Source organism: Bradyrhizobium sp. IC3123 (assembly GCF_020193625.1).
GTDB lineage: Bacteria > Pseudomonadota > Alphaproteobacteria > Rhizobiales > Xanthobacteraceae > Bradyrhizobium > Bradyrhizobium yuanmingense.
Map to the genome: position 1 here is coordinate 1 of NZ_JADYVF010000023.1, position 87,339 is coordinate 87,339.

Consider the following 87,339-nt stretch of genomic DNA (forward strand, 5'->3'; position numbering starts at 1 on the left):
CGTTGCGGCCCAGGAACTCAAGATTGCCGTCCGGCAGATAACGTGCAAGGTCGCCGGTCCGGTACAGCCGATCGCCCTCGACAAAGGGACTGGCGATGAACCGCTCCGCGGTCAGCTCAGGGCGGTTGAGGTAGCCCCGTGCCACCCCCGCCCCGCCAATGTAAAGCTCGCCCACCGCGCCGAACGGCACAGGCGCGCCATAGCCATCCAGCAAGTACACCCGCGTGTTGGCGATTGGACGCCCGACGTGAGGCATCTGGGGCCAACATGACGGATCAGCTGCAAGGTGGTGCTCGGAAATGACGCTGATTTCCGTGGACCCATATTGATTGATCAATCTCGCGTTCGGATGTGCTTCGAAGAACGCCCTAAGCAGTGGAGTGGCCTGTAATCGCTCGCCGGCTGTATAAAGCTCTCTTAAAGCGCGCAGCTGCACCCGCTGCGTGCTCCAGACTTCCGCAAAATGATTCAATGCCACGAACGGGAGGAAAAGCCGCTCGATGGCCTCCCGCTCTACAAATTCCAGCAGGTCGGAGAAGCGCCTCCGGGTCTGTTCCCGCACGAGCACAAGCACTCCGCCGTCCTTCCAACAGATGAACAATTCCTGACAGGACACATCGAAGTTCAGGGTCGCGAATTGAAGTGTGCGCTGTTTTGACGTGCCAATGCCCGCAAGCGAATTCACAAGCGCGCCATGGGACATTTCAACGCCCTTGGGGATTCCGGTTGAGCCGGAGGTATAGATGACATAGGCGAGATGGCGCGATGTGAGGCCAAGCGTGCCCGGGTCCGGGTTCGAAGGCGGCCGCTCGCCCCAAGCCGGGGTCGTCGTCTCCAGATCGACCACCGTCACATCGGCCACGGCATCGGCGCCCAATGCGGTTCGACCGGCGACATCGCAAAGCAGCAGTTTCGGTTTTGCATCGTCGACAATCTGCCGCAGCCGCGCTGACGGATAAGTCGGATCTAGCGGCAGATAGGCACCGCCAGCCTTCATGATCGCCAACACACCGACCACCATCGCTAGGCTGCGTTCCAGGCAGATCGCCACCGGCTGGTCCGGCTTGACCCCGAGCTCGATCAGATAATGCGCCAGGCGGTTGGCCCGCGCATTGAGTTCGCCATAGCTCAGTCTCTCCCTCTCATGGACCACTGCAACCGCTTCCGGCGCCCTTTGCACCTGCGCCTCGAACAACTCATGGATACATCGCTCAAACGAAAAAGGCGCCGCCGTCCGATTCAAATCCTCAAGCAGATACGCGCGTTCGTCGGTTGGCAGAATGCCGATTCGGCCGACAGACTGCCCCGCATCGTCCATCACGCCGCGTAACAAAACTTGCAAATGCTGCGTCATGCCGTCGATCTGCTTGGGCGCCAATCGAGCGGCATCAAAATGCCAGCGGAAGCTCCCATCCAGAGCGCGAACCTCAAAGGTCAGCAAATCGCCGCATAAGGCTTGGCCAGTCTTGTGGCTCGCCGACAGATCGTCGGCGACGGAACAGCTTTCTGTCGCGATTGCAATACCAATCGGCCAAGGGTGGCGCGCCCGTAGCGCCTCCACTCCTCGCAGGGTCGGGCAGCGCGCGATAAGATCTCGGGCAAAGCTGGCGTGTGCCCTCAGCTGAGCGACTTCGGCCGCTACGGTTTTGCGCACTTCTTCAAAATCATAAGCAAGCTCAATGCAAACCTCCATCGGCACGACGGAGGCGATTACGAGTTTGGAGCCAGTTTGCAATCCGTCCCATGCAGGCTTCCATCCCAGTTGAAACTCTTTTTGCCCGGTGACTCGAGCGAGATAGATCAGCCAAGCGGTCACCAAATATTCCGAGCGATCTTGTGGGGAAAGTTTAGCCAAACCGCTTGGGCTAAACCACGAACTCGACTGCCATCGGGAAGGCGCCGCAGCCACGGACGATGACAGAAAAGGAAGATGCAATCTGCTAAACTGCTCGAGCCGCCGTCGCCAAAACTCCTCCCCACGCGCTAGCAGTTCATGCGCGGCAGATATGCTCTGCACCTGTTCATCGCTCAAGCTCGGAAGGCGACTTTCTTGATTCACGCAAATCGCTCACATCGGTTCGTATCTGTTGTCGGGCTTAGGCTGGTCTGCATTGATGTGACGAAACCCTTCGCCGAAGCAGATCACTCAATCTTCGTGCCAACCTTGCGCATCACCAAATATGGTGCCGGCAGCATCGCAGCTGCCACTCAACCGCGTCAGAGTTTCTGGTAAGCGTCCTCATCGAACGACTTCTCCTCTATGGCGCCCTTTAGACGATTACGCATCTATCGTGCCAACGGTGAAATCGAATTCAATCAATGCGAAAGCCACAGCAGCGCTATGTCAGCTGTCCAACAGCGTCGCCAGACATCGTACAATTGAGCGCGCTATCAATCGGCACAAACCTCCGCCCGCCTGGTCTTTCCGGACAAGGGAAAATGGACCTGGAATGCCAAAGTATTTTGTCAGCTCCGCCGAAGCGCATCGCGTGCGCCTTTCGTAAAACCGGAACAAAGACTTTTTCTGAGGTCCGCGTGCGATACGAGGCAGCGCTGGATTGCTCGAGTAAATGTATCTCGCAATTAGCGGCAGTTCATGTTGTATTGGCGTTTCTTCGCATCACTCAATATGTGGAGCCCGCCGGGTCGTCGAGCTTGTGGCGCTCGGTTCCGGTAAGGGGCGGGTTGAAGATGCTTACGAGGATCATGTCGTTGTTCCGTCCCCCGCGCAGGAAATGCTTGTCATGCTTGTCAAGCACATACATGTCACCCCTGCGAATGGGAAAGACATTGCCGTCCATGTCCTCGACCTCGCCCTCTCCGCCGATGCAGTAGCAGGCTTCGAGATGATTCCGGTATTGCAGAAGCGAAACGGTGTTAGCGCGCACCACGGTGTGGCAGATGCTAAAACCCATGCCGTCCTTATCGGTCAGAAGGCGGTGGCTAGTACCATTGCCCCAATCGACGAAGTGATCGGTTGCTTCGACGTCGCGCAGGCTACGCACAATCATAGTGTTCGATCGCCCGGTGCAGGTTGAAGTGATTGATCCAAAAGCTGGAGGCCGTTGTTCTGCCCCGGAACTGCGACTTCCCTGTCGCGCTGCCGACTGCGGTCCGTCGAAACAACCAACCGTCGGTCGCGAAGAGCCCGTGCAGCAGTCCTATGGGATCGGCTACACGCAAAAGGCCTGCCATTTGCCCGACGGCGACTAGGGAAAATATCGGCGCGAGGGTATTTCGCAGCCGAGCCCGATCGACGCGTACCAATTTGATGTTCCACCTTTGGCGTGGTGCCGCCGCTTACCTTTGGATTCCCCAGAATGCTGCTGGAGATATTGCCGGCGACATAAACTGTCTCCAATCGCAGATTTGGCAAGTCGTTTCCCTCCTTGCTGTGCCTCTCGCCGCCAGTAGAGCAAATCTCATGCCGTGGTGGCAGGCCGATGAAAGATGAAGTTGTGGCTGTCTCAGCTGGCAAGCGAGTGAGAACGATTTGGCTGGGCGTGTAGCCAATCTAACAAATTGTCGAGATATGGCCGAATACAAACGGGTCCGGAGCGAGAACCGGTCGAATAGTTCGGCTTTCTAAGGCAAAAGCCGATATAGATTGAGCAGCTGATACCCGAGCCGAATGAACTCATGTGCAGGTCAGCAGATTAGGTCTTGGGGCTGGGCCGACAGCGGGCGGATATCATCGATTATTTGCCGGGTCGCGAGCCCATGATGATGCCGTCGGCGAGAAATCGCGTGGTCCCGAATGCGAGCGTCGTTCGCGGCTCCGCGCCTATCTTGCCGACATGTCCGTCCGCTTCGGAAGGCTGAACGCGAGCGGGAAGGTCTCGGCCGAAAGAGACTCGAGGGCCGCCTGCTCCTCGGTGAGGCGTCCTTCAATGAACTGACGTTCGACATCCGACAGGTTCGACTTCAGCAGGCGAGAATAGCGGTGGATGGTGTTACGGTGAGCACGAATGCGGGCCAAATATTCATCGAGCATCCTGGACGCTCCTGAGGTCGTCGCAATCTCTACGAAGAGATATTCAGGCGAGCATGTCGTCGATCAACGCGCCGCCTGCCATCGCATCTCGGAAGCCGTTCGGCAGGCGGATAAGACTATGCTAGTTCGTGATATCATTCCCTCCCCTAGCCTAGCAACCCTCGCGACGATCCGCAGCGTTTTTGGCTCGCCATAGCCGTCCTTCTGCTCGGCTAGTCGCTCAAACAGAGCTGGATGCTTGTAAGGCGCAAGGAATAGTCGGTCACGCCCCCGGCGCCGGACGCTTGTCGCTAACAAGCTCGCCCGTCAGTATTCTCTCCCGACGAGCTGAACATCGTTTGTCGATGTGCTATACGCATCTACGTTGAGAACAGCTTTGGTTGAGAGTTTCGATGTCTCTTTCGATTGGATTGATCGTCGACGGCTATGTGAAACTAAGCAACCGCAGCGCGCTGGAGACCCTTCTGGCGCATCGGCGGGAGCTACTGCAGCAGTTGAAGTGCGTTACCGGAGTTGATCCGAAGCCAGCGATCGCTCAGGTCAGTCAAGACATCACAGTGATTGAAAGGGCACTTGCGGGGCTCGCACAGGAGTAGACAGCAATGGCGCACCCGCTCGCTTGAGTGATGGCGCTCCGGCGCCGAACACTGAGTTCGCCCTCGTTTCCGGACGAAGGTTATTAGCGTGACGCCTCACCGGCATCGTGGCGCGCAAGGGTGCGTGCGCCAAGGCTTGGATGCGCTGCCTGTTGTGCGAGCAGCTCGTTTCAACGATCGGCCTCGCAGCGAGCAACGCGCCAACCGATTCACATCGGATAACGCCGCGTCTTGGGTGACGTTAGGCCGCCATCGATTTGCGACCACGATACACCTCTGCGAGCTGGCCGGATCGCTATGCCGCAGGCGACGCGACGGCGCGCGCGAATCTGGATAGCAGGCCAGGACCTTCAGCACTGTGACTTGGAAATTCGCCTCAATGACAAGCCATGTCCTAGATCTAATCGCCACATCGTTGGTGCTCTGGAAGAGCTTCCTGACCGATCTGTTTAAGCAGATTGGGGCACGTCTCATCTCTGATGGCGGCCTTCAGGATTTTGGAGGCAACGTAGGCGCGGACGCCGGCGTCATACGGTGAGGCGCTTTCGCAGACCTCCCTATCGGCTCCAAACCCGACCGCTTGGCATCCTGCACTGTAGAGGGACTTCAATTCATGCGTTGAAGCATATCTTTGCGTCAAAAACCAGCGCCCGCCCCGCGTCTGGCGACGAAATCGGGCCAGGATCCGGCGCCCGCGCTAAGTGCCCCCTTGACTCGCCCTCCTGGCCGCTCTTGAGGGAACTTCGGCTTTATGCAGCTTAGGAGGTCGTCTGCGCGATCGTGAAGTAGTTTCATGGTCATGGGCGTGTGGTTAGTGATCCATAATTGCAGGTATTGGCAGCACACGATTTTGAGCAAACCTCCTTTGGCATGCCCGCTTGCAGGCGGATGATTTCGGTAGCGACTTGCGTTTTGGACATATAAGCCTGCTGAAGGACCCCAGCACGGAGACGCGAACGTCGCGTGAAAATTCATCGGAGGCGCTGCCGCAATGCAGGATTTGAGCGCGAGAGCGCGGCTCGTTGCATTAATCGATATTGCCATTTTGTTACCAGTCTGCGCCCAGAGCAATCACATGCAGCCGGAGGGCGGCATATTCCGCGGCCACATTGTTGGGGGTCATTACTGCAACTGAGCTTGAGCGACGAGCGAGATGGCGTCGCCGAAAGTGCCGTCGAATCTACGACCTGGGCGAAGGCCCTTTGCAGGGAGTGAGCTAGCAACCAGCCCACCGCGGGCTGCGTGTGAAACGCTCTGATCTGACGCCGAGGCGCCTCGTTCAGGGAAGAGAAGCAACTGGGCTGTTCAGATTATCTGCTGTGTTTGTCGAATCGGAAAGGGAGCTACATGAATCATCTCGGCAGCAGCTATCGTCGCACACCATCTGTGATGACAGACGAACAGCACGAGCTGAAGCGGTGCAAGCAGGAGATTGCGCGCCTCAAACAGCTGGTTGTACGACTTTCTGAAATTGTTTTGCGCGACGTCGTAAAAAGCGCGCAAAGCGGTCGGAACGCCCCGGAGTGTCCAAGCGAGCCGCCGAAATCATAAAACGGAAAGCGAACTCGCACTTGGCTGCTCTCGGCAGCGCGGCAGCGGCCCCGCCTCGCTCCACCCCGTCAGCCGGCAGAGCCGATCTCAGCCGACATCATGAGGTTGAGCGGGGGGGCAGTTGTTCAGCACGCAAAGGGCAGTTCCGGGTCGCCTTCGAGAGATGTTGAGGATTTCAGGGCCAACCCATCCGGTTCGACTGTTTGTGAGCGCAATCACTTGCGGATCTAGCTACGATGGCGACCGGGATAGGACTACATTGTCGATCAACCGAGTGGAGCCGACGTACGCTGCGACACAGAGTGCCGCCGGGTAGCGCAGAGGGCTCTCGGCAATCCTTAGGGTCCCAGTGTCGACAAGCTCAAGGTACTGCAGTCGATCGACCATTTCCAAATGCTTTCTTGCAAGCGCAATCAGCGTTGCCGCATCGCGCTCCCCTGAGGCAAACTCATGCGCTGCGGCGAACAAGCCACGGCTGATCGCAAGGCTCCGACCACGTTCTTCCGAGCTGAGATAACGGTTGCGACTGCTCATTGCCAGCCCATCTGGCTCCCGCACGGTTGGCACAGTGACAATCTCGATCGGAAGATTCAGATCAACCGTCACGCGGCGTATCACAGCGCATTGCTGAAAATCCTTCTGTCCAAAGTACGCGACGTTCGGCTGCACCATGTTGAATAGCTTGCAGACGACAGTCGCTACACCACGAAAATGTCCAGGCCTGAAAGCACCGCAGAGCGGTTTTGCGAGTTCGCCCGGCTCGACAAAGCTCTCAAATTGAGCCGGATAGATCTCCTCTGCACTTGGCGCGAAGATGATGGTGACCCCGGCACTGCGGCACCACGCTTCATCGCGCGCGAAGTCGCGAGGGTACCTGCTGAGATCCTCATTTGGGCCGAACTGAGTGGGGTTGACGAAGATGCTGACGACAGTGACGTCGCAGTGTCCCCGGCTTGCCGAGATCAGGGCCAGGTGGCCGTCGTGCAAGTATCCCATCGCCGGAACGAATCCGATGCGCTTATCGGCATTGCGAACGTCTGCAAGGGCGCGACGCAGCTCAGCGACCTTCGTAATGACTTGCATTTCTTACCTTGAGGTTGAATTGGAGGGCACCCAGTTGGCGACGGCATGCCGAAGCTGATCAGGAAGCCGATAGCACTCCTCCGAGCCCGGGAATGCACCTTTGCGGATATCGGCAGCCCAGCGCGACAGCGCCTCCTGGAACAGCTGGAATCCATTTGTATAGGCACGAACGAATTTGGGGCGATGACCTTCGGTTAGCCCCAAGACATCATGAAACACGAGCACTTGGCCCGAGCAATCAGGTCCTGCTCCGATCCCGATGGTGGGTATCGTGAGACATTCGGTCGCTCGCGACGCGAGCTCGGCAGGAATGCCCTCCAGGACCAGCGCGAAGCAGCCGGCTTCCTGCAGACGGTGGGCGTCATCGAGCAGCCGCAAGGCGGTATCCGTTGTCCGTCCCTGCACCTTGAATCCACCCATGACGTTGACGCTCTGCGGGGTCAGACCGAGATGTCCCATCACAGGAATTTCGCAATCGACCAAGGCGCGTACCATATCGATGCGTTTGGCACCACCCTCGAGTTTCACAGCATCGGCGCCACGCTGCAGAAAACCTCCTGCGTTGCGAATCGTATCCTCAGAACCGACATGAAAGCTCAGAAAGGGCATGTCGGCCACAAGCAGGGCATGAGGCTTCGTGCGCGCAACAGCCTCCAGGTGATGATTCATCATGGCCACGCTGACGGGCAGCGTGTTGTCGAATCCCAGGCAGACGTTTCCAACGCTATCGCCGACCAGGATGATATCGACAATGGGATCCGCGATGCGCGTCGCAACCGCATCGTAGGCGGTGGTCATCACGACACGCCGTCCTTTATCCTTCCACTGCTGCAGTGCCGGAATCGTGACACGCTCTAGAGGCTGCTCTGAACTGTGGCTCATATTGAATCCGCTCCCCACACACCGTCGGCGCTTCCTAGAGAAGGCAGGAGAAACCTGTCAATGGTATGGAGGATGGAGATCCCAGTTTCTCTAGAACTGGAGAACAGAGCAAAAACAGCCCAATGGTCGCGCAACCATGAGACAAGACCTTCCTCATCGCGATTTCACCTCCCGATGGCTCGTCTTCCCGTGCAGTTTCAGCGGCTATGCCAGCCGCGGCCTCAATCGAGGAGCGGCGCTCGCGACGAGCCACCATCTGCACGCGTTTCTGGGCTAGTTGCAGTCTCTCCAAACGGTGACGGCTCGACCGGACCGAGCTGCAGATGCACGCGTGGGGACTTCGTCTTTAGGCACATCTGCGTGTCTGCCCCCTAGGGGTACTCGTTAGCCTCCCGCTTTCGCGCTGGCGCACCGAGCAAAGCAAACGGATGGCAGGCCAGGAACGTCCAAAAGTCACAGGCCGCCGTAAGCGCAGCGAGAGTCGCGGTCGAGTAGATGTCGTCGCGAAGGCGCTCAGACCGAGCCAGCCTGCTGGCCCTGTAGGCTCTGAAGTCGATTATTTTTGCCGATGTTTCTGTCACTTGATTTCCACGCGCTCTAGAGGGCCACTTGAATTCTCTGACCAGGGTCGTACCGGCACAACTCAGTCCATTCCTAAGCGGCTCGCCCCCGTCGCAACCAATTCTGATCGGCCTCCCGCCGCGCCTTAAAGCGGTTGACGCATTTCTTGGAGCAAAGGGCCGTTCGCCAGCAGTAATGGCGGATCAGCCCAAACTTTCCGCCGCATATCGCGCAGCATGTGGCTGAATGGTCGGGGGAATTACGGAATCCAATGTGCATTCTCGCCTCCTGTCAGACGTTTACTTGGGGAAGCCCCGCTGCCCTCTGACCACAGCACCACGCGCGCACCAAAGGTGCGGTCGCCCGGCGGTCCATTTCCCTGGTTCTTGCAGCCATCAAGAGTCTTGACTCTGATGTGCGGCTGCCTCGCGAAGCAGTACTTTCCGCAGAAAGCCTCGCCGAGAATTTGCTCAAGATAATGGATTTCTCTATCGTGGTTAACGCAATTCGCCCGACATTTCGGCCAAATGCTGCGCCTTTCATGGCTAGCCCGCAGGATTGCTGCGGCAGCGGGGTCGGGAGCGCTTAAGTGCTTAAAGCACGATCAGCCTGCGAGCCTTGGGTGCTGCATTCTCGTTGCACTATCAAGCGGCAGCAATACGGACACTTTCGCCTTCCAAGATGCTGTCGCTGCAGATGATTGCACAGCCTCGTGCATCTCACATCAGCAAGTCAGCAGCGTCGCGGATGGCAGTATAGATTTCATCAAGGTCGGCCGCCGTAACGCAGTAAGGCGGCATCACGTAGATCGTGTTACCGAGTGGGCGTAGCAGCAGATTCCGCGCTTGGAAGAAAGCCAAAAGCCTCGGACCGATGTCCGCCAGATAGCCGGCATCGCTCGTGTTGAGTTCAAGCGCTGTGACTGTTCCCGTGCGTCGGACGTTTGCGAACCGTGAATCGGCGCGGAATGGCACGAGTGCCTGCTCTTGCATCCTGGCCAAGGATGCCAGCCGCCAGCGATATTCCTGATCCTGCCATAGGTCCAGATTAGCCTTGGCCGCGGCACAGGCCACTGGATTGGCCGTATATGAGCTCGAATGAAAAAACGTACGTGTGCGATCTTCAGAATAATGCGCATCGAAAATATCGGCACGACAGAGTGTGACGGCGAGCGGCAGCGCCCCACCCGTGAGGCCTTTCGAATAGCAGGCAATATCGGGCATGACATCGGCCTGCTCACACGCAAACAAGGTACCCGTCCGGCCCCAGCCGGTCATGACCTCGTCCGCAATGAACAAGACGTCGAAGGCTTCGCAGATCCGCTTCATCTCTCTTAGGGTCGAGGGAGAATACATCAGCATTCCACCGGCACCCAATATCAGGGGTTCCACGATAAAGGCTGCGGGATGTTCGTTTCTACACGCGTTTTCAAGCGCATCGAGCGCTCTTTGCTCACGATCTCTTGCCGGGAACGGAATCGAGGTCACCTCGAACATCAGCGCCCCGTAGGCCGCATTGAAGACGCCTCGGCTACCTACCGACATCGCCCCGATCGTGTCGCCATGGTACGAGTGCTGCATCACCACAATTTGGGTTCGCTGTCTTCCGGTATTGCGCCAGTAGCCGAGCGCCATTTTCAGCGCGACTTCGACGCTGGTTGACCCGCTATCGGAGAAGAACACATGTTCGAGCGCCGGGGAGGTGACCTTCAATAGTTCCGTCGCAACTTGCTCAGCCGGGTCGTGAGTGTATCCGGCGAAGATGACCTGGTTGAGCTTGCCTGCCTGCTCTCGGATCGCGTTCACGATGCATGGATGGCAATGGCCGTGGGTCACGACCCACCAGGAGGAGATTGCATCGATAAGGCGTCGGCCATCTTCGGTGTAGAGATAAGCCCCCTCTCCCCGCAGCACCTTCGTCATGTCCCGCTGTAGAGCATGCTGCGTGAACGGGTGCCAGATCGGCGACCTCCTGGCTATCTTCATAGGTTCAGGAAATCGCTGCTAACAAAGGAGTCTTTGAAAGCCGCCTGCAGCCTATCGTCCGTGAGGGGAACAACCCACGGGAGCCGTCCCAACCAACGCACTCTCCCGATCTCGCAAATCGCGCTTTCAGTTTCGGCGTTTCTTTCGCCAATGAACGCAATTCCAAGGATTCGAATCTGACGCTTCCGCAGAGCCTCTATGGAGAGCAGGGAGTGATTGATTGTGCCCAGTCCCGTCCTTGCGCAAAGCACGACGGGGAGCTGCCAGCGCTCGAAGATGTCGATGTAAAGAGTGCGCGCTGTCAGCGGCACCATGAGTCCGCCGGCGCCCTCGATCACGAGTTGCCGCTCGCCGCTGTCCGGCAGTCGAAGCGTCTCTGTATCTATGCGAACACCGTCGATCTCCGCGGAGTAATGGGGCGACGCAGGCGTCCGAAGTCGGTAGAGCTCCGGGACAATCCGATCGGACGAGAGGCCACCGAGGCGGCGGATGCACTCGGAATCGGTCTCTTGTTCGAGTCCAGCCTGGACCGGCTTCCAGTAATTCGCGCCGAGAAGGCCGGCGAGCCCTGCGGAAAATACCGTTTTGCCGACCCCGGTGTCCGTACCAGCCACGACGATCCGCTTATTCATCAAAACGAGCCCTCGTCACCTCAACCAGCGCATCGAGCATTGCGCGCACGTCCTCTTCCCCAACATTGAGTGTCAACGAAATTCGCAACCGGGCGGTGCCTGCAGGGACGGTTGGCGGCCGAATTCCGCGGATGTCGAAGCCGCGCGCCTGCAGAGCAGAGGCAAGTCGCATTGCATGAGCATTATCACCTACGATGTACGGCACGATCTGAGAGGTCGATGGTGTGCGCAAACCAAGCAAGGTGATCTGCCGATGGGCGAACGCAACGAGATTGGCCAGCCGCTGCTGCCGCTCCGGCTCTTTCTGCAGGGTGAGAAGTGCCTCTCGAACGGCAACGGCCATCAATGGTGATGGGGCGGTGGCAAAAATAAACGGACGGCAGCGGTTGACCATGAAATCGCGCAAGATGCCGGAGGCCGTAACCAGTGCACCCGCCGCACCGAGCGCTTTGCCGCAGGTATGAACGACGATGAGATTTTCGCGCCTGTCATAAGGGGCCGTGAGCCCTCGTCCCTGATGCCCGTAAGCGCCTGTGGCATGAGCCTCATCCACGATCAGAAACGCGTCGTGGCGATCGGCGATTGCCACCAGCTCTTCGAGTGGAGCGAAATCGCCGTCCATACTGTAGAGACTTTCGGCCACAATCCAGACGCGGCCCGCCCCACCTTTGTTTCGCCAGTCGCGAATTTCGTCTTCGAGTGACTGGGGATCATTGTGCGCGTGAATTCGACACTCTGCGCGGCCGGCCCGTGCCCCCTCGTGAATACTGGCGTGCACGAGCGAATCGAGAACGAGCAGATCGCCGTGCTGCGGCAGCGTTGTCAGGAGGGCAAAATTTGCGATGTAGCCGCCTCCAAAGAAAAGCGCTGCCTCCGCGCCAAAGAACTGAGCCGCTTCCGTCTCGAGCCGTTCATGCTCCTCGCAATTGCCGCGCAGAAGCCGCGACCCGCCGGCTCCAATCGGAGTGCCCGCATCGAGCGCGGCGACCATCGCCTTTTTGATGTGCGAGTCGTTGCCGAGCGCCAGATAGTCGTTCGATGCGAAATCGATCCCCACGCGGGGCTTGAGGCAGCGCAGCCGTTTATCTTCGTTCAACGCATTCAACGCTGCGACGTAGGGACCAAGTCTAGCTGTTTGGATTGACCGCATTCATCACTCCGAGGCTCGCATCAAATCACGCAAAAAATGCGTTGGCCGTTTAAGAAGGAAGGATGGCCGGAGGTTCAACTTGCCAGGATGCGATTGTCTCTGTCCACACGCACAATGCGTGGCTTGAATATCTTTGCTTCGGCCTCGTCGAATGAGGCATATGCAACGATAATGATCTTGTCTCCGGGCATCGCCAGTCGGGCGGCCGCACCGTTCAGGCTTATCGTGCCAGACATCGGCGGCGCCTCGATCACGTAGGTGGCAAAGCGCATCCCTGTTTCGACATTGTAGATTTCGACGCGCTCGTTGATCACCATTCCTGCCGCGTCCAGGAGCGTACGATCTATCGAGATCGAGCCTTCATAGTGAAGATCAGCTTCGGTCACTGAGGCGCGATGGATTTTGCCCTTCATCAAAGTTATCTGCATTTCTCACCTAGGCTGGATGTAGGGGGCAACATATTGCGCGCACTGCTTCCGTCAGGAGAGCCCGGACGTGATGCCGAGCCGGGCCAGCAGATCCGCGTCGCGATCAACTTTCGGGTTTTTGGTGGTCAAGAGCACGTCGCCGACGAAGATTGAATTTGCGCCGGCCAAGAAGCAAAGCGCCTGCAATTCATCGGTCATGTATTGCCGCCCGGCGGACAAGCGAACCACACTCCTCGGCATCATGATCCGCGCGGTCGCCAGCAGCCGGACCAGCGCGATCGGATCGGGAGGCCCCGCGGTGTCTTCCACCGGCACGCCCTCGATCTTGTTCCACAGGTTGATCGGCACGCTTTCGGGATGGTTGGGAAGATTGGCGAGCAGCACGAGCATACCCAGGCGGTCCTCGACGCGCTCGCCCATGCCGATAATCCCGCCGCAGCAGATCTTGATGCCGGCATCGCGCACATGCGCCAGCGTATCGATGCGGTCCTGCAGGCTGCGGGTGGTGATGATCTTGCTGTAAAACTCGGGCGATGTGTCGACGTTGTGATTGTAGAAGTCAAGGCCGGCCTCGGCGAGGCGCGCGGCCTGCTTCGTTGTCAGCATGCCGAGCGTGACGCACGTTTCCATGCCGAATCCCTTGACCGCCTTGACCATGTCGCAGACGGAATCAAGATCGCGATCTTTTGGCGTGCGCCAGGCCGCGGCCATGCAGAAGCGCGTGGCGCCGGCACCCTTCGCGCGCTGCGCGGTCGCAACCACATCGGCGCAACGCATCAGACGAGTGGCTTTCAGGCCGGTCTCGTAATGCGCGCTTTGCGAGCAGTAGCCGCAGTCTTCCGGACAGCCGCCGGTCTTGATGCTGAGCAGGCTCGCAGTTTCGACGTGGTTTGGATCGAAGTTCTTGCGATGAGCGTGCTGCGCCTGAAGCATCAGGTCGGCAAAAGGACGGTCGTAGAGCGCCTTAGCCTCTTCGACATTCCAATGATAACGAACCTGCGTCCCGTTGCCTGCTTCCTTCCGCTGGACTTGCGCAGCAGCATCCATAAGCCAATCCCGCTCAATTGTAGATAATCGCGTCAATTATCTATAGTCATTGCCCTCGAAGAGATGCTAATCGAGCTGTCTCGCAAATGCACCGGTTATTGCGGTAGATAATCTATGATCACTAGTGACAACATGACGACGGTCGCGCGCATCGCGGACTCAATTGCTGAGCGCATTATCAGCGGCGCCTTAGAGCCAGGCGCGCCACTCCGTCAGGATCACGTGGCACGAGAATTCAATTCCAGCCACGTCCCCGTGCGCGAGGCCTTTCGGCAGTTGCAGGCACAACATCTTGTTGTCGCGGTGCCGCGTCGCGGTGTTCGGGTTTCCCCGCTCGATACCCGTTCAGTGAAGGAGATCGCCGAAATGCGCGCCGCGCTCGAAGTGGTGGCATTGCGCCATTCGGGGCCAAGGCTCACAACAGCTCATTTGGCTCAGATCGAGCTCGCCCTGATCGAAGGAGACAATGCAAAGACGATCGAGGAGTTTGAGACAGCCAACCGCGCCTTTCACCAAGCCTTGGTCGCGCCGTGCGGAATGCCGCGTCTGCTCGCGAGCCTCGATGGACTGCAGCTTGCCAATTCTCGATTGGTGTTCGCGATGGCGCGATCGGTGGGCTGGCGACCGCGCTCCAATCAAGATCACCGCCTGATTCTGCAAGCCTTGCGAACGCGCAACGTCGATCAAGCCTGTAATCTGCTCACGCGGCACATTCAAACCATTGAGCGCCTTGCCCTTCCGGCGCCCTGAGCAAATCTGGCAAGCTTCATTGCGGATCGCCGACGATCGCAAGCGACGATCATGCGGCAAGCGACTAGCCTCATTGCAACGGGCTCTATTCCCAGATAGTTATGCCACCCACTAGCGACATCTCCACGGACGGCCATGATTCGTCACATCGTCTTCTTCAGCGCCAAGGACGAGGCGCATATCGACCATATCATCGAAGGTCTTTCGCTTCTCACCACGATACCACATGCGCGCCGGCTTGAGGTTGCCCGCAACCGCAAGACCGATCAGCTCGGCAACGATATCGATGTCGTGGTCTATGGTGAGTTCGACAGCGAGGCGGAGCTCGCAGCGTACAAGGCGCACGATCTCTACCGGGAGTCGATTAAGCGGGTCCGACCGCTCCGCGAGCTGCGGTTCGCGGCCGACTACGATGCATAGATACCCCTTGCGCCTCCACGGCAGGATGATCCAGGTGCTGTCGCAGCAAAAAGTCCACCGCCTGGTTAACTTGGCAATGGGCCTCAAGTTTCGGCCCATCGCAGGCAAGCGTCGTTCTCATCGGGGGGGCCAACAGATGGAACGGCACTTTCACGACGTCAGCCGCCGGTGACCGATAACCACGATGTACGTTCGCGAGTTGCAGTGGGTTGACCCTGTCATAGCGATGCGACGTCTCGGGCATCGATCGCATCTCACGTTTCTCGATAGCGTAGCAAGGCACGAGCTGCTTGGGCGCTACTCATATCTAACGTGCGACCCGTTCAGCACCTATAGGGTCGCGAACGGCCAAGTCAGTTGGAACGGACTGACTCTCGAGGCCGATCCATGGAAGGTCCTTCGCACGCTACTCGCGAAGTACCCGCAAGAGCATCGTCCCGATCTCCCGCCGTTCCAGGGAGGAGCGGCGGGCTACCTTGCCTACGACATGAACAGGACATTGGAGCGATTGTCTGCGCCGGCAATTGCCGGTCTGGGTTTGCCCCAATCCATCCTGCATTTCTATGATGTGGTCATCAGCTTCGACCACCGGGATAACAAATGCTGGATCGTCTCGACCGGATGGCCGGAGCAGGATCGGGTGCGACGGAGCGAACGAGCGCGTCGTCGAGCCGACCAGTTTGCAGCATTGCTTGCCGGTCCAAAGGCGCCACAGAAGGGTTGTCCCAGCAAAGCGGGCGCATGGCGCTCGAACTTCAGCCGCGAGGGCTACGTTGCGGCGGTACAACGCGTGATCGACTTGATCCTGGCGGGTGACGTGTTCCAGGCGAATATTGCGCAGCGTTTCAGCGCCCGCCTGTCGACCTCGTTTGATCCACTCGCCTTCTATTGCCAGCTACGATCATTGAATCCAGCGCCTTTTGCGGCCCTGCTGCGATGGGGAAAGCTGACCATCGCATCAAGTTCGCCGGAACGATTCCTGAAGCTTGAGGGACGACAAGTCGAGACACGACCTATCAAGGGCACGATCGCGCGTTCTCCTGATTTCAAGGAAGACCAGCGCCGTGCGGCTGTTCTCCTCGCTTCCGAAAAGGATCATGCCGAGAACACGATGATTGTTGACCTTTTGCGCAACGATCTGTCACGCGTTTGCACCGCGCATTCGGTCGAGGTTCCGGCCCTGTGCAATCTCGAGTCCTATGCCTCAGTGCACCATCTCGTGTCGATCGTTACGGGGAAACTTGCCGGAGGCGAAGACGCCGTTAGCCTGCTCCGTGCTTGCTTCCCCGGCGGCTCCATTACGGGAGCGCCAAAGCTGCGGTCGATGGAAATTATTACAGAAATCGAGCGCATAGCGCGAGAGGTCTATTGTGGGGCGATCGGCTTCATCGGCTTCAACGGGCACATGGACACAAGTATTGCGATCCGCACGGTCACGATCGACGGCGACCTGGCTGTGTTTCATGCGGGCAGCGGTATAACGGCCCTGTCGGAGCCCGAGGCCGAATACGAGGAAACGCTCGCCAAGGCAGAGCGAATCTTTGATGCATTTGGTTCTGAACCAGCTGGTGCATTTTGATTGTCATCATCGATAATTACGATTCCTTCGTGTTCAACATTGCCCGCTATTTCCACAAGCTCAGTGAAGCAACGGAAGTGATCCGAAACGATGCTATCAGCATCAGCGAGCTCGTTGGTCTCAACCCGCGCGCGGTGGTCATATCGCCCGGCCCCTGCACCCCAAATGAGGCAGGAATATCGACAGCAGTGGTTCGCGAACTTTCAGGACGCGTACCAATTCTCGGCATCTGCCTTGGACATCAATGTATTGGAAGCGTTTTCGGAGGACGGGTGGCGCGTGCGCATCGGCCCATGCACGGTCGGCGCTCGTACATTGCGCATGACGGCCGAGGGTTATTCAAGGGGCTGCCAACCCCGCTTGACGTCGGACGCTACCATTCTCTTATCGTCGAGCTTGATCAGTCATGTGCGCAGAATCTCATAGTGACAGCGCGTTCGGAGGAAGGCGAGATCATGGCCTTCACGCACGGCTATTATCCCACTTATGGGGTCCAGTTCCATCCCGAGTCGATACTTACGTCACAGGGGCACGTCCTGCTTATGAACTTCTTGCGACTCACAGAGGATTTTCGAAACCACGCGGAGCAATGAGAGGCGGCTCGCCTGCCGATCAAGATGGTGGACTGTTGGTTTCCGACGTGGTTGGAAGGCGCAGCGCCATATGGCAGGCATTTTGTGGTAATCAGCGCTGTTCCGTGCTCGGCTCCGCAGTCAGCGGCGCGCCTCCGACAGAAACCGGACCTTGCGGTTTCGTGAGCGTCATCGAGGCACCACGCGCTGAGGGCTGATCTAGTCGGTTAGAAAGATCTCGTGGAATGGTTCGTCACGAGATCACCATGTCAAAGGATAGTCGTAAGGATGGCGATAAGGATAGGCATACGTCTATCCTCAAGGACGGCTCGGACACGCTGCAGCGTGTCGAGATCATTACCGGGACGGGCCGGCGACGGCGCTGGTCGACCGATGCGAAGGCGGCGATTGTCGCGGAGAGTTTTGCGCCGGGTGCAAGCGTGTCCGCGATGGCGCGACAACACGACATCAGCCCAAGCCTGTTGTTTCTGTGGCGTCGTCGGACAATGCGGGCGAAGGTGGTGGAGCGCGGGTACGGAGACGTGCCAGCTGGCTTTTGCCGGTCGCGATCACCGGCTGCGGGGGCAAATTGCCCTCGTGCGAAGAGCAGGCGGCAATCGAGATCGAGGTCGGCGCGGTTTGTATCCGTGTCAGGGGGACGGTCGACCGCCGGGCGCGGTGCGAGGTGCTGGCCGCAGTAGGGACGGTTGGCCGATGATCGGGCTCCGACCAGGGTTGTCGATCTGGATCGCGACGCAGCCGATCGATTTCCGTCACGGCATGGACTAGCTAGCGATGCTGGTGAGCGAGGCGTTTGGGGCCGATCCGTACGACGGCGGACTTTGTGTCTTCCGCTCCAAGCGCCGAGATCGCGTGAAGAAGTCCGGTCTTGGCAAGGCCATCAGCTACACTCTCAACCATTGGGAAGGTCTGACGCGCTTCATCGATGACGGGCGCATCGAGATCGACAGCAATACGGTCGAACGCAGCATCAAGCCGATAGGCCTGGGAAAGAAGAACTACTTGTTCGCCGGCAGTGAAGGCGGGGCCGAGACATGGGCCATTCTCGCGTCGCTCATCAACACGGCGAAGCTGAACGACATCGATCCGCGGCACTATCTGACCAATGTTCTCGAGCGCATCGTCTCCGGACGTACAAAGATCAATCGGCTGCACATGCTGTTGCCGTGGAATTGGAAAGCCGAGCGCGATGGTTCTGAGGCAAAGCTCGCCGCCTGATCAGTTCGACGGCAGGGCATCTGTAACTTCCTGCGCATCGCGGGTGTCGTCCGTCATAGACTCGTCGCGGATCACGCGCGGCGTCACCTCGTGCAGATAGACTTGCAGCGACCTCGCCAGCTCGGTGAACTCCGGCAGCAGCACCTTGTCGACGAAGCCCAGTGACGCACGGATCATCACCGTGTTGCGTCGCTGGCGGTGATAACGAAATGGCCGGAGCCCGTATCGACGGCAAAGCGCTAAAACAAGCGTAAGCGCGTAGGTCACCCCATGTAGCGGATGATGTTCGATTGTCAGAGAATCTCCTGGCGATTTGTCCCAGGAGTTCATGTGAGGGAACATATGTCTGATACCAAGAATTTCGAAGTTATCACGGCTGCAGCCGAGCGGCTTAAATAGAACTGCTGTGTCTATCATTTTGCGGACAATAGCGCGCTCTTGGATCGAGAGACGGCTCGGCAATATGGTCATGTTCACGAGGAATGTCTAGCCAGCTAGACCGCTACTGTGTAAGCGGTGCGACGTATTTGGTCCGGACGCGCCTGATGCGTGATCCAAATGGTAAACTCTCCTCCTCGAAGACCCGCCCGAAGCCGGATGTCGTAACCGGCGATCAGTCATAAAGCTTGCAGTGGACTAGGCTGACCGCCCCTCCGGTCCGTCGCGCCGCTGTAGCGGCCGCTGATCGTAAGCGCGCCGAACGGCCTTTTGTCTGGACCTGAACGTCCTGACGTCTAGTGGCAAGCTGCCCTGGGGCCCCTTCCATTTGTGATTTGTCGCGCAGGTCTGTCAGCTTTCAGTAAGCTCCCCCGGATACAGAGCCGTTGAGGTTGGCGGGATGTGGCAGGGACAGTGCTAGCGTACCAGAACGGTCGGCGCCGAGTCATGTTTCTCGTCAGCCTCATCAGCAGTGCGGATGCGGCAGGAACCTTTCGTCAACTCAGCCCCCCGCCGGTAGGATCCGGACCGCGCCCGCACTGCTTCATTGGGCGGCTCGGCGTACAAATCAAGCACATCCTCGATGCGCCGGAGGCAGACAGGCGGTGCGCAAGCTAAAGGCGCAGATGCCGCCGATGCCGGGATGAGTGGTGACGATATCGCCAGCAGCGTGGACGTCGGCCACTCGATGGTCTATCGAACCCGTCGGCGTTTTGTCGCAAGGCAACCCGGTGGCCGCCCAGAGCGGAGAGCCCGTGCAGGGGCAGAGCGCGAGCTCAACGACAAAGAAGAGGTCCTTCTGGTGGCCACCTCCTGCTTCAGCCCTCCGACCGCGCGCGCTGGACACTGGAGCTGCTGGCCGACGAGACGGTCAGACTGACGTCGCAGGAGAGCCTGTCGCGCGAGACGGCGCCTGGCCGAGAACGATCTCAAGCCATGGCGCAGAAGCATGTGGTGCACTCCAAAGGTACAAATGGGGTATGTGGCCAGTGAAGGCCATCTAGCACCGGCCGCCGTCGACTTTGCCGAGCGCATGCGCGAATTTCATTGCCCCCGAAGCATGCCAATTGGCTCAACATCATCGAGATCGAGATTAGCGCGCTCGCCCGTCAGTGTCTCGACCGGCGCATCGACAGTTATGCCCATCTCGTCAGAGAGACCGCTGCATGGGAGAACGCCGCAACGCCGAGCGCGCACCCATCAATTGGATGTTCGCGATCGAGAAGGCGCGCACCAAATTAGGCCGCTCTCTATTCTAAAATATCTACCAGAGTGCCGAAAGCAAAAAGACTCAAAATCTCTGTGCCGAAACACTAGGTGCCCACGAGCCCCGTTCAGCCAAGTTGCGGCCGATGGAAGAGAAGAACGCGGCCTCCCGGTAGGCTCTCGGCCGTGTAGGGCTGACCGTGGACTAAGAAACGGGTCATTGGGACATCCCGGCTCGGCAGAAGACCTAGGCTCTGCAATATGTCGATCACGACAGGCGAAGCCTCTTGGGGGCCGTGCGTCCAGTGATCGCCGAACAACTCTCTCAGTTCAGGCACTTGCGGGAGTGGCTGATGGCCTGATGCCGGTGCGGCAGACGGCAGGGAAAGGTTTGGCGCCAGCGCCGAAGGAGCGTCCTCACGCCATTCGAAAAGTGCCGGCGAATCAAACCCTGGCGCAAGACCGCCATAGATATCTGAGGAAGTCCTTGGTGCCGCAGCTTCACTCGGCAAAGTTGGCCGAGGGTGATGAATGAGTTGAACGTCGTTGGGGCCTTTCGGTCCCAAGATGGCCGTGTAGCGTTCGCCGCCATCGCTCTCTCATGAACTTAATGGACCCAAGGTGACTGGGACCTCTTCCCTGATGGGATTTCAGAGCGCCGCGCCAAGAGTATAAGTCAGCACCGATCAACGCCAGCCTCGTTGTGGCCGGCGGCGGCTAAGCCATCGTCTGGTCGCGCTGCCCCCATTAATGGTGAGCCTCGCGTCCTGCGTGGCTCTGCGGCTCGGCTACAGCGTCGCGCATCACGGGCCTCTTCGGCTCGTGCTCTGAGCATAATCGACCATGCCTTCCCGCTTGAAGAAGTCGAGAACGTCTTCATTGATGCGAATGGAAATGGTGTTGTTCGTTGCTAGAACGGAGCAATCGCGGTTGCTGCCATAGAGCAGATAATAGCAGACCTCCTCACCGTTCCCAAGGTCCTCACTTAACGAGTAACGCACACTTGCTCTGTATGAAGCTCAACATCAGCGGCACAGACAGCCGCGATGGTCGCGCCGGCACCGGCCAACGGAAGGAGGTTCAGAACTAGCGAAGAGCTCAAGCTAAATGATCTCGAAGTATCTCCGACGTTCAAAGTCGGTGACCCGATGTTGAACGGATTCCCACTCCCAACGGCGCGAGCAAGCGAACGCTTCAACAAACCTTTCTCCGAAGACATCACTGGCCGCTGCAGACTCTGCAAACCGAGATGTTGCCTCTGATAGGCTTTGAGGCAGCCTCGCGGACGGACGACACATTTCCAGGCTTGCATCACCGACGATCGAAGCCGGTAGTTCCGGACCTGTCTCGACGCCCAATATTCCTGAACCAATCGCACATGCGAGCGCGAGATACGGGTTCACGTCTGCGCCAGGCAGCCTATATTCCAGGCGATGCGCAGATGGCTCTCCCGGAATGGCGCGAACCGCGCAGGAGCGGTTGTCAAGGCCCCAGCTTGGACAGATTGGTGCCCAGCAGCCAGGTACCAATCTCTTGTAGCTGTTGACGTTCGGCGCAGCGAGCACACAGAACTCATTCATGTATTCTAGTTGTCCGGCGATGAATTGCCTCATAAGATCGGAGACGTTGCCTAACGCATCACCGTCGTAGAATACATTTTTACTATCCGAGGACATCGAGATGTGAATATGGCCGGACTGGCCGGGCCATTTCTCGGAAACCTTGGCCATGAATGTAGCCATCATGCCTCGCGTTTGCGCCCAGGCTTTTATCATCGACTTGAATATGATTGCTCGATCGGCGGCTTCCAGCGCATCACAATGACGAAGTGACGCTTCGACAACGGCAGGTCCCGTTTCAAAGTGTAGTCCGCTGAGAGGTATTCTAGCCTTCTCACAAATCGCCAAGATCTCATCGAACAGCTCATGTTGTGCGACAGAGCGCGCAATCGAGTAGCCGAACGGGCCGCGCGTTAAAGGAGCCCATTCGCCGAACGGCTTGTCTTCAATCGTGTCTGCGTTCTCCTTAAACAGCATAAATTCAAACTCGAACCCGGCAGTGCAGTCGTATCCGTGGTCAGCAGTCCTTCGCAGGACCTTACGCAGAACACCGCGCGGACAGATGTTCTCATGTGCGCCCGCGAACTCCGCGAGATAGAGATATTGATCGCCGAGATGAGACACCGAACGGCCGGTGCCTGACAAAATCCGCAGGTCAGCATCTCCGAACGCCGATAGCGGCTTTTGCGTGAAACTGGCCGGAATGACCCGGTCCGTACAATCCCACGCCAGCACCGCTTCAGAGAACTTGATAACTTTATCTTCACCCGCGAGATCTTCACCTAAGACGTGTTTGCCTCGCAGAACGCCATCGAAGTCGCTTAAGCCGACCATCGCCGCGCGGGCTGGATTCGCTCCGGTCAACCTGGGATCAGTTGGCATCAGTCGCGATCCTGCATCACCAAATCGAACACCTGGTCCATCCGCATTGCTCGCAACTTGCGATAGTCATTCTCAAGCTGAGTCAAGTCGCTATTCACGAGATAAACGATGCCTGGTGTCGACACTAAGTCGATCGTGGGAACTAGCTCTTGACCAATCGGGACGAATGCAATGGCATCCGCGAAGCTCGGGAGCTTGCGGATTGCTTCGAGTCCCGGGTAACCGGCAACGACACCGCTCATATCTGAGATCAGCGAGACGCAAAGTGCGTGAGCCTGCCGCTTGTAGGGCCCGCGCAGCCTCATATATTCACCAAAGCCCTTGGGATCTGCGTAACGCCAGGCCGTCAAGGTCATATGGTTGTGCCCCAACGCCATCGTTCGTGCTTTTGCCGACATGGTCCCTTGAAGCCTCGCTCCGAAGTCCACCAGAACCGGTCCCCGATGATCGACGATGATCTCAGCATGAGCCGGTCCGTCGACGATCTGTAGTGCCTGCAACGCACGCACCAAGTAGTCGGACAGTTCCTGAACGATTGGTTCGTTGCCCCCCAACAATCTCTCAAGTGAGCAGACCGATGATGCCCTCTCAATCGGAACCGTGTCATAGGTCCACGCCTCCGTAACGAAGGCTTCCCCTTCGATCGAGACGGCATTTACGGTATATTGCTGGCCGTTTATTTTTTCTTGCCCAAGGGCAAAACGATTCAACGCTCCGACACGGTTCGTCTTCCCGACAATTGCGCTCACAGCCCGCTGAATATCAGCGTCTGTCGAGCAAAAGAATACATCCTCGGTACCCGTACTGTTCAGCGGCTTGATCACGATCTGATCGAACTTCGCTTCACGCTTCCAGCTCGCGATCTCTACAGGACTGTCGGACACGACTTGTCTGATCGATCGCACGCCTGCAAAGGTCAGCGCGCAAGACAATCGCGCTTTGTCACGCCGAGCAGCGGATAGCGCAGTCCCATTTGATGGTAAGCCAAGCCGCTCCGACAGAGAATCGGCGAGTTCAACTCCGGTCTCGCAGCCCGCGACAACGAACTCCAATTCCCGGCCATGGAGAGCCTGAAGATGATAATCAACGATGTCGTCATATCCCATGCGCTCGGTGGGGCGAATGACTTCATCATAAAGATCCGCATTGAAATGCGATTGGAATATGGACGGAATCTGTGCAGCCGACATCACATGCACCGTTCCAATTCCATAGCGCTTGAATTCTTCCGGTAGGTATCGGCCGGTAGAATATGCGTCTACGATTACACAACTCCGTTCTTTCATGCGGATCTCCGATACTGCAAGTAGATGTTTCCGACAGCGACAGCCGTAATGAGAGCATTTCCTATGAACGTATGTAACGAAGGCACGATGCGAGAATCGAAGTACTGGAACAGGAAGGTGATGATAGGGGCGGTGGACAGGACCATGTTGACGGTGAAGGGCTCTACCCGGCGAATGCCCTGCTGGATCAAGAGCAAAGGAACAATGATCGTCGACAGCCCAATTGCCGCGATCGCAAACCAATGCTGCGAGATCTCAGGCACGATAGATGAATGGTCGACCAGTCCCAGCAGCAAGAGAATCGTTCCATAAAAGCGATGCGCCAGGACTTGTCGGCCAGAAAACCCACGATCGAACAGCAGTTTGACAAGTATATTTGTAAGGGCCAGCGATAGGCCGGCCACGATCGCCAAGACGATGCCGAAGGACGATCGAGCCCCCCACTCCACGCCTGCGTTGCCGCTGGCCGAGATCCAAATCATGTAACTCCCGATCGTTGCGATCGTAACGCTCACGACAATATCGGATGCTGGAGGGGCACCCTGGCGCCTGATCAGTGCGTTTAACCACACTGTTGCGGTGGGCCCCAGCGCCACCATGAAGGCGATGACGATCGCAGGTTCAGCGTATTTCAGTCCGATAAATAGGCCGATCCAGCTGATTGCTGTCACGACATTGAGCGCGACGAAGACGAGGAGCGACCATTTCGCCACCGTTGCCTCGCGTCCTTCCTGGCGAGCCAGGAGATTGAACATCAGACAAACCACAGCGAAGGTCAGCAGGAGCGCGACGAACACATCCGCTTGCTGAAAATACGACGCCGCATAAACCTCGCCTGCCGCGCTCACGACGACATAAAGCGCCACAAATAGGACTCCCAGAACGAAGCGATTCGCCAATCCTCCAGTCTTCCTGTGCCCGCGAGGCGGCGCACGGCCCTCGCAGGACCGGACGCGTGCTTCGGCTCCGAGGGAGTGTCCTTTCGACGTGCACGGACCACGTTTGGTTTGAAATGTCACAACCTGCCTCTAGTTCTTCTTAGTTCGGTAGTACCCAACACACGCCTCTCCAAATGCCTTGAACAGTTGCTTGCTGAGGAGATCGGTTGAGACGTGCCATTCGGGGTGCCATTGCACACCGATTTGGAGCGTCGGGGCGCCAATGACCGAAGCCGCCTCGACCAAACCGTCAGGCGCCCACGCCTCGCGCCTCAGCGCCGGGGCAAGCGCCTCGATGCCTTGATTGTGCAGCGAGTTGACTTGCGCTTCGATCGTCCGCGCGATTGGAAAGAGCGCGCCATCGGAGCATATCCTGACGGTGTGCGCGGCGTCGTACTGACGGTCTCTTGGACGATCTGGCTTCTCGGCATGCATCGCGCCACTTTCCGGCTTCCACTCCGCAAGCGATGAGCGGAGCGTGCCGCCGAAATAGACGTTGAGTTCCTGAAGCCCACGGCAGATGCCCAGAATAGGCATTCCGAGCGCGATGGCGCTCTCTATAGTTACGGCAGAGAGCCTGTCCCGCGGACGGTCAAGGATCCCAAGCTCAACGTCCTGCCGATCAGCCTGCGTCAAGGACGCAGGCGCTCTCAGGACGGCGGGGTCGATGTTCGATTCATCACCTGTCAACACTAAGCCGTCGAGCCGGCGCATGATCGCCGGGGCGATCTCCTCCCTCGCATCTTCGGCGTCGATCGTCGGCAATATGACGCAAGCCACTCCCGCATGACGATGGAGTGCCTGCAAGTACTTGCGCCGCAACCAGTCGCGATGCACACCATCGACCAGAAGACGGTTCGAAGTGACGCCGACCACGGCTCGGGTGCTCTCTGGCCGTAGAAACGTCACGCGAGCTGCCCTCGCGCGCGAACCTCGGCAACGGCCTGCTCATACAAGCGTCGATTTCGCTCTTTTAACTGACCTATGACGCTAGGTTGACCTTGAGGTCCCTTGACAAAGAGACCACCCCAGGTCGCGGCAACCTTCGCATAGTTCGGATCCTGCATTCGGATTTTCTGAGCTTTGCGCAACAGCCAAAACGGGATGCCCGGCGAAAGATGATGCTCAAGGTGGTACTCATCCAGATTCTGTCCGAGGATGGCTCGTTCGAGGAAGTTTCCTTTCCGATTCCTGGTGAGATAGACGTTCTGCGTCTCGGTTTCGCACATAGGTGAGTGCTCGGCTAGCTCGATAAACCATCCGAGGACCTGAAACGTGGTGAGATAGGGCACGATCCAAAACAGGACGACGATATGGAGCAGCCCAACAGCATATGACCCGGCCAGGATGCTGATCCAGAAGAGATAGAAGCCATACTTGTCGATAAGTATGCCTGAGCGGCTCTGCTCCTCGACATCTGTGATCGAAAATCGATTGGCCCAAAGATACTTCAGATACGCTACTGTCGCGCCGCCGAAGATCGGCTTCCAGATCATGTTGAAAGCGTACCGCTCCGGAGGCTGCACGTTGTAAACGCCGCTGGCCAGAAAGAACTTCAGGTCGGGATCCTTGTCCGGATCTCCGAGATAGGGATGATGCAAATAGACGTGCGAGATCCGGTAGGCCCAGTGGCGCTGGAACAAGGGATAGGAAGCGAACAGAATGCCCAGGACGTAGTTCCAGGTCGTGTTCTTCGCGAGCGTGCGGTGAGCCGCATCATGAGCAATGGTTGTCAATCCGCGCTGATAGGCGCCAATCAGAAGGACGGCCAGCGGGTAGAGCCACCATGAGACCGACACAGTCGCGAGCGTACACGCTGTGATGACAGCGTAATCTTTGGCAATATAAGCCGCTCCCGTTATGTTGTCGGGCCTGAGCTCGGAGAGCTGCTTATTGATTTCTCGGCTGAATTGAACGGCCTCATAGCGTGATGACCTCAATTTCCAAGCGTCTGCCTGATTCATGAGAACCTCCTCCTGATCGCCTTGCAGGTTGTCAGATTGCGGAAAGCGCCTTGTCCAGATCGCGCAGGATGTCGTTGACATCTTCGATGCCGACGCAAAGCCGGATCGAGCCGCCAAATATGCCGGCGGCTTCGCGCTTTTCCCGCGGGACGGTGGTGTGGGTCGTCGAGACAGGATGGGTCACGAGCGTGCGGGCATCGCCTACATTCGAAACGTGATACATCAAGTCGACGTTCTGGATGAACTTGCGCCCGGCTTGTTCGTCCTCCACCTCGAACATGACCATCGCCCCGTGTCCGTATGCAGCATTGAGTGTCTGTTCAACGGTTTCCCGATCGGCGCCTTCGAAGAGCCCGGGGTAGAAGACACGGCGCACTTTTGGATGCTCCTTGAGAACGTCGGCCACGATCCTGGCATTCGCGCAGTGCTGCTTCATGCGAAGTGGCAGCGTTTCAAGCCCTTGGATCAGTTGAAAGCTCGCAAACGGGGCGATGGCTGCGCCGGTATCGCGCAACCAGGTCATGCGAGCCTTGAGAAGAAACTCGCTCCTTCCAAGATCGTCGACATCGCGCACCGCATTATGCCAAACAACTCCGCCATGCGCATCGTCGGGACGGTTGAACAAGGGAAAGCGAGAGGCTCCCCGGTAGCTAAACTCGCCGTTGTCAACGATCAGTCCACCGAGCGTCGTACCGTGGCCGCATATATATTTCGTTGCGGAGTACGTCGTAATAGCAGCGCCGAGATCTGACGGCCGGCATACCAGTGGCGTCGTCGTATTGTCCACGACCAAAGGCACGCCGTACTTTCGGCCGATCTCGGCCAGCTGTTTGACGGGGAGCGGAATCAGACAAGGATTCGAAATCACCTCTCCGAACAGGCATATCGTGCGATCATCAATGGCACGTTCAAATGTCTCGGGCTTTCGAGGATCGGCCGTCCTCACGCTGATCCCAAGACGCTTTAATGTGTTGTGGAGCAGGTTCCAGGTATTGCCATATAGATACGGAGAGGCGACGACATTGTCCCCCACTTCGCCACTTGACAGGTTGACGATCGCAAGGAACGTCGCTGCTTGACCTGACGCAACGGCGAGCGAGTCGCTCCCCATATCGACGGCGGCGTAGCGCCTTTCCAGCGCGCGGGTCGTTGGATTGATGATCCTTGTGTAGGTGAACCCATCGGCCTTGACGTTGTAGACGTCAGCGATGTGGTTGAGATCGCCATCGAGTTCATAAGCCGTATTCTGGTAAATCGGCACTGCGACGGCTTTCGTCGCCGGGTCTCGCCGATAGCCCGCATGCAGAACAGCAGTCTCGGCCGAAAACGGCAGCCGCGGGTCCCCAGCCACTCGAGCCGGCATCTTTATGCGAGCCCCGCATGCCTCTTGGCCCGACATCGGCTTTGCTAACCGAGCCTGACCGGACCGGAAATATGTACGAAAAGCGCACCCCAACTGCTCGATCCAGCTGGATTGGATTTCCCCAATGCAACCGACGCGAAAACTCCGCGTGGCAAGATGCAGCTTTGAGTAGATGTAAAGGTTGTGGGCCGCCAAGTGGCGATAAAGCCCATCGAATCCTGCCTGGTCCACGATTCCCGACGGCGCACTGAACGCGACGCAGACCGGCGACTGCAAGTCCGCGGACAGCAGCGGAGACACCAGTCCTTCGAGTTCCTTGACGAGATCGTCCCTGACCTTTTCGTACCTGCAGCGTCTGGCATCGATGCCCTCCTCGTGCAGAATCTTCAGGGCCTTTGTCGTTGCCTGAACGATGTGGGTGGGAGGGGTCGACCGCCACTCACCGGTGCGCTCGAGCGAGAGCCATTGATCTCTCACGTCGAGGACAAACGACCTCGGTTCTTGAACCGCATTCTCCAGCAGCTCGCGGGACGCGATGACAAACGCCACTCCCGGCGGCCCTTCTATGCACTTGTTGCTCGACGTGACCAGGACGTCAGGTCCACGCTGGCTCAGGTCGATATTAAGGCCGCCGAAGGAACTCATCCCATCGACGATGGTCTTTACGCCACGTCTTCTCGCCTCCTCCACGATCGCGTCCAGCGGATTGACGATTCCGGTTGTCGTCTCACAATGCACGAAGCACAGGTGCGTAACGCCAGGATTTCGGCTCAGATGCTCGCCAATTTCTTGAGGATCCAAAGGATCGGTCGCTCGCTTCACAAGCTTCAGTGCTTCGACGCCCCACAGCCGCAAGATTTGCAAAATACGCTCGCCATAGATGCCGTTTATGCAAACGAGCGGCCTGTGGGCTCGGGACACAAATGAAGAGAGAGCGGCCTCCATCGCAAAGGAGCCCCCTCCCTGAATAGGCACGACCGAATAGTCGTCAGCATTTCCCAGCAAGTTGAGCATCAGCCGCCTCATGCAGGCGGTCACTTCCTTGAACTCGCAATCGCGCGATGCGAGATCAAGCTGCATCTGGCTCCTGACCGCCAGCGATAACGACAATGGACCAGGCGTCAGCAAAGAGCGCTGTCTTATCAAACCATTCCTCCTCAAGTTGTATTCTTCAATAGACCTGGAGTACGCCCACCCCACCAGGGAGCCCCTGTGGCGAGTGTCGACTTCCTCCGTTCAACAGCTTCGGGTCAGATGCCCATAGATTGCGGGCGCGCTTCGCGTCTGTGTCCGAAACCCTGCCGGATGACAACCTCCACATCTCATCGCAGATGCAGAGCGATCTTTCACAAAGCTGCTCACCGATACCATTCATCACCTCCAAGATATTGGCCTTGCGACCGCGCCCTCGAACGCAACCGGCGGCGACGCGCGCTGTCATCTAGCCATCACGCATGCGCAGGCGTGAGCGCGGTCGCCTTCTTGCGTCGCGAAGCGGCAGGTCGACCGACCGACTTACGTGCGAACCTGCGTCATTCAGGCAAACCTGACATTAGGAAAGCGATGCAGCCGGATCATCGCGCCGGGATGCAGATTAAGGCATGGCACACTTGATGACGTCGCAGGCAGCGGGAGTCTGATGCATGGGCTTGAGACTTGATGCATTCGCACTTCGTAGCTCGTTGGAGGTTTGGGACGCTGATGACTGTCGCTGTCCATTTCGAGATCGTACAACTTGACGTTAGGGGCGTTTCAACCCTCTCCGGGGATTTTCTCGTGAGATTTTTTTCCTGACGTACTCCCATCTGGCGGCGACAAGCCGACGTAGGCAGCGGAGTGCGGAGGTTCACAGCGAGCTGAAGTATTTTGAGAGTTCGACATCAGGACATTCGGCATTCCGCCTGCGGCCGCATACCAGCAGGTAAGGATGGCCAGCCTTTCCGTTCACGTATTCCTCGCCATACCGCAGATGGAGGTACCGAGCTTCTCCGCCATGCCGCCGAGATCCTCCTGGATAGCTGGCACCTGGAAAGTGTACGCCTCGTCGCACATGACCGCCGCTGTCAGGTGTCGTTGCGCTGAATGAAGCGCCCTTGGCAGGCTGTGGTCGAATCCGGCTTGAAGGTAATCTGAGCGACCTTGCGATTGCTGTCGCTTTAGCAACGAACAGTTCGACCTTTCGGCGAGGCGCCGTGACGCAGAACCTGTCGTCCTGCTTTGCTAGGACCAGGTCGACTCGACTCCAGATGAGTGGCACGTGTCCCTCTGTGAGCGCGATCGTTAGGCTGGCAGCATCTCTCGGGCCTGCACTCCGCTTCGTGGCGAGAAAGTCTCACGAACGATCATCGCCGTGGCGAGCGTGCCGCGGTTGACGGGCTGGTCCAAATCGTAAGGCCCAAAGTGAAAGGAGTTCCATCGCGTCCAACACTCAATGGAGCGCAAGTACCTCGGCGGTAAGGCGCTCTGATTCGACGGATCGCATCTCGCAGCCGTTCTGCTCGCGTTGGCCCCTCTGCAGCGCCTGCTCGTTGATGGCGAGCTCGCGTTCGACGCGGTCTACCGCGCGGTCGAACAGGTTGACGGTTGACCAGAGCAGATCATCAAGAGATCGTCCTTGTCGCTTGCCATGGATGAGCTCCCTTGCCTTTTCGGCCGCGCCATGGCCGCCTTCATGACGATCAACGACGGCAGGCGGTACGGAGCAGAACCCGAAGCGCGGAAGTCCGTAGCGCAGCACGGGATGGCTAAGGTTCGCGGCTGCTTTGTCTCGCAATGCCAAGGCGCGGGTGTAGGCAGGCGTTGTCCGCCGTCGAGCGGCGGGCCACCGAAGCAAGCTTGCCGAAAGCCGGCATGGCCGCGACAGGAGGGAGTCGTGGTCGACTGCCAAATTCGGGTCCTGAAAACAAGTGCCCGCTCGCCGGATGCGGCCAAGCCCGGAAACCGAGGCCCCTCATACTGCGCGAGAGATCGAAGCCGGCCGAGACGCTGTCCGGCTCGGCTTTAACGGGAGCTCGGCGTGTCGCTGGCCGTACGCGCAGCAAGAAGCGCCAAGCGAAAAGTCAACTTACTGGAAGTCGGACTTCCTCTCTGGACTTTGTTGTCACATCGTAGATTCTGATCTGGAGCATGGGACGGCGTTTCTTGAGCTCCTCCGCTCCCGCCCATGCTCCATCTCTGCTCGCGTACTCGGTTTTGAGTTGGCCATCCACTTCGAGCACATAACCGGAAGCGGGCAATCGACGAGTGGGTGCGACCATTTTGTTCCTTTAGAGCCAAAAGTCCGATCGCAGGCTCGCCAGAGCTGGATCGCCTTGGCCGGCTTGCGGGATATCGTGCGAATCGATGGTGCGACGCGAGGGACCTCTAACCATCAAGAATTGACCGCGCCATCAAGACATCCACTACCGCTTCCGCTGAATGCTCTAGGGTCTGCTCCATGGTCCTGAGATGAACCTCCGGTGTCGTTGGTGCTTCGTAGCACGAATCGATCCCGGTGAAGTTCTTGATCTTGCCGGATCTCACCTTTGAATACAGGCCTTTTGGGTCTCGCCGCGCGCATTCCTCGAGCGGCGTATCGACAAAGACTTCTATGAACTCATCCTTGCCAACCAGGCTGCGCACCCTGTCCCGTTCGGCCCTAGTGGGCGAGATGAACGAGCAGATCACGATCAAGCCGCTGTCCGCCATCAACTTGGCAACTTCGCCGACACGCCGGATGTTCGCCACGCGATCCGTCTCCGAGAAACCGAGGTCCGCGTTCAATCCGTGCCGGAGGTTGTCGCCATCCAGCAGCATGGTATGCCGCGACATCGCAAACAGCTTTTGATCAACAAGGTTGGCAATCGTCGACTTTCCCGCGCCAGACAAGCCAGTGAACCAGATGACGCAAGGCTTCTGATTCTTGAGCGCGGCGCGCTCCCTCCTGTCCACGGATAGCGCTTGCCTAGCAATATTGGTGGCCCGCCGTAGCGGAAAGGCAATCATGCCGGCCCCGACCGTACGATTCGTGTAACGATCGATGACGATAAATGATCCGGTCTTTCGATTGAGGTCGTAAGGATCGAATACGGCGGGCGTTGCGGTCACAACATCGCAGAAGGCGATCTCGTTGAGGGAAAGCGTCCCGGCGGCCAGATGCTCACAAGTGTTGACGTCGATTCGATGCCTAATTGTGGTAATGCTGCCAGAAATCGTCTGCGATCCAATCCGCAGGACGTAATTGCGTCCGGGAGCGAGCGGCTCCTTGTCCATCCAGATCACATAAGCAGCAAGCTGGTCGGCCACCTTCGGTCGGTCGTCCGGTCGCGACAGAATGTCGCCACGACTGATATCGATTTCGTCTTCCAGTGTAATGGTAACCGCATCCCCGGCTTCGGCGGCGACGAGGTCACCATCGTGGGTCACGATCCGCTTGACGCGCGTGGTCCGCCCCGACGCAGCGACAACGATCTCGTCTCCTGTCGAGATCCTCCCGGAAGCCACCGACCCGGCATAGCCCCGAAAATCCGGGTTTGGCCGGTTTACCCATTGGACCGGAAAGCGGAAAGCCTGGCTTGCGGTGCCGGACTGGATGTCAATGCTCTCCAAATGCTCGAGCAGGCAGGGACCATGATACCAGTTGGCATGAGCGGAGCGGTCCACGACGTTGTCGCCGTAGCGGGCCGAGATCGGGATCGGAACAATCGAGGTGAAGCTGAGACCGGCGGCAAAGGCCAGATAGTCACGGGCGATCCGATCGAAGCACTCCTTGTTATATGCCACAAGATCGATCTTGTTCACTGCCAGCACGACATGGCGAATACCGAGCAGCGAGCAGATAAAGGAGTGGCGGCGGGTCTGAACCATCACGCCTTTGCGGGCATCGATCAGGATGATGGCGAGCTGGGCATGCGAGGCGCCGGTAGCCATATTGCGGGTATACTGCTCGTGGCCGGGAGTGTCGGCCACCATGAAGGAGCGCCGCGGCGTCGTGAAGAAGCGGTAGGCGACATCGATTGTGATGCCCTGCTCCCGTTCGGCCTCCAGCCCGTCCACGAGCAGCGCGAAGTCGATGTCATTGCCGGTGCTACCATGCTTGATGCTGTCGCGTTCCAGCGCCGTGAGCTGATCGTGGTAGATCATCTTGCTGTCGTGCAGCAATCGGCCGATCAGCGTCGATTTGCCGTCGTCCACCGAGCCACATGTGATGAATCGCAGCTGATCCTTCGTCCTGGCCGGGACCAGTTCTGTTGCCGGATTCGTAAACATCAAAAGTAGCCTTCCCGCTTCTTCTTCTCCATTGAAGCGGCTTCGTCGGCATCAATTAGGCGTCCCTGGCGCTCCGACACAGTCGTAGTCTGCATTTCCGCGACGATATCTTCGATCGTCGTCGCATCGGATTCAATAGCTCCGCTCAAAGGATAACATCCAAGCGTGCGAAAGCGGATCATGCGCATTTCCGGCGTCTCGTCGCCGTTAAGCGGCAATCGCTGGTCATCGACCATGATCATCGCACCATTTCGACGCACTATCGGTCTTTGGTTCGCGAAGTAGAGCGGAACCACCGGAATCTTCTCGAGCATGATGTATTCCCACACCTCGAGCTCGGTCCAGTTTGACATCGCAAACACGCGCATGGTTTCGCCCTGGCGGATCCGTGTGTTGAACAGGTTCCAGAGCTCCGGCCGCTGATTACGGGGGTCCCATACGTGTCCGGCCGAACGGAAGGAGAGTATCCGTTCTTTTGCGCGACTCTTTTCCTCATCGCGCCGCGCTCCGCCAAAGGCAGCATCAAATCCGTGGAGGTCGAGCGCCTGCTTCAGCGCGTCGGTCTTCATCACCTGGGTATGGAGCGCGGAGCCGGAATCGATCGGATTGATCCCGCGCGCGAGGCCCTCCTTGTTGACATGGACGATCAGGTCGAGGCCGAGCCGCCTGGCTGTCGCGTCCCGGAAGCTGATCATCTCGCGGAACTTCCAGGTCGTGTCAACGTGAAGCAGGGGAAACGGCAATTTTGCCGGATAGAACGCCTTGATTGCAATGTGCAGCATTACGCTTGAGTCTTTTCCGATCGAGTAAAGCATGACCGGCCTTTTGAACTCGGCGACCACATCACGCATGATTTCAATCGATTCAGCTTCGAGGCGGCGCAGATGTTTCGGTAGCATGTGCCTTCTTTTCGATGCAGGATCTCTGTTCTTCGCCGTTCTATGGCTCCAGCCTAGAGTGGGAATATCCGCGGCGGAAACGGCTGGCCAAGACGCATGGCTCGTCGATGAGCTCAAGCCCCACTGGAGAGGAGACTTGCAGACGCGGGAGCATATCGCATTCCGCCGCTGGTGCGGTCGGCGCCTGGGTCACACCTGATCGGGAGATCAGCTCGTGCGGGTTAAGGATAATGGCTAAATCAGCCAGCGTGTTTTATTCGCAAGCATTCAGATCCGTTAGCGGATATTGAGGATCCGCTCAAGCCGCGCGACTTCGCCTCGCAGCATCTCGATAGCCGCTTCGCTGTTGCGAATGCCATCCAGCCCCGCAGCTCGATCAGCTTCTGACGCCAACAGCGTCTGTTGCAACTGGGCAGCCATCGTGTGGACCGGCTCTCCAGCGTGAGGTGGGCCGGATAATGCTCCCGCCTTGGAGCTTCGCAAATCCCACCAGGTTCGGAATACCTGACGATAAGGTTCAGTTACCTCCCCTCCCCTATCCAGGACTCCGGCTTGCTGTGCATGTACCAGTTCCTGCTCATATCCGAGTTCTAGCAGAAGCTCGGCGCCGACCAGATCGGTCACGGTTTGCATCTCTTCGACGCTCAATTGAGATTGCCATGCCTTGACAGAGCTTTGGTCGACGGCGTTTCGTTCCAAGATTTTTCGGTCTCCGAAGCTACTCGATCGAAGATAATCTGCTTGTCTCATCCCCGCCGATGCGACGGCCGCTGGATCACAGCCGAGGCCCCTCAACAGACGCCGGATTTCCTCGTCCGGATGCGCCACGAACAGTTCGTATTGCACGAACTGTGTGCGCGGGCGAGTGCGGTGGGCGGCGAGCTTGGGAAGGCCCAGAACCAAATCGGCGAGTGACGTTATGATGCCGTCGGGCAGACGGAGCATGAGATCGACGAGACTGGAGACGCTGACCGGATGCGAGCTTTCTGCCCGCAGTGGGACCCCCCACGTCGATTTCAGTGAAGCCGCGATGGCATAGGGATTGCGCATCAGAAGGATGTGTGGCGCCTCTGGATAGACAGATTCAAGAAACTCAAGCGCCGTCCAATAGCGTGGTGTCTTGTCTAGGATGATGCGCTTGCCCGCTTGTGCCAGATACTGATCATAGGCTGCATCGGCAAAAGCGCGGCTAGGGATCGTGCTATCTATCCGACCCAAGAATTCAGAGGTCGCGGCCTCAATCAGCGAGCCACCCGCCGGATGGCGCTGATCCACCCTGCCAAATGCTTCAACCGCCAGCATCAACCAGGGTTCAGGCGGAGCCACAATGTCTGGATGGTGCTGCAGCAAATGCGCCAGGAGTGTCGTCCCGGATCGTGGAAGACCGAGGAGAAAGCACACCGCAGGCGAACGGCCAAAACATCCGCTCATCGTTCAGACGCCTCGTCCTTGAAAAGCGAACCCTGTCGGCGCTCGCTCGATTGATCGACAGAAAGCCAGCCGCAAAGCGCTAAAACGACCAGAATTTTGTCTGCCACTCATGACTTGAGAACCGTTCAGTTCGATCGATCGGCTGGATACAGAAAGACACCGCAATCGCGTCCTCGATTACTCGACAGTTGAAACGAAGTCACGAGCCAGCTCAACTACACGAAGATTGATTGCGGATATGGGAAGGTTGGAACGAACTATACAGACGTTTGCCGAAGACCGCCAAGGCACATGGGAAGGTTATTACGTATAATCACAGCTCCCTGTTGCTGAGGTATTGAAGACGTAAATGCGACATGCAACCTCGCTGATGCTCGGCATACACCAAAGAAGTTCGGCAAAAGAGCGGACGGCTCGGCGAGCTCGGCAAAGAAGCAGACCATGTCGCGGACATCTCACGTGGCAAGGTGCAGCAATCTTGTCAGCGCGCATCGCTGCCGACGCAAGCGTGAATGCTGCCCTTGGTCCGCCAAGACACTCCATAGTCCGGCCAGCCTGTTGTTCGCCAGCCTATCCTTCCGAGTTATACCAAGTAATTGATTTTCCTGCTCTTGGAGAGTTGCCCCTCCCTTAATCGGCGCAAGGAGACTTGTAAACGATGGAACCTGACTTAAGATGCCTCCGGATCTACCTGATCCAGCAAGCGCGCTTGGCCGCATCTCTACTGACGGAGACGAGCTTGTCCGGTCATTTATGTGGGAGATCAGATCGATTCGTGCGTCGAAGAACTTGCCAAATTAAATGTGCTGGGCATCACTCGGCCACGGTGGACGATCCTGATGGCTGTGAACTATTTGGGCAAAGAAATGCGTGTACCGGTCAACCTGGTGTCACGATTGATGCTCGTCGACCCCTCCTTCGTGACAACCCACTCAAAGCTGCTAGAGAAAAACGGTTTGCTGCGGCATAAGTCCTCCGCAGACGATGCCCGGATCGGGCAGATGTCGCTGACGGCCAAAACGCGCAAGCATCTCCGACTTTGGAGCCACGACAGGCAGCCCTGGTTGAGCTCGCTTTTGATGAAAGCGGCGTTGACCGATCAAGCGAGTTCATTGCCAAGGCTGCTACAGTGAGGCTTCGCCTGGAAAGGGCCCGCTCTGGCGTTCAGAAGATCAAACGCACGACTGTCAGAAATGGAGCTCGCTAACATGAGTCTCCCATCCTTCGAATATGTTTTGAAGCAGCGCGGTCGAAGGTGGTTGGGTCGTGTCCCCAGTGATGGTGTAGCTCGGTAGAGCAAAGCCGTCCGCACGCGCGCCCTCCCATAGCGCCGTAGCGGGCGGGCGGCTTTGCGGTGGTCACCGGCAGTTCGCCGGTAGGGTCGGGTTGCTGACACCAACCTGATTCGAGGAACCACCGATGACCGATGAGATGATGAACCTCCGCACGCTCGTGGAGAAGACCCCTGATGCGGATCTGCTGCGCGAGATGATCGGCTTTGCTGCCCAGCGCCTGATGGAGCTGGAAGTGGAAGGCCAGACCGGGGCCGCCTACGGCGAGAAGAGCCCCGAGCGTCTGGCGCAGCGCAACGGCTACCGCGACCGGACCTGGGAGACCCGCGCCGGCACGGTCGAGCTGCGCATTCCCAAGCTGCGCAAGGGCTCCTACTTCCCCGGCTTTCTGGAGCCGCGCCGGATGGCCGAGAAGGCGCTCACCGCCGTGGTGCAGGAAGCTTATGTGCAGGGCGTCTCGACCCGCTCGGTCGACGATCTGGTGCAGGCGATGGGCATGAGCGGCATCTCCAAGAGCCAGGTCTCGCGGCTGTGCGCGGAGATCGATGACAAGGTGAAGGCGTTCCTCGCTCGCCCGATCGAGGGCGATTGGCCGTATCTGTGGATCGACGCCACCTACGTGAAGGTGCGCCAGCAGGGGCGCATCGTGTCGGTCGCGGTGATCGTCGCGGTCGGCGTCAACAGCGACGGCCGGCGCGAAGTTCTCGGCATGGACATTGGTCCCTCGGAGGCCGAGACATTCTGGACGGCGTTCCTGCGCAAGCTCGCCCGCCGCGGCCTGCGCGGCGTCAAGCTGGTCGTCTCCGACGCCCACGAGGGCATCAAGGCGACTGTCGCCAAGGTGCTCAACGCCACCTGGCAGCGCTGCCGCGTGCACTTCATGCGCAACGCGCTGGCCCATGCCGGCAAAAGCGGACGGCGTGTCGTCTCCGCCTTCATCGCCACTGCGTTTGCCCAGGATGATGCCGAGGCCGCACGAGCGCAATGGCGGAAGGTCGCCGATCAGCTCCGCCCCAAGCTACCCAAGCTCGCCGGCTTCCTCGACGAGGCCGAGACCGATGTGCTGGCCTACATGACGTTCCCGCCGCAGCACCGCACCAAGCTGCACTCGACCAACCCGATCGAGCGCCTCAACGGCGAGATCAAGCGCCGGACCGAGGTCGTCGGCATCTTCCCCAATGAGGAGGCCATCGTCCGCCTCATCGGCGCGATCCTGCTCGAACAGAACGATGAATGGGCCGTCCAGCGCGCCCGTTACATGACGCTGGAAACCATCGCGCCGTTGAGTAATGATCCAACCGTCAGCCTCCCGGCCATCGCCAGCTGACCAGTCCGGCTCTTGCCGGCGAACGCGGTGTCCCACCGCCAGTTACACCACGCTCAGGGACACGATCAGGTGGTTGTGGTCCGTTCACAACGCCGAGGGCGCTCAGGTGATGACGGGTTCAGGATGTAACCGCCGCGCCGCCACCTATCAAGCTAACAGAGCGCTTTTTCAATTGCTGTTGAGCGCGCCATATTGCCTCGGAGCTCGAGCTAGCCAACAGGCTCGGCGAGGTTCGCTTACGCCCAAACTTTAGTCTGGCACGAGCTTCGAGGATGCCCCATTCGCGAGTTGTTTCCATTTCGCTAAAGCGATCAGCCGATGTGTTCGGCCCAGCGCGGCCAAGACTGCCTCGCCGAAGCTGAAGAAGCTGCTGGCCGAACGGATGCTAGATTCGGCCCCTACAGGAGTTCCTCTGAGACTGGTCAGCTTCTCGAACTAACGCGCCAAGGACTGGGCGTAGTGGCACCATCGCATGCGTTCCGGGGCCGAGTGTCTTGGGGTTTTATCTTCGAGACAGGGCTATGGCTAAGACTATCTCTTCACTCGCGATCATACATCGCAAGCGGCTGTCGAAACCGCCTTCCAAGAAACTTGATCAAAGCGCTGGAGCACGTTCCGCGACATTGAAGGCATCCAGTACGTGCCTGAAAACTTCTCTCAGCGCGGGTCGGCCACGCTAATGTGCGACAAAGTCTGTATGGCCAAAGAGGGCGGCCCGCGAGCCGCCCTACCGGCCACTAGCCAGCGTTGCTCACAATTACCGCTGATGTCCGAGTCCGATTCCGAGATTTAAGGCCTTCTGGCGTAGCGCACCTTCGCTGCGTTTGGTCATTTTTGCTATTTTTATGACCGGGGTCCGAGCCTTCGAATGGACTTTGAGCTCTTTGATATCTGCCTTCGTCCACTCGCGCCGCTTAACGCGTTTCTTGGTTGCTTTTTTCACGATGAATGCTCCTTCTGAGAGGAGCGCCTGTAACACATTTTTTTCGGAGCGACGACCGTAAAAAAGAGGCACTCATCGGAACTCGCGCCAGCGTATAAGTTCGGTCATGCTTTCTGCCCATAGTGTTTCGAAGAAAGGGTCAGCGGAGATAGCCGCCTTGGCTACGTTTGTGACGAGGTCTCAACTGCCGTCTCCGACCGATTTGAGGTCAAACTACGTCGGTGGTAACCGCGCCGTTGGACATCTTGGCGAATGGCATCGCTCACTAAACGCACCGCCCGCTTCTTTCGCTTCCAATTGCCGTCCAACCCCGCGGGGATCGCAATGCCTCGCGGAACGACCAAAAGATCGCGCCTTCCGTTCAAATAAACATCAAACATGTCGTCCCTCGTCAGGCACGAGCGTAGATCGCGGGTTCATACATTTGGTGACATCGAAGCAACAGTCGCGATTAAGAACTCTACGCGAGTTTTCTCCGGATGTTGCCGCACTTGAGGGTGCATGGCGCAATCCCGCTTCTCCTTCAGGTGCTCCGCATCGCCGAGAACACAGGAGGCTTCTCACGCCTTATTGTCGCTAACGTATCCACTTATCGGGGCTTCGTCAGATCGACACGATAATGACCATCCGCGTTTTTAAGAATATTGCCGCCCTTGTCACGAATATACGCCCGAGCAGGTGGAGCGCACTCTTTTGTGTTGAGCGTCTGGATGCAACACGCCTTGCCCTTTGAGACTGATTTCCCTTATCCAGCGGCCACCTCGCCGTCGCTGAGGCGAATCTGATCGGACCGAGTTGTAGTTCGGCCGAACTTTGATCTCCGCCGGGGGTAGTCGCGCCGGCGGTTCATAGCGGCGATTGAGGACGACGACGGCGGCGGCGGCCAGGCTGGCGACGAAAGCCAGCAATACGCAGAACGTAAACGCCGGATCGTGTCCCATCGCTGCGGCAAAGAAGAAGACGTAGGCAGAAACAGCGAATATAGACATAAGGGCTGCTTCACTATGTCGTGGACTTCGAGGCGGCGATGGGCTTGTCCTGTATCGGCCTTCTTTGAATGCGGGCATGCTCAGGAGTCAAGATCTTCGGTGAGGAACTGATTGAGCGAGATGATCGCGAAAGAGCAGCCGGAGGATATCTCACGACCGATCGCGCCGGGTCTGTTCGTTCGGGCAGTCTTTGAGCGGACTTGCATGGTGTTGGCTCTCGAGGTCGGCGGCGCAGCGGACTTTGGTCTGACACAGGCCACACACGCGTTGCAGATCGCAGTCTCGATTGCGGCAGCAAGCGCATTCTCGGAAACACCGCCAAGTGCGAGGCGCTTGCTCAAGAGTTCAGGAGAGCCCGGTCTTTGCGCCATGGTTCGAAAGGCGGATACGGACAGACTAAGGTCACGTGCGATCGCATCGATGTCCTGCGAGCTCAACTAAGCCGGTTCGGATGTCTGGGACAGGCCCGCGCGTAACCGGCTGAGGAGATGTCTAAACCGTCAAGGATATGTGTGCAGATTGGACAACCAAGCCTAACCCTTCGAAACAGCCATAGCTGCCGGAGGCAGACTTGTTTTTGACATTGGATCAAACAAGACCGACTTGTGGGAGCAGGTCCTTCGATCCGGATGGCCCTGCCGGTACGATGCTTGGCGGAGCGCTGCAGACCCCATTGAACGGCAGGCGGCAAACCGTCCAGCGAGGTCCGCTTAGGTGTGGTGAGACAACAGGGTGCCCGCCGAATTGACGAAAGCATCACCAGTTGTTCTCTCGAATCGACGGTCGACACGACCCTGTCCGGGATCACGCTTAGATTACAGATTGACCCCACAACTCAATTCGCAGACTTCTCGCCAAACTCAAGCTAACCAGCCTATGCCGGCGGCAATGCAGGCGGGGTTCGAAGCTCGATCACATCGGCGAAGACTGTCCAATCGCGGACACTCTTTTGCTTGCAGAAATCGGTCTCCGCCTGCTGTGCAGCAGCACTTAGCGAGGCGGCATCGATCTTAAACGCTGCCTGACAGGCACGATGTTCGTGACCGGTATCGTCACAAACGGTCTTAATGAACCGAACGTTAAATGAAGGCATGGCCCCCTCTTCTTGTGGGTTTGCTTATCCACCATCCTGCCATTGGCGCCTCAAGAGTATTTGATCTGCCTCAAGCAGCACCCCCAAGAGGTTTGGTTGTCCGCTGCTCCGTCGAGATAAAGTCGAGACTTTGGCAGCGCGGCCCGCGCGCTCCTGTTGTCCCGCAAGCCGCGCTATCTCTATCTGTCTAGCTTTGCAGATCGCACTCTGTTTGAGCCGAGGGACAGCGTCTTCTGGTCTGCTCAAGCCCTCGACCAACAAATTGGGGTGACGATGAATTGGGGAATGTCTCGAAGAGAGGATCGAGAGCAGCATGCGCCGTCACGCCCGAGATGCCGGCTATTGATCTCTATCGATCGCGATCTCGGGGGAGCGTTACAATTTTGCACCTTGAACTCCCATACTCAACCGCTGGCAATATGGAGGCTCGAGACGCCGCGAACCTTACACGCGATATTTGGTGGTCTCACGAGGCATTGCCGCAAACACCAGGTCATTGCGCCAATGACCGGGCAGAGGCATTTCTGAGGCGTGCCGGCGGCCAGGACTATCGACGGCGAGACTACGCGCACGTGATCGCGGGCCAATGAGGCGAACCGCCCCGACCTTCTGACGGTCCGCCCTGCCGCCCCGACAGCAAAGCCGATGATCAGGCTTGTCGCAGCCAACGTTTGATAAGGCCAAGATTCCGGACTTCAGCGCCAAAGATTATCTGGGATCAGCGCCGGCAAGGCTGCCGACAATGCGAAGCGAGCGATCAATTGACTATCTGCTTGCTGGCTATCGCAGCATTGAGGACAGATGCTGTCGTGGCCCATCGCGAGGGATGCGCCTCAAATCAACTCGGCTACACGCTGGCGTGTTGCAGACCAACGCGGGACCCTGGCGGATCGCCCGAGTTGAGACATGTCGCCTGCCAACGCGGGCCTGTCGGGCTCGCAGCAGCCGCTCGAGCTTGGCCGTTTTGGACGCGCATCAGCTCTTTTTGACCTGTATCAATTCTGCGGCGACTGCCTACTGATAGAAGTGAGCTTCCAGTCCAAGGTCACACACATGGCAGACAGAAAGACTTGGCGCCCCATCATCTTTTCATGTCCAGATACCGGCGACCGAGTTCAAGGACTGCTGCCGGACGCACCCGAACCGCGTGCCGATGACCTGCACAGAATAACCTGCGCTGCGTGCGATGGCGTCCACTTCATCGACCTGCGGACGGGCGCGATGATCAGCGCCGAGCGCAACTAGGCCCATCCGAATGGTGTCAAGAAAATTCCCGCGCCTTCCCGTTCTCGATTGGGGATGCCGCTCCGCTCGTAAGGGCGCGGCTGACGTCATCACAACCCAACGCCCCGCGCTGACGTCGTGGGACAAGGAGATTTTCACCAACGGAGGATGTTTCGGCATGACAGACTACGGCGACATTTGTCGCGGCGCCGGCCAGATCGTCGCAGCGCAGTCCAGTTTAACTTCTGCAGAACAGCGATGAATACCAACCGCCGCGGGCTTGAGCTGATTCAGATCGATTCGACCGAAGCCCGGGAGTTGTTTCGCAGCGCCAATCCTAATATTTCGGTTAGCGAGCGGATCATGTCCCGGCACGATAGGTTCAACGGCGCCACGGCCGATAAAATCCCGGCCGCGGCCGACCCCATCGAGAGCACGCGCCGCCTAGGTTATACCGAGTTGAGCCTGTTCGCGCGGCACACCAAGCGATCTCGTCCGTAGTGTTCAGAAGGTTGCCTGAATTTGTCAGCCCGCAGCGATGAACTCCGTCCAGGATCTAGTGGCGACCTGACCTGGGAGCGGCTCGAAACTGCGCCGCCCTTTGATCGGGATCTGGAGATTGCCGTGATCGAGGGTAACACCATTCACCGGGTGGTCTTTCCTTGCCGCCGGATCTTCGACGGCTGGATTAAGGCAAAGACCGGAGAACGCGTCGCCGTGCAGCCGACGCACTGGCGCATCTGGCCCGGATAGCGGCGACCATCCTGCGCAATAGATTGGCGTGAGTTGAGGCCGGGACTGCCTCGGGGTGGCCTCTCGTGGTAAACAATTTAGAGTTGATCAATGAGAGGGCCTGCCAGAAACATGTCGGACCACATCAGGTACGGCTATGGGCCTGGCGCGGCAGACGCCGCGTTGGCTCTCGTGCTGCGACGGGCGTTAGTCCGCATCTTCAGGACCGCACGGGCACGATCATCTACCTTCCGGTCGTTTTTCCCGCTTTCGCCGCGGCCGCGGACTGGGGGAGCTTCGCTACCCTGCTCTGCATCAGCGACGGCCGGTTCCAGCCCATTGTCACGTCTAACACGCATGGCATGGGTGTGGGGCTATCGATCTGCTGGACGATCATCGAGCCACGAGGAATCCGGGCGGCGACAGGATCTTTCAGTTCACCGCGCGATTGCGGAGCTTAGTGAAGACACATGACTGGGCGGCGCATTCTCGTGATCGACGATGACGCCGCTATGCGGGACTCGCTCGCGTTTCTGCTTGATGTTAATGGTTTCTACGTAGCAACCTATGAGACGGCGACCGCGTTTCTCAATGACGTCGCAAGCGGTCCGGTTGACTGCATTGTGTCAGACATCTGTCTGCCGGCTATGAGCGGTCTCGAACTCGTCAGAAAAGTGAAAGCCGATCGCGCCGACTGCCCCGTCCTCTTAATAACTGGTCATGGCGACGTATCGCTCGCAGTGGAAGCGATGAAAGCGGGTGCGGTCGACTTCATCGAGAAGCCGTTCGAGGAGGAGGTGCTATTGCGTGCGATCAATAGTGCTTTGGAAGCGCGGCCAACAAAGCCAGCCGACGCAGCGAAACTGCAGGCGGAAGCCCGCCTCGCGGATCTCTCGTCCCGCGAACGCGACGTCCTGCAGGGACTATTAGCCGGCAAGATTAACAAAGTGATAGCCCATGATCTCGGCATCAGTCCGCGGACAGTCGAGGTTTACCGTGCGAACCTGATGGCCAAGACTAATGTCCGCAGCATGTCCGAGTTGATGCGGATCGCCATTACCGCGGGACTCTAGCAGCAGCGCAAAATAGCGTGAATGGCTTATTCATGCATCAAGCTGACGAACGGCAGGTTTCGCGCGCACCGAGCCGATCATGTTTTCGGTGACGCCTGCCGATGCAACACACCCAGGCCGGCCGTTGCGCCAGGTCAATATGTCACGCGAGCCGAGACCTATGATCCGGGCTAGACCCCAACTCGGTCCACATGCGTACTTATCGCATGATCATCAAGCACGTCACCACGCCAGCGTACATCGATCAGGATGCCGTCAACATCGGCCCCGTCACCTCCGCGGCCGACCGATGCTGACGAGGATCAAAGTCAAGGCGCCGAACAAGACTTCCTGCGGCGAGCCGAAAGTGGCGATGGACGACAACGTTTCGGCTGGCTGGAGCTCTTCAGGGGTACGGCAGTGCGCGGCCGACGAAGCCAGCATGCAGCTTCGTAATCCGATTTGAGCATGTTTGAGCAACCAAGTGACCGCGTCGCCCCATACACGCCCCGCTCATGGACTTACGTGTAAATACTTAGGGGCTTCTACCTAGGGAAAACATCCAAATTTCCAATTCGTCAGGAGCAGCCAATCTGCGTCGAATCGACGTTGGTAAGATAGGGTCCGCCATGCACGCCCAGGCCGCCAGTTCTAGCGAGACGAGACGCCATCCGACCAGCGTCTTGCGTGGGCGACCTCATCGTCGTGAACCATTTGGCATAATTCCGAGACCGAAGCGTCTCACTCCCAATAGCGAGATCTACCGCGAAGACCAGGCAGCCCAATACCTCTATCAGGTGGTTTCGTGCGCTGTGCGGTCGTGCTGCGTAACGACGGACTGCCCAGGAGCTTTGTGCAACACTTCAGCTAAGTTGATTTACGCCAGCTCAAATTGAAGCGCGCTACTTTTTGCGTCGAATGGCGCGGACAAATCGCAGCCCCGCGAAGGACACCGAATTCGGCTTGGGCAGTCTTGCAAATGGCAGAAATCGCTTCCAGCCTAGATTGTGCCTCCAGGAACACCGCAATGATCATCGATCTTCTGCTTCGAGAGCATCGCAACATTGATCTTCTTCTGGTCGCTCTTCAACGCGAATTGGAGATTTTTGAGAAGGGGATCCGGCCCGATTATGAGGTCATTCGCGCGATTATCAGCTATTTCGAGGTTTACCCCGAGGTGTACCATCATCCACAGGAAGACTTGATTTTTTTCAAGCTCAAGTCTCGCGATCCGGAGGCAGCTGCAATCGTCGGCGATCTCGCGCTTGAACACCAGGAAGTCGTCGACCGTTTGCACCACTTCGCGCGAGCTATTGACGCTATCCTCGCGGATCGTGACCTCTTTCGGCAAGACGTCGGCAATATCATACGCGACTTTATAGTACGCGAGCGGCACCACATGATGTGGGAAGAACGAGATTTCTTTCCCGCCGCTCTGAAGGCTCTCTCGGCTAAGGATTGGACCGAAATCGCTTCCGCCCTCACCAATGATGGAGATCCGCTGTTCAGCGAGACAGCGGCAGCGACTTCCGATGCGCTAAGAGCGCATATTCTGCAATTGGAGCAAGAAGCTGAGGCCGAACGGAGCTCGGTCGCGTTGTCGTCCGCCAAGGCCGGCAATCCGTGACACAGCGCCGAGACGGACGGGCCGTATTGACGCGGCCGTTTGACAGCAGGAAGTGGACCTCATGCTCATTCTGTCGAAAGAAAATGGGGGTGCTCGCGGGCACGTAGGCTGCCGCCCCCCCCCCAAAATGGCTTCTGCGCAACGTGATCGCTTCCTCGACCACCGGCGCAAACAGCATGGCGGAGCCTAGCTGAGCTCTGGTTCCGGCACCACAATGTAAACCTCGCAGGTCTGTCAGTTGCGCAGTGATATCGCGCGAAACGGACGCCTCTCGTGTCCGCCGACCGATGAGGACGGACGATTGCCGCCGCGCGGGTGCGGCGAAGCACCCACTCCTTGAGCCCCGCCCCATACGCTCTGAGACATCCGGCCGCAGCCGGTCCTACTCACTGCACGCGAATGCGAGGCACTGCCAGTCCCGGGTACGTTCAGCACCAACAGCAAGGCGCTGGACGTGGATCGCCACGACCAGTTCTGGCGCAATTGGATTTCAACAACCTATGGGGATCCGCATCGTAAATGATGCTCGTTCCTGACGCGTGACCGCTTCACGCGATCCTACATACGTGTATGCGGCGTGCAGCATGCCCTCCCATTGGCCTTGGAGCGGCCATAGGCATCGGCGACACTCCGTAATCAGGTCCAGAAACCTCTGTTTGAGATCTATGAGCGGACCATGCGGAGGGTGTCACGAGCTTGATGATGCCGCGGTGCCGATAGGGTGCTCCTCAGCGCCCAAGCCGAAACCCGACTATCGGGTGGAACCGGTCGACCAAGGACTGCCTTAAGCAAGGTTCAAATTTAGCAACCGCTTATGCATTGGATAAGCTTGCGAGATCCATGGAGCCGGGCTTACGTCGCCCTGATCGAACATAAGGCTCCAGGCAGGAAAGCGCACCGAGTTTGCTGTCCTGCGGCGACCGCCCGGCATGCCCCCTCGCTGCTGTCGTAATCGTGCCGACGTGCTCATGAGCGACAAACCTTGGTGTAGATTCTAACTCTCAGGCTATACGGTCGCATACCACGGCATAATTGAGCTACGCTGATCTTGTGCTTCAACTCGGCTCAGATTTTCGGCGAATGTCCTCGCCGTGATCGAACTGGCGGCTTCGCCGATGGAAGTCCGCGCGAATGCGTCAGCTTCGCTCCTCCCAGACTTTCGCCCGGCCCGCTAAGCGGGGCGGGGCATTTTTTATGTTCCTAAGGCTCCCGCGCAAATGACCACAAGCGGATCAGCTTTGTCGAAAAGAGACCGAAGCCCGGATCAACGGCCTCGCGGATCGAATGCAGCGCGCAGTTCGCGGGCGGCAGTGACCATGTTCGCTAGCGCTGGCCGAACCTCCTCCCATTTGCGCGTCTTCAGGCCGCAGTCTGGATTGATCCAGAGCTGCGAATCCTGCAGCCGCGTCCGAGCCAACACCATCAGCTCCTTCATTTCGCTCGTCTCGGGAACGCGTGGAGAGTGGATGTCGTACACGCCCGGCCCGATCTGATTTGGATATTCGTAGTTCCTGAACGCGTCGAGTAGTTCCATTTTCGAGCGCGATGTCTCGATCGAGATGACATCCGCGTCCATTGCAGCGATCGCACCAATGATGTCGTTGAACTCCGAGTAGCACATATGCGTATGAATTTGCGTTTGATCGGCGACGCCCGATGAACAGATGCGGAAGCAATCGACGGCCCAGTCGAGATAAGCCGCCCACTCCGATCGACGCAACGGCAATCCTTCGCGGACTGCAGCTTCGTCGATCTGGATCATGGTCGCACCAGCATTCTCGAGATCGCGGACTTCGTCTCGGATCGCGAGCGCAATCTGGCGGCAGACCTCGCTTCTGGGAATATCATCCCGAACAAAGGACCAGTTCAAGATCGTCACCGGTCCGGTCAACATCGCTTTCATCGGCTTCCTTGTTAGTGATTGCGCGTAGCGCCACCAGTCCACGGTGATAGGCTTCGGCCGTGCTACATCGCCAAACAGGATCGGTGGCCTGACGCAGCGCGAGCCGTAGGACTGCACCCATCCGCTCTTGGTAAATACGAAGCCGGCGAGTTGCTCGCCGAAGTACTGCACCATGTCATTGCGCTCAAACTCGCCGTGCACGAGGACGTCAAGACCGATGTCCTCCTGCCAACGTACGGCGCGCGCAGTCTCCTCCTTGAGGAACTTGTCGTATTGCTCGTCGCTTATCGCACCTCGCGCATGCGCCGCACGGGCATTCCGGATCTCTGTGGTCTGCGGAAATGATCCGATCGTCGTGGTAGGAAAAGCCGGTAGTCCGAATCGATTGCTTTGGATCTCGGCCCGACGGGCAAATGGGCTCGCGCGCCGACACATGGTCTGGTCGATCGCTCTCATCCGGACAGCGACATTGGCATCACGGATTTTCGGCGAAGTCCGGCGGACAGTCGCGGCACCTTCCGACTCGGCAAGAGCTAACGCAACATTCTGGTCGCCTGCGAGTGCACGCGCTAGGATCGCAAGCTCCCGCATCTTCTGGACCGAGAAAGCAAGCCAGCTCTTGACGTCGGAAGCGAGGCCGGTCTCGAGTTCAACATCGACCGGCACATGAAGCAGCGAGCAGGATGGGGCGATCTGTACACGATCCTTGCCGAGCTTCGCAATCGCGGGTTCGAGCCGCTGGCGCAGCGACGACAAATTCGACCGCCATACATTCCGACCGTCGACGACACCGAGCGACATGACGAGATCACTTCGGCCGCCAGCGATGATCTGGTGCAACAACTGTGGCGCTCGAACCAGATCGAGGTGCAGCCCGGCAACTGGCAGGCTCAAGGCGGTGTCCAGATTGTCGCCGAGGTCGCCGAAATAGCTGGCAACCATGAGCTTGATCGCCGGCCCCTCCTTGGCGAGCCGGTCATAGGCATGTCGCAAAGATTTTCGCGTCCCCTCATCCAGATCAAGAACTAGGCTGGGCTCGTCGAACTGAACCCAATTTGCCCCACGTTTGGCCAATTCCTGCATAACCTCGATATAGGGCGGTATCAGTTCATCCAGCAGTGAGAGTGGCTGGAACGTGGGATCGGGACTCTTGCCGAGCTTTAGGAATGTGACCGGCCCGATCAGGACGGGGCGGGTCTGAAAGCCAAGGGCCTTGGCTTCCTCATACTCCTCGATCGGCTTGCGAGAGCATAGCCTGAAAGTCTGTCCCCTGTGAAACTCGGGGACCATATAGTGATAGTTGGTGTCGAACCACTTGGTCATCTCCTGCGCGGGTGCGCCAAATCCGCGCGGTCCGTGACCGCAACTCGCTTCCTGGTCGTCGCATTGTGAACCGCGGGCCATGGCGAAGTATGTCTTGAGCGAAACGGATTCGGCTTTCGAGGCGTAGATCTCCGGGATGGCGCCAACCATGACACTTGTGTCGAGCACCTGGTCATACAGCGAGAAATCGTTCGATGGAATGACCGTGACGCCGATAGATTTCTGACGGGCCCAATTCGCGGCACGCAGGCCAGCTGCGTCCTCGAGCAGCTGCTGTTCGCTGCTTTTTCCGGCCCAGTAGCTTTCTAGAGCGACTTTGAGCTCGCGCCTTGGACCGATGCGTGGCGTTCCGAGCGTGGCAACAGGGAGGGAGAGAAGAGACATAGCGTTAACCCATGTTGGGGGCAAAGGCCATGGCGGACGCAGGCAGGGGAAGTCGCGGTGCGACGGCTGCTTGGCGCACCACCGGGACACCCCGCCCGTGGACGAATATAGTGTCGGGGCAGGTCTCCTGGCTCGCAGGTCATCGCTGCTGTCCGGCCTTCCCGAAGCCGCGCAGGCTTCAGTGACGTCGTTGGACAGCGGCTCGCCGCTCACAGTTGCGGGGGCAGCGCCGGCATTTTCACCGGCTTCCCTCTTAGCTCCGGATCAAATGGAAACCGGAGAACCTCGACGACTTGGATTATCGGCAAGAGCAGTCTTCCGTCAACCTCTCAGATCATGTCTCAAGCTGATGCTGCGACATCTGCTACGCGAATGACCGTGCATCTCTAGCATTGAGATGATGTAGCAGTGCTCTCCAATCAGCGATACCGCAATGAGCATCGCAGTTGCCCGCGGGTTGCACGCCAGATCGGTGGAAAGGACAAATGCGGCTTGCGCGGTCGGGGCCGCTGCCTCGAGCAGAACGCATTTGTCGCCAGTCCCAGCTTCCCAGCGGTTTTTCGAGCACGCGCGCCATCCAGCCACCTTCTCGACCAACAGGATCAGTGTTGAATAGGCCAAGACACCTGGCTAAGCCAGCAACTTACAACTTACCCGGGCAGCACGTTTGATTTGCGGTGCCAGCCACACCCCAAATGCTCGGCGAAGATCGGCTTGCCGTCGTTCGCCATCGAGTACAAAGCGCGCCTGACTGAGGCTGTTCTCGACTTCCGGAGCGCCGGACGTCGCGAAAGGAGCGCCAAACGCGCCATGGCCCCTTGGCCGAAAGTGCCCGAAGGCATGGCAGCGATCAAAAGCCCACATTCCGGCAACGATAACCGAACCACACGGTTCAATGACGGCAAACGTGCTGCCACTTCTCATCAGGAACTTGGCACCGAGGCGTTCCGCTGTGCCGTCGAACATCCGGTGCGTGACGGGGATGCATAAGCCGTGCTGGAGAGGTTGAACGGAAACATCGAGACATGCGCCAGTCGGAAAGTCGACAAAGAGGACACAAAACCGGTGCGAATTGCCGTCTATTATCTGGCACGAAGAATGCACGTCCTCTGCCTGCCCAGTCCTCCTGCTGGGCATGTCCAGCACAGCAAATTGAGGCTGTCGGTGGCAGTGAAGTTAGCGGCGCGTGACATAGAGGGGAGCGCCTGCTCGCACGGGAAAACCAGTGGTCGCCCCGTCGCGTCGCCGCTAACTTCTTGCGCTCGCGCATAACAGGTTGAAGGTTGCCTGCTCTGGAATGACGTGTGGATGAGACCGGATAGGCCGACGGTTATGAAGAAAACGTCAGGAAGACGCGCGCTATGGCTTTGGCTCGGTCGATCCCTGATCTGCCTGGCCGGGCTGGCTGCGACGAGCAACACTGTTCGCGCTAACGACAGCCCCCTTGTCGAAAGAGTCAAGTCAACGTGGCGAGCGCAAGACGGTGAGACAATAGAACAAGTTATCTCCAACGTCTCGAAGGTGGCACAGTTCGTCCCTCGGATGTGGGGCGTCGCTGAACTTGACCAAAATGAATATGTTTTTGTTTCTTGGACCAGGCACCGGGATGATAAATCAGACGAAGAGTACGTTATCACCTGGAAGGTCGCGCTCGACGGGACGATTGAACTTGCGTCGACCTATGCGAAGCCAATGGAATTGGGCTGGCGCGCCTTCGCGCTCTCGTTGATCGCCAGTGAAGTCAAGGATGGCGAAAGGGACGCAAATCTTGGCTTTCTGCATGACCCGGCCAACTTCAACTTTGTGACGACCATGCAAGGTCGGCTCGGTGATCTTCTGCGGCAGGGCAGCTGCACTATCGTTGATCCTGTTGGAGTGGACTACTTGCCGAAGCAGAATGACAAGCCGACCGAGAAAGGTGATCTGTGGCGCGTTTTGCTTGTGGTGAACTGTAATATCCCAGGGCCCCGCTATTTTACATACAACGGGGTCATCACTTTCGAGAAGAGCGAAGGACAAGATTGGGAGCCGCAATCCTCCTTTGCCAAGCGTATCGCGGCTTTTCCTCCTGGCTCCTGGTTCGCTCGCATGGAGCCAAAGGAACGGGAGGATTAGAAGGGAGCTAAAGGCCTCGGTAAATGATCGCGCAGAGCAAGATCGCGCCGTAGCTCCTGCAGGGCCGAACGCCTCAGAGCAACGGCAAGACTATCAGCTCTAAACTCTCCGGTGTTTACACCTTGAACAGTCGCGAGCTTTCCCGCGGCCTTCAGCCGGCCATCGAGAAAATGGGGCAGCACGATTACCTCCGATTCTTTCTGCGAGGAGTCGAGCTCAGCGGCGCGTGCCGCCTTGCGAGAGGCGGCTTGACCTCGGCGCACCCCACGCAGTGGAAGGACACCATTTGCGAGAGAACCAGCTCTCCATGCCATTCTTCACGGGACTGGGCCTGCAGATGCCTCGGGCCCAAGCCCGATCCGGCGTGCGAACCGCGCATCGCGCGACTGACTGGCACCCGCAAGAGCGTGACCATTCCGAGGCCGAGGTGGCACGCGGGATCGACTGCTGCGACGAAACCGGTTAATAGGGTAATGGGGCAGTGTTAGCGGCCCCGGCTTGACCACCGGTCCTTCGAGTGCCCCCAACGAGGAGCCGGAGCCGTGCGCGAGGCATCGAAGACCGGACTGAGTCGCCCGCTAGATTTCCTCGCACGCATTCGTCTGCGCATCGTAGATCCGGATTTGAAGCATGGGAAAGCGCTTCTTTAGTTCTGCTCCACCTGCCCTGGCGCCGTCTTTGGTTGCGAATTCAGCTCTGAGTCGGCCATCCACTTCAAGCGCGTAAGAAGAGACGGGCAATTCCCGGGGGGCTGAAACCATTTCATTTCCATTGGGTAGTGAGGTGGCTCAGAATGATGTGTAGCTTGAGTCGGCCATACCACACCAGAGCTACCTGCTCGGATGCCGCGATGGGCCTTGTGGATTGACGCCTCGCACCGAATGGCATCAGGACGGCACTCGCGATCGTCCGAACACGCGGGCGGCTTACCCCTCGCCGGTGCGTATACGAAGTAGCCACGGCTCCACATGGTTGTCCTTAAATTTTCCCGGCGCAAACGCATGCCCTCATGCCGTGCTGGGTAACTCTCAACACGTGAGTACGGGGAAGCGCACAACGAAAGAGCGGCCGCCAGTCGCGCCGACCGGGTCATGAAAAATCCTGGCCTTCTCCGAACGGGGCCGCGGCACCACCCGACCATCCCGGCTGGCTCTCAAGAGAGCTCCTGGTTTTCCGCGGTTTGCGCAAACGATACCGATTCACTTGCGCTGCGAGCGTTGAGCTGGACTCCGTGGCGCCTTTCGTCCAAATCTCTGATAGGACGCGAGACCAGATTTCTTTCGAACGTCGGTCTTTCCGTGGCAAGAACTTAAAATGTCATCGCTCTCGCCGAAACCGTCGGCAGCCTTCTGTGTGCCGATGGGGGTTGGCACAAAGCATAGCCAGGTTGCTGTCCTCCACGCCTGACTTCCACTCGACTGTCACAATTCACAGGCGCTTTTCTTCTTCAATCGCGTGAGAAACAGCGTTCCGAGGCTCGGCTTTCTCCCGCATGCCGAGTTGGCGGCTGAGCGATGGGGATCTCCTCCTCAGGCCGAGAGAGGGTGCTGTGCGCGCCCACTGAGTGAGACCGGTGAGGCTCGAAGGATACCGCGATACGCACACCGGAAGAAATCGCTTGAACCTCACGCAGCGTCAGGTCGTAGCTTGGAAATGAGGGCCAAGCTTTCATAAAGCAAACGTCGAAAGATGCGGCCCGATAACGGACATAGTGCGTTTAAGCGTCGAACGCGGCGCCGGATCGCACGTGAACATGAATCAAGACGAAAGGCTATTGTCGGAATGAAACACCGCGTAATGATGGTCGCATTGTTGGCTGTCATCACATCTCCGGTCTGCGCGGCGAAGCTCAGCGGCCCTCCGCGCATCCTCGACGGCAATACGATCGAGCTCGAGAAAACCACGCTTCGGCTCTCAGGCATCGACGCTCCTGAGACTGACCAGATTTGCCTCGACGCCCACGGCCGGAAATGGGCTTGCGGCGTGGCTGCTCGCGACGAGCTTATCAAGCATTCGAACGGACGAACGTGGGATTGTCATACCACAGGAGTTGATGAATACGGCAGGTCGCGTGGCCGTTGCTTCATCGAAGGCGAGGACGTGAACGCCTGGATGGTACGCTCCGGCTGGGCACTATCGTCGCCTTCTGCCAATACGTACGTTATCTATGAGGTTGTGGCGAGCAAAGCCTATGCGGGGCTGTGGTCGGGGGCGTTCATCGCGCCCTGGGACTGGCGTCGCCGCAACAAGGGGACGATCATCATCGGCGCGAGCTCGGTTCCGATCGACGCTCAGGAGCTCCTGCTCGGATCCGCTTTGCTATCGGACCCGCCCTCGTCAGAGTGTCTGATAAAAGGCACCGTGGGCCACAACGGCGAGCGACTTTATCACTTGCCCGGGCAATTCGGTTACGAACAAATCGACATGACGAAGAAGCCCGGTGAACGCTGGCTCTGCAGCGAATCGGAAGCCGAAGCGACCGGGTGGCGCAAAGCCGCGCGATGAGGTGAGATGCATGCATGCAGGCCATTATCCGAATATGTCCTATCTGACCAAGATCGCGCCTTCGCGCCGCTCGCTGTTGCTGTTCGCTGTTTCGGCGGCTTGCCTGCGGCTTGACAACAACATTGTCGATGCGAAGGAAGCAAAAACGCCGCCCAAGCCGAATAACCTGCTCTCGCCGGATGCTGCCCTGAAGCGGCTGATGGAAGGTAACGATCGTTATGTCCATGGCGTATCACGAGGCGACGATTTCAAGCGCGAGCGCTCTGTTTTGGTGGATGGGCAAAATCCATATGCCGCGGTTCTGAGCTGCGCCGATTCTCGCGTGGCGCCTGAACTTGTCTTCGGCAGCGGACTCGGTGATCTGTTTGTCTGCCGCCTCGCCGGCAACTTCGCCAACGATGACACGGTCGCCAGTATGGAATATGCGGTCGCCGTGCTGAATACGCCGCTGATCCTGGTACTTGGCCACGATCATTGCGGTGCGATAGACGCCACGATCAAGTCGCTCCACGACGATAAGCCGCCGCCGGGGCACATTTCATCCCTCATCGCTGCGCTTGCGCCTGCAGTAACAGCATCTCGCCAGCAAACAGGTGACACGTTCGCAGAAGCAACCCGACGAAATGTAGTCGATAATGTCAACAAACTTAAATCGACGGGGCCGATTCTCAACGCGGCAGTTGAGCAGAACAGACTGAAGGTCGTCGGGGGGCTATATCGGCTCGACACCGGCAGGGTCGAATTGCTGAGCTGACGCTGGCACCTTCGCGCGGCCAGCTGGTCGTTTGCCGCCTGATACAGGGCTTCATCGAGTTCCGCGCAATTCGCTCGTGCATCGGCTGCATCAACTGCACCGAGTACAATCAGCTCCACAATTGTTATAGCTTCGGGAAGCTTTATGTTATGCGCGGCCTCTTAATCCTCCTTGTGTTCTACGCGCTCATGTTGGCAACGCGAGGCCAGCACCAAGAAACACTCATATCGCGGCCAACAGTATTCAAGCCTGCACCTTAATGCGCGAGGCGGGCCGAGGGGGGTCAAGCGGCAGATCGCGGTGCGAGGCATGCAGGGTCTGAGCTCTCGGCCCCCGGAACAAGCGACAATTCCGGCAGACTCTCACTCCCGATCCGGCAAGCCATCTATGGTCCTGCTTATGATCACCAGGCTCAGCCAGGGCCGAAGATCAAATAGAGCAGGATTACGACCGACATGACTAACCAGCCGACCGACGTAAAGAAAATAGCTACTCGCGTAGGCATCGGACGTCTCTCTGCATCAGCCATTTGGGAGACCACAAGTGTCGGAAAGCAGCCTTGTTGCATCTGTCTTGGGCCTAGCTTGGATCAGCATAAACAGAAACTTGTCGCGCGCACGACGATGGCGACCATCGGCTCGAGCGGAGAACAATCTTTTATGCCCGCGCCGGAGTTCGTGAAGCCTGACGGTCAACTATCGACAGACGCGTTGACGTGCCATCTAAAAGGCACTCGTGGCTCTGCGCAGGCGGGTCTTGTCATTGGAAGTTCCGAAGTGGCGCATCGGAAAGGAGCATCTTCGCGGCCGGCGTGCACCTTTGAAGTGCGTTTTTCCAATGCGGACATCAGCTTGATGATCGCGACTCGCGCGGTCATCGCACGTCGTCCATAGTCTCTTCAACCAACGCATCGTCGACCAGACTGATCAGGCGTTGCTGCCGCTCAGGCTCCGCGACCACGGTAAATTGCGCTGTTGGTAGTCTCAGGAGATCGCAGCGGGGCTGAAACTCCAGCAGGCAAGCCGAGCCCGACTGGTCCGCGGCCGAGGTCCACTTCAGTCGTTCTCCTCCCGCCTTGTTCGGTTGATGACTTCTTGTGCCTGGTATCAGACACGGGAGGCGCGAGCATCCTCCTGGCGCGGCACGGGTCACGTGATCTCGCTCGATTCAGCCACGACCGGCAGACATGATTGGTGGCACGTCGATTGCTGGGGATATGGAAACGAGCCGCAGGCTTGGGGTACCGGTCGCCAAGTCAGGTATTCACAACGTGGTTCGCGCCGGCCGAGCCCCAATTGTGACAACCTGTCCGTTGGATAAGACATGACAAAACGAGCGCTGCCATCAGCCGTCCGAAACATAGTGCAGCAGAGGCGGATCGATCTCGCCGCCTCATATCGGTTGCCTTGCCAGTTCAGCCTCAATGGCAACATCGAGGCCACATCTCGATCAGCCTTCCTGGCCCTCAACACCTTTTCTTTGAGCCAATCCGCTCGGGGTGCGGTTTGGACTGGCAACCGCCTGCAATCGCATCACAGCCGATTATCAACTGCGACAGTTTCGACGATCCCTCCGGCTGGGTATCAATCCGGCCGGCTTCGCCATGCGCGGGCAGTCCATATCAATGACACGCGCCGTCGACCGGCTCAACACCCGAGGAAAGTTTATGAACGCTCCACCAGAGAAGATCACTGCAGAAGCCGACGCTATGGCTGCGACCTGGGATAATCTGTCGCCGCTACTGGTCGATATCCGCGCGCGTCGAGACGAGTTCGCCCGAGCGCAGAAGATTCCCGACGAGATCATCGAGGGCTTCAAGCGCGTTGGCGTCTATCGGGCTATGGCGGCCAGGCGATTCGGCGGTGAGGAGCGAACGCCGGCCGATTTTTGTCGCCTGATCGAGCGCATTTCTGAAGCCGACGGCTCCGCCGGTTGGGTCGCCAGCTTCGGCGATGGGGCTCGCTACCTCGCTGCTCTTCCGGACGACACGCTTCGCAAGGTATACGCGAATGGACCTGATGTGGTGTTGGCAGGTGCGGTTTTCCCACTCCAGCCCGCCAGGCGAAGCACCGACGGATTTGTCGTGAACGGCGTATGGCCATTCGCCAGCGGCTCACCGGGCGCGGACCTGATAGGCGTTGGCATCACTGTGGAAGACGATTCGACCGGTGACCTTGTGCGCGTAGCCGTAATGCCGGCCGAGAAGGTGACAATCCGCCCCAATTGGGACGTCATCGGCCTGCAAGGCACCGGCAGCCACGACGTCGTTGTCAACGATGTCATTGTGCCGGAGGAATGGACCTTGATCCGCGGCGGTCCGCCGACACTCGACGGGCCGGTCTATCGTTATCCGTCCGTGGCTTTCGCTGCGCAGGTGCATGCAATTGTCGGCATCGGTATTGCGCGCTCGGCGCTAGACGAGGTGGTCGCCATGGCCGGAAGCCGCGCCTCGATCACTGGAGCGCCCGTGATGGCGGAGCGCGGCTATGTCCAACTGGAGATGGCCAGAGCCGAAGCCATGCTGCGTTCCGCCCGTTCCTTCTTCTATGAGGCCACCGAGGAGCTGTGGAAGGAAGCGCTCAAGGGTGCGGTAAACCGGAGCACGGCGACGCTGATGCGACTCGCCGCAACGAACGCCGCGCGGCAGAGCGCTGAGGTCTGTAGGATTGCGAGCGGTCTCGCTGGAAGTACGTCGCTCTATACCACCAGCAATCTGGCGCGCGCCATGTGCGACAGCTTCGTGGTTGCCCAACACGCAGCTCTAAACGAGGGAACGCTCCAGAGCGCCGGCCGACTCCTGCTCGGAAGTGCAGCACAGCCGGGCTTTCCATGAAGTGGTTCACCCACGTCCCCACACGCTCTGCAGCTACGAATTGCAGAGCCTGCGATATGATGCGGCCTGCGGTTGCAAGGACTTGGCGGCCTGCCGGCCTTGTTTAAAGGACAAGAAAGAGAGAGACCCTTGCGGTCAGGCGCTTCTCAAAAACACCACCGCATCTCCATAGAGCATCCCCTCCCCGCCGCACTTGCCCCATTTCCTCATACGACCGCGGCTATCGGCCCGGAGATCAACCGGCCCGCACATTCCGGACACGCGCCAGCACGCTCCAGAACATCTGCATCGTCAGGCTAAAAGGCCTTGAATCGCACGCGACGTCACGGTGTACCATGAGAAATAGATGACGAGGATGCCCCGAAAATCGGAGCGGACGGCGGCTTCCTGCCATCGGTGAGACGATGATGCCAATGCGGTCGTTGTGTGTGCAGCAGAGGGCCCTCGCGTGCGGGATCGCGCGAACGGGCAACGAGTGCTCGCATGCGAAAAATAACGTACTTCGTCCCAGCCCAGGGGAAGCTGGGTTGCTGCGCTCTGCGGCCGACACATTGACGCCATTCAGCTGCGGATCGTCTCTGTTCGGCAACGCTCACTTTATCACCATGGCTCGACGATCCTCAGGATAACGGACAATACACCCTTCAAGGTTTGTGCGAGCCAGCGTTGAGCCGCATTCGGTCAATATCGTCTGATAGAAAGGAAAAGGCGCGAGATTTCTCCGGTCATTAATCCTTTCGTAATTAGAATTTGCGGTGAACGTTTTGCCGCAAATAACCGTCGACAGTTCTCCCTCTGTCGACGACTGACTTCGGCCCGGCTATCGAAATGAGGCCGGGCTTTTTTTTGCCACCGATCGACGACAGTTTGGACTGTTCTGGCCCGTGGTATCTGATGATTGCGAAGCTTGGGGAGACAGAGACAAACGTCAGAATGATCGAGAGGATAGTTCATCACATCCTGAAGCCGATTGATCCGATCCTAGTGCCCGAGCTGCTCTGGCTGCTCGCCTCCATGGGCCATGGCGACCACCCTCGCGGCCCGGGCACCCACGACTCTGCTCGGAGCGCCTGATCCAGCTCCCGGGCATGAGTATGGAGAAGACTGTCCACGCCATCCTAACCTTCTACCCGCTTGAGATTTCGCCGATCCGCGCGCGTGATGATGCCGGTCGACGATCTCGACCGTGTGCCCGGACGCACGCACGGTGCAGACCGAGATCGAGCGCTGGGTCGGTCGCCCCATCAGTCGCAGCAAACTCTCATGTCCGGATCTTCTCGCGCTAAGGCTTAGGGCTGGCGCGGTGCAGGTGGGTGACAGCACCGGATATGCGTGCTTTCTGATCAGGAAGGGCGTGATCAGCTGAGAGAACAATTCTGCGCAAGATTGCGCAGGACTCTGCACCCAAATTTGAATAGCCTCCGCGCAACAGACCGACTATTGTCGATCCATGTCGCGCGCCTTGTGTGTCTAACTGCTACTATCATCCTGTCGCTGCTGTCGGTCGTCGCGAACGCTGCGCCAATCCAAAAGCGGCCCAAGCCGGTCTGGCAAGGTTACGGCTTCCTGCCCGGCTATCGCCAGCCGCTCAGCAACAGCATTCCGCTCTACGGGCATAAGGACGCGATGCGCCGGCTCTCGCGCGCCGACCGGCGCCACTGGTATATTGACCCGGTTCATCAGTACCACGGTTGGGATGGCGAATGGCACTATTTCGGCCGCCCCGGCTTCCGCCGGCGGCCGCTACAATGGCGGCGGTTTCGGGCCGTGCTGGACGCGGACGCCGATCGGGCCGATCTGGAATTGCGGGTGATCGGGCGGCGCGGCTAGGAGAATCTTCGGCCATTGCGCCAGCATTACGTCAAGGCGTTTCCTGACATCCTCGCCGATCTTCGTCATCGCGCCGCAGCCGCACGGGCCGAGCGTGCTCGCAGATTCGATGATCAACTCCGCTTGCGACACATGAGCAGCAAGTAACCGCGATTACGATGGCGGTCTTGATCCGATCCGGCACGAGATCGGCCGCTGATGATCGCGGCCCCCTTCTCCTGCGCCGCACGCTTTGCTGGACAATCGGCTGCTGCAGTTATGCTGGACGCCTCACGGCGACCTTCATATGGCATAAACACATGCTTCAGCTCGCTTTCCGATTGAGACAAGGAACTACGAGAACCAGTTGCTTCGAAGCAGTGCACCAGCTTACCAGAGGTTCAGACCATCAGCTGCCGTTCAGATGATTCCACGCTTCGAGCCCCAGCTGGCAGTGTTGATTCAAACATATGAAACGGCTCGGCCTGCTGGCTGCAAAGTCCTCGGTCGTGCCGGCTCGCCAAATAAATGATTGTCAGAGACCCACCACCCGCCCGACGCCGACGTGATGCGTGTGGTCTGCAATGGCAGCCGGAAACCGGAGTGCCCGCTCGGCTACTGACATCCCCTCGCCTTCATGACGCCAATTGTGCAGCTTTGGGTGGCATGGAGCGCGCTGGTCAGGTCTCCCAGCAATGAATGAGGCGCTCGATACGAGCAGCCACTAGAAGCGCGTATTTTTGAGCAATACATCACCTTCCACTGTGCGCGGATAATGGGCCGCCACTTCGAATGATGGTAGCAAGTCCAGAATGGCTTGCAGGGACAACTGCCCTTCGTAGAGCTCACGGTCGCTATATTCCGTGTAGATGAAGCGCGTGTTGCTCAAGGTCCGCATGCCGCCGGCAATAACATCGGCTTCGGCTCCCTGGACATCCATCCAGATGAAATCGACCGTGTTCAGCTCCGCCTCGCCGCACCAGTCATCCAGCCGCCGCGTTTCAACCGAGACAGGGCGATCGAATCGGACCCAATCATACTCAGTGAGATGATTCTTTGGGCGGCGTATTGAGCCGGAGAGGTCCCATTCCTTCGCGTCACCATCTGCATTGCTTGGATGGAAGTCGATCATCCCGTTTCGATCACTGATCGCGATTTCAAGCAGCTTCACCTTATTGAGGGACGAGCCCAGCTTTTTCTTGAAGCGCGCGATCGCTCTGGGGTCCGGCTCAAAGCAGTAGAGCTGAGCTTGCGGGCAGAGGTTGAGAAACTGTTGCGTATCGGTCCCGTCATTGCAGCCGATATCCAGGATGACTGGATTCGGCTTCTGAAGAAGTGAGACGATGTACTGGTGGACTTCTACAGAGGACACAGGTGCTTTTCCCATTGGGCGCGGAGATCGCGTGAATTTCGAGCTTCGAAGCTGCAATCACACGCCAGATGCGCCGGCACAACGTATATCAACGTATATTATTCATATGCCCCTCAGTCCCCTTGATCCATGACGGCTATTTGGATGCCATCGACATAAAAAGGGAAACCTCTCGGACCGACAGGTGCAGCGACTGCCATGGCGGGCCTCTGCTGGGTTCGTACCAGCGTGCAATGACCTTATCGAGCTCGGTCCAGATCAATTCTTGAAGGTCCCGCGCTCAAGATAGTTGGCATAATCGTTATTATGCGCGAGGATCTCATATTGTTCGAACCCGCCCTTCGATGAATCTTGTGCGCCGCACGTTTCCCCGGCTCCTAGATGCTGCTGTAAGACGAACCAATTATGTGCAGCCAGGCCGCCGCCGTCGAAATACGCCGGCGCTTCGATCGGTGTAAGGGCCGCCAAGTTGAGGAACCCTGGGATCAACCGGGTGTTCCGACGAAACGCAATGTCATTTTCGCAACAGCTTGGCGGACTGTGTACCTGAGGGCGTTTGCTTCCGGACAAAGACACGCGCAGACCAGGCAGCGATTCAGCAGAACTGCAGGCATGATCGTTCAGCTCATTTTTGGCCTGACTCTTGCTGTAATTGGGCTCGTCACAATGTGACTATCTCCAACTTGTTCAGACGCTCAGGAGACTTGTATGAATTTCCGTCCGCTTCACGACCGCGTCGTGGTCAAGCGCATCGACGCCGATGAGAAGACCGCTGGCGGCATTATCATTCCCGACACAGCCAAGGAAAAGCCTTCGCAGGGCGAAGTCATTGCAATCGGCCCGGGCGGCCGCGATGAGACCGGCAAGCTGATTCCGATCGACATCGAGGTCGGCGACCGCGTGCTGTTCGGCAAGTGGTCCGGCACCGAGGTCAAAATCGACGGCCAGGACCTGCTGATCATGAAGGAGAGCGACGTGATGGGCGTTCTCACCGATGTGTTTTCCACGAAGAAAGCCGCCTAACCCAGCGCTCGCACAGCCCACCCCCTGACGAGCGCCCGGCGGGCGCGCTGAAGGAAGAGAAAATAAGAACTGAGGAATTCTTTATGTCAGCCAAAGAAGTCAAATTCGGAGTAGACGCGCGGGACCGCATGCTGCGCGGCGTCGACATCCTCGCCAATGCCGTGCAGGTCACGCTCGGTCCGAAGGGCCGCAACGTAGTGCTCGACAAGTCGTTCGGCGCGCCTCGCATCACCAAGGACGGCGTTGCCGTCGCCAAGGACATCGAACTCGACGACAAGTTCGAGAACATGGGCGCCCAAATGGTGCGCGAGGTGGCTTCGAAGGCGGCGGATGCTGCCGGCGACGGCACCACCACCGCGACCGTCCTGGCCGCCGCGATTGTCCGCGAGGGCGCCAAGTCGGTTGCCGCCGGCATGAACCCGATGGACCTCAAGCGCGGTATCGACCTCGCGGTCGAGGCCGTCGTTGCGGACCTGCAGAAGAACTCCAAGAAGGTCACCTCGAACGAGGAGATCGCCCAGGTCGGCACCATTTCGGCCAACGGCGACCAGGAGATCGGCAAGTTCCTCGCCGACGCCGTGAAGAAGATCGGCAACGAAGGCGTGATCACGGTCGAAGAGGCCAAGTCGCTGGAGACCGAGCTCGACGTCGTCGAGGGCATGCAGTTCGACCGCGGCTACATCTCGCCCTACTTCGTCACCAACGCCGACAAGATGCGGGTTGAAATGGAGGACCCTTACATCCTGATATACGAGAAGAAGCTCTCCTCGCTGAACGAGCTGCTGCCGCTGCTCGAGGCCGTGGTGCAGAGTGGCAAGCCGCTGGTCATCGTCGCCGAGGACGTCGAAGGCGAGGCCTTGGCCACGCTTGTGGTGAACCGTCTCCGTGGTGGTCTGAAGGTCGCGGCCGTCAAGGCTCCGGGCTTCGGCGATCGCCGCAAGGCCATGCTCCAGGACATCGCGATCCTGACCGGCGGCCAGGCGATCTCGGAAGATCTCGGCATCAAGCTCGAGAACGTCACGCTCAACATGCTCGGTCGCGCCAAGAAGGTGACGATCGACAAGGAGAACACCACGATCGTCAACGGCGCCGGCAAGAAGGCCGACATCGAGGCGCGCGTGGCCCAGATCAAGGCGCAGATCGAGGAGACCACCTCGGAATACGACCGTGAGAAGCTCCAGGAGCGTCTCGCCAAGCTCGCGGGCGGCGTCGCGGTGATCCGCGTCGGCGGCGCGACCGAGGTCGAGGTAAAGGAGCGCAAGGATCGCGTTGATGACGCGATGCACGCGACCCGCGCGGCAGTCGAGGAAGGCATCCTGCCGGGCGGCGGCGTCGCCCTGCTCCGGGCTTCCGAGCAGCTCAAGGGCCTGCGCACCAAGAACGACGACCAGAAGACCGGCGTCGAGATCGTCCGCAAGGCGCTGTCCTGGCCGGCCCGCCAGATCGCGATCAACGCCGGTGAAGACGGTTCGATCGTGGTCGGCAAAGTCCTCGACAACGAGCAGTACTCTTATGGCTTCGATGCGCAGACAGGCGAGTATAGCAACCTTGTCTCCAAAGGCATCATTGACCCGACCAAGGTCGTGCGCATCGCAGTCCAGAACGCCTCCTCGGTGGCGGCGCTGCTGATTACGACGGAAGCGATGGTTGCCGAGCTGCCGAAGAAGGCCGGGGCTGGTCCAGCAATGCCTCCAGGCGCCGGCATGGGCGGTATGGACTTCTGATCCACTCTCTCAAAGTATCGATGACATCAAAAACCCTGGCACGAATGCCAGGGTTTTGCTCGGGCGAGCTTGCAACGTAGCCCTTGCAAGCCGCGCCAAAGGCCCAACCCATCCGCCTATCCGTATGAACGGCGGTAGGGCCCAGACTTAATTTGCTTGTGACTTTTCCTTCGGCGGGGAAATGGCCTCGGTCGACGTTAAACGGGTCCAGCACTGCGATGGAAGTGGGCCTGTCGCTATTTCAGTCTCACGAACCTACCTCTGCTGAGTGTTTGAACCCTTCGTCTGGCGCTTATCCGGCGCCGCCTACCCGTTTTCGACCTTCTTGCCTACTTTCCTGTCCTGACGCGTGGTCCCAAGCGCCCAAATACCTTTCCTGCAGTTTCGCACTTACATCTCATGGCGAGAGCGCTTGTTTGAAACCCCTCAGGAGAAGTGCTCATTGTCAAGAGCCACAAGATGTCCCGTGGAAGTGCCATGATTTAGCGTGCGCTTCATTTTTGTCCTCGCGGATGGGCTCCGCTTCGCCTACTGGGCCCTGAACTCCGCCGCAGGGTCCTACCATGATATCTGTTTTAGAGAGAGTGTGTGTCAGCAGGTTGCGCAATTGAGGCTGTTGAGCATACGGCCAGGCAAATCACGGGGAATGACTTTTGAGGATGCAGCGGGACCGAAACTTTGGACTACCCAGAAGTAGAGTTTTACGACTCTGAACACTTTGGCGGGCTGGTTGCGCCACGTGAGTTCGCAGCAAAATCGGCGATCTATTGCCGATTGCCCTCCGGGAGCATTCTTTGTTGTAGAATTTGCGCCAAATCCCCACGTTTCCTGGGCGTCTGCATGGCTGAGGAACTGATCGGCGCTGAGATCGGCCGGGAAGCGGTAGGCGCAATAAACCCCCGTCCCCGACAACGTGCTTATACTGCGCTTGCATCCACACTATACCAATGTGTAGCCAAGCTAGCCACGCGGATGAATTGGCCCGAAGCGGGGCCGGGATCATTATGGGCCTTATGGCTATGTATACTCAGGTTAACGCCCAATTCGGTGAGGCGCAGGAACGCACAGCTGAGGGCCGTGCAGCTGCACTTTTCTCCAGTTTGATCGCTGACCTCAGTCAGCTGAATTTCGCAGACGCTGATGACCGCCGAGCATTCCCTCCAACCCTACACAGCATCTTGGCAAGGCATGGACTGTTCGGGCTCACCACACCAGGAGAGCACGGCGGATTAGCTCTTTCCTTGCAAGAGGCCATCGACCTCATCTCCGCCACTGCATCCTTCGACGTCTCCGCTGCCTCCACCCTCGTCATCCATAACTTCCTAGCCTTGCCCTGCATCGAAGCGGCACCGCACATCCCCGAACAAAAGCATATCATTCGGGGTGCAACACGCGGCGATCTCTGCGCTTTCGCTTTGACCGAGCCTGGAGCTGGCTCTGCCCCGAGGCATATAGAAGCTTCGGCTCTCATGCGCGAAGATAAAGTTCGGATCTCTGGCCGCAAGATCTGGATCGGCCTCGCTGACTGGGCTCGCTGGATCGTTTGCTTTGCTCGCGCGTCTGGTCCCGATGCGAAAGGTCGGCTCGTTGGTGTACTCGTTGACAGGCAGGCTCCAGGGCTAAAGGTCACGCACGAGCATCGCACACTCGGTCTACGTGGCATTATTCAGAATACTCTGGAGTTTCAGGATGTCGAGGTGCCGCGTGCTTACGTGCTCTCTCGCGATCAAGACGGCTGGGGCGCGGCGTCATCTAGTATGAACCGCGGCCGCATCGGTGTGGCTGCTATGGGTCTTGGAGCGCTTGAGCGCGCTATCCAGCTCGCAGCCTCTTATGCAAGCCATCGTCGACTCGGTAAACTGCGTATGATCGAGAACAGCTACATCGAGCAGTTATTTGGGCAGATGGTGCTGCGGCGGGAGGTCGTGAAGGCGATGCTGGCAGCATCCTGCCGACTTGTTTCAGCGCAGGGCGCGCCCAACGTCCACCTTGCGTCGGCAACGAAGGTTTTGTCCTCGGAATGGTGCGGTCTTGTCGCTGATCAATGCGTCCAGCTGTTAGGTGGCCGTGGTTACGATGAGGGAACGCCTTTAGCTAAAATCTATCGAGACGCTCGCATCCTCCGCATCTTCGAAGGTCCGACTGAGGCGCTCTTATCACACCTCGGCCGCTGCCTCCTCTCTAAAGCCACCCGTGATGAAATAGCCGATCTGTTTCGGTCAGTTGGTGCGGCTTCAGTCCATGCTGCTGCAGTTGAGGAACTCTCTGGGCTCCATGAGACAGACGGTGCCGTGCTGATCTATGCGGGTTGGCTCACCACATTGGGCTTGGCAAAAGCTGTCATGTCTGCTGGTTGCTTCTCTATCTCAGATTGCGCCGCAGCAGCGGCTGACCTGGTCAGTTCCGAGCTAGCAACTCTCCGTACTCGCGCGCCGGCACGGCAATCTGTCGAAGTCCGCAATCGGGCCAGTCGGACTCTGACCACCTTCCTTCAAGACGCGGCTTGTTCTATTCGCTCACCTGTTCTCACTGACGATTACCTTAAGCTAGTGCAGTATGTCTGAGAACTAGCGGATGCCGGACCTCTTTCCACCTGGTGGTCCCGCGCGCGACTATGCAACTCCGGAAAGCCGAAGACTCAACGGCGAGATCAATCGGCGGACCGAGGTGGTCGGCATCTTCCCCAACGAGGACGCCATCGTCCGCCTCATCGGTGCAATTCCTGCCCGATCAGAACCACGAATGGGCCGTCCAGCGCGCCCATTACATGACGCTGGAAGCCATCGCAACGTTGAGCGATGATCCCACCATCAAGCCTACCGGCGATCGCCAACTGACCTCCCGGCTCCAGCCGCTGGACGCCGTGACCCGCCGCCCGTTGCACTATGACATGGGACACGATCGCATCGTATCATCTACGTGACACCCGACCACAATGTCGAGAAAGAGGGGTCCGTGAAAGGCAAGCGTAGATCGGATCCCGTTTTGACTGGCCGTTCACGGCTATTTTGGCCCGCGTGAAGCGCTGATGCGCCTTCCATTTTCCGGACAATGCGGAGACAGCGGCCTCGAGCGCTATCCGGTCGATGAAGCGGCGATCGAATCTCTCTGGGCCGCACGGACGCATATGTCCGTGCTCGGGACGAGAGGGGTCACCTATGACATCGAGGTATTCCGACATAGTCCGGCACACCGCCGACATCCGGCGGCATCGAGTAAGAGTGGAAGGCCGTTCGTTCGCCTGTTGTCGGATCACTTTTCGCGCTTGATCGGATGGGCCCAGCTGTCGTCGAAGTCGCAGAGATAATGGATCGTCTTTCGTGAATGATGTCGCGGAGCCGCGCCTTGCAAACATCGATGGGCTTCTGATGACACTTTCTGCGACACATGGCACATGCGAGTTTCACGACCTCTTTGAAGAGATCGGCTTGTGTCTATGCTTGACCATACCCTTAAGTCGGACGTCCGCTGGACAGACGCGTGGGTTCCAGACAGGAGCATCGACCCACCCACACCGGCCGCTTTCGTTTTATAGATCGCGTCGGGTTCGTCAGCTTTCGGAAAGCTAGTCCGTGTACAATGCCGTTGAAGTTAGCGGCGCGTGGTAGGGACAGCGCTTGCTCCGTGTATGCGTGGGGCTTTTGGGCGCCGAGTCACGTTTCTGCTAACTTCAACCAGTGCGGGCGTGGCAGGGACAGCGTCTGATCCATCCAGCCCGACCAGCGCCGAGTCGCGCCCGCGCTGCTTCCGGTGTGAGACTGGAATCATATCTAAACCACGGGGCGACGTCTTCCAGATCAAGCTAATAGCCAGCTTGCGCGCATTCCGCGGAGAGGGCTCCGGGTCGCATGTCACCTGGCATTGTTCGGGAAGTGTCAAATGACCTTCTAGCCCAGCTCGATGCAAAGTTTGACCGTCAGGCTTGGAACGAACCTGCGTCGGTTCCGGGGCTGAGGTCTTCTCCAGAGCTGAACGTCAGCGGAAGTGCAGCGACGAGGACAAGGCGCGGATTGTTGCGGAGCTCGTGGCGAACGTCGACTCGGTCGTGCGCTGGTGCGACGGCATGCATTGTCGTCCACGGCAGCTGTCTGGCTGGCGAGTTCAGTAGAGAAGTGGCCGGCGACGATTCCGAAGCCGACGAAATACAGCTTGTGCCGCCTGTGTTGGATCCGTGATGCTTGCCCTTGGCCCTGAGCGTAAGGACGAAAAGCGCCGAACCCCACGCGAGGAGCTTAACCAGCTTTCATGCAAGCTCTAACGGGCCAACGGTCCTGCTTCAGTGCAAGCGAAGCCCATTCAGTCTTTGACGCGCGAGGGCACGAGCTCATGAACCCGAGTGACCGGCCAGCCTCTCTCTGAATATTCTCCCCCTCGCTGCACTACTTCCAGAGAGCTTCCGTCGAGCGTGCCCCTCCAACGTCCGAAGGGCGCCGGTGAGCTCCGCTACCACGTCGGGCGCACGTTCAGGGTGCCACAATCCGTCTTCCGTGCCGTGGTGTTGCACTGTCGGACGCGACGCGGCTGTCCGGCATTAATCGCGAAAGCATCCGCGCGTGGGATCGGCAAGGCCCGTTTTGGAACCTCCGCAACACTCACGTCATCCTCTGTGTGACGACCATCGATATATCAAGTCCGTTCGGCGGGTTGCGGTAGCGGTCGGCAAGACTTTTGAACAAATCACCCATCTGATCTGACCGAACTGTAAACTCTCCATAGTTAGGATCAAAGAGGGTCGTCATTCCGTTCGATGTAGACGTTGCGATCATGTGGGCGTCACCTTCGGCGAATCGCAAGCTGACCAAATAGATCGATGGATCGTGGGTGACCTCGCTCACGATCTGGTCAATGCGCGAAGATGTACCAAACCTATATCGCTTTTGCTCGGCGGACGGCTCTAGGCCAGCTTCGCGTAACATCGTGCTTCTTGCCTGAGGATTGTGAGAACTTTCCGCCGACTTGAGGCGTTCATACCGCTGCTGCAGCACTGCGGCTGAGCTGTGAGTTTCAGTACCCGGGCGGAGCGCCCTCATCCGGGATGAAGGACTGCTTGGGAGATTGCGGATCCACTCCGCTGCCAATCCAACGCAGATGCCGTTGACATTGGCCTCGGACAATTCAGCAGTCCTGTAACCGAACAGAGGAGGGATAGGCCTCGCTGGAGAGGATGGACTTGAGCTGGAGGACAAAGAGGTTATGCTGGAATCTGAGGTGCTTGGACTGTAAATGTTTGCATCGGAGGTATGTGGCCTGCTGCAGCAGAGCCCCATTTTGTCGGGCAATTCCCCAGGTGACGAGCTCTCCCGTCGAGCGAGATCCATCAGTGTTTGCGCAAATTCGCTGCTGTCTGCCGGCTGACGCGGTTCGTTAGTTTGATTAGGGCGTGTGGATTGACCACTAACTCGATTATACATGGCGGCTCGCCTGCCTCTTCAGCGTACGTTTCCTCAGAGCGAGGGCGGGCTGCTTACGCCCTGCCTGCGAATGCTATTGCGGCAAGCTGACGACGAGCTGACAACCAAATAGGCTTGGAGAAGCTACCGCCCGAGTTGGCTATTTGGCGACTCGACCGTCTCTGCTCATCAGCCCCGCTTCAGATGAGGAGTAGTGCCGACGAGCTACCGGCTCTTGCAGAGCGACCGGTAGGCCTAGCTTGAGCAATTCCGCATGCCGTCAGGGTGACCGGACCCCGGCTCGTGGCGTAGGCGGCGCCTGGACAGCGCCTTCGTCAAACTGAATTCGGCCTTCGCTTTGGCTTCGGTCTCAGCATTTCGCGTTATGCCATTCGGTCGGCACATGCTTTTCGCTTCGTCGGATCGTCCAGTGATTGACTCGTGACAAGTCGTCTGCCCGGTGAGACGTCGTTGTTGCTGCCGAACCGGCGTTCAGCACGGTACTGCAAACACTGGTTTGAATGCCACCAAGACCCGAACTCCAATTCGTTCCTTCGATAATAATTGGTCCCAAGCGCATACGAGACATCTCTTGAACCGGATCAGTGCACCATCAGCAGCTCCTTTGAAAACAGCGATTTCAGGCTCAGCACCCCTGCACAGTGCAACAGGCGATCGGCGACTATATCCGCTTGCGACGCCGCGTTCCGGCGGCGCCGAACCGGTGCTTCTGCACCCGCTCGGCCTCATCTTCCGCTCAGATGTCCTTTTAACTCAGCTCATCATGCTGTCGCGCTCATCTGGGCGAACAACTTTGCGGCTTCTGATGGCCCTAGCCCAACGATGCCCACAAAGCTCGGCGGCGGCATTGGGATGCCGCGATGAGTGGGTCTCCACAGGTGCAGGCAATATCGGCTGTTATTCACATACTGCGAATGTGGCGGATGCAATTGCATGACACACTCCTCTTCATCCCAGAACAGGTCTTTGACAAAGCACATCTCGTCCCAATTCGGACAGCGCCGCGGCGTCGAGACAGCGACATGCTCCCAGCCAGGACGGACGAATCCACTTATCTTTAGTTCACACCCGCAAGGCCCCTGCACGAGGAACACGCCGCAAGGGCCTGATCCCGGAACGGTAGCGAACCGGCCGTGTTGCACGCGGCCGGCCTCCAGCTTCTCTATCATCTGCGCCCGCACGCCCGCTCCTTTGCCTCTCGGATGGCCTTGAACTCGACGCAGATGACGTTGTCTCGCAACTCGTCAACCGGCTCGATCCTCGGCCCAGCGCTCCTATACCCCTTTTCAGCGCACCATCTGAGAAAGCCGCAGATGTTCATCATCACTCGTTCTCCTGTTATAGTCTTCTAACACTCGCATTGTGGGCGAAGGTCGCTCTCAAGGGCCACTGATTGCCTGAGCATGCGCGATAACACGATCTGCGCGATGGCGAATCAGTCCGCCGATTGCACCTTCCCGCTCGTAAGGCAGCTGTGCCATCAAGCCCCTCTCATGCGAATCATCTTACTTATCGATGCCAGCCAGTATTGGTCGCACGTCGCCGAACAGATCGCGCATCAGCAACAGCAATGTCCGCCATCGCTCTTGCCCACTTCAAGCAAGCGTTAGCGCCCATTCATGTTTCATGGTGACCTTCTTCACAAGAACTTGTCGGCTCTTGGCCGTCACCTCCTCTTCAATGAATTGGTCGGCATCATGGCATGCTCCCTATGGTGGCGTTTGACATCCACATTCTATGATGACTCGCAAAACCACTGCTGGCACCAGTTGATGCTTCGCGGCGATCTTACTGCTTGGTGAGATCGTAGTACTTGACCATTCGCAGCTTTCGGTCGAGTCTGAACGGTGCCAATGCGCCATCTACGTAAGCTCGATTGAATTGTACGGGACCAAATCAAACGGGCCTGCACCAGAGCCGCTGACGCCGAGCACGAACTGTTTTCGAGCTGATAGCATCCAGCGGATCGCCTGCCATCTCGGTGTCTCCTCGTAAGGTGATGGTCAGAAACAATGATTAATCGATCTCTATGAGTGCGACCGTCGGCCGCCTTCCCGCGCTACTACGATACAGCTCTTACGCATTTCTCACGGTATGACGCTCGCGAAGCGCTCACGCTTTTGCTGCTAATGCGGGTGTTGTCTTTCAGACATGGACGTCGCGAATCCGACCTTGGACAGCGGTTCCGTGTCGCCAACGCCCGACAGAGGCGTTTTTGCTTACATCAAAGCGGTGCCGACACTTCTCCGTCGTGGCATGTAGATTGCTGTGGCAACGGAACGCCGACCTTAAATGCACCGACGATACGACGAGCATACCATCGGCCGGATGCTCGCCGCGCTCAGACAAACGATTCTGACACTCTCCTTATGAAAGAGGACCGCGAACTTATGAGTAGTACGAGGCATGCAAAACCCGGCATTTTTCCGTGGACCAGCGCGACGTCTGATGAAATGACGCATTGGCGCGCACCAAAGCAACAACCGATCAAGCATTACGGCGCCGATTGTCGCTCCCGGCAGGTGCAAAGGAGGTGGAACCTTTGGCTGCTGGCTGCACTCCTCATAAATGCGCTGCTTTGGGCCGGTATCTACTGGATCATCGCAGCGCTCTTCTGAAATAATCTCGCGGATGCCAAAGGCGCGAGGAGCTTACCGACACCTCTCGCATGCCGCGGCCGCACCGTATGCGCACCATCAATCGGACGTGGAGACCTCTTCACAGACTTGGTTCCAGTGACACACTTCGCGCGACTACCTGGAAATCCGTCCCTCCGACCAGCGCAAAGTAAATATTGACCGATGCCGCAGAACTCTCGAATTTGCCAAACTGATATGCCATTGCAGCCGCGACGAAGTGCAAAACACTGACCTGTAACAGCTCAACATGTCCCCGCGCGGATGTCATCCGGGCTTCCGCTTTAACTGCGACGCATTGACTCGTCTGGATCCCGCATTTTTCGTCATATGAGAATTAGCTTTCGAGAAGCTGACTAAACAAGTAGACTTGAAGGAGCGTTGGGCAGGCGGCCTGCTCCGCCTTCACCTACGTGTCGCGATCAGGAGCGCGCCACAGGACCGTCAGGATGCCTTGGCCCACGGTGCCCCTCAACGTCCCTTCCAGGCACTGACTTGCAGCTGAGCGACATTTTGCGCGGACCATTAGGTCGGGTAGCGATCAACGGGCTGGGGGCCTTTTGATGATCCGCAGGGACGCTTTACAGCTCTTCCTCAGGCCACGTATCGTCCTCGTTTTTGTGCATCCGCCACACGTGGGCACGCCGAGCCAGCTTGTCGTATTCCACGGCAATTTTAAGCAGCCTGTCTTTGGCTTTTCCGTCAGCGAGCGCTTCCGCTTTCTTTCGCGTTGCTTCCGCACGGCCTCGCCAGTGGTCGGGCTGGTAGAGTTTACTTTTCGGATTCATGCCGAGAGCATGCAATTGGCAGATCAAAGAAATGCGACACCGGCGCTCCGTATAATCACGTAACAGCGACGCTCGTGGCCTCGGTTGCCGAAGCGGGCAGTCGCCATGCACAGCTGCTATTCTGAAACACCAAAGTGCGCCTTGCAGCCGAGGCTCGTACGAAGAATGCACAGCCCCGACATCCTCAGACGATGGGATGCACGAGGGGCTTGAATCGGACCTAGCGTTAGATTGTACGATCCTGGACAAGTGGGAACCACGTCCGACAATCCAGCGGTCCGGACACGTCATGAGAATTGCGAATGTTTGAAACATCTAAACTCACCTGGCGCGACTCGATCAGGACGATAAGATCTTCCAGGCGCATCGTTGTCCGCGCTTCGTCGGAGCTGTTCCTGTCGCGGCTGGACGAAATCGCGCGTTTCGAGATCTGCACGGCAGGCGCTTCCATCACCGTAGCCTCGCCGGAACGGACGCAAGACGGAGGCTCCGCCTCAGATACCCCACCCAACGAACACGGGCGCGACTACACCAAACACAGTCTCGGCCCGCGCCATCATGGTTCGCTCTGAACGATCGAATGCATCATCAACCGTGGCTTGAGCGCACCTGGCTTTTGCCCGATCTCTCTGCCTCGCGATAGTTGGCACGTGCCCTTCCCGCCGGCTACCGCGTCAATAGTCGCCTGGCGGATAGGCTCAGCCAGAGTACCTAAGCACATGTCACGCCCAAGCAATGCCTCGCAACATCCAAGCATGCACAACCGCACAATCACCGGAAGCTCCGAAATGATCACTTGTTTGGCCAGCTCACCCGCCAGTGCATCCCCTCTTCGCGGAGCTCCACCACTAGGGCAGGTGTCGTTTCGTCGTGCCGGACAGATGACCAGCACCGTACAGTCAGACCGCAAAAGTGAAAGGACGAGCTTGCCGGCACAGCACTTAAGCAGTTCCAGCTTGTTTCGCGGTTGACAGGTCATGTTGGCACTTCGCGCAGGAAGAACAATACCGCTGCCCGACCGACCTAAAGGGATATCATGACTCAAAATCAACGAACTCAGCTGCCTTCGCGCCTCACACTCTACTACTGCGCCGTCGCTCTTGCCGTCGCAATGACAGCTCTAATACCCAGGCTGGTCAACGCGCGCGATCAAGCGCCGACCGCAGAGGAGAAAGAGGCTTGCATGGAGGACGTGTTCCGCCTTTGTAGCAGCCACATACCAGATCGCACCGCTATCACTGCCTGCCTCAGATCCAAGCAAGCGAGCCTCAGTCAGCAATGTCGCTACGTGATCTCCGTGCGCGACACTGGCAAAAAAAGCAGCGACTCGAAGTGAAGATGTGCTGCCTGTTCGTTTGCCTCATCCACAGAAGTGGTCCAAGCCTGACCTGCAGGACGGTCACCCGAGGTCAGATGACGAGCATGGCCGCCTACAATTGACCGACGCTCTGGTTCAATCGCGCTTGTCCGGATAGGCGAATGCATAAATTACCCTTCGATACGGTTCTGATCGCCAATAGGGGTGAGATAGCCGCACGTATCATCAAAACCTTGAACAAGCTTGGGCTTCGGTCTGCAATTGCCTACCATGAGGTTGACGCGGGAACCCCGGCCGTCTCAATGGCCGACCTGGCTATTCCGATCAGCGGCCGCACGCCGATCGCAAGCTATCTGGATATCGAGCAGATCATCGCTGCCGCCCGCAAGGCGAACGCCGGCGCGATACATCCCGGTTATGGAATGCTTTCCGAGAATGCGGAATTCGCCAGTAGAGTGACAAAGGCCTGTATTGTATTCATCGGACCCGCTCCAGAAACCATCGAGCTAATGGGCGATAAGATCCGCGCCCGTGAGTTCGTTCAAAGCAACGGCTTTCCAGTCGCACCCTGCGCCATCGAGGAAGATGATCCGGCCACATTCGTTTCGAGAGCGCGGGCTATTGGAGTTCCTTTGCTCGTGAAGCCATCATCTGGCGGTGGCGGCAAGGGAATGCGGATTGTACGCGACCTCGCTACGTTGGAGGCAGCCATTGAGCAGGCGAGCAGTGAAGCGCGTCGCTACTTTGGAGATGGCCGACTTTATGTTGAACGATATATCGAAAGACCGCGACACATTGAAGTACAGGTGCTCGGTGACGCCTTCGGTAACTTGGTCCATCTCTTCGAGCGCGAATGCTCGGTGCAGCGCCGTTTCCAGAAGATCATCGAGGAAACGCCCTCGCCAGCGCTATCACCAGAATTGCGGACCCGGATTTGCGAAACCGCCGTCGGCATCGCCCGTGCAGCGAACTATCAGAATGCAGGAACGGTCGAGTTCATTTTCAGCGGCGGAGAGTTCTACTTTCTAGAAATGAATACACGCCTTCAGGTCGAACATCCGGTGACCGAGATGATCACCGGCGTCGATCTGATCGCCGAACAAGTCTATGCGGCAGCGGGCCGAAAACTTGCACTTTCGCAGTCCGACATTCTTTCAAATGGGCATGCAATCGAGCTCAGGCTTTGCGCCGAGGCTCCCGAACGCGGATACGTCCCGACCACCGGCAAAGTACTTCTTCTCGAGTATCCGGATGGCGCACGAATCGACAGCGGCATCATGCAAGGCCAGCACATCACGGCGGCATTCGATCCCATGCTCGCCAAGATCATTGTGCATTCACCGAGCCGCATAGAGGCTGCTCTGAAAGCCTACCGCGCCGTTCGCGAACTGGTTCTACTTGGGTGCGGGACCAACGCGAGCTTGCTCGCACGGATTCTTTGCGACGAGGCATTTCTTGGCGGTCAGTTCCATACGGGATACCTAGAAGAAAATCCACATCTCGCCGCCGACAACTTTGCTGCCGAAATGTCTGCGTTCCTGGCATCTGCGGCTCTCCTGACAAGACCGGTCCGCGAGTCGGCCGATGCCGTGCCCGAGTTTCACGCAGCGCTCGGTAGTTGGAGAAATTGACGTGTATCACTCATTCGAGGTCGACGGCGTATATCATGAATTGTGGCTTTCACCCAACCAGCGAGACTACCGGCTCCATCTTCGAGACCAGGTGATTGCCCCTGTCGCGTTCAGCCATTGCAATGACAGTAGCGGCATCTTGACCATTGCGGGCCAGAGCGAACCGGTCAGATTCGCCATCGAGGGGGAGCTAATTCACCTCCACATCCGCGGCAGGACGCGCATTTTGCGCTACAACGACCCGTTGCGAGCGTGCGCATCCGGCAATAACGAGACTCACGCTTTGGAGGCCCGGGCGCCGATGCCCGGCTTTGTTGTTGCGATCACAGTTTCGTCCGGTCAATCGGTCTCGGCGGGAATGGCACTGATGACGATTGAAAGCATGAAGCTGGAAACGATCATACGCTCACCACAGGATGGCATCGTCCATCGGATTCACGTCAAGGAAGGTGAGAGCTTCGAGCACGACGCTGTGCTGGTCACGCTCTCTAAAGAAGGGCGCTGAAATGCAGCGGATCGGTTCCGTGGCGAACGTGAACTCGCAGGAATTTCGTCGCAACGACCTGCACAACAGACAACTTGCCGCCGAATTGAAAGAGCGCCAACGCGTTGCCCGCTTCCACAGGCCTGAGCGGGACTTCGAGCGGCTGCGTCGGCAGAATAAACTTTTTGTTCGTGAGCGGCTCGCGGCCTTGCTCGATCCGGAAACTCCGTTCCTAGAGCTTTCGACGCTGGCGGCTAACAAGGCATACGACGGCGAGGTGCCCGGCGCCGCCCAGGTTGTCGGCATCGGCATTGTGGCGGGGCGAGAGGTTATTGTTCACGCCGACGATGCCAGCGTGAAGAGCGGCGCATGGTATCCACTCTCGGTCAAGAAGATCGTGCGGACACTGGATATAGCCATCGAAAACCGTCTGCCGGTGGTTCACCTGTGCGACTGCGCCGGCGGATTTCTGCCTTTGCAGGCGGAATTCTTTGCTGATCGCTACCATGCCGGTCGAATTCTCCGCAATCAATCCGTTCTCTCGAAGATGGGGGTGCCGCAGGTCGCCATCGTCATGGGCCACTGCACCGCGGCAGGGGCCTACGTCCCTGCGCTTAGTGAATACAACATTATCGTCGAAGGCACTGGAGCGATTTTTCTCGGCGGTCCTCCGGTCGTGAAGGCTGCCACCGGCGAACAAGTGTCCGCCGACGAACTTGGCGGCGCTCTCATGCATACCAGCGTGTCGGGCACCTGTGATTACTTCGCAAGCTCCGAAATCCATGCGATTGCGATTGCCCGCGACGTCGTTGCTCGCTTCCACCAACCGGCGAAGACCTCGATCGATCGAGTGGTCCCCGAGCCGCCCGCCTATAGTGCGTCCGAACTCTACGGTATCATTCCAAACGACGCGCGAGCGCAGTTCGACATGCGAGAGATCATCGCTCGTCTGGTCGATGGCAGCCGATTTCAAGAATACCAGCCGCGGTATGCGACATCACTCGTGTGCGGCTTTGCGCGGCTTTATGGATATCAAATCGGGATCATTGCCAATAATGGCGTGCTGTTCGGCGACAGCGCGCTAAAGGGGGCTCATTTCATTCAACTGTGCGACAAGAACCGGACGCCCCTGCTCTTCCTGCAGAACGTAACTGGCTTTATGGTTGGCCGCGAATATGAACGGCGTGGGATCACCAAGGACGGCGCCAAGCTGATCATGGCGGTGTCCGGAGCGTCCGTGCCGAAGTTTACGATCGTTTGCAATAGCTCGCACGGCGCAGGAACTTACGCTATGTCGGGACGCGCGTTTGATCCTCGATTCGTGTTCAGCTGGCCGAATTCTCAGATATCTGCGATGGGCGCCGAGCAGGCCGCCGGAGTTCTCACACACGTCAAGGCGAGACAATTGGCTCGCGCCGGAGGGCGCCTCTCGGAGCAGGAATTGGCAGCCATTCGAGCACCAATTCTTGAAGAATATCGCGAGCGGTCAAGTGCCTATTATGCGACCTCGGAAATCTGGGACGACGGCATTCTTGATCCTGTCGATACCAGAACTGCCCTCGCAATCGCATTGAGCGCTTCGCTCAATGCGCCGATCGATGCGCCGCAATACGGCGTATTCCGACTGTAAGGCAGGACCGAACACGGCTGGCTCACCGCTTCATGCGCGCGGATCAACGGGACGCGTCGATCGCTCTATGAAGGCCGTCCTGCGCACCTTCATTTACAATCCGGTGGCGTTATTTTGTAGAGCCCAGCTGAGATCGGGCTCCATCTCCCCAGCACCAATACTCGCGAAGCAGGTAGAGGAAGCCGCTTCAATGCTCCACGACGGCGGCGCCCGACGCTAAAAGGCTTTGGCGGTGATCCGGTCGGAACACCGCGGTAAAGAGGCCGCTGCGGGCGTGGCAAGCGGGCGCGAGAGAGTGCCATCGGTCCTGGCATCAAGAAACTACAGTGTTCTACTGGCCGACGACCTCCTCTCGACGGCACGAAATGGAGAGCTTGACCCTCACGTAGCGTCAGGTTGTAGCCTCGCCGAGGGCGCCCACACTCAACCGACTGCCGCCTCAAACGTCGCGGAAGAGATCGAGGTTTGAACAAGGAACGTGTAAAGTTCGATGGAAGAGCTTAGATCGATCATTGGCAAAGTTGCCAGCGGCGCCACTCTGACGCGCGAGGAAACTGCGTCAGCCTTCGACAGCGTGATGTCGGGTTACGCGACTCCCTCGCAAATCGGAGGCTTGTTGATGGGGATGCGGGTCCGGGGCGAGACGGTCGAAGAAGTCACCGGGGCCGCCTCCGCGATGCGGAATAGAATGCTGCGCGTGGAGGCGGCTTGCGACCCCGTCGGTATCGCTGGCACGAACGACACCCCTATATATTCGGTCAACGTGTCGACGTGTGCTTCCTTCATCGTCGCCGGGGTCGGCATTCCTGTCGCCAAGCATGCCAACCGCGCTGCGTCTTCGGGTTCAAGCACCGCAGACGTGTTGGCGCGCCTCGGCGTGAAGGTCGATCTCAAGCCTGAAGCTATTGCACGTTGTGTACAGGAAGCCAACATCGGCTTCATGTTTGCCTCGGCCCATTATCCGGCGATGCAGCGCGTCGGCCAGATCCGGACAGCACTTGGAATCCACACGATCTTCAATCTAATCGAGCCTCTGTCCAATCCGGCCAGGGTCAAGCGGCAGATCGTTGGGGTATTATCTCCCGAATGGGTCCAGCCTCTGGCGTACGTCTTGAAGAACCTCGGTGCCGAGTCGGTATGGGTTGTTCATGGCTCGGACGGGCTCGACGAAATAACCCTTACCGGTCCAACCTTTGTTGCTGCGCTTGAGGCGGGTATAGTCCGCACCTTCGAAGTGACGCCGGAAGAAGCCGGGCTCCCCCGCTGCCGCGACGCGCTGGAGAGCGGCGATGCAGAGGCTAATGCCGTTGCGCTGCAAAATGTGCTTGATGGCGTACCAGGTCGATTTCGCGACGCTGCGCTTTTGAACGCGGCAGCGGCATTGGTTGTGGCCGGGCGGGCCTCGACCCTGCGGGAAGGCGTAGCACTTGGACAAGAATCACTTGATGGCGGCGCCGCAGCCGCTCGACTGAAGCGCCTGATCGCGGTTTCGAACGCGTGACAGCCGAGCTGGCCGATGTTCCAGTATTCCGACCAAGACTGTTGCTCACGAGCGCGAAAGTATTGCAGGCGTGAATGCGCGTCACTTCTGCGGGATTTCAAGGAGCGTGCGCCGCCTGCGCTCGCCCTCATCAAAGCAAGTCGCGCTGAGCACGCGGCCCGAGCGCCAACTTTTTTTCGACGAGAGTCTGCTGCAGCCAGAGTTGCCGAGGTGAGGACCCACGAGGAAGCGCGCTGCGCGCCAAAGGAGAGAATCGATGATGTCCTGGCTGAAGGTTGAAGCACAAGGATCTATTGCAGTGTTAGAACACATCATTCGGAAGTTCCGAGAATTGATCGATACAGATGGCTCGATCCCGCCGGAGTTGCGGGGAGCGCTGCACGCGACGCTGGATAAGCATCTTCTCGAGGCAAAAAAACGTATTCTCCTAAAGGCGCTTTAGGTACGCCGATGCCGTCTACATGCGGAGAAACTCTGGTAGCCGCGCGCCGGTACCGAAATCGGCATCATCCCCTCCGCCCGGCGGCCCAGCGAGGTTCCAGCCCAGCTGGTCGGATCGCGACCACAACTCTGTGTGCACTGGCGCGTCGGCGGCCGCTCAGCGCGGTTCTGCTTGAGAAGGGTCCTATTGAAACTCCTGGCGGCGGCAATTCTCAGTTCTGCCGCTGCAATCGCCGATCCCGATAACAAGGTGAGATACTGCACGTCCGTCTGGTCATGACTTCAGCTAATCCAGAGGACATCGAAGTCATAGCCGAGCTCGACCTGAGCTTGCTCGTCACGTAATTCCGACACCGGATACCTTATTAGGGGCCGCCCAATACGGATAAAAGTCGGAATCGGGTACAAGTCCAGAGGCAGATCATGAGCCACCAGTTTGAAATGCCGTCTATCCGACCGACAGAGTTCCGTCAGACCATGCGCAATCTGGCCAGCGGGTGTCGCCATCGTGACGAGCGGAACGGCAGCCGGACGACGTGGACTGGCGGTGAGTTCTTTGACGTCCATCTGCATGGAGCCGCCGTGCCGCTGGCGGTCGGGAGGGGCCCAAGGGTGTTCACCGCTTCGATACAGCGCCCACCGCTATTGCCGAACGCATTTTGCGCGCTCGAATGCGTTTTGTATGACCACAAGGTGCTTGGCACACATACCATCTTTATCGGATGAATTTATCGCGACCCGACAAGGCCGTGGCAATCCATTGATCAACTTCCGGGGCGCGGAACCCTACTGCTTGACTGAGCGCGGTGGCATCGATCCCTGGCCGCTTCCAGCGACAGTCGTCGAACAATCGACCGGGCTGCAACTGTTTCACTGATTAGAGCTCGTATTGAGAGGTCCGTCCCCTCAGCTCAGGCGATTTCGGCGCTTCGCCGCTCGTACGATGCTGCCGCTGGCCGGCGACCTTCCGCGTTGAGAGGCGTGGGGGTCACCTGGTCAGGACAATGCGATTTGCGCGGATCTCGCAGGAAGGTCCTGATCAGAATAATTACAGCTCACCAGAACGACCAACTCCAGAAGGGCCTTCTTCTTAGGTCCGCATAATCCCGTCGAAAACTACCAGCTTTGGTAGCTCAAGTTAAGATCGACAGGCGCGTACATCGTTGCCGCAGCAAGATCGGATCCAGAGGCACGCCTGGGTCACAACGGCTGGCGACCCTTTAGATGTTCGGCCTCGATTCTGATGTGAGTACATGGTTGATGTCATGATCTTGCAGAACGATAACAATCGAATTCAAAGGCGTCAGACAACTATGTCCAGCAACGCGTTCGAAATCGCCCCGATTCTCGAGGGCATTCGCCGCTGGGTCATGATCGAATCTCCGACGGAGCGGCCGGATCAGATCAACAAACTGGCTGATGTCGTCGCAGCAGGCTATCGCGACCTGCCCGCCAGCGTCGAGCGCGTTGCGGGGCATGACGGCTGCGGCGATCATTTGGTTATCCGCTCTTCTTGGGGGCAGGGCGTACCGGGCCTTCTAATCTTGAGCCATCTCGACACAGTCCATCCGATGGGATCCATCGAACGGCTACCCTTCAAGATCGACGGCGACAGTGCGTTCGGCCCCGGCATCTACGACATGAAGGGCGGCGCCTACCTCGCCTATCACGCATTCCGGCAGATCTGCGCCGATGACGCACGCCCGCCGCTCGGCATCACCCAGCTCTACGTCTCGGACGAAGAGATTGGCAGCCCAACCTCGCGCGCGCTGATCGAGGCCGAGGGCCGCAAGGCCAAATACGTGCTCGTGACCGAGCCGGCGCGCGACGGCGGCAAGGTCATCACCGGGCGCAAGGGCGTTGCGCGCTTCGAGGTATTCATAAAGGGTGCGGCCGCGCATGCCGGCACGCGCCCCGAGGACGGCCGCAGCGCGATTCGGGAACTCGGCCATGTGATCCAGACGCTGGAGGCGATGAACGATCTCACGCGCGGTATCACCGTCAATGTCGGCGTCGTCCGCGGCGGCACCAGGCCAAACGTGATCGCGGAACTGGCCTACGCGCAAGTCGACATGCGCGTCCCGACCATGGCCCATGCCGACGAGCTGGTGCCGAAGATTCTGGGCATCAGCTCGCGCACCGAGGGCGTCAAGGTGAAGGTATCAGGCGAATTGAACCGTCCGCCATATGAGAAGACCAGCGCCGGCGCCGCGCTTTACGCACACGCCAAACAGCTTGCTGCCGAGCTTGGATTCGAGCTGCTCGACGCGTTCAGCGGCGGCGGCTCCGATAGCAATTTCACCGCGCCGCATACCGCGACCCTTGACGGCCTTGGCGTCGATGGCAAGGGCGCGCATACGCATTATGAGCAACTCTACATCTCGTCGATTGAACCTCGCGCGCGGCTGCTGTACCGCCTCTATCAGACACTGCGATAATCGCGAAGTCAGTGACCACGAGGTACGTTGGATGACGCCCGCCGGCACATTCGCGGGATCGTTTCTCCAACGCCGCAAGGGCTATAGGCTGGTGCCCCTATCAGGCCGACCTCATCGAAAACTATCGGTCGGCCGCATTTGGCATCGCACGGTCGGCGCCAGATAGACGTGACTGAGCTATTCAATGACGGCGCAGCGGACTTCACGCGCGCAATCGGCTGCAAGGGCAGCGAGCGCCTGGTCGAAGGGCAAGCGTTTCCGGCAATGGGCTCATCGGCAGGCGACCCTGATCTCGACGGGAGACGAACTTTCTTGGCTCACATCGCAGCGCTGAATGCTTGCGACAGCACACCGGCCGGCGGCCCTTTTCCGGCAGCCTGAGAGCTTGGCCACGTTGTCACAGGCCCAAAAAAGGGCTTGAATCTCACGTAACGTTAAGTTGTACGGTCTTGAGGTTAGCACCTATCTCGGTCTGTCGCCGGGATTGTGAAGGATTGAGAATGTCTCAGCTGGTCAGATCCAAGCCCCCATGGTCGGTCGTGATCCTCATCCCCGATGCTGGGTCGGTCGGAAGGGCTATGCAGCGAGTGCCGGTTGCGGAGCTACTGCTCGCACGTAGCTTTGAATGGTTCGGCATTCCGGAACCGAGACTATGTGACTGTGCTGGGCCGGGCCACCAGACAGGCGTTGAGGTCAGAATTGATGGACGTAGACCTCCATCCGAAGCCCCAGCGGAGGGTCGCTGCTTCCTGAATCTGAACCAAACCCCTCCTCTGGCGCGACACCGCGCCAAAATCAGTTGGCCGAACCGGCTTTCCGCTCTGTTCAAACTGCTTTCCCATGGCTGGCAAGGCAGACGGCGGGCCTGCGCAGGTTTTCAAAGAGCCTGAGCTGCAAGTGCCGCTCCGCGCAACCACCCGGCATCGCAGATATTGCTTGGCATTCTGGAGCAGCAAGTTGAAAGCGCCCGACGACGTCAAGAAGGTCCTGTTAATCGACCATATTGAAGGCCAATGCCGTTGCATCATCGGCTTCAAAGATGGAGATGCCAGAGCGGCCTATATGTGCGGCGAGCCTGTATATCAAAGACGCGGCAAGAAACTGTCTTCGTGGTGTGCCTATCACTACCGACAGATGCACACGACCGCCGCCGAGCAGAGAGTCAGTGATCAATCGCCCGAGATCCCTCAAGCAATATCCATTGTTCGCAACCCATGACATCCATCAAGAAGGCCTAGGCCGTGTCATCATAGCCTGTACAAGGGCCAACCGAAGCATGTGATCGGAGCCTCGCCAAGCAATTCCGGGTTGCGGCTGAAGCGCATCGGGACAAACGTAATTTGCGAGCCTGAGGCGCATGGATAACAAGTTGGATCTCTGCACACTGATCGAGCGAAACGCTGCGTATACTCCCGGCAAAACCGCGATCCGTTTCGAAGGGCAGAGTCTCAGCTACGCCAGCCTCAATCGACGGATCGAGCGGATCGCTCGCGCCTTCAAGAGCCAGCTCGGCGTCCAAAGGGGAGACCGGATCGCGATCCTCAGCCTCAACAGGCCTGATTATCTGGCGCTGCTCTATGCGTGCGCGAGGCTCGGCGCAATCCTCATACCATTGAATTGGCGTCTTGCGGCCGCCGAGCACGCTTTCATTTTGTCGGACTCCGGGGCAAAAGTGCTCGTTCTTGAGCAGTGCTTCGGCGCAGCTTTGCCTGTCCTGACGAAGCAAGTGCCCCATGCCTCTCTTGTCGGGTTGGACTTTACGCCTCTCGGCGGCTGCAAATTGGACGATCTCCTGGACGGAGACTGTGGCGACGGACGCAATCCTCGCGCGGAGCCGTCTTGCCCGCTTCTGATCGTCTATACTTCGGGCACCACAGGGCGACCGAAAGGCGCCGTGCTGCGTCAGGAAGCGTTGCTCTGGAACGGCATCATGAGTCAGCACATGCATGACCTCACCTCGGCCGATCATACGCTGGCTGTTTTGCCGTTCTTCCACGTTGGTGGCTTGAACATCCAGACGACGCCGACTTTGCATCACGGCGCGACGGTGAGTATCCACACCCGCTTTGGGGCGGAGACCATGCTTGATGCGTTCGAGCGTGACCGGCCGAGCTTGGCAGCCCTGGTGCCAGCCATGATGCAAGCCCTGGCCAGCAATGGTCGATGGGAAAGCACCGACCTATCCTCGCTCAGAGCAATCTGTACCGGATCGACGATGGTGCCTCAGCACCTTGTCGAGCGCTTTGTCGCGCGCGGCGTTCCAGTCCTGCAGGTTTACGGTTCAACGGAGACCTGCCCGATCGCTGTGTATACGAAGCTCGGCGGAAATCTCGTGCCTGAGGGCTCAAGCGGCTTGGCAGGTCTCTGCTGCGAAGCGGCGATCCTGGATGATTCGGGCCGCAAGTTGCCGCCCGGTAACCCAGGCGAAATCGCAGTCCGTGGACCCAACGTTTTCTGCGGATATTGGGGCAATCAACAGGCAACGCGTGAGGCTCTTAGCAATGGTTGGTATCGCACTGGGGACATTGGCCGCTGCGACGCAGATGGATATATTTGGGTCCACGACCGCAAGAAAAACCTGATCATTTCGGGCGGAGAGAATATCTATCCGGCAGAAGTAGAGCGTGTGCTTGCGGACCATCCGGATGTCGCGGAATGCGCCGTGGTCGGTCGACCCGATGCGCGCTGGGAAGAAGTACCGGTCGCTTATGTGATCAAGCGACCGGGCGCCCGGGTCGAGGCGGAAGCGCTGACGGCACATGTCCAGTCACAGCTCGCCCGTTTTAAGGTGCCGCGCGAAATCATTTTCACACAAGAACTACCGAAAACCGCGTTGGGCAAGATCCAGCATTTTTTGCTGAAGGATCGCCACGTGATCAGCCCGAAAGGAGCTATCAATTGAGATCGGCAGATTGGAGGCGCGCCGTACTCTCCCGCTACATCGCAGGTGATATCGAGACGGCGCAAAATCAACCTTCGCTCAGTGCCTCACCACGGCGCAGCAAGTTCAACATTGTGGCCTGACGATCCCTGTCTGATCGCGTCCAGATGCCCGGAGGTCGCGGATGCCGCGGATCTTGATCATGAATGCCGGTACGGCTCAAATGTCGGGCGCCGATCTGACATCAGCTCAACTTTCGCTGGCCGCCAACTCGGCATACCGTTCAGCGTGGTTTGCCCAGCACGGCGACCTAATAGTCTCCCCGGTAGTCATCCCGGCGGATCTGCTATCCTTCATTGGCGCGACGCTCGATTTCGACGCATCGAGTCTTTTTCTCCTTGTACCTGAAGGCGGCCGCCAATCGCCGGTCCTTGATGACTGCACATTGCTGTCCAAGACTGTCGTTGAGCGCATCAACCGACATATTCGTCAGAAATCAAACTGGCGATTGCATCCCTGCTACTCTACTGAAGGCGTCGCACGCCTGGCGGCCATGCTGGGCATACCGCAGACCGGCGACGACTTCGCTCTGCAGCGAGGGCCTGATCTGTTGAACCGCAAGAGCCACTTCCGTCAATTGGCGACAAGCGTCGCACTTCCGCTGCCCAATGGATCTGTCACGACGGACTCAAACGAACTATTCAGAGCGGTCACTTCCCTCAGATCCGAGACCGGCAGAGTCATTGTAAAGCTGGACAATGGAGCCGGTGGGGTCGGAAATGTCATCCTGACCGGCAAAGAAAGCGATCCACTACCTGGGGCAAGAGATACCCGGCTAATTTCATGGCCGTCGTTTGATCCTGACGCGCTTTGGTCTGAGATGACAACAGCGTCGTGTAGGACGCTGGTCGTGGAGTCGTACCACCTGGCCCGGTCTTTGTTCTATCTCGAGTATGAAATCGAGGATGATGGTTCAATCGTTTTCATCAACAGTGGAAACATACGTCTGCGTAAAAGCACAGATCGATCCGAAAGAGCTCTGATCTGGACAGGACTTGAGCTTCCAAGTGACCTGACGAACGAGCAATGGTTGACCGCCCAGGCACACGCCTACCGATTTGTGGCACTTGCGCGAGACCTGGGATATCGCGGAATGATCAACATTGACGCCATTTTCGCGAATCACGGTCGGTTGCTGTTTAATGAAGCGAACGGCCGCTGGGGTGGCGGCTCGGTGTTACACAGTATTGCGGTCCGACTGCTGGGCTTCGACTATTCCGGTTGCAACGTTATTTTATCCGTGAGAAACGTTCGATCACGATCCCTCCAAACAGCGCATGATCGTTTCGGCAAGGAAGGATTTCTATTCGACCGCACACGCAAGGAGGGCGTGATCCCGCTTGCTGCCGACGAAGAGGCTGGCACGGTGGAGTGCCTTGTGATCGCGCGCGACAGGCCCGCGGCCCGCGATCTGCAGCACCGCCTACTGAGAATTGCTTGATTGAGATCCCATCGACCATATCTTGGACCGTTCAATTGATCCGAACTTGCCCCTGCTTTCGATCGCACCTTGAAACCCGTACCTGAGGACGTGACGTGAATGTCTGCTCCGTCTCGCTCTGGCTCTGTCAGCCCAAATCGCGGCTACCCTTAAGTCGCTCGTGCGTGCCGATCGGCGGTAAGCCTCCGAGAAGAGACGCCTTGCAGCGGACTGGCCTGATAGTTGAGAAGATCAGTGCGCTGAATCGACTTGAGGTGGTGGAAACAGGCCGGCGGCGCTGGTCTGAGAGGATAAGGCTCGGATTGCTTTGGAAAGCATGTCCGAGCCACGCCTGGTTGCGGCGACAGCGCGGCGATATGGCTTGTCGCGTTCTCTGCTGGTGACTTGGCGAAGGGCCGTCGCGGCAGACCGGACCAAATCCGAGGCTGGCTTTGTCAAGGCAGTTGTGGCCGAGGGTGGGGCATGGCCCCGGTGGCGGCCTCATCGGAGAGCGCGACAGCACATTGGACGGAGCATCGGATTGAGATAGAGCTGGCTGGCGGGCGGCGCGTCATTGCCGATGCGAGGCTCGACGTTGAGGCGCTTCGTCGGACTATCGAGGCTCCGGATCCGGGGTGATTCCAATCCCTAGGGGAGTTCGGGTGTGGCTGGCGACGGGCCACACCGACATGCGCAAAGGCTTCGTCTCAATTTCGTTGCAGGTCCAAGAGGTGCTGCGCCGTGATCCCCTGAGCGGTCGCTTGTTCTGCTTCCGCGGGCGCCGGGGCGATCTATTGAAGGTGATCTGGCATAACGGCCAGGGAGCATGCCTGTTTACAAAGAAGTTGGAGAGAGGTCGTCTTATATGTGAAGTGGACCCCGGGAGCAGGACCACTGACGCCGCCTTCTTAGTTGGAACTCTCGCCGCTCCGATTTTCTGATATGAGGCCGCGAGGGCCTCTGTCTGCGTCTGTTGTTGAGGTTGTGGGCATGT

The 87,339-nt window shown here is 58.4% G+C and carries 66 protein-coding genes, 2 pseudogenes and 1 riboswitch; of the genes and pseudogenes, 37 read left to right on the forward strand and 31 right to left on the reverse strand.

The window, feature by feature from the left end:
* From I6F20_RS35785 to I6F20_RS35795, 3 genes are all read right to left on the reverse strand, one after another.
* Nucleotides 1-1,816, reverse strand: a 1,816-nt coding sequence (locus tag I6F20_RS35785) for a non-ribosomal peptide synthetase (protein ID WP_225130828.1), incomplete at its 3' end; no start/stop codon positions are given.
* Nucleotides 1,817-2,624: 808 nt separating this feature from the next.
* A complete protein-coding gene (locus tag I6F20_RS35790) occupies nt 2,625-3,011 on the reverse strand; it encodes an ectoine synthase (RefSeq protein ID WP_225130830.1) in 387 nt (128 codons plus the stop codon).
* Nucleotides 3,012-3,784: 773 nt separating this feature from the next.
* Nucleotides 3,785-3,994 (reverse strand): hypothetical protein, encoded by a 210-nt coding sequence (locus tag I6F20_RS35795; protein WP_225130838.1) that lies wholly within the window; start codon nt 3,992-3,994, stop codon nt 3,785-3,787.
* A gap of 392 nt (nt 3,995-4,386) precedes the next feature.
* Here I6F20_RS35795 and I6F20_RS35800 point away from each other — a divergent pair, with 392 nt between their 5' ends.
* Both I6F20_RS35800 and I6F20_RS35805 read left to right on the forward strand, forming a co-directional pair.
* Entirely contained in the window at nt 4,387-4,590 is a 204-nt protein-coding gene (locus I6F20_RS35800) for a hypothetical protein (RefSeq protein WP_225130840.1), read from the forward strand.
* Nucleotides 4,591-5,937: 1,347 nt separating this feature from the next.
* Nucleotides 5,938-6,141 (forward strand): hypothetical protein, encoded by a 204-nt coding sequence (locus I6F20_RS35805; RefSeq protein WP_225130842.1) that lies wholly within the window; start codon nt 5,938-5,940, stop codon nt 6,139-6,141.
* 231 nt (nt 6,142-6,372) lie between these two features.
* Here the strand turns inward: I6F20_RS35805 and panC are convergent, their stop codons facing one another.
* The 7 genes from panC to bioB form a co-directional block, all read right to left on the reverse strand.
* Nucleotides 6,373-7,224 carry a pantoate--beta-alanine ligase gene (gene panC / locus I6F20_RS35810; protein WP_225130843.1) on the reverse strand — a complete coding sequence of 284 codons (852 nt, stop codon included), beginning with the start codon at nt 7,222-7,224 and terminating at the stop codon, nt 6,373-6,375.
* A gap of 3 nt (nt 7,225-7,227) precedes the next feature.
* On the reverse strand, nt 7,228-8,106 hold the full coding sequence (gene panB, locus I6F20_RS35815; RefSeq protein ID WP_225130853.1) for a 3-methyl-2-oxobutanoate hydroxymethyltransferase: 879 nt from the start codon (nt 8,104-8,106) through the stop codon (nt 7,228-7,230).
* A gap of 1,280 nt (nt 8,107-9,386) precedes the next feature.
* Nucleotides 9,387-10,652, reverse strand: a complete 1,266-nt coding sequence (locus I6F20_RS35820; RefSeq protein ID WP_225130855.1) for an adenosylmethionine--8-amino-7-oxononanoate transaminase — start codon at nt 10,650-10,652, stop codon at nt 9,387-9,389.
* Nucleotides 10,649-11,284: a dethiobiotin synthase gene (bioD, locus tag I6F20_RS35825; protein WP_225130857.1), complete on the reverse strand. Its 636-nt coding sequence runs from the start codon at nt 11,282-11,284 to the stop codon at nt 10,649-10,651. The genes I6F20_RS35820 and bioD overlap by 4 nt, the downstream gene beginning before the upstream one ends.
* Nucleotides 11,277-12,434, reverse strand: a complete 1,158-nt coding sequence (locus tag I6F20_RS35830; protein WP_225130859.1) for an 8-amino-7-oxononanoate synthase — start codon at nt 12,432-12,434, stop codon at nt 11,277-11,279. Before I6F20_RS35830 ends, bioD begins: the two co-directional genes overlap by 8 nt.
* A gap of 74 nt (nt 12,435-12,508) precedes the next feature.
* Nucleotides 12,509-12,862, reverse strand: coding sequence for an aspartate 1-decarboxylase (panD, locus tag I6F20_RS35835; RefSeq protein WP_225130861.1), 354 nt, complete (start codon nt 12,860-12,862; stop codon nt 12,509-12,511).
* A gap of 51 nt (nt 12,863-12,913) precedes the next feature.
* The gene (gene bioB / locus I6F20_RS35840; RefSeq protein ID WP_225130863.1) at nt 12,914-13,909 is read right to left on the reverse strand and encodes a biotin synthase BioB; all 996 of its coding nucleotides are present in this window, start codon (nt 13,907-13,909) and stop codon (nt 12,914-12,916) included.
* Between the two features lie 114 nt (nt 13,910-14,023).
* Between bioB and I6F20_RS35845 the strand changes: the two genes are divergently transcribed.
* From I6F20_RS35845 to I6F20_RS35870, 6 genes are all read left to right on the forward strand, one after another.
* Nucleotides 14,024-14,659, forward strand: a complete 636-nt coding sequence (locus tag I6F20_RS35845) for a GntR family transcriptional regulator (RefSeq protein ID WP_225130873.1) — start codon at nt 14,024-14,026, stop codon at nt 14,657-14,659.
* Between the two features lie 135 nt (nt 14,660-14,794).
* Nucleotides 14,795-15,079, forward strand: a complete 285-nt coding sequence (locus I6F20_RS35850; RefSeq protein WP_225130875.1) for a Dabb family protein — start codon at nt 14,795-14,797, stop codon at nt 15,077-15,079.
* Nucleotides 15,080-15,263: 184 nt separating this feature from the next.
* A complete protein-coding gene (gene pabB / locus I6F20_RS35855; protein ID WP_225130877.1) occupies nt 15,264-16,658 on the forward strand; it encodes an aminodeoxychorismate synthase component I in 1,395 nt (464 codons plus the stop codon).
* Complete coding sequence (locus I6F20_RS35860) at nt 16,655-17,251, forward strand: anthranilate synthase component II (protein ID WP_225130879.1); 597 nt, start codon at nt 16,655-16,657, stop codon at nt 17,249-17,251. Before pabB ends, I6F20_RS35860 begins: the two co-directional genes overlap by 4 nt.
* 245 nt (nt 17,252-17,496) lie before the next feature.
* Complete coding sequence (locus I6F20_RS38550; RefSeq protein ID WP_463671669.1) at nt 17,497-17,931, forward strand: transposase; 435 nt, start codon at nt 17,497-17,499, stop codon at nt 17,929-17,931.
* Between the two features lie 94 nt (nt 17,932-18,025).
* Nucleotides 18,026-18,469 carry an IS66 family transposase gene (locus I6F20_RS35870; protein WP_463671670.1) on the forward strand — a complete coding sequence of 148 codons (444 nt, stop codon included), beginning with the start codon at nt 18,026-18,028 and terminating at the stop codon, nt 18,467-18,469.
* On the opposite strand, the gene I6F20_RS35875 is transcribed toward I6F20_RS35870, so the two are convergent.
* From I6F20_RS35875 to noeE, 11 genes are all read right to left on the reverse strand, one after another.
* Complete coding sequence (locus I6F20_RS35875; protein ID WP_225131000.1) at nt 18,470-18,940, reverse strand: hypothetical protein; 471 nt, start codon at nt 18,938-18,940, stop codon at nt 18,470-18,472.
* A 2,276-nt stretch (nt 18,941-21,216) separates the two neighbouring features.
* Entirely contained in the window at nt 21,217-22,554 is a 1,338-nt protein-coding gene (locus tag I6F20_RS35880; protein ID WP_225130881.1) for a glutamine synthetase, read from the reverse strand.
* The gene (locus I6F20_RS35885) at nt 22,554-23,840 is read right to left on the reverse strand and encodes an ATP-grasp domain-containing protein (RefSeq protein ID WP_225130883.1); all 1,287 of its coding nucleotides are present in this window, start codon (nt 23,838-23,840) and stop codon (nt 22,554-22,556) included. The genes I6F20_RS35880 and I6F20_RS35885 overlap by 1 nt, the downstream gene beginning before the upstream one ends.
* On the reverse strand, nt 23,837-24,739 hold the full coding sequence (locus I6F20_RS35890; protein ID WP_225130885.1) for an EamA family transporter: 903 nt from the start codon (nt 24,737-24,739) through the stop codon (nt 23,837-23,839). Before I6F20_RS35890 ends, I6F20_RS35885 begins: the two co-directional genes overlap by 4 nt.
* A gap of 129 nt (nt 24,740-24,868) precedes the next feature.
* Nucleotides 24,869-25,654 carry a gamma-glutamyl-gamma-aminobutyrate hydrolase family protein gene (locus tag I6F20_RS35895; protein WP_225130887.1) on the reverse strand — a complete coding sequence of 262 codons (786 nt, stop codon included), beginning with the start codon at nt 25,652-25,654 and terminating at the stop codon, nt 24,869-24,871.
* 29 nt (nt 25,655-25,683) lie between these two features.
* Nucleotides 25,684-26,742: a dhydrorhizobitoxine desaturase gene (gene rtxC, locus I6F20_RS35900; RefSeq protein WP_225130889.1), complete on the reverse strand. Its 1,059-nt coding sequence runs from the start codon at nt 26,740-26,742 to the stop codon at nt 25,684-25,686.
* 31 nt (nt 26,743-26,773) lie between these two features.
* Nucleotides 26,774-29,185, reverse strand: coding sequence for a 2-aminoethylphosphonate--pyruvate transaminase (locus I6F20_RS35905; RefSeq protein ID WP_249782088.1), 2,412 nt, complete (start codon nt 29,183-29,185; stop codon nt 26,774-26,776).
* 1,348 nt (nt 29,186-30,533) lie between these two features.
* Nucleotides 30,534-30,992, reverse strand: a complete 459-nt coding sequence (locus I6F20_RS35910) for a hypothetical protein (protein WP_225130893.1) — start codon at nt 30,990-30,992, stop codon at nt 30,534-30,536.
* A 476-nt stretch (nt 30,993-31,468) separates the two neighbouring features.
* Nucleotides 31,469-33,352 (reverse strand): sulfate adenylyltransferase subunit CysN, encoded by a 1,884-nt coding sequence (gene cysN / locus I6F20_RS35915; RefSeq protein WP_225130895.1) that lies wholly within the window; start codon nt 33,350-33,352, stop codon nt 31,469-31,471.
* The gene (gene cysD / locus I6F20_RS35920) at nt 33,352-34,317 is read right to left on the reverse strand and encodes a sulfate adenylyltransferase subunit CysD (protein ID WP_225131002.1); all 966 of its coding nucleotides are present in this window, start codon (nt 34,315-34,317) and stop codon (nt 33,352-33,354) included. The genes cysN and cysD overlap by 1 nt, the downstream gene beginning before the upstream one ends.
* Before the next feature lie 210 nt (nt 34,318-34,527).
* Nucleotides 34,528-35,682, reverse strand: coding sequence for a nodulation protein NoeE (noeE, locus tag I6F20_RS35925; RefSeq protein WP_225130896.1), 1,155 nt, complete (start codon nt 35,680-35,682; stop codon nt 34,528-34,530).
* A gap of 803 nt (nt 35,683-36,485) precedes the next feature.
* On the opposite strand from noeE, the gene I6F20_RS35930 reads away from it, so the two are divergent.
* Together I6F20_RS35930 and I6F20_RS35935 are read left to right on the forward strand one after the other, a co-directional pair.
* Entirely contained in the window at nt 36,486-36,815 is a 330-nt protein-coding gene (locus tag I6F20_RS35930; RefSeq protein WP_345944124.1) for a MarR family transcriptional regulator, read from the forward strand.
* Between the two features lie 286 nt (nt 36,816-37,101).
* A complete protein-coding gene (locus I6F20_RS35935; RefSeq protein WP_225130900.1) occupies nt 37,102-38,301 on the forward strand; it encodes an IS256 family transposase in 1,200 nt (399 codons plus the stop codon).
* Nucleotides 38,302-39,058: 757 nt separating this feature from the next.
* On the opposite strand, the gene I6F20_RS35940 is transcribed toward I6F20_RS35935, so the two are convergent.
* Together I6F20_RS35940 and I6F20_RS35945 are read right to left on the reverse strand one after the other, a co-directional pair.
* Nucleotides 39,059-39,244 (reverse strand): hypothetical protein, encoded by a 186-nt coding sequence (locus I6F20_RS35940; RefSeq protein WP_225130902.1) that lies wholly within the window; start codon nt 39,242-39,244, stop codon nt 39,059-39,061.
* Nucleotides 39,245-39,900: 656 nt separating this feature from the next.
* Nucleotides 39,901-40,233, reverse strand: coding sequence for a hypothetical protein (locus tag I6F20_RS35945; RefSeq protein WP_225130904.1), 333 nt, complete (start codon nt 40,231-40,233; stop codon nt 39,901-39,903).
* A 111-nt stretch (nt 40,234-40,344) separates the two neighbouring features.
* Here I6F20_RS35945 and I6F20_RS35950 point away from each other — a divergent pair, with 111 nt between their 5' ends.
* Nucleotides 40,345-40,674: a hypothetical protein gene (locus tag I6F20_RS35950; RefSeq protein WP_225130906.1), complete on the forward strand. Its 330-nt coding sequence runs from the start codon at nt 40,345-40,347 to the stop codon at nt 40,672-40,674.
* Between the two features lie 433 nt (nt 40,675-41,107).
* Here I6F20_RS35950 and I6F20_RS35955 read toward each other — a convergent pair whose 3' ends face one another.
* The gene (locus I6F20_RS35955) at nt 41,108-41,326 is read right to left on the reverse strand and encodes a hypothetical protein (RefSeq protein WP_225130907.1); all 219 of its coding nucleotides are present in this window, start codon (nt 41,324-41,326) and stop codon (nt 41,108-41,110) included.
* A gap of 906 nt (nt 41,327-42,232) precedes the next feature.
* Here I6F20_RS35955 and I6F20_RS35960 point away from each other — a divergent pair.
* The 5 genes from I6F20_RS35960 (at nt 42,233) to I6F20_RS35975 (ending at nt 45,961) form a co-directional block, all read left to right on the forward strand.
* Nucleotides 42,233-42,571 (forward strand): hypothetical protein, encoded by a 339-nt coding sequence (locus tag I6F20_RS35960; RefSeq protein ID WP_225130909.1) that lies wholly within the window; start codon nt 42,233-42,235, stop codon nt 42,569-42,571.
* Nucleotides 42,572-42,808: 237 nt separating this feature from the next.
* Nucleotides 42,809-43,051, forward strand: a complete 243-nt coding sequence (locus tag I6F20_RS35965) for a hypothetical protein (protein WP_225130911.1) — start codon at nt 42,809-42,811, stop codon at nt 43,049-43,051.
* A 123-nt stretch (nt 43,052-43,174) separates the two neighbouring features.
* Nucleotides 43,175-43,303: a hypothetical protein gene (locus tag I6F20_RS38105; RefSeq protein ID WP_275945328.1), complete on the forward strand. Its 129-nt coding sequence runs from the start codon at nt 43,175-43,177 to the stop codon at nt 43,301-43,303.
* Between the two features lie 449 nt (nt 43,304-43,752).
* Complete coding sequence (gene fixJ, locus I6F20_RS35970; protein WP_225130913.1) at nt 43,753-44,355, forward strand: response regulator FixJ; 603 nt, start codon at nt 43,753-43,755, stop codon at nt 44,353-44,355.
* Between the two features lie 1,006 nt (nt 44,356-45,361).
* Nucleotides 45,362-45,961: a hemerythrin domain-containing protein gene (locus I6F20_RS35975; protein ID WP_225130916.1), complete on the forward strand. Its 600-nt coding sequence runs from the start codon at nt 45,362-45,364 to the stop codon at nt 45,959-45,961.
* A gap of 1,264 nt (nt 45,962-47,225) precedes the next feature.
* On the opposite strand, the gene metE is transcribed toward I6F20_RS35975, so the two are convergent.
* Nucleotides 47,226-49,571, reverse strand: coding sequence for a 5-methyltetrahydropteroyltriglutamate--homocysteine S-methyltransferase (gene metE / locus I6F20_RS35980; protein ID WP_225130918.1), 2,346 nt, complete (start codon nt 49,569-49,571; stop codon nt 47,226-47,228).
* Between the two features lie 100 nt (nt 49,572-49,671).
* Nucleotides 49,672-49,874, reverse strand: a riboswitch (cobalamin riboswitch).
* Between the two features lie 411 nt (nt 49,875-50,285).
* On the opposite strand from metE, the gene I6F20_RS35985 reads away from it, so the two are divergent.
* The 6 genes and pseudogenes from I6F20_RS35985 to I6F20_RS36010 all read left to right on the forward strand — a co-directional run bounded on the left by I6F20_RS35985 (nt 50,286) and on the right by I6F20_RS36010 (nt 59,591).
* Nucleotides 50,286-50,561 (forward strand): hypothetical protein, encoded by a 276-nt coding sequence (locus I6F20_RS35985; RefSeq protein WP_225130920.1) that lies wholly within the window; start codon nt 50,286-50,288, stop codon nt 50,559-50,561.
* Nucleotides 50,562-50,903: 342 nt separating this feature from the next.
* Entirely contained in the window at nt 50,904-51,686 is a 783-nt protein-coding gene (locus I6F20_RS35990) for a nodulate formation efficiency C protein (protein WP_225130922.1), read from the forward strand.
* Between the two features lie 1,782 nt (nt 51,687-53,468).
* The gene (locus tag I6F20_RS35995; protein WP_225130931.1) at nt 53,469-54,191 is read left to right on the forward strand and encodes a thermonuclease family protein; all 723 of its coding nucleotides are present in this window, start codon (nt 53,469-53,471) and stop codon (nt 54,189-54,191) included.
* Nucleotides 54,192-54,201: 10 nt separating this feature from the next.
* Nucleotides 54,202-54,945 (forward strand): carbonic anhydrase, encoded by a 744-nt coding sequence (locus I6F20_RS36000; protein ID WP_225130943.1) that lies wholly within the window; start codon nt 54,202-54,204, stop codon nt 54,943-54,945.
* 1,624 nt (nt 54,946-56,569) lie between these two features.
* On the forward strand, nt 56,570-57,778 hold the full coding sequence (locus I6F20_RS36005; protein ID WP_225130945.1) for an acyl-CoA dehydrogenase family protein: 1,209 nt from the start codon (nt 56,570-56,572) through the stop codon (nt 57,776-57,778).
* 1,446 nt (nt 57,779-59,224) lie between these two features.
* A pseudogene (locus I6F20_RS36010) lies at nt 59,225-59,591 on the forward strand (hypothetical protein).
* A 720-nt stretch (nt 59,592-60,311) separates the two neighbouring features.
* Here I6F20_RS36010 and I6F20_RS36015 read toward each other — a convergent pair.
* Nucleotides 60,312-60,959: an FkbM family methyltransferase gene (locus I6F20_RS36015; protein ID WP_345944121.1), complete on the reverse strand. Its 648-nt coding sequence runs from the start codon at nt 60,957-60,959 to the stop codon at nt 60,312-60,314.
* A gap of 258 nt (nt 60,960-61,217) precedes the next feature.
* Nucleotides 61,218-61,427, reverse strand: a complete 210-nt coding sequence (locus I6F20_RS36020; protein WP_225130948.1) for a hypothetical protein — start codon at nt 61,425-61,427, stop codon at nt 61,218-61,220.
* Between the two features lie 240 nt (nt 61,428-61,667).
* Between I6F20_RS36020 and I6F20_RS36025 the strand changes: the two genes are divergently transcribed.
* The 4 genes and pseudogenes from I6F20_RS36025 to I6F20_RS36040 form a co-directional block, all read left to right on the forward strand.
* The gene (locus I6F20_RS36025; protein ID WP_128932171.1) at nt 61,668-61,982 is read left to right on the forward strand and encodes a co-chaperone GroES; all 315 of its coding nucleotides are present in this window, start codon (nt 61,668-61,670) and stop codon (nt 61,980-61,982) included.
* An 83-nt stretch (nt 61,983-62,065) separates the two neighbouring features.
* Nucleotides 62,066-63,706, forward strand: a complete 1,641-nt coding sequence (gene groL / locus I6F20_RS36030; RefSeq protein WP_225130950.1) for a chaperonin GroEL — start codon at nt 62,066-62,068, stop codon at nt 63,704-63,706.
* 1,004 nt (nt 63,707-64,710) lie between these two features.
* Nucleotides 64,711-66,270 (forward strand): acyl-CoA dehydrogenase family protein, encoded by a 1,560-nt coding sequence (locus I6F20_RS36035; protein WP_225130952.1) that lies wholly within the window; start codon nt 64,711-64,713, stop codon nt 66,268-66,270.
* A gap of 64 nt (nt 66,271-66,334) precedes the next feature.
* Nucleotides 66,335-66,543, forward strand: a pseudogene (locus I6F20_RS36040) (transposase); the annotation flags it as partial.
* A 1,755-nt stretch (nt 66,544-68,298) separates the two neighbouring features.
* On the opposite strand, the gene I6F20_RS36045 reads toward I6F20_RS36040, so the two are convergent.
* From I6F20_RS36045 to I6F20_RS36050, 3 genes are all read right to left on the reverse strand, one after another.
* Nucleotides 68,299-69,117, reverse strand: a complete 819-nt coding sequence (locus I6F20_RS36045; RefSeq protein WP_345944122.1) for a YopT-type cysteine protease domain-containing protein — start codon at nt 69,115-69,117, stop codon at nt 68,299-68,301.
* Between the two features lie 761 nt (nt 69,118-69,878).
* The gene (locus I6F20_RS38555; RefSeq protein WP_463671671.1) at nt 69,879-70,286 is read right to left on the reverse strand and encodes a DUF7694 domain-containing protein; all 408 of its coding nucleotides are present in this window, start codon (nt 70,284-70,286) and stop codon (nt 69,879-69,881) included.
* A gap of 2,048 nt (nt 70,287-72,334) precedes the next feature.
* On the reverse strand, nt 72,335-72,541 hold the full coding sequence (locus I6F20_RS36050) for a hypothetical protein (RefSeq protein WP_225130962.1): 207 nt from the start codon (nt 72,539-72,541) through the stop codon (nt 72,335-72,337).
* A gap of 302 nt (nt 72,542-72,843) precedes the next feature.
* Between I6F20_RS36050 and I6F20_RS36055 the strand changes: the two genes are divergently transcribed.
* From I6F20_RS36055 to I6F20_RS36080, 6 genes are all read left to right on the forward strand, one after another.
* Nucleotides 72,844-73,113, forward strand: coding sequence for a hypothetical protein (locus I6F20_RS36055; protein WP_225130964.1), 270 nt, complete (start codon nt 72,844-72,846; stop codon nt 73,111-73,113).
* Nucleotides 73,114-74,020: 907 nt separating this feature from the next.
* Entirely contained in the window at nt 74,021-75,490 is a 1,470-nt protein-coding gene (locus I6F20_RS36060; protein WP_225130966.1) for an acetyl-CoA carboxylase biotin carboxylase subunit, read from the forward strand.
* Between the two features lies 1 nt (nt 75,491).
* Nucleotides 75,492-75,995 (forward strand): acyl-CoA carboxylase biotin carboxyl carrier protein subunit, encoded by a 504-nt coding sequence (locus I6F20_RS38280; RefSeq protein ID WP_225130967.1) that lies wholly within the window; start codon nt 75,492-75,494, stop codon nt 75,993-75,995.
* A 1-nt stretch (nt 75,996) separates the two neighbouring features.
* Complete coding sequence (locus I6F20_RS36070; protein WP_225130969.1) at nt 75,997-77,604, forward strand: acyl-CoA carboxylase subunit beta; 1,608 nt, start codon at nt 75,997-75,999, stop codon at nt 77,602-77,604.
* 490 nt (nt 77,605-78,094) lie between these two features.
* Complete coding sequence (trpD, locus tag I6F20_RS36075) at nt 78,095-79,105, forward strand: anthranilate phosphoribosyltransferase (RefSeq protein WP_225130979.1); 1,011 nt, start codon at nt 78,095-78,097, stop codon at nt 79,103-79,105.
* 256 nt (nt 79,106-79,361) lie between these two features.
* Complete coding sequence (locus I6F20_RS36080) at nt 79,362-79,547, forward strand: hypothetical protein (RefSeq protein ID WP_225130980.1); 186 nt, start codon at nt 79,362-79,364, stop codon at nt 79,545-79,547.
* 281 nt (nt 79,548-79,828) lie between these two features.
* Here the strand turns inward: I6F20_RS36080 and I6F20_RS36085 are convergent, their stop codons facing one another.
* Entirely contained in the window at nt 79,829-80,119 is a 291-nt protein-coding gene (locus I6F20_RS36085) for a hypothetical protein (RefSeq protein WP_225130982.1), read from the reverse strand.
* 740 nt (nt 80,120-80,859) lie between these two features.
* On the opposite strand from I6F20_RS36085, the gene I6F20_RS36090 reads away from it, so the two are divergent.
* From I6F20_RS36090 to tnpB, 5 genes are all read left to right on the forward strand, one after another.
* A complete protein-coding gene (locus tag I6F20_RS36090; RefSeq protein WP_225130984.1) occupies nt 80,860-81,984 on the forward strand; it encodes a M20 family metallopeptidase in 1,125 nt (374 codons plus the stop codon).
* Nucleotides 81,985-82,824: 840 nt separating this feature from the next.
* The gene (locus tag I6F20_RS36095; RefSeq protein WP_225130986.1) at nt 82,825-83,202 is read left to right on the forward strand and encodes a hypothetical protein; all 378 of its coding nucleotides are present in this window, start codon (nt 82,825-82,827) and stop codon (nt 83,200-83,202) included.
* A 151-nt stretch (nt 83,203-83,353) separates the two neighbouring features.
* Nucleotides 83,354-84,886 (forward strand): class I adenylate-forming enzyme family protein, encoded by a 1,533-nt coding sequence (locus tag I6F20_RS36100; RefSeq protein WP_225131013.1) that lies wholly within the window; start codon nt 83,354-83,356, stop codon nt 84,884-84,886.
* A gap of 163 nt (nt 84,887-85,049) precedes the next feature.
* Nucleotides 85,050-86,366: a preATP grasp domain-containing protein gene (locus tag I6F20_RS36105; RefSeq protein ID WP_225130996.1), complete on the forward strand. Its 1,317-nt coding sequence runs from the start codon at nt 85,050-85,052 to the stop codon at nt 86,364-86,366.
* Between the two features lie 641 nt (nt 86,367-87,007).
* Nucleotides 87,008-87,286 (forward strand): IS66 family insertion sequence element accessory protein TnpB, encoded by a 279-nt coding sequence (tnpB, locus tag I6F20_RS36110; protein WP_225130998.1) that lies wholly within the window; start codon nt 87,008-87,010, stop codon nt 87,284-87,286.
* The last annotated feature ends 53 nt before the right edge of the window (nt 87,287-87,339 follow it).

Bases quoted from the DNA above. Each gene is read 5' to 3' on its own strand.
- I6F20_RS36085 (WP_225130982.1), bottom strand. From the start codon at position 80,119: ATGCAGATGGACGTCAAAGAACTCACCGCCAGTCCACGTCGTCCGGCT.
- I6F20_RS35795 (WP_225130838.1), bottom strand. From the start codon at position 3,994: ATGCTCGATGAATATTTGGCCCGCATTCGTGCTCACCGTAACACCATC.
- I6F20_RS36045 (WP_345944122.1), bottom strand. From the start codon at position 69,117: ATGTATAATCGAGTTAGTGGTCAATCCACACGCCCTAATCAAACTAAC.
- I6F20_RS36080 (WP_225130980.1), top strand. From the start codon at position 79,362: ATGATGTCCTGGCTGAAGGTTGAAGCACAAGGATCTATTGCAGTGTTA.
- I6F20_RS36060 (WP_225130966.1), top strand. From the start codon at position 74,021: ATGCATAAATTACCCTTCGATACGGTTCTGATCGCCAATAGGGGTGAG.
- panD (WP_225130861.1), bottom strand. From the start codon at position 12,862: ATGCAGATAACTTTGATGAAGGGCAAAATCCATCGCGCCTCAGTGACC.
- I6F20_RS36050 (WP_225130962.1), bottom strand. From the start codon at position 72,541: ATGAATCCGAAAAGTAAACTCTACCAGCCCGACCACTGGCGAGGCCGT.
- bioD (WP_225130857.1), bottom strand. From the start codon at position 11,284: ATGAATAAGCGGATCGTCGTGGCTGGTACGGACACCGGGGTCGGCAAA.
- I6F20_RS35960 (WP_225130909.1), top strand. From the start codon at position 42,233: ATGTCGCCTGCCAACGCGGGCCTGTCGGGCTCGCAGCAGCCGCTCGAG.
- I6F20_RS35995 (WP_225130931.1), top strand. From the start codon at position 53,469: ATGAAACACCGCGTAATGATGGTCGCATTGTTGGCTGTCATCACATCT.
- I6F20_RS36035 (WP_225130952.1), top strand. From the start codon at position 64,711: ATGGGCCTTATGGCTATGTATACTCAGGTTAACGCCCAATTCGGTGAG.
- I6F20_RS38555 (WP_463671671.1), bottom strand. From the start codon at position 70,286: ATGATAGAGAAGCTGGAGGCCGGCCGCGTGCAACACGGCCGGTTCGCT.
- trpD (WP_225130979.1), top strand. From the start codon at position 78,095: ATGGAAGAGCTTAGATCGATCATTGGCAAAGTTGCCAGCGGCGCCACT.
- fixJ (WP_225130913.1), top strand. From the start codon at position 43,753: ATGACTGGGCGGCGCATTCTCGTGATCGACGATGACGCCGCTATGCGG.
- I6F20_RS36055 (WP_225130964.1), top strand. From the start codon at position 72,844: ATGTTTGAAACATCTAAACTCACCTGGCGCGACTCGATCAGGACGATA.
- I6F20_RS36070 (WP_225130969.1), top strand. From the start codon at position 75,997: ATGCAGCGGATCGGTTCCGTGGCGAACGTGAACTCGCAGGAATTTCGT.
- I6F20_RS38550 (WP_463671669.1), top strand. From the start codon at position 17,497: ATGTCAAAGGATAGTCGTAAGGATGGCGATAAGGATAGGCATACGTCT.
- I6F20_RS36090 (WP_225130984.1), top strand. From the start codon at position 80,860: ATGTCCAGCAACGCGTTCGAAATCGCCCCGATTCTCGAGGGCATTCGC.
- I6F20_RS36105 (WP_225130996.1), top strand. From the start codon at position 85,050: ATGCCGCGGATCTTGATCATGAATGCCGGTACGGCTCAAATGTCGGGC.
- rtxC (WP_225130889.1), bottom strand. From the start codon at position 26,742: ATGAATCAGGCAGACGCTTGGAAATTGAGGTCATCACGCTATGAGGCC.
- I6F20_RS35805 (WP_225130842.1), top strand. From the start codon at position 5,938: ATGAATCATCTCGGCAGCAGCTATCGTCGCACACCATCTGTGATGACA.
- I6F20_RS35955 (WP_225130907.1), bottom strand. From the start codon at position 41,326: ATGCCTTCATTTAACGTTCGGTTCATTAAGACCGTTTGTGACGATACC.
- I6F20_RS35875 (WP_225131000.1), bottom strand. From the start codon at position 18,940: ATGACCATATTGCCGAGCCGTCTCTCGATCCAAGAGCGCGCTATTGTC.
- I6F20_RS35800 (WP_225130840.1), top strand. From the start codon at position 4,387: ATGTCTCTTTCGATTGGATTGATCGTCGACGGCTATGTGAAACTAAGC.
- I6F20_RS35885 (WP_225130883.1), bottom strand. From the start codon at position 23,840: ATGAAAGAACGGAGTTGTGTAATCGTAGACGCATATTCTACCGGCCGA.
- I6F20_RS35935 (WP_225130900.1), top strand. From the start codon at position 37,102: ATGACCGATGAGATGATGAACCTCCGCACGCTCGTGGAGAAGACCCCT.
- I6F20_RS35850 (WP_225130875.1), top strand. From the start codon at position 14,795: ATGATTCGTCACATCGTCTTCTTCAGCGCCAAGGACGAGGCGCATATC.
- bioB (WP_225130863.1), bottom strand. From the start codon at position 13,909: ATGGATGCTGCTGCGCAAGTCCAGCGGAAGGAAGCAGGCAACGGGACG.
- I6F20_RS35945 (WP_225130904.1), bottom strand. From the start codon at position 40,233: ATGTCTATATTCGCTGTTTCTGCCTACGTCTTCTTCTTTGCCGCAGCG.
- I6F20_RS36025 (WP_128932171.1), top strand. From the start codon at position 61,668: ATGAATTTCCGTCCGCTTCACGACCGCGTCGTGGTCAAGCGCATCGAC.
- I6F20_RS35990 (WP_225130922.1), top strand. From the start codon at position 50,904: ATGAAGAAAACGTCAGGAAGACGCGCGCTATGGCTTTGGCTCGGTCGA.
- groL (WP_225130950.1), top strand. From the start codon at position 62,066: ATGTCAGCCAAAGAAGTCAAATTCGGAGTAGACGCGCGGGACCGCATG.
- I6F20_RS35905 (WP_249782088.1), bottom strand. From the start codon at position 29,185: ATGCAGCTTGATCTCGCATCGCGCGATTGCGAGTTCAAGGAAGTGACC.
- I6F20_RS35830 (WP_225130859.1), bottom strand. From the start codon at position 12,434: ATGCGGTCAATCCAAACAGCTAGACTTGGTCCCTACGTCGCAGCGTTG.
- panC (WP_225130843.1), bottom strand. From the start codon at position 7,224: ATGCAAGTCATTACGAAGGTCGCTGAGCTGCGTCGCGCCCTTGCAGAC.
- pabB (WP_225130877.1), top strand. From the start codon at position 15,264: ATGTACGTTCGCGAGTTGCAGTGGGTTGACCCTGTCATAGCGATGCGA.
- cysN (WP_225130895.1), bottom strand. From the start codon at position 33,352: ATGTTTACGAATCCGGCAACAGAACTGGTCCCGGCCAGGACGAAGGAT.
- noeE (WP_225130896.1), bottom strand. From the start codon at position 35,682: ATGAGCGGATGTTTTGGCCGTTCGCCTGCGGTGTGCTTTCTCCTCGGT.
- I6F20_RS36095 (WP_225130986.1), top strand. From the start codon at position 82,825: ATGGCTGGCAAGGCAGACGGCGGGCCTGCGCAGGTTTTCAAAGAGCCT.
- I6F20_RS35820 (WP_225130855.1), bottom strand. From the start codon at position 10,652: ATGAAGATAGCCAGGAGGTCGCCGATCTGGCACCCGTTCACGCAGCAT.
- I6F20_RS36005 (WP_225130945.1), top strand. From the start codon at position 56,570: ATGACACGCGCCGTCGACCGGCTCAACACCCGAGGAAAGTTTATGAAC.
- panB (WP_225130853.1), bottom strand. From the start codon at position 8,106: ATGAGCCACAGTTCAGAGCAGCCTCTAGAGCGTGTCACGATTCCGGCA.
- I6F20_RS36000 (WP_225130943.1), top strand. From the start codon at position 54,202: ATGCATGCAGGCCATTATCCGAATATGTCCTATCTGACCAAGATCGCG.
- I6F20_RS35965 (WP_225130911.1), top strand. From the start codon at position 42,809: ATGAATACCAACCGCCGCGGGCTTGAGCTGATTCAGATCGATTCGACC.
- I6F20_RS35790 (WP_225130830.1), bottom strand. From the start codon at position 3,011: ATGATTGTGCGTAGCCTGCGCGACGTCGAAGCAACCGATCACTTCGTC.
- I6F20_RS35845 (WP_225130873.1), top strand. From the start codon at position 14,024: ATGATCACTAGTGACAACATGACGACGGTCGCGCGCATCGCGGACTCA.
- I6F20_RS35975 (WP_225130916.1), top strand. From the start codon at position 45,362: ATGATCATCGATCTTCTGCTTCGAGAGCATCGCAACATTGATCTTCTT.
- I6F20_RS35870 (WP_463671670.1), top strand. From the start codon at position 18,026: ATGCTGGTGAGCGAGGCGTTTGGGGCCGATCCGTACGACGGCGGACTT.
- metE (WP_225130918.1), bottom strand. From the start codon at position 49,571: ATGTCTCTTCTCTCCCTCCCTGTTGCCACGCTCGGAACGCCACGCATC.
- I6F20_RS35880 (WP_225130881.1), bottom strand. From the start codon at position 22,554: ATGCCAACTGATCCCAGGTTGACCGGAGCGAATCCAGCCCGCGCGGCG.